The organism is Streptomyces sp. NPDC107546 (assembly GCF_055639175.1).
In genome coordinates, this window is record NZ_JBVKBA010000019.1 from 1 (window position 1) to 110,807 (window position 110,807).

Annotated in this window: 107 protein-coding genes, 1 tRNA gene and 1 pseudogene (1 of these 109 running past the window's edge); 38 read left to right on the top strand and 71 right to left on the bottom strand. The window is 69.8% G+C overall.

From position 1 onward, the window contains the following. Nucleotides 1–905, top strand: a 905-nt coding sequence (locus ACZ7L1_RS25475) for an alpha amylase C-terminal domain-containing protein (protein ID WP_471440328.1), incomplete at its 5' end; no start/stop codon positions are given. A gap of 183 nt (nt 906–1,088) precedes the next feature. Here the strand turns inward: ACZ7L1_RS25475 and ACZ7L1_RS25480 are convergent. The 4 genes from ACZ7L1_RS25480 to ACZ7L1_RS25495 form a co-directional block, all read right to left on the bottom strand. After that, the gene (locus tag ACZ7L1_RS25480; protein WP_471440329.1) at nt 1,089–2,498 is read right to left on the bottom strand and encodes a cytochrome P450 family protein; all 1,410 of its coding nucleotides are present in this window, start codon (nt 2,496–2,498) and stop codon (nt 1,089–1,091) included. Between the two features lie 54 nt (nt 2,499–2,552). Further along, on the bottom strand, nt 2,553–4,868 hold the full coding sequence (locus tag ACZ7L1_RS25485; RefSeq protein WP_471440330.1) for a HelD family protein: 2,316 nt from the start codon (nt 4,866–4,868) through the stop codon (nt 2,553–2,555). A gap of 141 nt (nt 4,869–5,009) precedes the next feature. Continuing rightward, nucleotides 5,010–5,342: a thioredoxin family protein gene (locus ACZ7L1_RS25490; protein ID WP_366023459.1), complete on the bottom strand. Its 333-nt coding sequence runs from the start codon at nt 5,340–5,342 to the stop codon at nt 5,010–5,012. Then, nucleotides 5,339–5,767, bottom strand: coding sequence for a MerR family transcriptional regulator (locus tag ACZ7L1_RS25495; protein ID WP_471440331.1), 429 nt, complete (start codon nt 5,765–5,767; stop codon nt 5,339–5,341). Before ACZ7L1_RS25495 ends, ACZ7L1_RS25490 begins: the two co-directional genes overlap by 4 nt. 179 nt (nt 5,768–5,946) lie before the next feature. Between ACZ7L1_RS25495 and ACZ7L1_RS25500 the strand changes: the two genes are divergently transcribed. Further along, nucleotides 5,947–7,098, top strand: a complete 1,152-nt coding sequence (locus ACZ7L1_RS25500; RefSeq protein WP_471440332.1) for a serine hydrolase domain-containing protein — start codon at nt 5,947–5,949, stop codon at nt 7,096–7,098. On the opposite strand, the gene ACZ7L1_RS25505 is transcribed toward ACZ7L1_RS25500, so the two are convergent. Then, entirely contained in the window at nt 7,019–8,422 is a 1,404-nt protein-coding gene (locus ACZ7L1_RS25505; protein ID WP_471440333.1) for an MFS transporter, read from the bottom strand. The two genes, ACZ7L1_RS25500 and ACZ7L1_RS25505, sit on opposite strands and share 80 nt — an antisense overlap. 81 nt (nt 8,423–8,503) lie before the next feature. Between ACZ7L1_RS25505 and ACZ7L1_RS25510 the strand changes: the two genes are divergently transcribed. Continuing rightward, nucleotides 8,504–9,493, top strand: a complete 990-nt coding sequence (locus ACZ7L1_RS25510; protein WP_471440334.1) for an Lrp/AsnC family transcriptional regulator — start codon at nt 8,504–8,506, stop codon at nt 9,491–9,493. Here ACZ7L1_RS25510 and ACZ7L1_RS25515 read toward each other — a convergent pair. After that, nucleotides 9,483–10,253: a DUF2127 domain-containing protein gene (locus ACZ7L1_RS25515; protein ID WP_471440335.1), complete on the bottom strand. Its 771-nt coding sequence runs from the start codon at nt 10,251–10,253 to the stop codon at nt 9,483–9,485. The genes ACZ7L1_RS25510 and ACZ7L1_RS25515 overlap by 11 nt on opposite strands. A gap of 105 nt (nt 10,254–10,358) precedes the next feature. Next, nucleotides 10,359–12,038, bottom strand: a complete 1,680-nt coding sequence (locus ACZ7L1_RS25520) for an MFS transporter (RefSeq protein WP_471440336.1) — start codon at nt 12,036–12,038, stop codon at nt 10,359–10,361. Between the two features lie 166 nt (nt 12,039–12,204). On the opposite strand from ACZ7L1_RS25520, the gene ACZ7L1_RS25525 reads away from it, so the two are divergent. After that, the gene (locus ACZ7L1_RS25525; protein WP_471440337.1) at nt 12,205–12,822 is read left to right on the top strand and encodes a TetR/AcrR family transcriptional regulator; all 618 of its coding nucleotides are present in this window, start codon (nt 12,205–12,207) and stop codon (nt 12,820–12,822) included. A 155-nt stretch (nt 12,823–12,977) separates the two neighbouring features. On the opposite strand, the gene ACZ7L1_RS25530 is transcribed toward ACZ7L1_RS25525, so the two are convergent. Further along, on the bottom strand, nt 12,978–14,369 hold the full coding sequence (locus ACZ7L1_RS25530; RefSeq protein WP_471440338.1) for a cation:dicarboxylate symporter family transporter: 1,392 nt from the start codon (nt 14,367–14,369) through the stop codon (nt 12,978–12,980). Nucleotides 14,370–14,645: 276 nt separating this feature from the next. Between ACZ7L1_RS25530 and ACZ7L1_RS25535 the strand changes: the two genes are divergently transcribed. From ACZ7L1_RS25535 to ACZ7L1_RS25545, 3 genes are read left to right on the top strand one after another with little or no spacing between them, the layout of a single operon-like run. After that, complete coding sequence (locus ACZ7L1_RS25535; RefSeq protein ID WP_471440339.1) at nt 14,646–16,313, top strand: ATP-binding protein; 1,668 nt, start codon at nt 14,646–14,648, stop codon at nt 16,311–16,313. Between the two features lie 37 nt (nt 16,314–16,350). Next, complete coding sequence (locus ACZ7L1_RS25540; protein WP_471440340.1) at nt 16,351–17,043, top strand: response regulator; 693 nt, start codon at nt 16,351–16,353, stop codon at nt 17,041–17,043. Between the two features lie 50 nt (nt 17,044–17,093). After that, nucleotides 17,094–17,858 (top strand): helix-turn-helix domain-containing protein, encoded by a 765-nt coding sequence (locus ACZ7L1_RS25545; protein WP_471440341.1) that lies wholly within the window; start codon nt 17,094–17,096, stop codon nt 17,856–17,858. Nucleotides 17,859–17,885: 27 nt separating this feature from the next. Here ACZ7L1_RS25545 and ACZ7L1_RS25550 read toward each other — a convergent pair whose 3' ends face one another. Beyond that, a complete protein-coding gene (locus ACZ7L1_RS25550) occupies nt 17,886–18,911 on the bottom strand; it encodes an ATP-dependent 6-phosphofructokinase (RefSeq protein WP_471440342.1) in 1,026 nt (341 codons plus the stop codon). Between the two features lie 252 nt (nt 18,912–19,163). Between ACZ7L1_RS25550 and pta the strand changes: the two genes are divergently transcribed. The 3 genes from pta (at nt 19,164) to pyk (ending at nt 23,999) form a co-directional block, all read left to right on the top strand. Continuing rightward, nucleotides 19,164–21,254 carry a phosphate acetyltransferase gene (gene pta, locus ACZ7L1_RS25555; protein WP_471440343.1) on the top strand — a complete coding sequence of 697 codons (2,091 nt, stop codon included), beginning with the start codon at nt 19,164–19,166 and terminating at the stop codon, nt 21,252–21,254. Continuing rightward, nucleotides 21,251–22,471 carry an acetate kinase gene (locus ACZ7L1_RS25560; RefSeq protein ID WP_471440344.1) on the top strand — a complete coding sequence of 407 codons (1,221 nt, stop codon included), beginning with the start codon at nt 21,251–21,253 and terminating at the stop codon, nt 22,469–22,471. Before pta ends, ACZ7L1_RS25560 begins: the two co-directional genes overlap by 4 nt. 97 nt (nt 22,472–22,568) lie before the next feature. Then, nucleotides 22,569–23,999 (top strand): pyruvate kinase, encoded by a 1,431-nt coding sequence (gene pyk, locus ACZ7L1_RS25565; RefSeq protein ID WP_471440345.1) that lies wholly within the window; start codon nt 22,569–22,571, stop codon nt 23,997–23,999. A 78-nt stretch (nt 24,000–24,077) separates the two neighbouring features. On the opposite strand, the gene ACZ7L1_RS25570 is transcribed toward pyk, so the two are convergent. From ACZ7L1_RS25570 to ACZ7L1_RS25585, 4 genes are all read right to left on the bottom strand, one after another. Further along, on the bottom strand, nt 24,078–25,412 hold the full coding sequence (locus tag ACZ7L1_RS25570) for a hypothetical protein (protein ID WP_471440346.1): 1,335 nt from the start codon (nt 25,410–25,412) through the stop codon (nt 24,078–24,080). Next, nucleotides 25,402–25,938, bottom strand: coding sequence for a DUF6114 domain-containing protein (locus ACZ7L1_RS25575; RefSeq protein WP_471440347.1), 537 nt, complete (start codon nt 25,936–25,938; stop codon nt 25,402–25,404). The genes ACZ7L1_RS25570 and ACZ7L1_RS25575 overlap by 11 nt, the downstream gene beginning before the upstream one ends. A gap of 129 nt (nt 25,939–26,067) precedes the next feature. Then, entirely contained in the window at nt 26,068–26,724 is a 657-nt protein-coding gene (locus ACZ7L1_RS25580) for a DUF6230 family protein (RefSeq protein WP_471440348.1), read from the bottom strand. A gap of 620 nt (nt 26,725–27,344) precedes the next feature. Beyond that, nucleotides 27,345–28,319, bottom strand: a complete 975-nt coding sequence (locus tag ACZ7L1_RS25585; protein ID WP_471440349.1) for a tetratricopeptide repeat protein — start codon at nt 28,317–28,319, stop codon at nt 27,345–27,347. A 279-nt stretch (nt 28,320–28,598) separates the two neighbouring features. Here ACZ7L1_RS25585 and ACZ7L1_RS25590 point away from each other — a divergent pair, with 279 nt between their 5' ends. Beyond that, on the top strand, nt 28,599–29,321 hold the full coding sequence (locus ACZ7L1_RS25590; RefSeq protein ID WP_471440350.1) for a TetR/AcrR family transcriptional regulator: 723 nt from the start codon (nt 28,599–28,601) through the stop codon (nt 29,319–29,321). A gap of 48 nt (nt 29,322–29,369) precedes the next feature. Here ACZ7L1_RS25590 and ACZ7L1_RS25595 read toward each other — a convergent pair whose 3' ends face one another. From ACZ7L1_RS25595 to ACZ7L1_RS25605, 3 genes are all read right to left on the bottom strand, one after another. Further along, nucleotides 29,370–31,070 carry an acyl-CoA mutase large subunit family protein gene (locus ACZ7L1_RS25595; protein WP_471440351.1) on the bottom strand — a complete coding sequence of 567 codons (1,701 nt, stop codon included), beginning with the start codon at nt 31,068–31,070 and terminating at the stop codon, nt 29,370–29,372. A gap of 74 nt (nt 31,071–31,144) precedes the next feature. After that, complete coding sequence (locus ACZ7L1_RS25600; protein WP_471440352.1) at nt 31,145–31,483, bottom strand: DUF3817 domain-containing protein; 339 nt, start codon at nt 31,481–31,483, stop codon at nt 31,145–31,147. 65 nt (nt 31,484–31,548) lie between these two features. Next, nucleotides 31,549–32,058 (bottom strand): MarR family winged helix-turn-helix transcriptional regulator, encoded by a 510-nt coding sequence (locus ACZ7L1_RS25605; protein ID WP_471440353.1) that lies wholly within the window; start codon nt 32,056–32,058, stop codon nt 31,549–31,551. Nucleotides 32,059–32,186: 128 nt separating this feature from the next. Between ACZ7L1_RS25605 and ACZ7L1_RS25610 the strand changes: the two genes are divergently transcribed. Continuing rightward, nucleotides 32,187–32,618, top strand: coding sequence for an SRPBCC family protein (locus tag ACZ7L1_RS25610; RefSeq protein WP_471440354.1), 432 nt, complete (start codon nt 32,187–32,189; stop codon nt 32,616–32,618). 95 nt (nt 32,619–32,713) lie between these two features. Here the strand turns inward: ACZ7L1_RS25610 and ACZ7L1_RS25615 are convergent, their stop codons facing one another. Further along, entirely contained in the window at nt 32,714–33,010 is a 297-nt protein-coding gene (locus tag ACZ7L1_RS25615; protein ID WP_471440355.1) for an MTH1187 family thiamine-binding protein, read from the bottom strand. Further along, nucleotides 33,007–33,351: a DUF3817 domain-containing protein gene (locus ACZ7L1_RS25620; protein WP_471440356.1), complete on the bottom strand. Its 345-nt coding sequence runs from the start codon at nt 33,349–33,351 to the stop codon at nt 33,007–33,009. Before ACZ7L1_RS25620 ends, ACZ7L1_RS25615 begins: the two co-directional genes overlap by 4 nt. Nucleotides 33,352–33,599: 248 nt before the next feature. Between ACZ7L1_RS25620 and ACZ7L1_RS25625 the strand changes: the two genes are divergently transcribed. From ACZ7L1_RS25625 to ACZ7L1_RS25640, 4 genes are all read left to right on the top strand, one after another. Continuing rightward, on the top strand, nt 33,600–34,232 hold the full coding sequence (locus ACZ7L1_RS25625; protein WP_471440443.1) for an AIM24 family protein: 633 nt from the start codon (nt 33,600–33,602) through the stop codon (nt 34,230–34,232). Nucleotide 34,233: 1 nt separating this feature from the next. Next, on the top strand, nt 34,234–34,884 hold the full coding sequence (locus ACZ7L1_RS25630; protein ID WP_471440357.1) for an AIM24 family protein: 651 nt from the start codon (nt 34,234–34,236) through the stop codon (nt 34,882–34,884). After that, nucleotides 34,881–35,675: an AIM24 family protein gene (locus tag ACZ7L1_RS25635; RefSeq protein ID WP_471440358.1), complete on the top strand. Its 795-nt coding sequence runs from the start codon at nt 34,881–34,883 to the stop codon at nt 35,673–35,675. Before ACZ7L1_RS25630 ends, ACZ7L1_RS25635 begins: the two co-directional genes overlap by 4 nt. A gap of 93 nt (nt 35,676–35,768) precedes the next feature. Continuing rightward, nucleotides 35,769–36,245, top strand: a complete 477-nt coding sequence (locus ACZ7L1_RS25640; protein WP_471440359.1) for a MarR family winged helix-turn-helix transcriptional regulator — start codon at nt 35,769–35,771, stop codon at nt 36,243–36,245. Between the two features lie 337 nt (nt 36,246–36,582). Here the strand turns inward: ACZ7L1_RS25640 and meaB are convergent, their stop codons facing one another. Next, the gene (gene meaB, locus ACZ7L1_RS25645; RefSeq protein WP_471440444.1) at nt 36,583–37,539 is read right to left on the bottom strand and encodes a methylmalonyl Co-A mutase-associated GTPase MeaB; all 957 of its coding nucleotides are present in this window, start codon (nt 37,537–37,539) and stop codon (nt 36,583–36,585) included. Between the two features lie 47 nt (nt 37,540–37,586). Then, nucleotides 37,587–38,789 carry an acetyl-CoA C-acetyltransferase gene (locus ACZ7L1_RS25650; RefSeq protein WP_471440360.1) on the bottom strand — a complete coding sequence of 401 codons (1,203 nt, stop codon included), beginning with the start codon at nt 38,787–38,789 and terminating at the stop codon, nt 37,587–37,589. Nucleotides 38,790–38,937: 148 nt separating this feature from the next. Between ACZ7L1_RS25650 and mce the strand changes: the two genes are divergently transcribed. From mce to ACZ7L1_RS25685, 7 genes are all read left to right on the top strand, one after another. After that, the gene (gene mce, locus ACZ7L1_RS25655; RefSeq protein WP_471440361.1) at nt 38,938–39,378 is read left to right on the top strand and encodes a methylmalonyl-CoA epimerase; all 441 of its coding nucleotides are present in this window, start codon (nt 38,938–38,940) and stop codon (nt 39,376–39,378) included. Between the two features lie 233 nt (nt 39,379–39,611). Further along, complete coding sequence (scy, locus tag ACZ7L1_RS25660; RefSeq protein ID WP_471440362.1) at nt 39,612–43,460, top strand: polarized growth protein Scy; 3,849 nt, start codon at nt 39,612–39,614, stop codon at nt 43,458–43,460. A 181-nt stretch (nt 43,461–43,641) separates the two neighbouring features. Continuing rightward, nucleotides 43,642–44,577, top strand: a complete 936-nt coding sequence (locus tag ACZ7L1_RS25665) for a cellulose-binding protein (protein WP_471440363.1) — start codon at nt 43,642–43,644, stop codon at nt 44,575–44,577. Between the two features lie 86 nt (nt 44,578–44,663). Continuing rightward, the gene (locus ACZ7L1_RS25670) at nt 44,664–45,614 is read left to right on the top strand and encodes an ABC transporter ATP-binding protein (RefSeq protein WP_471440364.1); all 951 of its coding nucleotides are present in this window, start codon (nt 44,664–44,666) and stop codon (nt 45,612–45,614) included. A 2-nt stretch (nt 45,615–45,616) separates the two neighbouring features. Beyond that, nucleotides 45,617–46,405, top strand: a complete 789-nt coding sequence (locus ACZ7L1_RS25675) for an ABC transporter permease (protein WP_471440365.1) — start codon at nt 45,617–45,619, stop codon at nt 46,403–46,405. 112 nt (nt 46,406–46,517) lie between these two features. Continuing rightward, on the top strand, nt 46,518–47,756 hold the full coding sequence (locus ACZ7L1_RS25680; protein WP_471440366.1) for an ABC transporter ATP-binding protein: 1,239 nt from the start codon (nt 46,518–46,520) through the stop codon (nt 47,754–47,756). Beyond that, a complete protein-coding gene (locus tag ACZ7L1_RS25685) occupies nt 47,753–48,622 on the top strand; it encodes an ABC transporter permease (protein WP_471440367.1) in 870 nt (289 codons plus the stop codon). Before ACZ7L1_RS25680 ends, ACZ7L1_RS25685 begins: the two co-directional genes overlap by 4 nt. Nucleotides 48,623–48,627: 5 nt before the next feature. Here the strand turns inward: ACZ7L1_RS25685 and ACZ7L1_RS25690 are convergent, their stop codons facing one another. After that, a complete protein-coding gene (locus tag ACZ7L1_RS25690; RefSeq protein WP_471440368.1) occupies nt 48,628–48,957 on the bottom strand; it encodes an ATP/GTP-binding protein in 330 nt (109 codons plus the stop codon). Nucleotides 48,958–49,176: 219 nt separating this feature from the next. Here ACZ7L1_RS25690 and ACZ7L1_RS25695 point away from each other — a divergent pair, with 219 nt between their 5' ends. After that, on the top strand, nt 49,177–50,205 hold the full coding sequence (locus ACZ7L1_RS25695) for an LLM class flavin-dependent oxidoreductase (RefSeq protein WP_471440369.1): 1,029 nt from the start codon (nt 49,177–49,179) through the stop codon (nt 50,203–50,205). Between the two features lie 122 nt (nt 50,206–50,327). Here the strand turns inward: ACZ7L1_RS25695 and ACZ7L1_RS25700 are convergent, their stop codons facing one another. Then, nucleotides 50,328–50,720 carry an SCO5389 family protein gene (locus ACZ7L1_RS25700; protein WP_263232122.1) on the bottom strand — a complete coding sequence of 131 codons (393 nt, stop codon included), beginning with the start codon at nt 50,718–50,720 and terminating at the stop codon, nt 50,328–50,330. Nucleotides 50,721–51,001: 281 nt separating this feature from the next. Here ACZ7L1_RS25700 and nucS point away from each other — a divergent pair, with 281 nt between their 5' ends. Next, nucleotides 51,002–51,673, top strand: coding sequence for an endonuclease NucS (gene nucS / locus ACZ7L1_RS25705; protein ID WP_103838620.1), 672 nt, complete (start codon nt 51,002–51,004; stop codon nt 51,671–51,673). A gap of 75 nt (nt 51,674–51,748) precedes the next feature. On the opposite strand, the gene ACZ7L1_RS25710 is transcribed toward nucS, so the two are convergent. The 4 genes from ACZ7L1_RS25710 to ACZ7L1_RS25725 form a co-directional block, all read right to left on the bottom strand. Then, entirely contained in the window at nt 51,749–54,217 is a 2,469-nt protein-coding gene (locus ACZ7L1_RS25710; RefSeq protein ID WP_471440370.1) for an ATP-binding protein, read from the bottom strand. Between the two features lie 290 nt (nt 54,218–54,507). Continuing rightward, nucleotides 54,508–54,831, bottom strand: coding sequence for an STAS domain-containing protein (locus ACZ7L1_RS25715; protein WP_103838618.1), 324 nt, complete (start codon nt 54,829–54,831; stop codon nt 54,508–54,510). 145 nt (nt 54,832–54,976) lie between these two features. After that, entirely contained in the window at nt 54,977–55,825 is an 849-nt protein-coding gene (locus ACZ7L1_RS25720) for a 3-hydroxyacyl-CoA dehydrogenase family protein (RefSeq protein WP_471440371.1), read from the bottom strand. 121 nt (nt 55,826–55,946) lie between these two features. Further along, nucleotides 55,947–56,588, bottom strand: coding sequence for a TetR/AcrR family transcriptional regulator (locus tag ACZ7L1_RS25725; RefSeq protein ID WP_471440372.1), 642 nt, complete (start codon nt 56,586–56,588; stop codon nt 55,947–55,949). 79 nt (nt 56,589–56,667) lie between these two features. On the opposite strand from ACZ7L1_RS25725, the gene ACZ7L1_RS25730 reads away from it, so the two are divergent. The 3 genes from ACZ7L1_RS25730 to ACZ7L1_RS25740 are packed head-to-tail and all read left to right on the top strand — an operon-like array spanning nt 56,668 to nt 58,797. Beyond that, nucleotides 56,668–57,450 carry an ABC transporter ATP-binding protein gene (locus tag ACZ7L1_RS25730; RefSeq protein ID WP_471440373.1) on the top strand — a complete coding sequence of 261 codons (783 nt, stop codon included), beginning with the start codon at nt 56,668–56,670 and terminating at the stop codon, nt 57,448–57,450. Nucleotides 57,451–57,461: 11 nt separating this feature from the next. Next, complete coding sequence (locus ACZ7L1_RS25735; RefSeq protein WP_471440374.1) at nt 57,462–58,211, top strand: ABC transporter permease; 750 nt, start codon at nt 57,462–57,464, stop codon at nt 58,209–58,211. Nucleotides 58,212–58,224: 13 nt separating this feature from the next. Next, a complete protein-coding gene (locus tag ACZ7L1_RS25740; RefSeq protein WP_471440375.1) occupies nt 58,225–58,797 on the top strand; it encodes a cob(I)yrinic acid a,c-diamide adenosyltransferase in 573 nt (190 codons plus the stop codon). A 57-nt stretch (nt 58,798–58,854) separates the two neighbouring features. Here ACZ7L1_RS25740 and ACZ7L1_RS25745 read toward each other — a convergent pair whose 3' ends face one another. The 5 genes from ACZ7L1_RS25745 to ACZ7L1_RS25765 all read right to left on the bottom strand — a co-directional run bounded on the left by ACZ7L1_RS25745 (nt 58,855) and on the right by ACZ7L1_RS25765 (nt 62,036). Next, on the bottom strand, nt 58,855–59,100 hold the full coding sequence (locus ACZ7L1_RS25745; protein ID WP_471440376.1) for a hypothetical protein: 246 nt from the start codon (nt 59,098–59,100) through the stop codon (nt 58,855–58,857). Beyond that, a complete protein-coding gene (locus tag ACZ7L1_RS25750; protein WP_471440377.1) occupies nt 59,100–59,525 on the bottom strand; it encodes a hypothetical protein in 426 nt (141 codons plus the stop codon). Before ACZ7L1_RS25750 ends, ACZ7L1_RS25745 begins: the two co-directional genes overlap by 1 nt. Before the next feature lie 49 nt (nt 59,526–59,574). Further along, complete coding sequence (locus tag ACZ7L1_RS25755; RefSeq protein ID WP_471440378.1) at nt 59,575–61,038, bottom strand: sensor histidine kinase; 1,464 nt, start codon at nt 61,036–61,038, stop codon at nt 59,575–59,577. Next, nucleotides 61,035–61,724, bottom strand: a complete 690-nt coding sequence (locus ACZ7L1_RS25760; protein WP_471440379.1) for a response regulator transcription factor — start codon at nt 61,722–61,724, stop codon at nt 61,035–61,037. Before ACZ7L1_RS25760 ends, ACZ7L1_RS25755 begins: the two co-directional genes overlap by 4 nt. An 84-nt stretch (nt 61,725–61,808) precedes the next feature. After that, nucleotides 61,809–62,036, bottom strand: a complete 228-nt coding sequence (locus ACZ7L1_RS25765) for a type II toxin-antitoxin system RelE family toxin (protein ID WP_471440445.1) — start codon at nt 62,034–62,036, stop codon at nt 61,809–61,811. A gap of 69 nt (nt 62,037–62,105) precedes the next feature. Between ACZ7L1_RS25765 and ACZ7L1_RS25770 the strand changes: the two genes are divergently transcribed. From ACZ7L1_RS25770 to ACZ7L1_RS25780, 3 genes are all read left to right on the top strand, one after another. Then, a complete protein-coding gene (locus tag ACZ7L1_RS25770; protein ID WP_471440380.1) occupies nt 62,106–63,278 on the top strand; it encodes a sensor histidine kinase in 1,173 nt (390 codons plus the stop codon). Beyond that, the gene (locus ACZ7L1_RS25775) at nt 63,275–63,916 is read left to right on the top strand and encodes a response regulator (RefSeq protein WP_471440381.1); all 642 of its coding nucleotides are present in this window, start codon (nt 63,275–63,277) and stop codon (nt 63,914–63,916) included. The genes ACZ7L1_RS25770 and ACZ7L1_RS25775 overlap by 4 nt, the downstream gene beginning before the upstream one ends. A gap of 128 nt (nt 63,917–64,044) precedes the next feature. Then, nucleotides 64,045–65,874, top strand: coding sequence for a glycosyl hydrolase family 18 protein (locus ACZ7L1_RS25780; protein WP_471440382.1), 1,830 nt, complete (start codon nt 64,045–64,047; stop codon nt 65,872–65,874). A gap of 65 nt (nt 65,875–65,939) precedes the next feature. On the opposite strand, the gene ACZ7L1_RS25785 is transcribed toward ACZ7L1_RS25780, so the two are convergent. The 25 genes and pseudogenes from ACZ7L1_RS25785 to ACZ7L1_RS25905 form a co-directional block, all read right to left on the bottom strand. After that, nucleotides 65,940–66,386 carry a DUF2550 domain-containing protein gene (locus ACZ7L1_RS25785; protein ID WP_471440383.1) on the bottom strand — a complete coding sequence of 149 codons (447 nt, stop codon included), beginning with the start codon at nt 66,384–66,386 and terminating at the stop codon, nt 65,940–65,942. A gap of 158 nt (nt 66,387–66,544) precedes the next feature. Continuing rightward, entirely contained in the window at nt 66,545–66,922 is a 378-nt protein-coding gene (locus tag ACZ7L1_RS25790; protein WP_388990714.1) for a F0F1 ATP synthase subunit epsilon, read from the bottom strand. 175 nt (nt 66,923–67,097) lie between these two features. After that, complete coding sequence (gene atpD, locus ACZ7L1_RS25795) at nt 67,098–68,534, bottom strand: F0F1 ATP synthase subunit beta (protein WP_471440384.1); 1,437 nt, start codon at nt 68,532–68,534, stop codon at nt 67,098–67,100. Next, nucleotides 68,534–69,454 carry a F0F1 ATP synthase subunit gamma gene (locus tag ACZ7L1_RS25800; protein WP_471440385.1) on the bottom strand — a complete coding sequence of 307 codons (921 nt, stop codon included), beginning with the start codon at nt 69,452–69,454 and terminating at the stop codon, nt 68,534–68,536. The genes atpD and ACZ7L1_RS25800 overlap by 1 nt, the downstream gene beginning before the upstream one ends. A gap of 21 nt (nt 69,455–69,475) precedes the next feature. Continuing rightward, a complete protein-coding gene (gene atpA / locus ACZ7L1_RS25805; protein ID WP_471440386.1) occupies nt 69,476–71,068 on the bottom strand; it encodes a F0F1 ATP synthase subunit alpha in 1,593 nt (530 codons plus the stop codon). A 123-nt stretch (nt 71,069–71,191) separates the two neighbouring features. After that, entirely contained in the window at nt 71,192–72,007 is an 816-nt protein-coding gene (locus ACZ7L1_RS25810; RefSeq protein WP_471440387.1) for a F0F1 ATP synthase subunit delta, read from the bottom strand. Continuing rightward, the gene (locus ACZ7L1_RS25815; protein ID WP_471440388.1) at nt 72,004–72,552 is read right to left on the bottom strand and encodes a F0F1 ATP synthase subunit B; all 549 of its coding nucleotides are present in this window, start codon (nt 72,550–72,552) and stop codon (nt 72,004–72,006) included. Before ACZ7L1_RS25815 ends, ACZ7L1_RS25810 begins: the two co-directional genes overlap by 4 nt. Nucleotides 72,553–72,591: 39 nt before the next feature. Next, nucleotides 72,592–72,837, bottom strand: a complete 246-nt coding sequence (gene atpE, locus ACZ7L1_RS25820) for an ATP synthase F0 subunit C (protein WP_471440389.1) — start codon at nt 72,835–72,837, stop codon at nt 72,592–72,594. A gap of 79 nt (nt 72,838–72,916) precedes the next feature. Next, the gene (gene atpB / locus ACZ7L1_RS25825; protein ID WP_471440446.1) at nt 72,917–73,687 is read right to left on the bottom strand and encodes a F0F1 ATP synthase subunit A; all 771 of its coding nucleotides are present in this window, start codon (nt 73,685–73,687) and stop codon (nt 72,917–72,919) included. A gap of 273 nt (nt 73,688–73,960) precedes the next feature. Continuing rightward, a complete protein-coding gene (locus ACZ7L1_RS25830) occupies nt 73,961–74,398 on the bottom strand; it encodes a hypothetical protein (protein WP_471440390.1) in 438 nt (145 codons plus the stop codon). 298 nt (nt 74,399–74,696) lie between these two features. Continuing rightward, nucleotides 74,697–76,046 (bottom strand): MraY family glycosyltransferase, encoded by a 1,350-nt coding sequence (locus tag ACZ7L1_RS25835; protein ID WP_471440391.1) that lies wholly within the window; start codon nt 76,044–76,046, stop codon nt 74,697–74,699. Between the two features lie 126 nt (nt 76,047–76,172). Further along, the gene (locus ACZ7L1_RS25840) at nt 76,173–77,414 is read right to left on the bottom strand and encodes a serine hydroxymethyltransferase (protein ID WP_471440392.1); all 1,242 of its coding nucleotides are present in this window, start codon (nt 77,412–77,414) and stop codon (nt 76,173–76,175) included. 219 nt (nt 77,415–77,633) lie between these two features. Beyond that, nucleotides 77,634–78,311, bottom strand: coding sequence for an arsenate reductase/protein-tyrosine-phosphatase family protein (locus ACZ7L1_RS25845; RefSeq protein WP_471440393.1), 678 nt, complete (start codon nt 78,309–78,311; stop codon nt 77,634–77,636). Then, nucleotides 78,308–78,955 carry an L-threonylcarbamoyladenylate synthase gene (locus ACZ7L1_RS25850; RefSeq protein WP_471440394.1) on the bottom strand — a complete coding sequence of 216 codons (648 nt, stop codon included), beginning with the start codon at nt 78,953–78,955 and terminating at the stop codon, nt 78,308–78,310. Before ACZ7L1_RS25850 ends, ACZ7L1_RS25845 begins: the two co-directional genes overlap by 4 nt. Before the next feature lie 55 nt (nt 78,956–79,010). Continuing rightward, nucleotides 79,011–79,856: a peptide chain release factor N(5)-glutamine methyltransferase gene (prmC, locus tag ACZ7L1_RS25855; RefSeq protein WP_471440395.1), complete on the bottom strand. Its 846-nt coding sequence runs from the start codon at nt 79,854–79,856 to the stop codon at nt 79,011–79,013. A 49-nt stretch (nt 79,857–79,905) separates the two neighbouring features. After that, complete coding sequence (gene prfA / locus ACZ7L1_RS25860; RefSeq protein ID WP_388990734.1) at nt 79,906–80,976, bottom strand: peptide chain release factor 1; 1,071 nt, start codon at nt 80,974–80,976, stop codon at nt 79,906–79,908. A gap of 134 nt (nt 80,977–81,110) precedes the next feature. Further along, nucleotides 81,111–81,332 carry a 50S ribosomal protein L31 gene (gene rpmE, locus ACZ7L1_RS25865; protein ID WP_103838593.1) on the bottom strand — a complete coding sequence of 74 codons (222 nt, stop codon included), beginning with the start codon at nt 81,330–81,332 and terminating at the stop codon, nt 81,111–81,113. Nucleotides 81,333–81,504: 172 nt separating this feature from the next. Continuing rightward, nucleotides 81,505–82,644 (bottom strand): LCP family protein, encoded by a 1,140-nt coding sequence (locus ACZ7L1_RS25870; RefSeq protein ID WP_471440396.1) that lies wholly within the window; start codon nt 82,642–82,644, stop codon nt 81,505–81,507. A 284-nt stretch (nt 82,645–82,928) separates the two neighbouring features. Beyond that, nucleotides 82,929–84,932, bottom strand: a complete 2,004-nt coding sequence (rho, locus tag ACZ7L1_RS25875; protein ID WP_471440397.1) for a transcription termination factor Rho — start codon at nt 84,930–84,932, stop codon at nt 82,929–82,931. Nucleotides 84,933–85,340: 408 nt separating this feature from the next. After that, nucleotides 85,341–86,258, bottom strand: coding sequence for a homoserine kinase (thrB, locus tag ACZ7L1_RS25880; RefSeq protein WP_471440398.1), 918 nt, complete (start codon nt 86,256–86,258; stop codon nt 85,341–85,343). Nucleotides 86,259–86,515: 257 nt separating this feature from the next. After that, a complete protein-coding gene (gene thrC, locus ACZ7L1_RS25885; RefSeq protein WP_471440399.1) occupies nt 86,516–87,574 on the bottom strand; it encodes a threonine synthase in 1,059 nt (352 codons plus the stop codon). Between the two features lie 6 nt (nt 87,575–87,580). Next, complete coding sequence (locus ACZ7L1_RS25890; RefSeq protein WP_388991439.1) at nt 87,581–88,870, bottom strand: homoserine dehydrogenase; 1,290 nt, start codon at nt 88,868–88,870, stop codon at nt 87,581–87,583. A gap of 150 nt (nt 88,871–89,020) precedes the next feature. After that, nucleotides 89,021–90,412 carry a diaminopimelate decarboxylase gene (gene lysA / locus ACZ7L1_RS25895; RefSeq protein ID WP_471440400.1) on the bottom strand — a complete coding sequence of 464 codons (1,392 nt, stop codon included), beginning with the start codon at nt 90,410–90,412 and terminating at the stop codon, nt 89,021–89,023. A 16-nt stretch (nt 90,413–90,428) separates the two neighbouring features. Beyond that, nucleotides 90,429–91,427 carry an ArgS-related anticodon-binding protein NrtL gene (nrtL, locus tag ACZ7L1_RS25900; RefSeq protein WP_471440401.1) on the bottom strand — a complete coding sequence of 333 codons (999 nt, stop codon included), beginning with the start codon at nt 91,425–91,427 and terminating at the stop codon, nt 90,429–90,431. Between the two features lie 566 nt (nt 91,428–91,993). Then, a pseudogene (locus tag ACZ7L1_RS25905) lies at nt 91,994–92,431 on the bottom strand (response regulator); the annotation flags it as partial. A 109-nt stretch (nt 92,432–92,540) separates the two neighbouring features. On the opposite strand from ACZ7L1_RS25905, the gene ACZ7L1_RS25910 reads away from it, so the two are divergent. Then, nucleotides 92,541–92,612, top strand: a tRNA-Arg gene (locus ACZ7L1_RS25910). 285 nt (nt 92,613–92,897) lie between these two features. Here ACZ7L1_RS25910 and ACZ7L1_RS25915 read toward each other — a convergent pair. From ACZ7L1_RS25915 to ACZ7L1_RS25980, 14 genes are all read right to left on the bottom strand, one after another. Then, nucleotides 92,898–94,937 carry a TerD family protein gene (locus ACZ7L1_RS25915; protein ID WP_471440402.1) on the bottom strand — a complete coding sequence of 680 codons (2,040 nt, stop codon included), beginning with the start codon at nt 94,935–94,937 and terminating at the stop codon, nt 92,898–92,900. A gap of 225 nt (nt 94,938–95,162) precedes the next feature. Next, nucleotides 95,163–96,536, bottom strand: coding sequence for a tyrosine-type recombinase/integrase (locus tag ACZ7L1_RS25920; protein WP_471440403.1), 1,374 nt, complete (start codon nt 96,534–96,536; stop codon nt 95,163–95,165). Continuing rightward, on the bottom strand, nt 96,533–96,706 hold the full coding sequence (locus ACZ7L1_RS25925; protein ID WP_471440447.1) for a helix-turn-helix transcriptional regulator: 174 nt from the start codon (nt 96,704–96,706) through the stop codon (nt 96,533–96,535). The genes ACZ7L1_RS25920 and ACZ7L1_RS25925 overlap by 4 nt, the downstream gene beginning before the upstream one ends. 11 nt (nt 96,707–96,717) lie before the next feature. Next, on the bottom strand, nt 96,718–98,109 hold the full coding sequence (repSA, locus tag ACZ7L1_RS25930; RefSeq protein ID WP_471440404.1) for a replication initiator protein RepSA: 1,392 nt from the start codon (nt 98,107–98,109) through the stop codon (nt 96,718–96,720). After that, nucleotides 98,106–98,747, bottom strand: coding sequence for a DNA methylase (locus ACZ7L1_RS25935; RefSeq protein WP_471440448.1), 642 nt, complete (start codon nt 98,745–98,747; stop codon nt 98,106–98,108). Before ACZ7L1_RS25935 ends, repSA begins: the two co-directional genes overlap by 4 nt. A gap of 54 nt (nt 98,748–98,801) precedes the next feature. Beyond that, nucleotides 98,802–98,984 (bottom strand): hypothetical protein, encoded by a 183-nt coding sequence (locus tag ACZ7L1_RS25940; protein WP_471440405.1) that lies wholly within the window; start codon nt 98,982–98,984, stop codon nt 98,802–98,804. A 94-nt stretch (nt 98,985–99,078) separates the two neighbouring features. Further along, nucleotides 99,079–99,405 (bottom strand): SpdD-like protein, encoded by a 327-nt coding sequence (locus ACZ7L1_RS25945; RefSeq protein ID WP_471440406.1) that lies wholly within the window; start codon nt 99,403–99,405, stop codon nt 99,079–99,081. A gap of 14 nt (nt 99,406–99,419) precedes the next feature. Continuing rightward, complete coding sequence (locus ACZ7L1_RS25950) at nt 99,420–99,575, bottom strand: hypothetical protein (protein ID WP_471440407.1); 156 nt, start codon at nt 99,573–99,575, stop codon at nt 99,420–99,422. Between the two features lie 13 nt (nt 99,576–99,588). Beyond that, entirely contained in the window at nt 99,589–99,780 is a 192-nt protein-coding gene (locus tag ACZ7L1_RS25955) for a mobile element transfer protein (protein WP_471440408.1), read from the bottom strand. 20 nt (nt 99,781–99,800) lie between these two features. Next, complete coding sequence (locus tag ACZ7L1_RS25960; RefSeq protein ID WP_471440409.1) at nt 99,801–100,475, bottom strand: DUF2637 domain-containing protein; 675 nt, start codon at nt 100,473–100,475, stop codon at nt 99,801–99,803. A 76-nt stretch (nt 100,476–100,551) separates the two neighbouring features. Continuing rightward, nucleotides 100,552–100,737: a hypothetical protein gene (locus ACZ7L1_RS25965; protein WP_471440410.1), complete on the bottom strand. Its 186-nt coding sequence runs from the start codon at nt 100,735–100,737 to the stop codon at nt 100,552–100,554. A 2-nt stretch (nt 100,738–100,739) separates the two neighbouring features. Beyond that, nucleotides 100,740–100,946, bottom strand: coding sequence for a hypothetical protein (locus tag ACZ7L1_RS25970; protein ID WP_471440411.1), 207 nt, complete (start codon nt 100,944–100,946; stop codon nt 100,740–100,742). A gap of 82 nt (nt 100,947–101,028) precedes the next feature. Next, on the bottom strand, nt 101,029–102,366 hold the full coding sequence (locus ACZ7L1_RS25975) for an FtsK/SpoIIIE domain-containing protein (protein WP_471440412.1): 1,338 nt from the start codon (nt 102,364–102,366) through the stop codon (nt 101,029–101,031). A gap of 3 nt (nt 102,367–102,369) precedes the next feature. Continuing rightward, nucleotides 102,370–102,726 carry an SCO3933 family regulatory protein gene (locus ACZ7L1_RS25980; RefSeq protein ID WP_471440413.1) on the bottom strand — a complete coding sequence of 119 codons (357 nt, stop codon included), beginning with the start codon at nt 102,724–102,726 and terminating at the stop codon, nt 102,370–102,372. A gap of 158 nt (nt 102,727–102,884) precedes the next feature. Here ACZ7L1_RS25980 and ACZ7L1_RS25985 point away from each other — a divergent pair, with 158 nt between their 5' ends. Beyond that, on the top strand, nt 102,885–103,616 hold the full coding sequence (locus ACZ7L1_RS25985) for an XRE family transcriptional regulator (protein ID WP_471440414.1): 732 nt from the start codon (nt 102,885–102,887) through the stop codon (nt 103,614–103,616). Nucleotides 103,617–103,654: 38 nt separating this feature from the next. After that, the gene (locus ACZ7L1_RS25990) at nt 103,655–104,125 is read left to right on the top strand and encodes an NUDIX hydrolase (protein WP_471440415.1); all 471 of its coding nucleotides are present in this window, start codon (nt 103,655–103,657) and stop codon (nt 104,123–104,125) included. Here the strand turns inward: ACZ7L1_RS25990 and ACZ7L1_RS25995 are convergent. Next, the gene (locus ACZ7L1_RS25995) at nt 104,113–104,673 is read right to left on the bottom strand and encodes an HD domain-containing protein (RefSeq protein ID WP_471440416.1); all 561 of its coding nucleotides are present in this window, start codon (nt 104,671–104,673) and stop codon (nt 104,113–104,115) included. The two genes, ACZ7L1_RS25990 and ACZ7L1_RS25995, sit on opposite strands and share 13 nt — an antisense overlap. Nucleotides 104,674–105,541: 868 nt before the next feature. Here ACZ7L1_RS25995 and ACZ7L1_RS26000 point away from each other — a divergent pair. The 4 genes from ACZ7L1_RS26000 to ACZ7L1_RS26015 form a co-directional block, all read left to right on the top strand. Further along, nucleotides 105,542–106,225, top strand: a complete 684-nt coding sequence (locus tag ACZ7L1_RS26000; RefSeq protein WP_471440417.1) for a hypothetical protein — start codon at nt 105,542–105,544, stop codon at nt 106,223–106,225. A 523-nt stretch (nt 106,226–106,748) separates the two neighbouring features. Continuing rightward, nucleotides 106,749–108,470, top strand: a complete 1,722-nt coding sequence (locus ACZ7L1_RS26005) for an McrB family protein (protein WP_471440418.1) — start codon at nt 106,749–106,751, stop codon at nt 108,468–108,470. Next, complete coding sequence (locus ACZ7L1_RS26010) at nt 108,467–109,660, top strand: 5-methylcytosine restriction system specificity protein McrC (RefSeq protein WP_471440419.1); 1,194 nt, start codon at nt 108,467–108,469, stop codon at nt 109,658–109,660. The genes ACZ7L1_RS26005 and ACZ7L1_RS26010 overlap by 4 nt, the downstream gene beginning before the upstream one ends. Before the next feature lie 153 nt (nt 109,661–109,813). Continuing rightward, nucleotides 109,814–110,807 carry the 5' portion of a DNA cytosine methyltransferase gene (locus ACZ7L1_RS26015; protein ID WP_471440420.1) on the top strand. It continues 173 nt past the right edge of the window, so 994 of the gene's 1,167 nt are visible here — the first part of the coding sequence; its start codon is at nt 109,814–109,816; its stop codon lies beyond the right edge, outside the window.

A 110,807-nucleotide genomic window follows, 5' to 3' on the forward strand; every position in this document is an offset into this window, starting at 1 on the left:
TGGCGTTCCTGCAGGAGATGAACGCGACCGTCTACCGCCGTAACCCCGGCGTGGTGACGATCGCGGAGGAGTCCACCGCCTGGGACGGCGTGACCCGGGCGACGCACCACCGGGGGCCGAGCGGCTTCGGGGGCCTCGGCTTCGGACTGAAGTGGAACATGGGCTGGATGCACGACTCGCTGGAGTACATGGCCCACGACCCGATCCACCGCACGTACCACCACAACGAGATGACGTTCTCGATGGTGTACGCCTACAGCGAGAACTACGTCCTGCCGATCTCCCACGACGAGGTGGTGCACGGGAAGCGGTCGCTGGTGTCGAAGATGCCGGGCGACTGGTGGCAGCAGCGGGCGAACCTCCGTGCGTACCTGGGCTTCATGTGGGCCCACCCGGGCAAGCAACTCCTCTTCATGGGACAGGAGTTCGCGCAGGGTGCGGAGTGGTCGGAGGCGCACGGACCGGACTGGTGGCTGCTCGACCCGGAGTACGGGGCGGAGGCGGACCACCGGGGTGTGCGGGACCTGGTCCGTGACCTCAACACCGTGTACCGCGGCACGCCGGCGCTGTGGGAGCGGGACACCGAACCGTCCGGCTTCAGCTGGGTCGTGGGCGATGCGGCGGACGACAACGTGGTGGCCTTCCTGCGCCACGACGCGGAGGGGAGCCCGCTGCTGGCGGTTTCCAACTTCTCCCCTGTCGTCCGCCACGAATACCGCCTGGGCGTGCCCGACGACGTTCCCGCCTGGCACGAGGTGCTGAACACGGACGCGGCGGCGTACGGGGGCAGCGACGTCCGCAACCCGGGCCCCGTGAAACCGGAACCCACGCCGTGGCACGGTCGTGCGGCCAGCCTGCGCCTGACGCTGCCGCCGTTGGCAACGCTCTGGCTCCGCCCGGCCTAGGTTTCCCGCCCCCCGCCGCCCCCACCCGTCCCACCTGAAGGGGCTCCGCCCCTTCAACCCCGCCGGGGCTCCGCCCCCGGACCCCCACCAGGGCGCCGCCCCAGACAGCGGGGGTCTGGGGGCGCAGCCCCCAGGTACGGGAAGGGGAGGGGCGGCGGGTGCGAGACACCCACGGCTGTCGGCTCAGCGACCGCCGAACATCAGCCTTCGCAGCCCGGCCAGCAGCCCCCTCGCCTCCCGCTCCACAACGCGCGGCTTCTCCGGGGGTTCCGGGGCGCCCCTGGAGGAGCCACGCGAACCCGGCAGCGGCACGTCCCCGTGCAACTCGAAGCGGATCGGCAGCAGTCGCAGCCCCCGCACCACCGGCCCCGACCGCCACGGCAACTGATCGGGCGGCAACGTCAGTTCCGCCTGGGCGAAGTGCTCGAACACCCGCCCCACCGCCGTCGTCACGATCATCCCGCCCAGCTCGCGCGCCGCACTCGGGCACTGGTGCTGCCCCGCTCCCCATCCCAGATGCGCCCGCGTACTGATCGTCGAGTCCACCGCCGAGGCCGGGTCGAGCGCCAGCAGGTCCCGGTGCGCGGCCGCCGCCGACGGCGACACCGCGTCGCCCGCGCGGATCCAGAAGTTGCCCAGCCGCACGTCCCGCGCCGCGAAGCGGAAGCACATGTTGGCCACCGGCCCATTGACCAGCGCCGCCCGGTTCACGGTCTCCCCCAGCTGCCCGGCCGACAGACCACGCCGCACCGTGGCGTTGCCCCTGAGCACCTCCAGGAGCGTGTTCAGCACCATGTTCCCGGTGACGTCGTTGAGGTAGACCGCGTTCATGAACAGCTCCCGGCCCAGCTGTTCGTCCGACAGGTCGGGATCGGCCAGCAGCATGTACGAGGTCAGGTCGTCGCCGGGCCGCCCCCGACGGTGCGCCGCCAGTCGGGTCATGGCCGCGAGCGCCCTGCCCGTCGCCGCCCCCGCGTCCGACCCGCCGTCCAGCATCCGCCACAGGTCCATGACCAGTTCGTCGCCCAGCTCCACCGGGCAGCCGAACAGCCGCGTCGTCACCATCAGCAGCAACGGCCGTGTGTACTGCGCCCCGAGGTCCGCGAACCCCGTCGGCCCCGACTCGGCGGCCAGCAGGCCGATCAGTTCGTCCGTGTAGCGGGCGACGGCGGCCCGCAGCTCCCAGCCCTGCGGCGTGTGCCCGTCCTGGAAGGGGCGCAGCGCCGAGTGGTGGGTGCGGCGGGCCGCCCGGTGTTCGTCGTCGTCCATGAACATCGTCTGCCGCACCTCGTAGCCCGCGAGCAGCGGCCAGTCCGCCGGGAGCCATCCCTGCGCCCGGGCCCGCCAGTACCGTACGTCCCGCCGCCACACGCTCTCGTCCCGCAGCACCTGAAGGACCTCGCGGTAGCCGAGCACCAGCCACACGGGCACCCCCATCAGCCCGACCGGCGCGACCGGGCCGTAGGTGCGCCGCAGCCGCTCGTACACGCCCCCGGGGTCGGCGTCGAACTCCGAGGTGAGCAGCGGCGGTACCGGCAGCGAGGCGAGCGACGGGCTGTCGGCAGGCGCGGTCGCGTACGGTTGGGCGTCCATACCGACACGCTTACCGCACCGGACGTGCACAGCCGGTGATCACAGCGTGAACTGTTATGCCCCGGTGATCTCCGTTTCCGCTCCGTTCGGTCGCGCGTCGTCCGAGTCCGGCAGTGCCGCCGTCAGTGGCTTCGGCAGTTCCCCGCTGTGCACCACGCCCAGCCGCTGCGTCGCCCTCGTCAGCGCCACATAGAGGTCGCTCGTGCCGTAACGCCCCGGCTCGACCACCAGGACGGAGTCGAACTCCAGGCCCTTGGCCTGGCGCGGGTCGAGCAGGACCACGGTCCGGGTCAGGTCCGGTTCGCCCCCCGCGGTCACCCCGTCGAGCCGCGCGGCCAGCGCCCGGTGCAGCTCCCGCGGGGCGATCACCGCCAGCCGGCCCTCGGCGGGGGTGAGTTCGGCGACCGCCTTCGCCACCGTGCCGGGCAGGTCGTCCTCCGCGCGGCGCGCCCACGGCCGTACGCCCGTGGAACGGACCGAGCTCGGCGGTTCGAAGCCGGGGTGCTCCGCCCGGACCACGGCCGCCGCGACTTCCATGATCTCGGCGGGCGTACGGTAGTTGACGCCGAGCCGGGTGTGCTCCCAGCGGTCCTCGACGTAGGGCGCCAGGATCTTCGACCAGGAGCCGACCCCGCCGGCCTCGGACGTCTGCGCCGGGTCCCCGACCAGGGTCATCGAGCGGGTCGGGCAGCGCCGCATCAGCAGCCGCCAGGCCATCGGCGACAGTTCCTGCGCCTCGTCGACGATGATGTGCCCGAACGCCCAGGTCCGGTCCGCCGCGGCGCGCTCGGCGGCGCTGCGGTGGTCGGCCTCCTCCTGCCGCTCGGCGAACCGTTCGGCGTCGATGATGTCGTGCGCGGACAGGACTTCCGACGCTTCCGGGTCACTGTCCTCCTTGTCCTCGAACTCGTACGTCCGGGAGGCGTACGACACGTCCAGCACGCCCTGCGCGTACGACACCTGCGCCTCGCGCTCGCGTTCGGCGCGGGCGCGGGCCGACCGGTCGTCCTCGCCGAGGAGTTCGGCCGCCTCGTCGAGCAGCGGGATGTCGGCCGTCGTCCAGGCGCGGGTGACCGGGCGGCGGATGGCGGCCGCGTCCTCGTCGGACACATGGCCCTCCGGGTCGGCGAGGAAGTCGGCGACCAGCCGCTGCGGGGTCAGGCGCGGCCACAACTGGTCGATCGCGGACCAGACTTCCGGGTTCGCGGCCAGTTCGTCGCGGATCTGGGTGATGTCGCTCGCGTCGAGGAGGTTGGAGCCGTCGTACGGGTCGGTGCCGATCCGTTCGGCGACCATGTCCGTCAGCGTGTTGAGGATGTGGCCCTCGAAGTGTTCGCGCGCCACGTTGTGCGGCAGCTTCGCGGCGCGGGTGCGTTCGCGGGCCACGTTCACGAGCCCGTCGTCGAGCAGCAGGACGTCCCGGTCGTGCTCGATGGCGATGACCGGGTCGGGCAGCGCCTGCCGGTCCGCGACGACCCGTGCGAGCACGTCGGCCATCTCGGCGCGGCCCTTCACGGCGGCGGCCTGAGGTGTGTCGGCGGCGGTGGCCTTCACGCCGGGGAACAGCTCGCCGACCGTGGCGAGCAGCACGCCGGTCTCGCCGAGGGAGGGCAGCACCTCGCCGATGTAGCCGAGGAACGCCGGGTTCGGGCCGACGATGAGGACGGCGCGGCGGGCGAGCAGCTCCCGGTGCTCGTAGAGGAGGTAGGCCGCGCGGTGCAGCGCGACGGCCGTCTTGCCGGTGCCCGGGCCGCCCTCCACCACCAGCACGCCCCGGTGGGGTGCGCGGATGATGCGGTCCTGGTCGGCCTGGATGGTCCGGACGATGTCGCTCATCCGGCCGGTGCGGGCCGCGTTGAGCGCGGCGAGCAGCACGTCGTCCCCGGCGGGGTCCTCGTGGCCGGTGCGCTCGCGGTCCGCGACGTCGAGGTGCTCGTCGTGCAGGGCCGTGACCCGGCGGCCCTCGGTGGAGATGTGCCGGCGGCGGCGCAGGCCCATCGGGGTGTGCCCGGTGGCCAGGTAGAAGGGGCGGGCGACCTCGGCCCGCCAGTCGATCAGGATCGGCGTGCGCTCGGCGTCGTCGGCGCGCAGCCCGATACGGCCGATGTGGTGGCTCGTCCCGGAGGTGAGGTCGATACGGCCGAAGCACAGCGAGCCGTCCACGGCGTTCAGTGCGGCCAGCAGGCCCGAACGTTCGGCGACGAGGATGTCCCGCTCCAGGCGGGCCTGCATGGGCTTGTCGCCCTGGGCGAGGGCGTCCCCGACGGAGACCTCGGTGTCGCCGCGCAGCGCGTCCACGCGCGCGTACAACCCGTCGATGAATTCCTGCTCGTGCCGCAATTCATCGTCCGGAAATTCGGTGTTTGACAATTCAGCTCCCGCCCGGATATACTGTGCTCACTGAACTTTCCCGCGACTCGGCCCATCCCCAAGTCGCGAACCATTGAATATACGCAAAGAAATCCCCCGAGCGCAATTACTCGGGGGATTTCTGCTGTAGCGGGCGGGGCATCACAGCACGTCGGACAGCTCCTCCAGCAGCCGCCGCTTGGGCCGCGCCCCCACCATCGCCTTCACGGGCTCACCGTTGCGGAAGACCATGAAGGTCGGCATCGACAGCACCTTGTAGGCGTTCGTCGTCTCCGGATTGGTGTCCACATCCAGTTGGACCACCTTGAGCCGGTCACCCTCCTCGAAAGCCAGGGAGCTGAGCACCGGCCCCATCTGCCGGCACGGCGGACACCAGTCGGCGGTGAACTCCACCAGCACCGGCAGATCCGATGCGAGCACCTCCGCCCCGAAGTCCGCGTCCGTCACCTCGGCCACACCATTCGCCTTGATCACCGCTCCTGCCCTCCCAGCTCGCACAGCGGTTCCGGACCTCCCGGAACCAGCGCCTCGGCGGCCAGTCCGTCGCGGGCCTGTTCGGCGCGCGCCAGCTGTCCGGCGACCTTCTCCCGCACCGACCGCAACTCCCCGATCAGCGCGTCCAGTTCGTCCAGCTTGCGCCGGTAGACCGCGAGCGACGCCGGGCACGAGTCGCCCTCCGGGTGCCCGGCCCGCAGACACTCCACGAAGGGCCGTGTCTCCTCCAGGTCGAACCCGAAGTCCTGCAGGGTGCGGATCTGCTGGAGCAGTCGCAGATCGCGCTCGTCGTAGGTGCGGTATCCGTTGCCGTTGCGCCGCGCGGGCAGCAGCCCCCGCGACTCGTAGTACCGCAGGGTCCGCGTGGTGGTCCCGGCCCGCGCCGCCAGCTCGCCGATTCGCATGTCCGCGACGGTAATCCTTGACGCCGACGTCAGGGCAAGGCCGCAGGCAGGGCAACGCCGCCGGCCGTCACGCGGCCCCGGGAAAAATCCCGCCACTCCCGCGGCGCACACCGATGAGTCCGGCCCGGCCCGGCAGTCTCATCTGTGACAGAACCCGGCGACGGCGGACGGACGGACCCATGACCACCCTGCACCACCTCCTGAAGACGTACATCGACAAGGGCTGGGCGCCGGGCGCCGTGGCCCTGGTGGAGCGGCACGGCCGTACGGAGACCGCGGCGGTCGGCTCCCTCGACGCCACCGGCGCGCAGCCGATGCCGCCCGACGCGATCTTCCGCCTCGCCTCGATCACCAAGCCCCTCGTGGCCGCCGCCGTGATGACCCTCGTGGAGGACGGCACCCTCGCCCTCGATGCCCCGGTCGCCGTATGGATCCCGGAGCTGGCCCACCCCACCGTGGTGCGCACGCCCGCCGGTCCGCTCGACGACGTGGTGCCCGCCTCCCGGCAGATCACCGTCCAGGACCTGTTGACCTTCCGCGCGGGGTACGGCTTCCCGTCGGACTTCTCCCTGCCCCAGGTCAAGGCCCTGTTCGAGGTGCAGCAGCCCGGTGTGGATCCGCGCGCCCTCCCCGACCCGGACACCTGGGTCGCCGAACTGGCCCGCCTCCCGCTGCTGTACCAGCCGGGCGAGGCCTGGCTCTATCACACCTGCTCCGACCTCCAGGGCGTGCTGATCGCCCGGGCGACCGGCCGTCCACTGCCCGAGGTGCTGTCCGAGCGCATCCTCGAGCCGCTGGGCATGACCGACACCGCCTTCGAGGTGCCGGCCGCCAAGCGCCACCGCCTCACCACCGCCTACGGCCCCGACGGCACGGGCGGCCTGAAGGTCATCGACACGCCGGACGGCGCCTGGAGCGGCCTGCCCGCGTTCCCGTCCGGCGGGGGCGGCCTTGTCGGTACGGCCGCCGACTGGCTGGCCTTCGCCCGCATGCTGCTGGCCGGCGGGACCGCGCCCGACGGCCGCCGCGTCCTCGCCACGGAGTCGGTGCGCCGGATGACCACCGACCATCTCACCCCGGCCCAGCGCGCGAGGGCCGCCCTGTTCCTCGAGGGACAGGGTTGGGGCTACGGCGGCTCGGTGGACATCGCGGCCTGCGATCCATGGACCGTCCCCGGCCGCTACGGCTGGGTCGGCGGCACCGGCACCAGCGCCCACGTCGTCCCGGCCACCGGGACGGTCGCGATCCTGCTCACCCAGCGCGCGATGGAGAGCCCGACCCCGCCCGCCCTGATGCGCGACTTCTGGCGGTACGCGGCCGGGGTGTCATGAGGACCCCGGCCACCCCGGCGACCAGCAGCAGCCCGGCCGCCGTGCCGAACGCGGCCCCGGCGCCCCGGGCGAAGAACACGCTGCCGAGCAGGGCGACCCCGAGCGTGGAGCCGAGCTGCTGCACGGCGTTGAGGAGCCCGGCCGCCGAGCCGGTCTCGTGCGGGCGCACCCGGTGCAGCGCCGTGGTGAAGAACGGCACCGCGAACAACCCCTGCCCGAGGCCGCACACGGCGAGCGCGGGCAGCAGGGGCCACGGGTAACGACCGGCCGGGACGGTGACGTAGAGGGTGACGGCCCCGAGGACCCCGGCCATCAGCACGCCGAGACCCGCGTGCAGGACGCGCACCCCGTACTTCGGTACGAGCCGTGCGCCCGCCGTCCAGGACGACACGGCCATCGCGGCCGACCAGGGCAGCAGGGTCAGCCCGGCCGCGAGCGTGCCGATGCGCGGGCCCAGTTGGAGCTGGACGACGACGACCAGCGTGAGACCGGTCACCACCGCGAAGAACAGCACGGAGGTCAGCAGTGCGGCCGGGAAGCCGCGGTCGGCGAACAGGCCCGGTTCGACGAGGGGGCTGCGGCCGAGGCGCTCACGGCGCCGCTGGTGCAGGGCGAAGAGGGTGGCGAGGGCGAGGCCGGCTGTCCAGGTCAGGGCATACCGCGGCAGGTCGCCGCCCTGGATGAGAGGGTAGGTGACCAGGCCCACGGCGGCCGTCACCAGGGCCGTGCCGAGCAGGTCCAGGCGGGGGCGGCGCTGCGAGCGGTCCTCCTTCAGCAGCCCGGCGGTGAGCAGCACCGCGGCCCCGAGGGGGACGTTGACGAGGAACGCGGCCCGCCAGGACGCGGCGTGGGTGAGCACTCCGCCGAGGACGGGCCCGCACACCGACGCGAGGCCCATCACGGGACCGATCCAGCCCAGGGCTCGGGCGAGTTCGTCCCCGTCGAACATGGCCCGGATCAGTCCGACGGTCTGCGGGACGACCAGCGCGGCGGCGGCCCCCTGCACGGTCCGCGCGGCGAGCAGCGTCGGCGGCGCGGGTGCGCAGGCGCACGCGAGGGAGGCGAGCACGAAGGCGGCGGTTCCGATCCGGAAGACCCGGCGGCGGCCGACGATGTCCCCGAGCCGGCCGCCGGTGACGAGCAGGACGGCGAACGGCAGCGTGTAGGCGGCGCCGTACCACTGGATGTCGGAGACCGAGCCGCCCAGGCCGGCGTGTATGGCGGGTGCGGCCACGGTCATGATCGTGGCATCGAGGAGGTTCATCGCCTCGGCGACGAGCAGCACGGCGAGCGCCGGCCAACGGAAGCGGTGGGTGTTCTGCATGGCGACGAGCGTGCGCGCGGACTCCTGGGCCCTCCACACAGAGCGCCTAGACTGCCGACTTCTTCCATGGGAGGCCGTCAGATGAGGAATCCCTCCATGTTCGACGCGATCGACCGTGGGCTGGTGCACGCCCTGCACATCGACGGGCGCGCGCCGTTCAGCCGGATCGGGGCCGTGCTCGGGGTGTCGGCGCAGACGGTGGCGCGCCGCTACCGGCGGCTGGCCGACGAAGTGTCGCTGCGAGTGGTGGGGCTGGCCGAGCCGGGGCACGCCGGGCTGGTCCAGTGGCTTCTGCGACTGAGCGCGGGCCCGCACACCGCGCAGGACCTGGCGCGCGCCCTGGCCCGGCGGGCGGACACCTCGTGGGTGCGACTGGCGTCGGGCGGCACGGAGATCCTGGCGGTGGTGCGCACACCGGCCGACGCCTCCGACGGGCACGCGCTGCTGCTGCACGACATTCCGCGCACCGCCGGGATCACCGCGGTCGCGGCGCACTGTCTGCTGCACCTGTACCGGGGCGGTCCGTCGGCCTGGCGAGGCCGGACGGCCGTCCTGTCCACCGACCAGGTAAGGGAGCTGTGCCCGCCCGAGAGCGGGGCGGCACCCTCGCGCCCGCTCTGCGACGCCGACCGCCCCCTGCTGGTGGCGCTCGGGCGGGACGGTCGGGCGAGCCACGCCGAACTGGCCGCGGCGACGGGCTGGTCCCCCGCCACGGTCGCCCGGCGGGTCGCCGAGCTCCAGGCGGCGGGCGCGCTCTACTTCGACGTGGACCTGAACGACACGCGGCTGGGCACCACCGCGCAGGCCATGCTGTGGATGTCGGTCGCCCCCGCACACCTGGACGAGGTGGCGCGCACGCTCGCCGGCCATGACGAGCTGGCGTTCGTCGCGGCGACGACCGGCCCGGCGAACCTGGTGGCCCAGGCCCTGTGCCCGGACCCGCCCGCGCTGCACGCCTACCTGACCGGCCGCCTCGGTGCCCTGGAGGCGATCCGCACGCTGGAGTCGGCCCCGGTGCTGCGCACGGTCAAGGCAGCGGGGCCAATGCGACCAGGGCCGTTCAGGGCGTGAGCAGGACCCCCGCCGACTCCTCCACCTCCAGCAGGGAGGCGCTCCGCCGCTCCTCCTCGAACGCCTTGCGGCCGCCGCGCAGCCCGAACAGGCGCTTGGCGAACGCGATGTAGAGGACCGCGAGGACGTTGAGGATCAGGGTGGCGATCTTCAGGCCGCTGATGTGCTCGGTGAGTTCGTACACCTCCAGCGGCAGGAAGGCGGCGGTGGCGACGACCGTCAGGTACTCCGCCCAGCGCTTGGCGTACCAGAGGCCGACCGCCTCGATCAGTTCGATCAGCGCGTATGCCAGCAGGAGCCCGGCCACCAGGAGGAGCGTGGAGTGCTTGTAGCCGAAGGTCTTCTGGATGGTGCCCACGATCGGCGAGTGGTCGAGGTCGTAGTGGAAGTGCCGGAAGACGGGCCGGAAGACCTCCAGGTACTCGTTGAACAGCCGCCGCACCGCGTCCTGGCTGTTGCTGAACCTCCACACCGCCACCGCGACCAGCACGATGAACACCCCGCGAACGGCCCGCTCGATCGCCAGGAAGCGCAGGATGAACAGGTCGCGCAGCACCTTGCCGCGCGGCACGAGCGGGGCGTCGCCGGCCGGCCCCGAGCCGTGCGGCTCGCCGAGCACGAAGTCGCCGCAGCGCAGGCAGCGCCACACGTCCCCGAGCGCGGTCTGGGCGTGCAGCCGGATCCGCAGCCGGGGGTCGTCCGGCGCGTAGGTCACATGCCCGCGGCGCGCGCAGGTGCGCCGGTCCCAGTCGATCTTCATGCCCCCGTGCCTCCCACATGACGGTGCCGTGCCGGTTGTTCCGGCACGGCACGGTAGTGCATGTCCTACGAGACGTAGGGGCAGGGCGCGGGGTTCCCGTCGAGGTCAGTGGTGTTCGGCGGTGACGAGTTCCCGCTCCTCGGCCTGCTCCTCGGCGGGCTGCGCGGGGCCGCCCTTGCGCGGCAGCAGCGCGGCGACCAGGACGGTGCCGGCCCCGAGGACCACCGCGCCGACCAGGCTGGTGTGGGCGACCGCGTCCGCGAAGGACGAGCCGACCGCGTCGGCCATCTGCCGGGCGCCGTCCGCGAGCTGGCCGGCCTGCGCCTTGAGCTGTGCGGCCTGCTGGGCGCTGCCCGCGTGTGCGGCCTGCTCGGCGAGCTGCCGGGCCTTGTCACCGATGCCCTGCGCGACCGCGTATCCGGCGCCGACGGAGTCCTGCGCGGTGTCCAGCGTGTTCGCCGGGAGCCGGCTGCCCGCGGTGGCGTCGGCCAGGTGCGAGGAGTACGAGTTGGCGAGCACCGAACCGAGGAGGGCGATGCCGATCGAGCCGCCGAGTTCGAGGGAGGTGTCGTTGACTGCGCCGCCGACGCCCAGCTCGGACTCCGGGAACGCCCCCATGATCGCGTCGGTGCAGGGCGAGAGTGCGAGGCCGATCGCGAGGCCCAGGATCACCAGGGGCAGCACGAGGTCGCCGTAGGTGGATCCGGCGTCGACACGGGTGAGCAGCGCGAGCGCCGCCGTGCCGCCGACCATGCCCGCGGTGACGGTGATCCTCATGCCGACGCGCGGGGTGAGGAACCCGGTCAGCGCCGAGCCCACGAACACGGCTCCGGCGAGCGGCAGCATGCGCACACCTGTCTGCAGGGCGTCGTAGCCGAGGACGAACTGCAGGTGCTGGGTGAGGTAGTAGAAGGCGCCGAAGACCGCCAGGAAGAACAGCGCGACGGCGAGGTTGGAACCGGCGAAGCGGCGGTGGGCGAAGCGGCGGACGTCCAGGACCGGGCGCGGGTGGCGCAGCTCCCAGGCGACGAACAGCACGAGTCCGACGCCCGCGACCACGGCGGCCGTGACGGCCTTGGTGCCCCAGCCGAAGTGCGGTCCCTCGATAATCATGTAGACGAGCGAGCCGATCCAGACCACCGACAGCAGTCCGCCGACGACGTCGATCCGGTCGTGGTGGGCGGCCTTGGACGGCGGGACCAGGACGAAGGCGGCGACCAGGGCGACGGCGGCGATCGGCACGTTGATCAGGAAGGTCGAGGACCAGCCGTGGTCCTTGAGCAGCGCTCCGGCGACGACCGGTCCGGCCGCGATGGCGAGCCCGGCGGTGGCGGTCCACAGGGTGATCGCCTTGGCGCGTTCGGCGCGCGGGAAGGTCGCGGCGAGCAGGGAGAGCGTGGCGGGCATGATCAGCGCGGCGCCGACGCCCATCACGGCGCGCGCCGCGATCACGGTGGCGGCGCTGTCGGCGAGGTAGCCGAAGACGGCGCCGCCGCCGAAGACCACGAGCCCGAGGGCCAGCGCCCCGCGTCGGCTGTACTTGTCGCCGATCGCGCCGAGCAGCAGCATCAGCGCCGCGTACGGGACGGTGTAGCCGTCGATGACCCACTGCAGGTCGGCGCTGGAGAGGCCGAGGTCGCGGGTCATGTCGGGGGCGGCGACGGTGAGGGCGGTGTTCGCCATCACGATGATCAGCAGGCTCAGGCAGAGCACGAGCAGCGCCCACCAGCGCCGGGGGTAGGGCCGGTCCGTCCTCTCGACCGGTTCGTTCATGACGAGACGCATGAGTGCGGGCCTTCCTCTCCTCCATCGCCCATGACGTGCACAGCGACTTGCACATCGCCGTGCAACTGCACAACACTGTGCAAGGTACGGCATTGCACAACAGTGTGCAAATAAGGGAGGTGGAGGCCCTGTGGAGGCGGACGGTCGCCCCGCGGGGCCGTGCACAATGGCAGCCATGACCACGGGTAACGCCAGCCGGGCCGATGTAAACCGCCGCCGCATCCTGGATGTCGCGCTGGCTGAGCTGCTGCGCGACCCGGATGCGTCCATGGACCAGATCGCCCGGGCCGCGGGCGTCGTACGGCGCACGGTGTACGGGCACTTCCCGAGCCGTGAGGCGCTGATCAGCACCCTCGTCGACGGCGCGGTGGAGGCGGTGGCGGCGGCGCACGCGGCGGGCCGCGAGGGCGTCGCGGACCCGGCCGAGGCCCTGGCCCGCTCGGCGCTCGCGGTGTGGGAGGTCGCCGACCGCTACCGGATCCTGGTGGCGCTGGCCCAGCGCAGCGTCACCGTGCAGGGCATCCGCGACCGGCTGGCACCGGTCCGCAAGGCGTGTGCGGAGATCCTGGCGCGCGGACTCGAGCAGGGCGTTTTCGCATCGCCGCTGCCGCCCAAGGCGCTGGCGTATGTGCACGAGCAGATGCTGTTCGCACTGATGGAGGCGGTGAACGACGGCCTGCTGGCAGCGCGGGAGGCGGGCGGCTCGGCCGCGGTCACGCTGCTGAGCGCGGCAGGGGTGCCCGCCGGGCGGGCCGGCGAGTTGGTGGCGAAGTTGAGCGGCTGAAGACCGCCCCGGAAACGGAAAAGGGCCGAGCGGCCGAGCCCACGGGGGGAGGCTCGACCGCTCGGGGTGAGTGGCGCCCCGTAAGGGGCGCGGGAACTGCGCGAGCAGCCACGGACGGCCCGCAGGTGCTGGGCCGCCCCCGACCAGCGGAGCGCTTACGCCTTGGCCAGCTCCTTGTCGCCGCCCTGACCAGCCACCTCGGCGTCGTCGGCCGGGACCGCCGAGCGGCCCTCGTCCAGCAGCGTGGTCTCGTCGAAGGGCAGCTGCCCGGCGAGCACCTGCCGGACCCGCTCCTTGTCGATCTCCTTCGTCCAGGTGCCGATCAGGACGGTGGCCACGGCGTTGCCCGCGAAGTTCGTCAGGGCGCGGGCCTCGCTCATGAAGCGGTCGATGCCGACGATCAGGCCGACGCCGTCGACCAGCGCGGGCTTGTGCGACTGCAGACCGCCGGCCAGCGTGGCGAGGCCGGCGCCGCTGACACCCGCCGCGCCCTTGGAGGCGACGAGCAGGAACAGCAGCAGCGGGATCTGCTCGCCGACGGACATCGGCGTGCCCAGCGCGTCCGCGATGTAGAGCGACGCCATGGTCATGTAGATCATGGTGCCGTCGAGGTTGAAGGAGTAGCCGGTCGGGACGGTGATGCCGACCACCGGCTTGCTGACGCCGAGGTGCTCCATCTTCGCGATGAGCCGCGGAAGGGCGGACTCGGAGGAGGACGTGGACAGGATCAGCAGGAACTCACGGCCCAGGTACTTCAGCAGCGAGAAGATGTTCAGGCCCGCCACGACCCGCAGCACCGCCCCGAGCACGACGAAGACGAACAGGACGCAGGTCACGTAGAAGCCGAGCATCAGCACGGCGAGGCTCTTGAGCGCGTCCAGGCCGGCGGAGCCGACGACGGCGGCGATCGCGCCGAAGGCACCGATCGGCGCGGCCCACATCACCATGGCGAGGATGCGGAAGACGAGCCGCTGGACGTGCTCGACGCCGCGCAGCACCGGCGCGCCGACCGGGCCCATCGCCTGCAGCGCGAACCCGGCGAGGAGCGCGACCAGCAGGGTCTGCAGGACCTGGCCCTCGGTGAAGGCGGAGACGAACGTCGTCGGGATGATCGAGAGCGCGAAGTCGACCGGCGGCAGCGCGTCGGACGACACCTGCGCGTGGCCCGCCTGCTTGATCGCGTTCGTCAGGTGCAGACCCTCGCCCGGGTGCAGGACGTTCCCCACCACCAGGCCGATGGTGAGCGCCACCAGTGACATCACCAGGAAGTAGCCGAGGGCTATGCCGCCCACGGCCCCGACCTTGGCGGCCTTCCGTACCGAACCGATGCCCAGCACGATCGTGCAGAAGATGATCGGCGAGATCATCATCTTGATGAGGTTCACGAAGCCCGTGCCGAGGGGCTTGAGCTGGACCGCGGCATCGGGGGCGGCCAGGCCCACGGCGATGCCGAGCGCCACCGCGACGATCACGGCGATGTACAGATAGTGGGTGCGGTCCCGCTTGGCTGCGGGCGCGGCAGGTGCCGTTCGGGCTGTGCTGGCCACGGCTGCCCTCCTCGACGACGTCGTCGGTTGATCCGGCGTGCGGCTCACGTCCGGGGGATGGCGGGAGGCGTACTCCCGGGGTCCGGGAGGCGTGCTCCCGGGATTCCGGGAGGCGTACTCCCGGGGCCCGGGAGGTGCACTCCCGGGATTCCGGGAGGCGGCGCGCGTTCCCGGGGGATGCGGTGACTATCTCCCGCCCGTGTGAGGGCGGTCACCCTTCCGTTCATTTAGTTCACGCTTATACGGCGAGCGGGAACGGCGAGGCAGACTGAACCCATGCGCGTGCCCCCGATACCGAGACCCCGCAGCCTCGCAGGTCAGCTCTTCGCCATGCAGGCCGTGCTGATCGCGGTACTCGTCGCCGGGTACGCGCTCTTCACCTACGTCAGCGACCACAGCCAGGCCCGCCAGGCGGCCGACCGGCAGGCGACAGCGGTGGCGCGCTCGGTCGCGGACTCCCCCTCGGTCCGGGCGGCGATCCGCACCGCCGACCCGACGAAGTCGCTCCAGCCCTACGCGCTCCAGGTGCAGCGGCACACCGGCGTGGACTTCGTCACGATCATGAACCCGCAGGGCATCCGCTGGACCCACCCCAATCCCCAGCGCATCGGTGAGCACTTCCGCGGCCATATCGAGCGCGCGCTGAACGGCGAGACGTTCACCGAGAGGTACACCGGCACGCTCGGCCCGTCCGAGCGCGCGGTCACCCCCATCTCGGACGGCGGCCGCATCGTCGGCCTGGTGAGCGCGGGGATCACGATCGAGACGGTCACGGCCCGGGTCCAGGACCAGGTGACCGCCATGGCCGGCGTCGCGGTCGGCGCACTGGTGCTGGGCGGCATCGGCACCTACGTGATCAACGCCCGGCTGCGCCGCTCCACCCACGGCATGAACGCCACCGAGCTGAGCCGTATGCACGACTACCACCAGGCCGCCCTGCACGCCGTGCGCGAGGGCCTGCTCATGCTGGACGGCCGGTTCCGGGTGGCGCTGATCAACGACGGCGGCCGGGAACTGCTCGGGGTGAGCGGCGAGGTGGTGGGCCGCTCGGTGGCGGACCTCGGACTGCCGGCGCCGCTGACGGGTGTGCTGCTGTCCTCCGAGCCCCGGGTCGACGAGGTGCACCTGACCGCGGCCCGGGTCCTGGTGGTGAACACCTCCCCGGTCTCCGGCGGCGAACGCCGGGGCACCGTCGTCACCCTGCGCGACGTGACCGAGCTGCAGGCGCTGACGGGCGAGCTGAACTCGGAGCGCGGCTTCACTCAGGCGCTGCGCTCGCAGGCGCACGAGGCGGCGAACCGGCTGCACACGGTGGTCTCGCTGATTGAGCTGGGCCGCGCGGAGGAGGCGGCCGACTTCGCCACGGCCGAACTGGAACTGGCGCAGGCCCTCACGGACCAGGTGGTCGCCGCGGTCAACGAGCCGGTGCTGGCGGCACTGCTCCTCGGCAAGGCGGCACAGGCGAACGAGCGGGGCGTGGAGCTGGTGGTGTCCGACGACAGCAGCATCGACGACGGTCTGCTGCCGCCCTCCCTCCCCTCCCGGGACCTGGTGACGATCCTCGGCAACCTGATCGACAACGCGGTGGACGCGGTCCAGGGCTCGGTGGGCGCCCGGGTGACGGTGACCGCCTACACGGACGGCCCGCACCTGGTCCTGAGGGTGTCGGACACCGGGGACGGGGTGGATCCCGCGCACGCGGAAGCGGTGTTCGAACGCGGTTGGTCGACGAAGCCCGCCACCGCCCCCGGCGGACGCGGCCTGGGCCTGGCCCTGGTTCGCCAGACGGTACGCCGTCACGACGGCACCCTCACGGTGTCGGAGGCGCCCGGAGGCGGGGCGGAGTTCGAGGCCCGGGTGCCGTTGCCTACCGTGGGGGCCGCCATTGCGGCTCCGCGGACGTCATCGGGCGCCGAGGCCGCCCTGCCCGGAGGTGACGCATGAGACGCACCCGCACCGCGCCCGCGTCCGGAGGTGACGCATGACCGAGCCCATCCGCGTCCTGGTCGTGGAGGACGACCCGGTCGCCGCCGACGCGCACGTGCTGTACGTGGGCCGGGTGCCGGGCTTCACGGCGGTCGGCAAGGCGGCCACGGGCGCGGAGGCGCGCCGTGCCCTGGAGCGCACGCAGGTGGACCTCCTGCTGCTGGACCTGCACCTGCCCGACGTGCACGGCCTGCAACTGGCGCGCTCCCTGAGGGCGGCCGGGTACCACGCGGACGTCATCGCGGTGACCTCGGCGCGGGACCTGGCGGTGGTGCGGGAGGGCGTCTCCCTGGGGGTCGTGCAGTACGTACTGAAGCCGTTCACGTTCGCGACACTGCGGGACCGGCTGGTGCGGTACGCGGAGTTCCGGGAGGCGGTGGGCGAGGCGAGCGGCCAGGACGAGGTGGACCGCGCCCTGGCCACCCTGCGGGCGCCGGGCCCGGCGGCGCTGCCCAAGGGGCTCAGCGCGCCGACACTGGAGCGCGTGACGGGGGTGCTGCGGGACGCTCAGGAGGGGCTCACGGCGGCGGGGGTCGCCGAAGCCGTCGGGATCTCGCGGATCACGGCCCGGCGGTATCTGGAGCACCTGGTGGACGCGGGGCGGGCGGGGCGGAGTCCGTTGTACGGACAGGTGGGGCGGCCCGAGTTGGTGTACCGGTGGGTGACGGCGGCGGAGCAGGGCCGGTAGCTCCTCCGGCCGGGCAGGGGGCGGACCGCGCGTTGCTACGATGCGTAAGTATGGCTGAACAGTCCGTAGTCACACGGGCCCCGGCACCCTACCTTGTGCCCGTGCACCCACCGCAGGCCCAGCAACCGCCCCCGCCCACCCCGCCCTTCGACGCCGCCGCCGCCCGCCGCCTCCGGGCGGCCCTCGGCATGGAACCCGAGCACGTCGCCCACACCCTGCGTTCCTCGTACGGGCTCCCCCACGTCACGCCCGACCTCGTGATCGCCTGGGAGGTCGGGGCCGCCACTCCGAGGCCGCACGAACTGACCGCGCTCGCGGGCGTGCTGTGGTGTGCTCCCGGCGAACTCGTCGGCGCGCCCCGCACCCTGCGCGAGCACCGTCTCGCACGCGGGCTCGCGCAGGAGGACGTGGCGCACGCCGTGGGCCTCGAGCTCCTCGCCTACGTGCGGATGGAGGAGGCGGACGCCTGGCGCGGCAACGACCGGCAGTCCGCCACCCTCGCCGAGGTGCTGCAGCTGTCCCTGCCCGACTTCGTCATCGTGACCGGGCGCGAGGGCCGGCTCGCCCAGCTGCTCCGCGGCGCGGTCACCACCCGCTGGCAGGCGTACGTCCGCCAGGTCGGCAAACTGCTGCCCCTGCAGCGGCCGCTCCTCGAGGACGTCCTCGAGGAGATGCACGCCGACTACCAGGGGCGGACGACCGCCCCACTGAACGGGGGCGCGGGGTCCGCCGCGGCCGACACAAGGGAGGGCGGCCGCGACTACCTGGACCGCGTCGTGGAGATCTTCTGGTCGACGGTCGAGAGGAACGCCTGACGGAAGGGCGCGGCCCAACCCGGTGTTCTAGAACACCGACTCCGCCTCGTCCATCCGGTCCTTCGGCACCGTCTTCAACTCGGTCACCGCCTCCGCCAGCGGCACCATCACCACGTCGGTGCCGCGCAGCGCCGTCATCCTGCCGAACTCGCCGCGGTGCGCCGCCTCGACCGCGTGCCAGCCGAAGCGGGTGGCGAGCACCCGGTCGTAGGCGGTCGGTACGCCGCCGCGCTGGACGTGGCCGAGGATGACCGGCTTGGCCTCCTTGCCGAGCCGCCGCTCCAGCTCGTACGCGAGGGCCGTGCCGATGCCCTGGAAACGTTCGTGGCCGTACTGGTCGATCTCGCCCTTGCCGTAGTCCATGGTGCCCTCGGCGGGGTGTGCGCCCTCGGCGACGCAGATCACCGCGAACTTCTTGCCGCGGGCGAAGCGCTCCTCGACCATCTTGACCAGGTCGGCCGGATCGAAGGGGCGCTCCGGCAGGCAGATGCCGTGCGCGCCGGCCGCCATGCCCGACTCCAGGGCGATCCAGCCGGCGTGGCGGCCCATGACCTCCACGACCATCACCCGCTGGTGGGACTCGGCCGTCGTCTTCAGTCGGTCCATGGCCTCGCTGGCCACGGTGACCGCGGTGTCGAAGCCGAAGGTGCGGTCCGTGGAGGAGATGTCGTTGTCGATCGTCTTGGGCACGCCGACGACCGGGAGGCCCGCGTCCGAGAGCATGCGCGCCGCGGTCAGGGTGCCCTCGCCGCCGATCGGGATCAGGGCGTCGATGCCGAAGTCGCGGATCATGTCCGAGGCGTTGTCGCAGGCTTCGCGCAGCCGGTCGCGCTCCAGCCGGGAGGAGCCGAGAATGGTGCCGCCACGGGCGAGGATGCCGCTCACGGCGTCGAGGTCGAGTGCGCGGTAGTGACTGTCCAGGAGGCCGCGGTAGCCGTCCTCGAAGCCGATGACCTCGTCGCCGTACTGCGCTACCGCTCGGTGCACGACCGACCGGATCACTGCGTTCAGGCCCGGGCAGTCGCCGCCTGCGGTGAGTACTCCGATGCGCATCGTGCTGTGTCTCCTGCTCGCTGTCGATACCGGTGAGCCAGTCCGATTGTTTCACGGCTCACAGGCCGGTGCCGATCGCGCATGTCCGCCCTCGATCCCTGGTACCTGATGGGCTCCCTATCCGCGCCGAGGGGTATTGTCAAGAGGATTCTGCTCACCCGCGTGGAGGATTTTCAGCCTCCGCAGAACTCCACAAAAGCATGCGGAATCGGTCAAGACCACCCCCCTCGAGAGACGAAACGGAGAGCACGCGTGACGCCCTGCGTGTACGTGACCGGGATCGACCGCGGCGACGGCCGCCAGGTCGTCGAGCTGGGAGTCATGGAGCTCCTGACCCGGCAGGTCGACCGGGTCGGCGTCTTCCGTCCGCTCGTCCACGACGGCCCCGACCGCCTCTTCGAGCTGCTGCGCGCCCGGTACCGGCTGTCCCAGGACCCGGCGAGCGTGTACGGCATGGGCTACCAGGAGGCGTCCGCGCTCCAGGCCGAGCGCGGCACGGACGAGCTGGTGTCCACGCTGGTCGACCGGTTCCATGCGGTGGCCCGCGAGTACGAGGTCGTCCTCGTCCTCGGCACCGACTTCGCCGACACGCAGTTCCCGGACGAGCTGTCCCTGAACGCCCGGCTCGCCAACGAGTTCGGGGCGTCGGTGGTCCCGGTCGTGGGCGGGCGCCGGCAGACCGCGGAGTCGGTGCGCGCCGAGACGGCGAACGCCTACCGCGCCTACGAGGGGCTGGGCTGCGACGTTCTCGCCATGGTCGTCAACCGGGTCGCCCGCGAGGACCGCGACGAGATCGCCGAGGGGCTCGACTCCCGGCTCCCGGTGCCCTGTTACGTACTTCCCGACGATTCCATCCTCTCGGCACCGCCCGTGGCCCAGATCGCCCACGCCCTCGGCGCCAAGGTGCTGCTCGGCGACGACTCGGGACTCGCACGTGACGCCCTCGACTTCGTCTTCGGGGGCGCCATGCTGCCGAACTTCCTCGCCGCCCTGACCCCGGGCTGCCTGGTGGTCACCCCGGGCGACCGCGCCGACCTCGTCGTGGGGTCGCTGGCCGCGCACAGCGCCGGGACCCCGCCGATCGCGGGTGTGCTGCTGACACTGAACGAGGTGCCCCGCGACGAGATCCTCGCCCTCGCCGGGCGCCTCGCCCCGGGCACTCCTGTGCTGTCGGTGTCCGGCACCAGCTTCCCCACCGCGGAGCAGCTCTTCTCCATGGAGGGGAAGCTGAACGCGGCCACCCCGCGCAAGGCGGAGCGGGCGCTCGGGCTCTTCGAGCGGTACGTCGACACCGTGGATCTGAACAAGCGGGTGTCCGCGCCGAGCAGCGACCGGCTCACGCCGATGATGTTCGAGCACAAGCTGCTGGAGCAGGCCCGCGCCGACAAGCGCCGGGTGGTGCTCCCGGAGGGCACCGAGGAGCGGGTGCTGCACGCCGCCGAGGTGCTGCTGCGCCGCGGGGTGTGCGACCTCACGCTGCTCGGGCCCGTCGACCAGATCCGCAAGAAGGCCGCCGACCTCGGCATCGACCTCGGCGACTCCCAGCTGATCGACCCGGCCACCTCGCAGCTGCGCGACGTCTTCGCCGAGAAGTACGCGGCGCTGCGCGCCCACAAGGGGGTCACGGTCGAGCTGGCGTACGACGTCGTCTCCGACGTGAACTACTTCGGCACCCTGATGGTCCAGGAGGGGCTCGCCGACGGCATGGTGTCCGGGTCCGTGCACTCCACGGCCGCCACCATCCGGCCCGCCTTCGAGATCATCAAGACCAAGCCGGACGCGAAGATCGTCAGCTCGGTCTTCTTCATGTGCCTCGCCGACAAGGTCCTCGTCTACGGCGACTGCGCCGTGAACCCGGACCCGAACGCCGAGCAGCTCGCCGACATCGCCATCCAGTCGGCCGCCACCGCCGAGCAGTTCGGGGTGGAGCCGCGGATCGCGATGCTGTCGTACTCCACGGGCAGCTCCGGCTTCGGCGCCGACGTCGACAAGGTGCGCGAGGCCACCGAGCTGGTGCGGCAGCGCCGCGGCGATCTGAAGATCGAGGGTCCGATCCAGTACGACGCCGCCGTCGAGCCCAGCGTCGCGGCCACCAAGCTGCCGGGCTCGGAGGTCGCCGGGCAGGCGTCGGTGCTGATCTTCCCGGACCTGAACACCGGCAACAACACCTACAAGGCCGTGCAGCGCTCGGCCGGCGCGATCGCCGTCGGCCCGGTCCTGCAGGGCCTGCGCAAGCCCGTCAACGACCTGTCCCGGGGCGCCCTCGTCTCCGACATCGTCAACACCGTCGCCATCACGGCGATCCAGGCCCAGACCCCCGAGCAGAAGGCAACCGCCCAGTGAGCCCCACCCGTGTCCTCGTCCTCAACTCCGGCTCGTCCTCGGTGAAGTACCAGCTGCTGGACATGCGCGACGGCAGCAGGCTGGCCGTGGGCCTCGTCGAGCGCATCGGCGAGCAGACCTCGCGGATCAAGCACACGGCGCTCACCACGGGCGACACCCGGGAGCAGAACGGGCCGATCGCCGACCACGAAGCAGCCCTGAAGGCGGTCGCCGAGGAGCTGGGCAGGGACGGGCTCGGCGTCGACTCGCCCGAACTGGCCGCCATCGGCCACCGGGTGGTGCACGGCGGCATGTTCTTCACCGAGCCGACCGTCATCGACGACGCCGTGCTCGCCGAGATCGAGCGGCTGATCCCGGTCGCGCCGCTGCACAACCCGGCCAACCTCACCGGGATCCGCACGGCCATGGCACTGCGCCCCGACCTGCCCCAGGTCGCCGTCTTCGACACGGCGTTCCACACGACGATGCCGGAGTCCGCGGCGCGCTACGCGATCGATCCCAAGATCGCGGACCGGTACCGGATCCGGCGGTACGGGTTCCACGGGACCTCGCACGCGTATGTGTCCCGGGCGACCGCGAAGCTGCTGGGCAAGGCACCCGAGGACGTCAACGTCATCGTGCTGCACCTGGGCAACGGGGCGTCCGCCTCGGCGGTCCGGGGCGGCAGGTGCGTGGACACCTCCATGGGACTCACCCCGCTCGAGGGTCTGGTGATGGGGACGCGCTCCGGTGACCTGGACCCGGCCGTCATCTTCCATTTGCAGCGCGTTGGCGGAATGTCCATGGACGAGATCGACACTCTTCTCAACAAGAGGAGCGGTCTGTTCGGTCTGTGCGGCGACAACGACATGCGGGAGATCGGCCGGCGGATCGACGAGGGCGACGAAGGGGCGCGGCTCGCCTTCGACATCTACATCCATCGACTGAGGAAGTACATCGGCGCCTATTACGCGGTACTCGGCCGGGTGGACGCGATCGCCTTCACGGCGGGTGTGGGCGAGAACGCCGCCGCGGTGCGCGAGGCCGCCGTCGTGGGCCTGGAGGGACTGGGCCTGGCGGTGGACGGCGACCTGAACGCCGTGCGCGGCGACCGGCCGCGGCTGATCTCGCCCGCGTCCGCGCGGGTGGCGGTCGCGGTGGTGCCGACCGACGAGGAACTGGAGATCGCCACGCAGACCTACGCACTGGTCGGCAAGGGCACCGGAAAGGGCAACTGAAGAAATTCGACGGCTCTCGCCTGAGCGCGAACCCGCCCATTTGTATTTTCCGCCAGATGGAATATTCCGTAGCGAAACAAACCGATAGGATCGCCCCATGCGCCGTTCGAAAATCGTCTGTACTCTCGGCCCCGCGGTCGACTCCCACGAGATGCTCGTCTCGCTGATCGAAGCCGGCATGAATGTGGCCCGCTTCAACTTCAGCCACGGCACGCACGAGGAGCACGAGGGCCGTTACGTCCGGGTCCGTGCCGCGTCCGCCGAGACCGGCAAGGCCATCGGTGTCCTCGCCGACCTGCAGGGCCCGAAGATCCGCCTGGAGACCTTCGCCGAGGGTCCCGTCGAGCTGGTGCGCGGTGACGAGTTCACCATCACCACCGAGGACGTGCCGGGCGACAAGTCGATCTGCGGCACGACGTACAAGGGCCTGCCGGGGGACGTCTCCAAGGGCGACCAGATCCTGATCAACGACGGCAACGTCGAGCTGAAGGTCCTGGACGTCGAGGGTCCGCGGGTGAGGACGATCGTCATCGAGGGCGGCGTCATCTCCGACCACAAGGGCATCAACCTGCCCGGCGCCGCGGTGAACGTGCCGGCGCTGTCCGAGAAGGACGTCGAGGACCTGCGGTTCGCGCTGCGCATGGGCTGCGACATGGTCGCGCTGTCCTTCGTGCGGGACGCCAACGACGTCAAGGACGTCCACCGCGTCATGGACGAGGTGGGCCGCCGTGTCCCGGTCATCGCCAAGGTGGAGAAGCCGCAGGCGGTGGCGAACATGGAGGACGTCGTGATGGCGTTCGACGGCGTGATGGTCGCCCGCGGCGACCTGGCCGTCGAGTACCCGCTCGAGAAGGTCCCGATGGTGCAGAAGCGGCTCATCGAGCTGTGCCGCCGCAATGCCAAGCCGGTGATCGTGGCGACCCAGATGATGGAGTCGATGATCACCAACTCCCGCCCGACCCGCGCCGAGGCCTCCGACGTCGCCAACGCCATCCTGGACGGCGCCGACGCGGTCATGCTCTCCGCCGAGTCCAGCGTGGGGGCGTACCCGATCGAGACGGTCAAGACGATGTCGAAGATCGTCCAGGCCGCCGAGGAGGAGCTGCTCTCCAAGGGCCTTCAGCCGCTCGTCCCGGGCAAGAAGCCGCGCACGCAGGGCGGTTCGATGGCGCGCGCCGCGGCCGAGATCGCGGACTTCCTCGGGGGCAAGGGCCTGGTGGCCTTCACCCAGTCCGGTGACACCGCCCGCCGGCTGTCCCGCTACCGCGCGGCCCAGCCGATCCTGGCGTTCACCACGGACGAGTCCACCCGCAACCAGCTGTCGCTCAGCTGGGGCGTGGAGTCGCACGTCGTGCCGTTCGTGAACAGCACCGACGCGATGGTGGAGCTGGTCGACCAGGAGATGGTCAAGCTCAACCGGTTCAACGAGGGCGACATCGTGGTGATCACCGCCGGCTCGCCGCCCGGCGTCCCCGGCACCACGAACATGGTCCGCGTCCACCACCTGGGCGAGGGCGGACGCAACTGACACACGCCGAGGGCGCCCCCTGCCGTACGGCGGGGGGCGCCCTCTGTGTGCGGCTCCCGAACTGGTCTTGAGGCGCGCTCAGTTCGCGCCGGTGACGTACTGACGCATACCCGGTACGGTCAGCGTTCCACCGAACTGTCCGGCCTGGGTCACCTTCACGTTGGTGAAGTAGATCAGCGGGATGTTCAGCGGCGGCGGGTTGTCCGGGCTGAACGTGACCGGGATCAGGCCGAGCAGGTTCCCGGAGATGCTCTCCGTGTACATCACCGTCTTGCCGTTGCGGATGGTCGACGTCGAGCCCTTGGCGGCCTGGACGTGGTACGTCACGCCGTTGGGCCCGTCGACGAGCTGGTGCAGGTCGCCGATGTCGGTGCCGTCGGAGATGACGTACTTCAGGACCCTCTTGACGGTGCCGCCGGCGGTCCGCACCTTGACGACGCCCTGATAGTCGGCGCCCTTGAGCAGCAGCGAGCTGGCCTGCAGGTGCCACGGCTTGTCGGGCAGGGACAGGATCCTCTCGACGCCGCCCTCGTCGTCGGTCGCCGCCGGGCAGTCCCCGGCGGACGTGCTGGAGCTCGGGGACGGGCTCGCGGCCGCGGACTCGGCCGCCTTGACGGCGTCGCCCGCCGTCTTGGTCGCCTCGGAGGCCGCCTTCGACGCCGTGTCCGTCGCGCCCTTCACGGTGTCCTTGACCGTGCCGGTGACCTTCCCGGTCGTGTCCTTGACGGTGCCGGACAGGTCCTTCGGCGCGTCGGTGCCCTTCGGGGCGGACGCCGAGGCCGAGGGGGACGGCGTGGCGGACGGGCTCGCGGACGTGCCCGAACCGGATCCGGAGCCGCCGGTGAGGACGCCCGTGACGGCGTCGCCGATCGTCTCGAGCAGGTTCCCGCCGCTCGCGGAGGCCGACGGGCTCGGCGTGGACGTACCGCTGCCCGAGGAGGCACCCGACGTGCTCTTCGACGGCGTGGGCTCGGCCTTGTCGTCGGAACCTGAATCCGACGAAGAGGTCTTGCCCGACGTGGTGCCCGACGCCTTCCCCGAACTCCCCTCCGGGGACGCCGAGGACGTCGGCTCCGGCGTGTCGGCGGAGTTCGAGGGGCTCGCCGAAGCGGATGACGACGGCGACGGCGAGGACGAGGCGTCCTTGGAGTCGTCCAGGGCCTCCACGCACTTCTGGTACTCGTCGACCGTCAGGCTCTTGGACGACGGCGTGTGGTCGGCGGCACGGGCGAGCGTCGGTGTGAGCCCCATCCCCATGAGGACCGCCGTCGGCATCGCCGCCAGGGCTATCGCCTTTCCGGCCGGCATGTGGAACCTGGTGAACAGCGGCTTCCTGGGGGCCGCATGACGCGGCCCGGTTCTCACACGGGACGCGTCCGCGTCAGCCCCGTGAGTCACCTCGTCAGCCGGCACTGTGCCTCCCGTTCGCCCCGTTGGCCGGGCTCGTTCCTGACAGATCGTTCGGCAGACCCAGCCCGTCCACAGCTCCGGGGGCGCCCCCCTTACCCATGCCGGTCTCCTGCGCCGCCTGCGGCTCGGGCGGCGCGCCCGGCGCCCACGCCACGGCCATCGCGCCGCCGATGAGGGCGAACAGGAAGCCGACGACGAAGCCGCCGAAGTTGGACACCGGGATGGACACCAGCGCCAGCAGGATCGCCGCGACACCCGCGAAGACCCGTACGTGCTGCTGGAACCACAGGGTCAGGCCCAGGACGACGAGGAGTACGCCGATGATCAGGGACCCGGCTCCCGCGGTGGTCGCCATCGCCACCGTGAGCGCACCGATCTTTATGTGCGCATACGGGAAGTACATGATCGGGAAGCCGCCGAACAGGACGAAGAGTCCGGCCCAGAACGGACGGGCGCCCCGCCAGTCGCGGAAGCGCTGCCGGAAGACGCGGAGATGGTGCTCGTTCTGCGCGGGCGACTCGGCGTTCATCGAAAAGCTCCCTGGAGCGGTGTTGCTGTGGTGAGGGGAGGTCCTGCGGTGGGGGTGGGTCCGGGGGGGACGAGAGCAGGGAGGCGACGGGCGGGGAGACCGGTGACTCCCTCGCCCGTCACCGAGTGCCTAGTAGCACTCGATTCCCTCGCCGCTGCCCCACTGCAGTCCCATGTGCAGGTTGGCCAGCTTGAACGTGCCGGCGGTGGTCGCCCACGCCGTCTGGTGCACGTCGGTCAGCACGGCCTTGTCGGCCTGCTGGGCGAACCCGTAGGGGTTCGTCTTCTGCTGCTGGACTTCGTCGGCCTTGGGCTTCGGGCCCTTGGTGACGCTTCCGGCCGCGACGCCGATGTCGATGTTGCTGAACTCGGCCTGCGTCGAGTCGAGGTCGGCGACGTCGATGTAGAGCTGCTCGGCCTCGACGTCCTTGCCCTTGTCACCTGCGGTCAGCTTCAGGGTGACCGACTTGTTCAGGAGCGGGATCGGGGTGACCACGGACTGGCACATCTTGGTGATGGTGGCGTGGTTGAACGCCGAGATCGCCACCGGGTGTGCCTGGTCCTTGCCGTCCAGGCCCTTGCCCGTGTCGAGAGCGCCGTACTGGGTGAAGCCGGTGCCGACCAGCTGGCCCGCGCTCACCTTGAAATCCTGCCCCGACACGCTGAACGACGCGGCGAGAGCGCCCTGCGCGAGGGCGACACCTATTGCTGCTGTCGCGGCCACGCTGGGCACCATGACCACAGCGAACCGCTTCCATCTGGTCCCGCCACGCACCTGGGACTCCATATTTCCTCCTTCTCGGACGTACATCTCCTGATCCCGGCTCGCTGCCGGTCGGCGGCTTGGCCGGGCAGGGATGGGAGAAGTGCTACGTCCTCGGGAAGGAGAGCGCCCGCGCTCGGAGGCGCGATATGCGCCCCAATCACCGGCGATCACCCCCGAGCGACAACCACTGGTCGCGCCTGACACGCATCACGCACAACCTCCGGACAGGCTCCGCCGCAGCGGAGACCCCCCTGTCCAGGAGCCGACGCCACTGCCGCCGGCTCCTGCTCGGTGGGGACCCACGAAAATCCGTTGCCCCGGCTGGGTGTCGGGTACGGCGATGGACCGAGCGTGGCCGATCGTGGTGCATTCTCGCCGCCCCCGCAAGGGGGTTCGTTACTCACTAGTAACGGCCGGATAACCGCCCGACGACTGCCCGGCATCGCCCGGCAACTCTTCGTGGTGCAAAGGGAGATGGCGAAACGGTTGAAGAGCGGACAGAACCCGACAGAACAAGGGGCCTGCCTTACTCGCAGTAACAGCGGCCGCGATTACCAAGATTTGGTAAAGCGCGACCGCCGTCAACCTCTGCGGGCAAATCCTTCACCCGGGCAACACAACCCCGGGCGTTTAGCGACTGGTCAGAACAAGGCCCTCGCGAGCGCCCTCCGCGCCGCCGCCACCCGGGGGTCGTCGGCGCCGACCACCTCGAAGAGCTCCAGCAGCCGCAGCCGTGCGGCGTCCCGGTCGTCACCCGCCGTGCGCCGCACCGTCTCGATGAGCCGGCCGAACGCGTCCTCCACGTGTCCGCCCACCAGATCCAGGTCGGCCGCGGCGATCTGCGCCGCCACGTCACCGGGCTTCTGCGCGGCCTCCTTGCGCACCTGCTGCGGGTCGGACCCCTGCACACGCTGCAGCAACTCGGCCTGGGCGAGGCCCAGTCTGGCCTCCGTGTTGCCCGGGTCGTCGCTCAGCACGTTCTTGTACGCCTGGATCGCGCCGCCCAAGTCGCCCGCGTCCAGCGCCTCCACGGCCGCTTCGAGCGCGGCGTCGTAAGGGCCCATCGGGACCTGAGGGGCCTGCTGGGCGCCGCCCGGATCGGCGTCGGGGTCGACGGTCAGACCGGTCAGGCCGAAGCGCTGCTCGGCGACCTGGACGAGCTGGTCGAGGGTCTCGCGGATCTGCTGTTCTGGGGCGGCGCCCTGGAAGAGGGGCAGCGCCTGCCCGGCGACGACGGCGAAGACGGCCGGGATCCCCTGGATGCCGAACTGCTGCATCAGCATCTGGTTGGCGTCGACGTCGATCTTGGCGAGCACGAACCGGCCGTTGTACTCGACGGCCAGCCGCTCCAGGACCGGGCTCAGCTGCTTGCAGGGCTGGCACCACTCGGCCCAGAAGTCGATGACGACGGGCACCTCGGTGGACCGCTGCAGGACGTCGCGCTCGAACCCCGCCTCGTCGACGTCGATGACGAGGTCGGCCGGGGAGACCGCCCCTCCTCCGCCCTGCCGGGCCGCTTCGGCGCGCGCCTGCTCCGCCTTCGCCTTCGCCTCCTGGGCTGCCTTCACCGCGGCGAGGTCGACGACTCCGCTCATGGACATGTTCCGTGGCTGCATGAGTACATCCTCCCCCTTCCCCGCGCCGCTGTGAAAAGCGTGATCAAAGCCGTGCCCGGTACCGTGCCCGGCGGGTCGTGCTCCGTGGCCGGGTCCCCACCCGGCGCCAGTGGTCGTCGCTCGCGAACACGGCACGCGCGGGGCGCGCGCACGCTTTCGCTACGAGTCGTAGCGTAACTGTCTCCGGGGGTGGCTGTGACCAGTCCGCCAGTGATCTCCCTCACCACTTCACACGACGCTCGGATATCGCCGTCGACGGGGCCGGATATGGTCACTGACATGCAGAGCAGCCAGTCCGCCGCCCGTCCGGGGCGCCCGCGCAGCGCCGCCGCGGACGCCGCGATCCTGGAGGCGACGCGCGAGGCGCTGGTCGAACTCGGCTGGTCGAAGCTCACGCTGGGGGACGTGGCGACACGGGCGGGGGTCGCGAAGACGACCCTCTACCGCCGCTGGGCGGGCAAGAACGAACTCGTGGTCGACGCGGTGGCCGAACTCTTCGACGAGCTCGAGCTGCCGGACCGGGGCAGTCTTGCCGCGGACATCGAGGGCGTGGTGCTGCAGTTCGCGGCGATCCTGGACCGCCCGGAGGCCAAGAGCGGCCTGATGGCGGTGGTGGCGGAGTCCACCCGGGACGACGCCCTGCGCGAACGCATCCGCTCCTCCATCGTCGACCGCCAAAAACGCCTGGTCCTGGCGGGCCGCGCCCGCGCGAGGGCCCGCGGCGAGCTGCCGCCCGAGGCCGACCCGGAGGAGGCGGCCCGCACGGCCGACCTGATCTTCGACATGGTGGCGGGCGCGGTGGTCCACCGCACCCTGGTGAGCGCCCGCCCGGCGGACGAGGAGTGGGTGCGCAGCTTTACCCGAGTCCTGTTGCTGGGGCTGACCGCAAACAGCCCGTCCGGGAGTCCCCCCTCCTCGGAGAGCTCGGGGGCGTTCGAGGACGAGGCCGTTCAGGCCGATACGGGACTCTGGGGGCGGAGCCCCCAGGAACGCGAAGGGTAGGGGCGGTGGGGGCGCACCAACCGGGCGCCCACCCCCACCCAGCCGCGCCTAGAACCCGGCCGGCTCCGTGTACACCCCCCACTCGTCCCGCAACGCGTCGCAGATCTCGCCCAGCGTCGCCTCGGCCCGCACGGCCTCCAGCATCGGCTCGATCATGTTGGAACCGTCACGTGCAGCCGCCAGCATCCCGTCGAGCGCGGCCCGCACGGCCGCCTCCTCCCGCGCCGCCCGCCGGGCGCCCAGCACCCGCACCTGCTCCCGCTCCACCTCATGGCTGACCCGCAGGATCTCCAGGTCGCCGGTGACCGACCCGGTGTGGACGTTAACGCCCACCACCTTCTTGTCGCCCTTCTCCAGCGCCTGCTGGTACCGGAACGCGGACTCCGCGATCTCCCCGGTGAACCACCCGTCCTCGATGCCCCGCAGGATCCCGGACGTCATCGGCCCGATCGGGTGCTGCCCGTCGGGGTGCGCCCGCAGCCCCCGCTCCTTGATCTGCTCGAAGATCTTCTCCGCGTCCGCCTCGATCCGGTCCGTCAGCTGCTCCACGTACCACGAACCGCCCAGCGGATCGGCCACGTTGGCGACCCCGGTCTCCTCCATCAGCACCTGCTGGGTCCGCAGCGCGATCTCCGCCGCCTGCTCGGACGGCAGCGCGAGCGTCTCGTCCAGCGCGTTGGTGTGCAGCGAGTTGGTGCCGCCGAGCACCGCCGCCAGCGCCTCCACCGCCGTACGCACCACGTTGTTGTACGGCTGCTGCGCGGTCAGCGAGACCCCGGCCGTCTGCGTGTGGAAGCGCAGCCACTGCGCCTTCTCGCTCGTCGCCCCGTACACGTCCCGCATCCAGCGCGCCCAGATGCGCCGCGCCGCGCGGAACTTGGCGATCTCCTCGAAGAAATCGACGTGCGCGTCGAAGAAGAAGGACAGGCCCGGCGCGAACACGTTCACGTCGAGCCCGCGGCTGAGCCCCAGCTCCACGTACCCGAACCCGTCGGCGAGCGTGTACGCCAGCTCCTGCGCTGCCGTCGCGCCCGCCTCCCGGATGTGGTAGCCGGAGACGGACAGCGGCTTGTAGGCGGGGATGCGGGACGCGCAGTACTCCATCAGGTCGCCGATGAGGCGCAGATGCGGCTCGGGCTGGAAGAGCCACTCCTTCTGGGCGATGTACTCCTTGAAGATGTCGGTCTGGAGGGTGCCGTTGAGCACGGAGGAGTCCACGCCCTGTCGCTCGGCGGCGACCAGGTACATGCAGAAGACGGGGACCGCCGGCCCGCTGATCGTCATCGAGGTGGTGACGTCACCGAGGGGGATGTCCTTGAACAGGACCTCCATGTCCGCGGCCGAGTCGATCGCGACGCCGCAGTGCCCGACCTCGCCGAGCGAACGCGGGTCGTCGGAGTCGCGTCCCATGAGGGTCGGCATGTCGAAGGCGACGCTCAGGCCGCCGCCGCCGGCGTCCAGGATCATCTTGTAGCGCTCGTTCGTCTGTTCGGCGTTGCCGAACCCGGCGAACTGGCGGATGGTCCACGTCCGCCCCCGGTAGCCGGTCGGGTACAGGCCGCGGGTGAAGGGGTACTCACCGGGCCAGCCGATCCGCTCGAAGCCCTCGTACCTGTCCCCGGGGCGGGGTCCGTACACCGGCTCCACGGGATCGCCGGAGAGCGTGGTGAAATCTGCCTCGCGCTTGCGGGAGGCGTCGTAGCGGGCCTGCCAGCGTCGGCGGCCCTCCTCGATGGCGTCAGCGTCCATACCCCCGAATTTACTAGGACGTCCAAGTAAATGTCGACGGCAGACCGCCGTACGGCTTCGTACGGCGGGGTCCGCTACGCCTTCGCGACCGCGGGAGCTTCCTCCGCGATCTTCGACTCGAGCTCGTGGGTGACCTTGCGCTCCACGAAGAAGGCGGCCGTCGGGATCGTCCCCGCGAGCAGGACCCACAGCTGCTTGCCGACCGGCCACTTGGCCTTCGAGCCCAGGTCGAAGGCGAAGACCAGGTAGATGACGTACAGCCAGCCGTGGGCGATGCCGATGACACGGGTGAAGTCGGCGGCGCCGTTCACGTCGAGGATGTACTTGGCGATGACACCGAGGGTCAGCAGGACCAGCAGCACACCGGTGACGTAGGCCATCACGCGGTAGCGGGTCAGCACGCTCTTTTTCATGGCTACGAGCGTAACGGCCGGTTTGCGTCGATCTTCCGGCACCCCCGGCGCCGCGCGACCACCGGTCAGCCCTCCTTGAAGTCCCCCGTGGAGATGCGCAGCGGACGCAGCATCGCGAAGATCTCGGCGCACTCCTCCGCGTCGTAGCAGCCGAGCCCGAAGTCCATCGCCATCAGGTCCCGGGTGGCCGCGTCGCAGACCTCGCGGCCCTTGTCGGTGATGGAGGCGAGGGTGCCGCGGCCGTCGTTGGGGTTGGGCCGCTTGGCGACCAGGCCGGACCTGACCAGGCGGTCCACAGTGTTGGTGACCGACGTCGGGTGCACCATGAGCCGCTCGCCGATCTTGGACATGGGCAGCTCGCCCGCCTTGGAGAAGGTGAGCAGTACCAGCGCCTCGTACCGCGCGAAGGTCAGTCCGTACGGTTTCACCACCGCGTCGACCTCCGCGAGCAGGATCTGCTGCGCCCGCATGATCGAGGTGATCGCGGCCATGGACGGCACGTTTCCCCACCGCTGCTTCCAGTGCTCGTCGGCGCGGGCGATGGGATCGAAGGACAGACTGAGGGGCTTCGGCACGCCATCGACCTTACCGGCCGGTCACATGCTGGTCAGCCCCGTCTCGCTTTTCGGTCCTCGGGCTGTCGCCGGGCGCACACTGGAAGCAGAAGGCAGAAGGGGGGACGAACTAAAAGCGGAGGTCAGCCATGAGCACCCTCGAGGAACACGTGGATGTGGGAGTCCCGATCGACATGGCCTGGGAGAGCCTGCACCGGGTGGAGAACTATCCGCGGTTCGTGGACGGACTGCGGGGCGCCCGCACGGAGGCGGGCGGCCGGGCGCATCTGGACGTCGAGGCGGGCGGCCGGGCCCGGGAGATCGAGGCGGAGGTCTCCGACCGCGGCGGGGAACGCGTGATGGAGTGGCGCACCACGGGCGAGCCCGAGCTGAAGGGCTCCTTCTCACTGCAGTCGATCGACACGGATCACACCCGGGTGCAGGCCCGGCTCGCATACGACCCGGGTGCGGTCAGGGAGACGTTCGGCGGCCCCAGGGGCTTCGCCCAGGCGAGCGCCATCGAAAGGCTGGTGCGCAGCGATCTGGAGCACTTCAAGGAGTACGTGGAGCAACGGGGCTGAGCGAGGGTCCCTCGGCACGGTCCCGCTGGGCGGGCTGCGGAAACACCCCGGCCCTGGGGCCGGGGTGGTGCTTTCCGTGGTCGGGCGGCAGCGCCTCACCCGCCGGCCAGATGCCGCTCCACCGTCTCCACCTTGGAGGTGAGGCCGTCCTTCACGCCCGGACGGATGTCCGCCTTGAGGACCACGGAGACGCGCGGCGCCCGCTCCTCGACCACCGCGACGGCACGCTTCACCACGTCCATCACCTCGTCCCACTCCCCCTCGATCGAGGTGAACATGGCGTCGGTGCGGTTCGGCAGACCGGATTCCCGTACGACCCGGACGGCGTCGGCGACGTACTCCCCCACGTCCTCGCCGACGCCCAGCGGCGTCACGGAGAAGGCGACGATCACGCGTTCACGATCCCTTCCTTGCGGGCGCGGGCCGCGATGACGGCGTCCTCGGCCTCGCGGCGCAGCTTGCGCTCGGCGAAGAAGCCGCCGGTCGGCAGCACCGAGAGGACGAAGTAGACGGCGGCGGTCCTCAGCGGCCACTTGGTGCGGTTCCAGGCGTCCGCCCAGAAGATCACGTACAGGATGAACAGGACACCGTGGATCGAGCCCATCACGGGCACGGCGTTGAAGTCGGTGGTGCGCTTCAGTACCGAGCAGATGAGCAGCAGCAGGAAGGAGACGGCCTCGGGGGCCGAGACCAGGCGGAGCCGGCGGAGGGCGGTGGCGGTCTTTATGTCCACGGGTCACCTTCGGTGGGGAGGTTCGTCCGGAAGGGGCGGGCGCTTTGTGAACGCACGCACAAGCGCCCGTCCATTGTGACATCCGGGACGCGGCGGGCCGGGCACGGGGTACGGGGTGTCGGCGACACACCGACTCATCCCCTACCCGACCGCTGGAGGCCGGGCCCCTGGGGGTGGGCTCAGGGTACGGATCCACCTTCGGGCTCTGTCCGCTCCACCCACCGGGCCGTTACCGTCGCTCCGTGGCGATGTTCCGACTCCAAGGCAGCAAGGTGCTGGCCGTCGACATGACCGGGGACGGCGTGAAGGCGAAGAACGGCTCCATGGTCGCGTACGACGGCCAGATGACCTTCAAGAAGCTCACCGGCGGCGGTGAGGGGATCCGGGGAATGGTGACCCGGCGGCTCACCGGCGAGCAGATGACCGTGATGGAGGTGAAGGGGCACGGGACGTGCTGGTTCGCGGACCGGGCCTCCGAGATCAACCTCGTCGGCCTCCAGGGGGACAAGCTGTTCGTCGAGTCGAGCAACCTCCTCGCGACGGACGCCGGCCTGCGCACGGGCACGACCTTCACCGGGCTGCGCGGCGCCTCGCAGGGCAACGGCCTGTTCACGACGACGGTCGAGGGCCACGGCCAGGCGGCGATCACGTCGGACGGCCCGGCAGTGGTGCTTCGGGTCAGCGCGCAGTACCCGCTGACCGTCGACCCGGGCGCGTACGTGGCGCACCAGGGGAACCTGCGGCAGTCGTTCCAGTCGGGCGTGACGTTCCGCACATTCCTCGGCGAGGGCGGCGGCGAGGCCTTCCAGATCCGCTTCGAGGGGGACGGACTGGTGTACGTGCAGCCCAGCGAGCGCAACACGATCGCGGGGGACCTCTGACATGGCCTTCCGTGAAGTGAACTCCAAGATGATCGAGGCGACGGTGATCCCCGGGCAGCGGCTGTTCAGCCAGCGGGGCGCGATGCTCGCCTACAAGGGCGACGTCTCCTTCACCCCCAACATCCAGGGCGGCCAGGGCGGGGTCATGTCGATGATCGGCCGCCGCATCGCGGGCGAGGCGACGCCGCTGATGACCGTCGAGGGCAGCGGCACGGTGCTGTTCGGGCACGGCGGCCACCACATCCAGGTGATCGACCTGACCGGCGACACGCTGTACGTCGAGGCGGACCGGCTGCTCGCCTTCGAGGGCACCCTCCAGCAGGGCACGATGTTCATGGGCTCCCAGGGCGGCGTCATGGGACTGGTGCGGGGCCAGGTCACCGGCCAGGGCCTGTTCACGACGACCCTGACGGGGCACGGCGCGGTCGCCGTCATGGCGCACGGCGGCGTCTTCGAGGTGCCGATCACCCCGCAGCGCCCGGTCCACGTCGACCCCCAGGCGTATGTCGCCCACCACGGCGACGTGCGCAACAAGCTGTCCACGGCGCTCGGCTGGCGCGACATGGTGGGCCGCGGCTCCGGCGAGGCGTTCCAGCTGGAGCTGAGCGGCAGTGGTGTGGTGTACGTGCAGGCCTCGGAGGAGAAGCTGTGACCACCTACCCGGGCGCGGGGTCCGTCGTGTACGACCCGATGACGCTGCCGGCCGACGACAACGTCAACAAGTACACCTTCTGCGTGGAGCTCAAGGGGAGCCAGTGGTTCCTGCAGAAGGGCAAGATGATCGCCTACTACGGCTCGATGGAGTTCAACGGCATCGGGCACGGGCGTCTGGACCGTCTCGTCCGTACGTCGTTCCATTCGCCACTGCACGCGAGCGACTGGGTGGTGGCGGAGGGCTCGGGCAAGATGCTGCTCGCCGACCGGGCCTTCGACGTGAACTCGTACGACCTCGAGGACGGCAATCTGACCATTCGCTCGGGCAACCTGCTCGCTTTTCAGCCAAGTCTGTCGCTGAAGCAGTCGATCATTCCCGGCTTCCTCACGCTCATCGGAACCGGGAAGTTCGTGGCCGCGTCCAACGGTCCGGTGGTGTTCATGGAACCCCCGATCCGGGTGGACCCGCAGGCGCTGGTCGGCTGGGCCGACTGCCCGTCGCCGTGCCACCACTACGACCATGGGTATCTGAGGGGCCTGTGGGGCGGTCTACGTGCGATGACGGGGCTCGGCGGGGCCTCCGGGGAGGAGCACCAGTTCGAGTTCGTCGGGGCGGGCACGGTGCTGCTGCAGTCCTCGGAGACGCTCATGGCCGAGCAGGACACGGGGGTGGTCCCGCAGGAGCCCGGCGTACCGGGCGGCGGCGGTCTTCCCGGCCACCAGGGGCAGCCGGGAACACCGCGTCTTCCCGGACAGCTGGGGGACCTCCAGCGTCGCTTCGGGCTGTGAGCGGTAGTCTGCGGAGTGTGACGTCGAACGCGTGCGCACAGTCACACCACCCCTCACTAGTTCGCCTTTCAACCTTTTAGGTAGACTTCATTCATGGAGATCGAGACGGCCACGCGCTGGCTGACGGACGCGGAACAGTGCGCCTGGCGCACCCACCTGGAGGTCAACAAGCTGCTGACCTACCAGTTGGAAAGGGATCTGCAGCCGTTCGGCCTGACGATGAACGACTACGAGATCCTGGTGAACCTCTCGGAGTCGGAGGGCATGCGAATGCGGATGAGCGACCTCGCGGCCGCCACCCTCCAGTCCAAGAGCCGCCTCTCGCACCAGATCACCCGTATGGAGAACGCGGACCTGGTCCGCCGGGAGAACTGCGAGTCCGACCGCCGGGGTCTGTACGCGGTCCTGACGGACCGCGGCATGGAGACGATGAAGAAGGTCGCGCCACACCACGTGGCGTCCGTGCGGCGGCACTTCATCGACCTGCTGCCCCCGGACGACCTGGAACACCTCCACAAGTCCCTGCGACCCATCGCGGAACATCTGCGGGGACAGCGGGGCAAGCCGTAGCGCTCCGCCGGGGGCCGTAGGGGGCGCGCGTCAGTGCTCGCCTGCGGGCCCGTCGTGGCTGGTCGCGCAGTTCCCCGCGCCCCTTCGGGCGCGGGGACTGCCGGCCAAGCCCGCAACAGCCACTGTGACCGCCCCCGGCACCGCGAAGCACCACTCCAGCGGCAGGTGCCCCGACAGGGCCCCTACCGCTGCCGAGCCGATCGAGATGCCGCCGTTGACGGCCATGTTCACCCTGGCACCCGCCTGGGTGCGGAATCCCGGAGGGGACGGCATCAACCCACCGGCGCGCCGCCCACACACTTTCGCGTCAGGCCTGCGTCAGACCGGCCGCTCTTCGTCAGCCCTGCGTCAGACCGGCCACCAGTTCGTCCGCCGCCCGGTAGGGGTCCAGCTCCCCCGCCACGATCCGTTCCGCCAGGGCGCTCAGACGGCGGTCGCCGTGGAGGTCGCCGATGCGTTCCCTCAGGGCCGTCACGGCGATCGTCTCGACCTCGTGGGCCGCGCGGGACAGCCGGCGCTCCGCCAGGACGCCCCGCTCCTCCATCCACGCCCGGTGCTTCTCCAGCGCCTCCACGACCTCGTCGACGCCCTCGGCGCGGGCCGCGACCGTCTTCACGATCGGCGGGCGCCAGTCGCCGGGAGCCCGCGACTCGCCCAGCCCCAGCATGTGGTTCAGCTCGCGCGCGGTGGCGTCCGCGCCGTCCCGGTCGGCCTTGTTGACGACGTACACGTCACCGATCTCGAGGATGCCCGCCTTCGCGGCCTGGATGCCGTCGCCCATACCGGGGGCCAGCAGGACGACCGAGGTGTCCGCCTGGGAGGCGATCTCGACCTCCGACTGGCCGACGCCGACCGTCTCCACCAGGATCACGTCGCAGCCCGCCGCGTCCAGGACCCGGATCGCCTGCGGAGCCGCCCACGCCAGGCCGCCCAGGTGGCCGCGCGTGGCCATCGAGCGGATGTAGACGCCGGGATCCGACGCGTGCTCCGACATCCGCACCCGGTCGCCGAGCAGCGCGCCGCCGGAGAAGGGCGAGGACGGGTCGACGGCGAGCACGCCGACCCGCTTGCCCTGCTTGCGGTACGCGGACACGAGCGCCGACGTGGACGTGGACTTGCCGACGCCCGGCGACCCCGTGAGGCCCACCACGTATGCGTTGCCCGTCAGCGGGGCCAACGCCGCCATGACGTCCCTGAGCTGCGGGGACGCCCCCTCCACCAGGGAGATCAGCCGGGCCACGGCCCGCGGCCGGCCTTCCCTGGCCTGGGCCACCAGCGAGGAGACGTCCTGCATCACAGCTCCGTTCACGTGTTCACGCAAAGAGGTCGGTTCGAGGGTGCTCAGGCCTTGGATACCCGCACGATCAGCGCGTCACCCTGGCCGCCGCCCCCGCACAGCGCCGCCGCGCCCACGCCGCCGCCGCGCCGCTTCAGCTCCAGGGCGAGGTGCAGGACGAGCCGGGCGCCGGACATCCCGATCGGATGACCCAGGGCAATGGCACCGCCATTGACATTCACCTTTTCGATGGAAACGCCAAGGTCCTTCATTGACTGCACGGCGACCGCCGCGAAGGCCTCGTTGATCTCGATCAGGTCGAGGTCGGCGACCTCCAGGCCCTCCTTCTTCAGGGCGTGCAGGATCGCGTTCGACGGCTGGGACTGCAAGGAGTTGTCCGGCCCCGCCACGTTGCCGTGGGCGCCGATCTCCGCGATCCAGTCCAGGCCCAGCTCCTGCGCCTTGGCCTTGCTCATCACGACCACGGCCGCCGCACCGTCCGAGATCTGCGAGGAGGAACCGGCCGTGATCGTGCCGTCCTTGCTGAACGCCGGCCGCAGCTTGCCCAGCGACTCCACCGTCGTGTCGCCGCGGATGCCCTCGTCCTTGGCGAAGACGACCGGCTCGCCCTTGCGCTGCGGGATCTCCACCGGAGTGATCTCCGCCTCGAAGACGCCGTTCTTCTGGGCGGCGGCGGCCCGCTGGTGGGAGAGGGCGGCGATCTCGTCCTGCTCCTGGCGGCCGATGCCGAGGCGGGTGTTGTGCTTCTCGGTGGACTCGCCCATGGCGATGCCCTCGAAGGAGTCGGTCAGCCCGTCGTACGCCATCGCGTCCAGCATCTGGACCGCGCCGTACTTGAAGCCCTCCCGGGACTTCGGCAGCAGGTGGGGAGCGTTGGTCATGGACTCCTGGCCGCCCGCGACGATCACGTCGAACTCACCCGCACGGATCAACTGGTCCGCGAGTGCGATCGCGTCGAGGCCCGACAGACACACCTTGTTGATCGTCAGGGCCGGGACGCTCATCGGGATGCCGGCCTTGACCGCGGCCTGACGGGCCGGGATCTGCCCGGCCCCGGCCTGCAGCACCTGGCCCATGATGACGTACTGCACCTGGTCGCCACCGATCCCCGCACGGTCGAGGGCGGCCTTGATCGCGAAGCCGCCGAGGTCGGCTCCGGAGAAGGACTTCAGCGAGCCGAGCAGCCGCCCCATCGGGGTGCGCGCCCCCGCGACGATGACGCTGGTCGTGCTGTTCGTTCCAGACATGAGCTGCGATCCCCTTCCGGCCTGCACAGCCGAGGAGTGAACGAGGGTTTACTTCGAATGTACTGAGCGGTAGGCCAAACCGTCACCGGGCTGTCAGTGTGATCGCGCGCACGTTGCGTAACCACCGCGGGAGCGCTGCACTGAATCCATGCTGACGCGTATCGACCACATCGGAATCGCCTGTTTCGACCTCGAGAAGACCGTCGAGTTCTACACCTCGACGTACGGCTTCTCCGTGTTCCACACCGAGGTCAACGAGGAGCAGGGTGTCCGCGAAGCCATGTTGAAGATCAACAACACGGACGACGGCGGCGCCTCCTACCTGCAACTGCTGGAACCCATCCGCGAGGACTCCACCGTCGCCAAGTGGCTCGCGAAGAACGGCGAGGGCGTGCACCACATCGCCTTCGGCACGGCGGACGTGGACCGTGACTCCACCGAGATCAGGGACAAGGGCGTGCGGGTGCTCTACGACGAGCCGCGGCGCGGCTCCATGGGCTCGCGGATCACCTTCCTGCACCCCAAGGACTGCCACGGCGTTCTCACAGAACTGGTCACATCGGCGGCCGTTGAGACACCTGAGCACTGACTCCCGTACATAGGGGCCGGTAGGGTTGGGGACGGTCGCCGCTCCACCAGGGCGACCGGGTCCCGCCGTGACACCGGCGGGACGTGCCGGGGTCCGGGTTTCGGGGGACGAGCGCCGGGGCAGCAGCCCATGCTCCGTCGTTGATCTGACACCATTCCCCGGGGGCCCCGTCCGGCGGATGGACGGAGCTCGTTTGGAGAGACTTGCGACCAGGGGACGGATGGGACCGCGCAGTGCGGGGCTACGAACGCCAGGAGCGAGAGCCGGCGGCTGACGTCGACCACCTCTCTCGGTTCGAGGCCGAGATGGAGCGGCTGAAGACCGAGCGGGAAAAGGCGATCCAGCACGCCGAGGACCTCGGCTACCAGGTCGAGGTGCTGCGCGCCAAGCTGCACGAGGCGCGCCGCACCCTCATGTCCCGTCCCGCGTACGACGGGGCCGACATCGGCTACCAGGCCGAGCAGATGCTGCGCACCGCCCAGATGCAGGCGGACCAGCTGCGGGCTGAGGCCGAGCGCGAGCTCAGCCAGGCCCGCGCGCAGACCCAGCGCATCCTCCAGGAGCACGCCGAGCAGGCCGCCCGCCTGCAGGCGGAGCTGCACGCGGAGGCGGTCGCCCGCCGCCAGCAGCTCGACCAGGAGCTGGCCGAGCGCCGGGCGACCGTCGAGTCGCACGTCAACGAGAACGTGGCCTGGGCGGAGCAGCTGCGCGCCCGCTCCGAGGCCCAGGCCCGCCGCCTGGTCGAGGAGTCCCGCGCCGAGGCCGAGCAGGCCCTGGCCGCCGCCCGCGCCGAGGCCGAGCGGCTGGTCACCGAGGCCCGGCAGCGGCTGCAGAACGACGCCGAGTCCGCCCGTGCGGAGGCCGACCAGATCCTGCGCCGCGCCCGCGCGGACGCCGAGCGGCTGCTGAACGCCGCCTCCACCCAGGCCCAGGAGGCCACCGACCACGCCGAGCAGCTGCGCTCCAGCTCCGCCAGCGAGTCCGAGGCCGCCCGCCGGCAGGCCTCCGAGCTGAGCCGGGCCGCCGAGCAGCGGATGGCCGAGGCGGAGGCCGCGCTGCGCGAGGCCCGCGCCCAGGCCGACAAGGTCGTCGCGGAGGCCAAGGAGGCCGCCGCCAAGGCCCTCTCTAGCGCCGAGACGCAGGGCGAGCAGCGCACCCGTACCGCCAAGGAGCAGGTCGCCCGGCTGGTCAGCGAGGCCACCAAGGAGGCCGAGGCCACCAGGGCCGAGGCCGAGCAGGTCGTCGCGGACGCGCGCGCCGAGGCCGAGAAGATCGTCGCGGAGGCCGCAGAGAAGGCCCGCACGATCACGGCCGAGGAGACCGCCTCCCAGCTCGGCAAGGCGGCCCGTACGGCCGAGGAGGTCCTCAACAAGGCGTCTCAGGACGCCGCGGCGACCACCAAGGCCGCCGCCGAGGAGGCCGACCGGATCCGCAAGGAGGCCGAGGCCGAGGCGGACCGGCTGCGCGCCGAGGCGCACGACATCGCCGAGCAGCTCAAGGGCGCCGCCAAGGACGACACCAAGGAGTACCGCGCCAAGACGGTCGAGCTGCAGGAGGAGGCCCGCAGGCTGCGCGGCGAGGCCGAGCAGCTGCGCGCCGAGGCGGTCGCCGAGGGCGAGAAGATCCGCGCCGAGGCGCGCCGCGAGGCCGTCCAGCAGATCGAGGAGGCGGCCAAGACCGCCGAGGAGTTGCTCGCCAAGGCGAAGGCCGACGCGGACGAGCTGCGCACCACCGCCACCGCCGACAGCGAGAAGGTCCGCACCGAGGCCATCGAACGCGCCTCGATGCTGCGCCGCCAGGCCGAGGAGGCCCTGGAGCGCACCCGCAAGGAGGCCGAGACCCAGCGCGCCGAGGCCGTCGAGCTGGCGGACGCGATCAAGGAGGAGGCCGAGAAGGTCGCGCGCGCCCTGCGCGAGGAGAGCGAGCGGGCCGTGGAGGCCCGCCGCGCGGAGGCCGCCGAGGAACTGGCCCGCCTGCAGTCGGAGGCCGAGCAGCGGCTCGCATCGGCCGAGCAGGCCCTCTCCGACGCCCGCGCCGAGGCGGAGCGGATCCGCCGGGAGGCCGCGGAGGAGACGGACCGGCTGCGCACGGAGTCCTCCGAGCGCATTCGTACGCTGCAGGCGCAGGCCGAGGCCGAGGCCGAGCGGCTGCGCACGGAGGCCGCCTCGGACGCGTCGGCCTCGCGCGCGGAGGGCGAGGCCATCGCCGTCCGCCTGCGCTCGGAGGCGGCGGCCGAGGCCGAGCGGCTGAAGGCGGAGGCGCAGGACACCGCCGACCGGGTCCGCGCGGAGGCGCAGGCCGCGGCCGAGCGGCTGAGCACGGAGGCCTCCGAGACGCTGGCCGCCGCCCAGGAGGAGGCCGCCCGGCGCCGCCGGGAGGCCGAGGAACTCCTCGGCTCCGCCCGCCAGGAGGCCGACCAGGAGCGCGAGCGCGCCCGGCAGCAGAGCGAGGAGCTGCTGGCAGTCGCGCGCGCCCGGGTCGAGGAGGCCCAGGCCGAGGCCGTACGGCTGGTGGAAGAGGCCGACCGGCGCGCCACCGAGATGGTGTCGGCGGCCGAACAGCACGCCCAGCAGGTGCGGGACTCCGTGGCCGGGCTGCATGAGCAGGCGCAGGAGGAGATCACCGGCCTGCGCTCGGCCGCCGAGCACGCGGCGGAGCGTACGCGCACCGAGGCGCAGGAGGAGGCCGACCGGGTCCGCTCCGACGCCTACGCGGAGCGCGAGCGGGCCACCGAGGACGCGAACCGCGTCCGGCGGCAGGCCGCCGAGGAGTCGGAGGCGGCGAAGTCGCTCGCGGAGCGGACGGTCACGGACGCGATCGCCGAGGCGGAGCAGCTCCGTTCGGACGCCGCCGAGTACGCACAGCGGGTGCGGACCGAGGCCTCGGACACCCTCGCCGAGGCCGACCAGGCGGCGGCGCGCACCCGTGCCGAGGCGCGCGAGGACGCCAACCGGATCCGGTCGGACGCGGCCACGCAGGCGGACACCCTCATCACCGAGGCGAGCGCGGAGGCCGAGCGGCTCACCACGGAGACCGCCGCCGAGGCCGAGCGGGTGCGCGCGGAGTCCGTGGCCAAGGCGGACAAACTGCTCGCGGACGCCACCGACGAGGCGGAGCGGCTGCGCGCCGAGGCCGCCGAGACGGTCGGCTCCGCGCAGGCGCACGCCGAGCGGATCCGCACCGAGTCGCAGCGGGTCAAGGCCGACGCGGAGGCGGAGGCCGAGCGGATCACGACGGCGGCGCGCGAGGAGGCCGAGCGCACCCTGGACGAGGCCCGCAAGGACGCCAACAAGCGGCGTTCCGAGGCGGCCGAGCAGGTGGACAAGCTCATCACGGAAACCGCCGCCGAGGCCGACAAGCTCCTCACGGAGGCCCAGCAGACGGCCCACAAGACGACTGCGGACGCCGAGGCGCAGGCCGACACGATGGTGGGTGCCGCCCGCGCGGAGGCCGACCGTCTGGTCGCCGAGGCGACGGTCGAGGGCAACACGCTGGTGGAGCGGGCCCGGGCGGACGCGGACGAACTCCTCGTCGGCGCACGCCGGGACGCCACCCATATCCGGGAGCGCGCTCAGGAGCTGCGCGAGCGCATCACCGCCGAGATCGAGGAGCTGCACGAGCGGGCGCGGCGCGAGTCGGCCGAGGCGATGAAGTCGGCGGGCGAGCGGTGCGACGCACTTGTCAAGGCCGCCGAGGAGCAGCTGGAGAAGGCCAAGGCGCAGGCGAAGGAGCTGCTGTCGGAGGCCAACTCGGAGGCGGGCAAGGTCCGTATCGCCGCCGTCAAGAAGGCCGAGGGGCTGCTGAAGGAGGCCGAGCAGAAGAAGGCCACGCTGGTCGCCGAGGCCGAGCAGATCAAGGCCGAGGCGATCCGCGAGGCCCGCAAGGCCGTCGAGGAGGGCAAGCGGGAGCTGGAGATCCTGGTGCGCCGGCGGGAGGACATCAACGCGGAGATCTCCCGTGTCCAGGACGTCCTGGAGGCGCTCGAGTCCTTCGAGGCGCCGTCCGCCGGCAAGGACTCGGGTGTCAAGGCGGGTGCCACCGTGGGCGCACCTCGTTCGGGTGGCAAGGCGTCAGAAGGCTAGCCACACGCGCCGTTCTATGCTTGCCGGGGCGCTTCGTACAGCTCCTGGCAAGCCCCCCGGCAGCTCAGCCACCCAAAAGGAGTGTCATTCTCCAGATCAAACACGCATCCGCTCGATGACACGCCGCTTTGCGCCCTAGGATTCCCCTATCACCTCACCGGTCTCATTCGACAGGAACCCCATGAGCGACACTTCCCCCTACGGCTTCGAGCTTGTGCGGCGTGGGTACGACCGCGCTCAGGTGGACGAACGAATCTCCAAGCTCGTCTCCGACCGTGACAGTGCTCTCGCCCGCATCACCGCCCTGGAGAAGCGCATCGAGGAGCTCCACCTCGAGACGCAGAACGCCCAGGCCGCCGTCAGCGACGCGGAGCCGTCCTACGCGGGTCTCGGCGCGCGCGTCGAGAAGATCCTCCGCCTCGCCGAGGAAGAGGCCAAGGACCTGCGCGAGGAGGCCCGTCGCGCCGCCGAGCAGCACCGCGAACTCGCGGAGTCGGCCGCCCAGCAGGTGCGCAACGACGCGGAGTCGTTCGCCTCGGACCGCAAGGCGAAGGCGGAGGACGAGGGCCTCCGGATCGTCGAGAAGGCCAAGAGCGACGCGGCCCAGCTGCGCGCCGAGGCGCAGAAGGACGCCCAGTCCAAGCGTGAGGAGGCGGACGCCCTCTTCGAGGAGACCCGCGCCAAGGCCGCGCAGGCCGCCGCCGACTTCGAGACGAACCTCGCCAAGCGGCGTGAGCAGTCCGAGCGCGACCTGGCCTCCCGTCAGGCCAAGGCGGAGAAGCGCCTCGCGGAGATCGAGCACCGGGCCGAGCAGCTGCGCCTGGAGGCGGAGAAGCTGCGCACGGACGCCGACCGCCGCGCCCGCCAGACGGTGGAGACGGCGCAGCGCCAGGCCGAGGACATCGTCGCGGACGCGAACGCCAAGGCCGACCGCATCCGCTCCGAATCCGAGCGCGAGCTCGCGGCGCTGACGAACCGTCGCGACTCCATCAACGCCCAGCTCACCAACGTCCGCGAGATGCTGGCGACGCTCACGGGCGCCGCGGTCGCCGCGACCGGCACGCCGGCCGAGGACGAGCCGATCTCGCGCGGGGTCCCGGCGCAGCAGTCCCGGTAACACCGGGACGTACGGCGTCTGAACATCCGAGAAGCCCTCCGCCACTCAAGTGGCGGGGGGCTTTGCGCCGTTTTAGCGTGGGCCGCATGATCGAGCTCGAGGGGCTGACGAAGCGGTACGGCGACAAAGTGGCGGTCGACGGCCTCACGTTCACCGTCAGACCGGGCGTCGTCACCGGCTTCCTCGGCCCGAACGGCGCCGGGAAGTCCACCACCATGCGGATGGTGCTCGGGCTCGACCACCCCACCGCGGGTGACGTCCGTATCGACGGCAGGCACTACGAGCAGCTCAAGAACCCCCTGCGGTCCATCGGCGCCCTGCTCGACGCGAAGGCCGTGCACGGCGGGCGCAGCGCCTGGAACCATCTGCTGTGCCTGGCGCAGAGCAACGGCATCCCCACCGCCCGGGTGCACGAGGTCCTGGACACGGTGGGCCTGACGTCCGTGGCCCGCAAGAAGGCCAAGGGCTTCTCGCTCGGCATGGCCCAGCGGCTCGGCATCGCGGCGGCCCTGCTCGGCGATCCGCAGATCCTGATGTTCGACGAGCCGGTCAACGGTCTCGACCCCGAGGGCATCCACTGGATCCGGACCCTGATGAAATCGCTGGCGGCGCAGGGACGGACGGTGTTCGTCTCCAGCCACCTGATGAGCGAGATGGCGCTGACCGCCGACCATCTGGTGGTCATCGGCCAGGGCCGGCTGCTCGCCGACACCTCCATGGCCGACTTCATCCGGCGCAACTCGCGTGCCTATGTGCGCATTCGTTCCCCGCAGCGCGAGCGGCTGCTCGACATCCTGCACGAGGCGGGCATCACGGTCGTCGAGACGGGCAGCGGCGCGCTGGAGGTGGACGGCGGCAAGGCCGAGCTGATCGGCGAACTGGCGGCCCGGCACCACATCGTGCTGCACGAGCTGAGCACCCGGCAGGCGTCGCTGGAGGAGGCGTTCATGCAACTGACGGCCGCGTCGGTGGAGTACCACGCCCGCGCGGACGCGCCCGCCGGGCAGTGGGGCACCGGCTGGAAGAAGGGAGCCTGACCATGGCGGCCACCGAGGTCCAGGTCCGGGTACAGGTCCTCCGGTCCGAGTGGACCAAGATCCGGTCGGTGGCGTCCACCGTGTGGACGCTGTCCGTCGCGCTGGTCGTCACCGTCGCCCTCGGGATGCTGATCTCGGCGCTGACGCGCAACGAGTTCGACGGCATGAGCCCGCGGGAGCGGCTCACCTTCGACCCGACGTTCATCAGCTTCGCCGGGATGAGCCTCGGTCAGCTCGCGGTGATCGCGTTCGGGGTGCTGGTCGTGTCGAACGAGTACAGCACCGGCATGATCCGCACCTCGCTCGCGGCGGTCCCCCAGCGCGGCACCTTCCTGTCCGTCAAGATCGCGGTGGCGACCGCGCTCGCCCTCGCCGTCGGCCTGGTCACCGCTTTCGCCGCCTTCTTCCTCGGCCAGGCGATGCTCGGCCCGCACCGGGCGTCGATCGGCGACCCCGGGGTGCTGCGCGCGGTCATCGGTGCGGGGCTGTACATGACGCTCATCGCGGTGTTCTCGATGGGGGTCGCCACGATGCTGCGCTCGCCGATGCTGTCGCTCGGGATCCTGATGCCGTTCTTCTTCCTGATCTCGAACATCCTGGGCCATGTCTCCGCGACGAAGAAGATCGGCCGCTTCCTGCCGGACCAGGCCGGCAGCAGAATCATGCAGGTCGTCCCCACGGCCGGCGACGACACCCCGTACGGGCCCTGGGGCGGCCTCGGGATCATGGCACTGTGGGTGATCGCGGCGCTCGCCGGCGGCCATGTCCTGCTCAAACGGCGCGACGCCTGACCGCGGGTGGTTTTACCTGCCCTTGGGCGGAACCGTCAGCGCCCCGATATCCTCCTAACCCTTACGGGGGGCGTGCGCCCCGCTGTCCTGAACCTTGCGATGGGTGCGGAGCATGATCGAGGCAGTCGGCCTGACCAAGCGCTACGGCGACAAGACCGCTGTGTACAACCTCTCCTTCCAGGTGCGTCCGGGAGCCGTCACCGGCTTCCTCGGGCCGAACGGCTCGGGCAAGTCGACGACCATGCGGATGATCCTCGGCCTGGACAACCCGACCTCGGGGACGGTGACGATCGGCGGCTACCCGTACCGCAAGCTGCCCAACGCGCCCCGCCAGGTCGGCGCCCTGCTCGACGCCAAGGCCGTGCACGGCGGCCGGGCCGCCCGCAACCACCTGCTGTCCCTCGCCCAGCTCTCCGGCATCCCGGCCCGCCGCGTGGACGAGGTACTGGCCGTCGTGGGCCTGCAGGAGGTGGCCGGGAAACGGTCCAAGGGCTTCTCGCTGGGCATGGGCCAGCGGCTCGGCATCGCCGCCGCGCTCCTCGGTGACCCTCAGGTGCTGCTGTTCGACGAACCGGTCAACGGCCTCGACCCCGAGGGCATCCTGTGGGTCCGCAACCTGATGAAGTCCCTCGCGGCCGAGGGCCGTACGGTCTTCGTCTCCTCGCACCTGATGAGCGAGATGGCGCTCACCGCCGACCACCTGATCGTGATCGGGCGCGGGCAGCTGCTCGCCGACATGAGCGTCAAGGACTTCATCTCCGCCAACTCCGCCGACTTCGCCCGCGTCCGTACCCCCGACCCCGAGCCGCAGCAGCGGGAGAAGCTGACGGCCGCGCTCACCGAGGCGGGCGGGCACGTGCTGCCCGAACAGGACGGCGCCCTGCGGGTCACCGGGCTGCCGCTGCCCCGCATCAGCGACATCGCGCACGACACCGACGTACGCCTGTGGGAACTGTCGCCGCACCAGGCCTCGCTCGAGGAGGCGTACATGCGGATGACGCAGGGAGCCGTCGACTACCGCTCGAGCATCGACCAGAAGGCGGGCCTGATGCAGCCGCTGCCGCCCGGCGTCCAGCCGCCGGTCCCGGTGCCGGGCCAGGGCCAGCCGGGCTGGTACGCCCCACCGCCGCCGCAGCAGGGCGGACAGCCGTTCTCCCTGCCGGGGCAGCCCGGGCAGCCGCCCACGGGGCCGTACACCGCCCCGGCCGCACCGCCCGCCGGGCAGCAGGCGAACCCCTATGCGCAGCCGGCGCCCCAGAACCAGGCACCGGCCCCCGCCGCGCAGGCACCCGCCGCCGACGCCCCCGCCACCGCCGCTGCCGACCCGACCAAGTCCGAGGACGCCCGATGAGCACGCCCCAGCCCTCCATGCCGCAGGCCGCGCCCACCTGGCAGGCGGCGCCCGGTTCCGCGTACCCCTCCTACACCTCGCCGATCCCGGTCGTGCGCACCCACCTCGGACACGCCATCGCCTCGGAGTGGACGAAGATCAGGTCGGTGCGCTCCACGATGTGGACGCTGGGTGTCTTCCTGGTCCTCATGATCGGCATCGGGACGCTGTTCGCCGCCATCGCCGCCGCGTCCGACGCCCGCCTCGAGGGCAACTCACCGCTGGGCCTCGGGATCGGCGGAATCCTGACCGGCAGCATCTGCATCATCACGCTCGGCGTGCTGACCACCGCCTCCGAGTACGGCACCGGGATGATCCGGACGACCATGACCGCGTGCCCGAGCCGGACCAGGGTGCTGCTGGCGAAGGCGATCGTCTTCTTCGCCGTGGCGTTCGTGATCACGACGGTGTCCGCGCTGCTCGTCGGCATCATCCAGACCGCCATGCTGAAGAGCTACGGCCTGGCCCAGCCCACCGGCACGGAATGGCTGAAGGGAACGGTCGGCATCGGCCTGTACGTGGCGCTGCTCGGCCTGCTCTCCCTGTTCGTGGGCTCCGTCATCCGGCACTCGGCGGGTGCCATCACCATCATGATCGGCCTGGTGCTCGCCCCGCTGGTCATCGCGATGTTCCTGTTCTCGGAGTCGATGCGGGGCCTGCAGAGGTTCCTGCTGGAGTACTCGATCCCGAGCCAGCTCAGCGCCCTGTACGGGGAATCCCTGGGCGGCTCGGGCCCCACGGGCTGGGAGCCGGTGTGGATCGTCCTCGGACTCGCGGCGGTCGCCTTCGCCGGCGCCTGGCTGCTGCTGGAGCGGCGGGACGTGTAGACCCCTCAGTACTTCGGCGCGTTACGGGACCGCTGCACCCGCGTGGTGCGGCGGTCCTTCGCGTTCCAGCAGGACTTGTGCCAGTGCCGGCGTTCGCCCACCCCCGCGAACTCGGGCCAGGCCACCACGTGCGGGACGCCGGAGGAGATCACCTGGTCGCATCCGGGGCACCGGTAGGTCTTGCCCTCGGCGCTCGCGCCCGCCACATGGCGCACGCTCCACCCCTCGCCCTGCCAGCTCTCGGTGGACTGCCAGCCGCCGTACCGCTCCCTGTCGTCGTCCGCGCTCCGGCCGGACGAGCCTGGGCCCTTGGGTCGGTTGCGACGCGGGGACACGGGACACCTCACAGGGCTATACAGGGAGCACGGGCCGTATCCAGCCTACGCGGCGCCGACTGGGGTACGCGTCCCTCATCGGCTCCGCGGACCCCCTCCCATCGGCCTATTCGGCAGACAATCCGCAAATCTCTCCGCCGACCCGTGACTTGGGCACATGTCAGGCAGTTATGCCCCGTGGGGGAGCTCCGCGTCGGAGCCAGGAAAGCAGGAAGTGCGATGCGCGTTGGAAGTTTTGTACTGGCGGCCCAGTTTCCGGGACAGGGCCAGGGGGAGGCGCTGCACCGCGCGGTGCGGTCGGCCGAGGCCGCCGAGGAGGCGGGCCTGGACACGGTGTGGCTGGCCGAGCACCACTTCGTGCCGTACGGGACCTGCCCGTCGGCGATCACGCTGGCTGCCCTCCTGCTGGGCCGCACCCGCCGGATCCGGGTCGGCACGGCGGTGAGCGTCCTGCCCACCGCGCACCCGGTCGCACTCGGCGAGCAGGCCGCGCTGCTGCACATCACCTCCGGCGGGCGGTTCTCGCTCGGCGTGGGGCGCGGCGGACCGTGGGTGGACCTGGAGGTGTTCGGAGCGGGGCTGAAGGCGTACGAGACGGGCTTCCCGGAATCACTCGATCTGCTGGTGCGCTGGCTGCGCGAACCGTCCGTCGCCGCCGCGGGGGAACGATTCACCTTCCGTGAAGTCCCGGTCGTCCCGCGTCCCTCGGAGTCGCTCACGGACGCAGAGGGCCCGGAGGTCGTCGTCGCGTGCACCTCTCCGGCGAGCGTGCGGCTGGCGGCCGAGCGGGGGCTGCCGATGCTGCTCGGCATGCATGTGGGGGACGAGGAGAAGGCGGACATGGTCGCCCTGTGGCGAAGTCACGCGCAGGCGGCCGGAGTCGACGGGGACGCGATCGCCGGCGCCGGTCATGTCTCGGCCGGTGTCTGCCAGATCGCCGACCGGCGCACCGACGCCGTCGAGGCGCTGACGAAGGCGATGCCAGGCTGGCTGAAACAGGGGCTCGACGCGCATATGACGGTGGACGGGCGGGCCCGCTCGATGCGGGACCCGCTCGCGTACACCGAACTGCTCTGCGGGCTGCACCCGGTGGGCACCCCGCGGCTGTGCGCCGACCGGCTCGCGGCGACCTCCGAGCGGACCGGCATCACACGCTTCGCGCTGCTCGTCGAGGGCTCCGGCGACCTTGCGGCGACGGTGGAGAACGTCCGCAGGCTGGGCGCCGAGGTACTCCCCCACCTCCGCTGAACCCACCGGGCGGGTCATGGGATGCGGGAGCTTACCGCTTTCGTACACACGCGGGAGCTTGCCGCTCCGCACCCGATGCCCTTCCTGCGTACGGAGCGGCAAGCCGTACGACTCTGCGGGTCTCAGCAGTCGCGCAGCTCCGGTGACTGGTTGAGGAGCTGACTGCGGACCGAGGTGAAGCGGGCCAGCGTGTCGTCCACCGAGGAGTCCAGCGGGAACACCGCCACTCGGTGGCAGTTCTGGAACGCCAGGCGCACTCCGAAGTGCCGCTGCAGCGCGCCGCGTATCGCGTCACTCGCGAGCGCGCGCAGCAGCTGTCCACGTGCCTGCTCGTCCGGCGGGGGCGTCTGGTTGTCGGCGAAGTCACCGCCGTCCACCTTCAGCTGGGCCACCAGGGAGCTGATCATCTCCCACGCGTAGGGCAGGGAGGTCCGGACGCAGTCGACGAAGTCCGCTTCGTCGACCTCGCCTCGCTCGGCCTGTTCGAGTAGGGCCGGTGAGACGTCGAGCGACATGGGTTCTCCTCTCGCACCCCGAGACAACAGGGGTTGATGGACAGGTAAGGGAGTTCGCGATATCGAACACGCTGAGTACACAACCCGCGACCTCCCGTTTACTACGGTAGGCAACCGCCGATGGCGGCACCAGGAAAATGCGAACACAGCGAAATCCCACTGGGCACACAACCAGCCATTGCCGAACGGGGGCATCTCGGGAAAAACGGAGGAGCCCCGGGGGCAGGCCGACTCAAGGTCGAATCGCGTGCGGACGGGCGCGTCGAGTAGCGTTGCCGACCATGCGTCTCGTCATTGCCCGGTGCTCAGTCGACTACGCGGGCCGTCTCACCGCCCACCTCCCCTCCGCTCCTCGCCTGATCCTGGTGAAGGCGGACGGAAGCGTCTCGATCCACGCGGACGACCGTGCCTACAAGCCCCTCAACTGGATGTCGCCGCCCTGCACGCTGAAGGAGGGTTCGGGCGACGAGGAGGGCGTGTGGACCGTGATCAACAAGACGGGCGAGAAACTGATCATCACGATGGAGGAGATCCTCCACGACTCCTCGCACGAACTCGGCGTCGACCCGGGGCTGATCAAGGACGGCGTGGAAGCGCACCTTCAGGAACTGCTCGCCGACCGGATCGAGACCCTCGGTGAGGGCTACACGCTGATCCGCCGGGAGTACATGACGGCGATCGGGCCGGTGGACATCCTGTGCCGGGACGCCGAGGGGCAGACCGTGGCGGTGGAGATCAAACGGCGCGGCGAGATCGACGGCGTGGAACAGCTCACGCGCTACCTGGAGCTCCTGAACCGCGACCCGCACCTCGCGCCGGTGCGCGGCATCTTCGCGGCCCAGGAGATCAAGCCGCAGGCCCGCGTGCTGGCCACCGACCGCGGGATCAGTTGTGCGGTGCTGGACTACGACGCCCTGAGGGGCATCGAGGACGACAAGCTCCGCTTGTTCTGACGGGCGGTTCGTGCGGAAGGTACGACAGAGGGCCGGGTCCGGAGACGGACGCGGCCCTCTTGCGTCGGCAGGGTGCTACATCACCGGGCCCGTGCTGCTCGGGGTGCCGGAGCCGGTGGTGGCGGGGGCGCTTGCCGAACTGCTTGTTGTGGTGGGGGCGCTGGACGAAGGGCCGCTCGCCGAGTTGGAGGTGCTCGGCGTGCTCGCGGTAGGCGTCGGGGACGTGGTCGGCCCGGTGTCCGTGGGCGCCGGAGAGGTCGGGGTGGGGCTCGACGGCTTCGTGGGCGGCGTCCACGGCTTCGTAGACGACGTGGAAGGTGGCTTCGACGGCGACTTCGAAGGAGTCGACCCGTGCGTACCCGTGGGATTGCCCGACGGCACGTCACCGGTGCTGCCCGGCGTCGGGGTGCCCGTGGTACCGGGCGTACCGGTCCCGGCGGGGGCCTTTACCGTCGCCGCGCCCACCGAGCCCGAACCGCCCGTGCCGCCCGAGCCGCTGTCCCCCGCCTTGTTCGCGCCCAAGCCTCCGCCGTCCGTGCCCTGGCTTGCCGAAGGGCCCACGCGGACCTGGTCCGCCGGGGCCTTGCCGTCGTTGTTCGACGTCATGCCGAGCGTCACGACCGTGCCGAGCACCGCGACCAGCGCCGCGCCCGCGCCCGCTGCCACCAGGTTGCGCCGGGTGCCCTTGGTCACGCCTCGCAGACCGCCGGACGGGCGGGCCGGCGCCTGCTGGGTGAGCAGCGTCCCCATGTCGTCGGAGGGCGTGGGCACCAGGAAGCCGGTCGGCGGCGTCGGTTCCGCGGGCGGCTCCACACCGGGCGGCGTCTCACCGGACCGGTCGGCGACCAGGGCAAGGGCGCGCCGCCCCGCGACCGTGCCGCGCTTGTCGGCGAGGGCACCGCGCAGCCCGATGGACGCCTCCAACTCGGCCCGGGCCCGATCGAGCTGTCCGCCGCAGAGCGCGAGGATGCCCAGCTCGTGGTGGAAGTAGGCCTGCTCCCCGACCTCACCTGCCAGCCGGGACGCCTCCGCGCCGGAGCGCAGTGCCCGCTCCCAGGCGCCCCAGTGCAGCCCCGCGGCCAGGGCGGGCGCCGCCTGCCGGGCCAGTAGCACCGCCGCGCTGTGCTCGCCCTCGGCGGGCGGGGTGGTGATGGGTACGAGGGCGCTCAGCGCGGCCAGGATGGCGTCGGCCTCCGCGGACACCCTCTCGGGTGTGACCGAGGGGTGCCCGGCCCACCAGGAGTAGTGCTGGGCGGCCTTGAGCGCGTAATCCTCGGCGCCGGTCGCGTATCCTGCGGCCTCCATCTGGGTCAGCACTCCGGCCGCGAGCCGGTAGCGGGAGCCGACCGGGGAGACCAGGGCGCAGCCGACGAGTTCGGCGAGCGCCGCGTCCGCGTGGGTGTCGTCGACGAGGGCCGGCAGATGCGTCTGGTGCGGCACCTCCCCGCCGAGCGCGACCGCGAACTTGAGCGTCTCGCGCGCCGAGGCGCTGAGCCGGGAGGCGAGCAGCGGGGCGGGCGCGGCGGCCTCGGCGAGCGACGGCAGCGGCACGTCACGGCCGTCCTCGGCGTCGAAGGGCGCGTCGACGGGGACGTCGACGTCCTGGAAGACGCCGAACTCGTCGACGGCTTCCTCGTCGGCCCGCTGCCGGTCGCGCTGCCTGAGCAGCGCCCCGGCCTGCACGAAGCGCAGCGGCAGTCCCTCGGACTCGAACCACAGGTCGCCCGCCCAGTTCACCTCTTCCTCGGTGAGGTCGCGGCCGACGGCGTGTTCGAGGAGTTCCAGGCCCCCGGCGCGGGCGAGTCCGCCGAGGAAGACCTCTTCCACGTGCGAGGCGGCGGAGGGCGCGGGCACGTCGGGCGTGGCGGAGAGCAGGAACGCGCACTCGGGTGTGGCGTCCAGCAGCTCGTCGAGCGCGCTGCCGCCGAACTCCAGGTCGTCCAGGACGACGACGGCGCCGATCTCGCGGACGTACTCGAGCAGCTCTTCCCGGTCGGGCCGGTGCCGAGGCGCCTTGTGGACGGCGGCGAAGAGGTCGTACAGCAGGTCCCCGGTGGTGCGCCGGTAGCCGGTCAGGCGTACGACGCCGTCGGGCGCGAGATCCGCGCAGTCCTCGGCGACCACGTCGAGGAGCGTGGTGCGGCCGGAGCCGGAGGGTCCGGTGAGCCGGACCGAGCGGCCGCGGGCGAGCAGCCGCACCAGCCGCTCGCGCTCCTCCTGGCGCTCGAGCAGCGGCAGCCGCGCCTGCGAGGGCCCGGCCGGTACGGGCGGCCTGGAGGCGCGCTCGCGGCCGCCGCGCTCGTCGGCGGTGTACTTGGCCGGGCGCGCGGGGCGCTCCCCGGGCGGGCAGACCTCGATCTCGCTGCCGTCGACGGGGTTGACGGTGAGCAGGAAGTCGCCCGTCACGAGCTGGACGGTACGGGCGAGTGCCGGTGCCGGCTGCCCGAAGTCGGGTGTGATGGGGTCCCGCGGCGGTCGTCGGCCCGGCGCCTCGGCGGCGCCGTCCCGGCCGTACTGCTCGGGTCCCGGGTTGTTCGGGTCCATAGCTCCAAGCCCCCCAAAAGCGTCGTGTGCCTGAGCCCCTCCCGGCCTTGCCGCACACTGCGCTGTCGCTTCTGGTCCGGTGCCCGCTCGAGGGCCTGAGGGCGGCGGGCAGCCGAACCCTAAACCTTCGGTCAGTATCTCCGACAGGGCGGGGTACCGCGCCGTCCGAGACGTCACAGTCTCGTGAGGATTGCGCACGACGCACGTTTCGTCGGCGTTCACCCCTGGGGGCCGATCTCCGGGTCACCCGCGTCGCGCCGGCGAAACCCGTGCCGTCGGGTCACCGCCGGTCAGACCCGGGGCAGTGACTCCACCCCGATGCCGCCCTCGATGGCCAGGATCCGGTGCAGCCGGGTGGCCACCAGCAGGCGCTGCATCTGCGGCGGTACACCGCGCAGCACCAGCCGCCGGCCGCACCGCCCGGCCCGCCGATGGGCTCCCATGATCACCCCGAGCCCGGTGGCGTCCCAGGAGTCCAGTTCGGACAGGTCGAGCACCAGGTCGCCGACGCCGTCGTCGACGGCCGAGTGCAGGACCGTACGGGCGTCCGCCGCGCTGTGGACGTCGAGGCGGCCCCCGACGACCAGCTCGGCGTGGTCGCCCCTGATGTGCATATGCGCTCCCCGAGAGTGCGTCGCTGTGTACTCCGCGTTGTGGTTGTGCAACGTCTGACTGCCTGGAGAGCGGCCAGGTTGCCGATCGTTGGCGAACCGATACCGAATTCACCCGGGAGGGTGAGCTCCGAGGGGGCCCGCGGTGTCAGTACGTGTAGAAGCCCTGCCCGCTCTTGCGGCCGATGTCACCCGCGTCAACCATCCGGCGCATCAGCTCGGGCGGAGCGAACTTCTCGTCCTGGGTCTCGGTGTAGATGTTGCTGGTGGCGTGCAGCAGGATGTCGACGCCGGTGAGGTCGGCGGTGGCCAGGGGTCCCATGGCGTGGCCGAAGCCCAGCTTGCAGGCGAGGTCGATGTCCTCGGCGGTGGCCACGCCCGATTCGTACAGCTTGGTGGCCTCGACGACGAGTGCCGAGATGAGACGGGTCGTCACGAAACCGGCGACGTCGCGGTTGACGACGATACAGGTCTTGCCGACGGACTCCGCGAACTGGCGGGCGGTGGCCAGGGTTTGGTCGCTCGTCTTGTAGCCGCGGACGAGTTCGACGAGCTGCATCATCGGAACAGGCGAGAAGAAGTGCACGCCGACGACGCGCTCCGGGTGCTCGGTGGCCGCCGCGATCTTGGTGATCGGGATGGCGGAGGTGTTGGACGCGAGCACGGTGTCCTCGCGTACGAGCTTGTCGAGCGTCCGGAAGATCTCGTGCTTGACCTCGAGCTTCTCGAAGACGGCCTCGATGACGACGTCCGCGTCGGCGGCGGCGTCGAGGTCGGTGGTCGCCGTGATGCGGGCGAGCGCCGCGTCGGCGTCGTGCGCCTCCAGCCTGCCCTTGCTCACGAACTTGTCGTACGACGCCTTGATGGCGTCCGTGCCACGGTTCAGCGCCTCGTCCGTGACGTCCCTGAGGACGACGTCCCAGCCTGCCTGGGCCGATACCTGGGCAATACCGGAACCCATGAGACCGGCCCCGATGACGGCAAGCTTCCGTGCCACTGTGCGACTCCCCTGACGCGCCTTTATGCCTCTCGGGCGGACACTAGCGCCCGTGAGGGCCGGTGTGACCGGTTAGTAACGCGCGTCACGTCTCAAATGACGGACGTCACATCGGCACGGGTCATTCCGGGGCACGGACGGCGTACTTGAGCACCTTCTCGCTCAACAGCTCCTCCATCTCGTCGAGAAGCACGAGCACCTCGCGTGACACTTCGTCCGGGTTGCGCCCGGCCATCATCTCCCGGCCGATGACGGCCATGACCGTCTGGTGGACCCAGTTGATCTGACCGGCGATCAGGGTGGGCAGCGGGTCGCCGGGGTCGGCGCCGGTCTCCTCGCGCAGGGTGGCTTCGAGGTTGTCGAGGACCTCCTGACCGATGGCCCACAGGCGGGACCGGAGAGCCGGGGCGTCGTGAATGACCCTCATGAAGCGGTCATATCCCTCCATCAGCCCCAATCGCGGCGACACCGCCGTGAGCTCGTCACGCAGTTCGCGCAGGACGGCAGCGGCGGCCGACTCCCCCTTCTCACGCCCGCGCACCCAGCCGGCCAGGCGGTCCACCACCCCCTTGGAGCGGTCGAGGAAGAGGTCCTCCTTCGCGGGGAAGTAGTTGTAGACGGTGTTGACGGAGACGTCCGCCGCTTCCGCGACCTCCGCGACCGTCACCGCGTCGAAGCCGCGCTCCAGGAACAGGCCCGTGGCGACATCGGAGATGTACTGCCGGGTCTGCCGCTTCTTCCGCTCCCTGAGCCCCTCTGCCATGCCTCGATCCTAACTTCGCTGGGGCATCTTGAATCTTGGGGTCATTGCAAACTTTCAGAGATTCTGTTTTTCTGGATCCATGACCATCATCAGTACGGCCGGTCTGGCCCGTACCTTCCAGTCCAAACGCGGCCCGGTGGAGGCGGTGCGGGGAATCGACCTCACCGTGCGGGAGGGCGAGATCCTCGGCTTTCTCGGCCCGAACGGCGCGGGGAAGACCACGACGCTGCGGATGCTGACGACTCTTCTGAAGCCCACCGGCGGTGCAGCGACCGTCGCCGGCTGCGACCTGGCCACGGACCCCGTCGGAGTGCGCGGGGCCTGTGGCTATGTGGCGCAGTCCGGCGGCGTGGATCCGCAGATCACCGCGCGGGAGGAGCTGGTCACCCAGGGCCGCTTCTATCGCCTGACGAGACATGAGGCTCTGCAGCGGGCCGAGGAGTTGGCCCATGACCTGGACCTCACAGAACTGCTCGACCGCAGGACGGGCGCGCTCTCGGGCGGCCAGCGACGCCGCCTCGACATAGCGATGGCGCTCGCCCACCGCCCGAAGGTGCTCTTCCTCGACGAGCCGACCACGGGCCTGGACCCCGGAAGCCGTGCCGACTTGTGGGACCTGATCCGCCGGCTGCGCGACGAGCACGGCACCACCGTCTTCCTGACCACCCACTACCTGGACGAGGCCGACGCGCTCTCCGACCGGCTCGTGATCGTCGACAGGGGCGTCGTCGTGGCGGAGGGCACACCGGGCGCGCTCAAGCTCCGGTACGCGGGCTCGATCGACGCCTCCCTCCAGGACGCCTTCCTCGCCATCACCGGCCGCGGCCCCGCACCGGCCGACGCCGCCCCCGTAGCCGTATAGGACATACACCGATGCTCCTCCACGACACCGCGCTGATCTACGGCCGCTATCTGCGCCAGTCCCTGCGCTCCCGCTTCGCGCTGCTGTTCGGCGTGCTGATGCCGCTGCTGTACCTGCTCTTCTTCGGCCCGCTCCTGACGGACCTGCCGCTCGGCTCGCGCGGCAGCTCCTGGCAGGTCCTCGTGCCCGGGCTGCTGCTCCAACTGGGCCTGTACGGAGCAGCGTTCGCGGGCTTCACGATCATCATCGAGAAGAACCAGGGGGTGGTCGAGCGCATGCGGGTCACCCCCACGAGCCGACTCGCCCTGCTGCTCGGCCGGGTGCTGCGGGACGCGACGGTCTTCGTGTCCCAGGCCGTCCTGCTGGTCCTCGCGGCGGTGGCGATGGGCCTCAGGGCCCCGCTGCCCGGCGTCCTGATCGGCTTCGCGTTCGTCGCGCTGCTCACGGTCGCGCTCGCCTCGCTGTCGTACGCGCTGGCGATGAACGTCCGCTCACCGCAGGAGTTCGGGCCCCTCATCAACGCGACGACCATGCCGTCCATGCTCCTTTCGGGTCTGATGCTGCCGATGTCCCTGGCCCCCGGCTGGCTGGACGTGCTCTCCCACTTCATGCCGCTGCGTTATCTGGTGGACGCGGTGCGGGACGCGTACGTCGGCTCCTACGCGACGGCGCACATGCTCTACGGCGCCCTGGTGGCCGTCGGCCTCACGGTGGTCGCCGTGACGGTGGGCACACGGGTGTTCCGGACGGCCGGGGCGTAACTACGCTGGTCGCATGGTCAATCTCACGCGCATCTACACGCGGACCGGCGACAAGGGCACCACGCACCTCGGGGACATGAGCCGGGTGCCGAAGACCGACCTGCGGATCGCCGCGTACGCGGACGCCAACGAGGCGAACGCGGTGATCGGCACCGCGATCGCGCTGGGCGACCTCGACGAGGAGGTCGTGAAGGTCCTCACCCGCGTGCAGAACGACCTGTTCGACGTGGGCGCGGACCTGTCGACGCCGGTGGTCGAGAACCCGGAGTTCGCGCCGCTGAGGGTGGAGCAGTTCTACATCGACCGGCTGGAGGAGGACTGCGACCGCTTCCTGGCCGACCTGGAGAAGCTGCGCTCGTTCATCCTGCCCGGCGGCACCCCCGGCGCGGCCCTGCTGCACCATGCGTGCACGGTCGTACGGCGCGCCGAGCGCTCCACCTGGGCGGCGCTGGAGGTCCACGGCGAGGTGATGAACCCCCTGACGGCCACGTATCTCAACCGGCTCTCGGACCTGCTGTTCATTCTCGCCCGGTACGCGAACAAGGAGACCGGGGACGTGCTGTGGGTGCCGGGCGGCGAACGCTGATCCCGACGCCCCTTCGGCCGTGCCGGGTGGGAGCGCTGGGCCTGCGCCCCCACCCGCTCAGCGGCCGGTGCCGTCCTGGACCGCGTCCCGGTCCGCCTGCGCGAGCGCGGACTCCGCGGCGGCCACCTTCTTCTGCATGTCCGCGAACCCGGACGGGGCTGCGGACAGGGCAGCGGACGGCGTCGCCGACGGGCCACCGGCCGACGCCGGCGTGGCCGCCGTGCCGTGGTCCCGCGCGCAGCCCGCGGTGAGGCCCACGAGCAGGACCACCACGGGGACGGCCGCCCGCAGCGCGCGACGCATCAGCTCGCCGCCTTGCCGTTGCCGTGGTCCGCGCACCACGTCCTCACCCCGGCCAGGTCCTTCTGCCGCTGCTGCAGCGTGGTCACCAGCGACTTGCGGAAGGTGAGCCGGTCCTGGAGATAGGTCGCGATCTCCTCGTGCCCCGCCTTCTTCGCGTCGTCCACGCGCTGCTGCAGCCGGGCGACGGAACCGCGCACGTCGGCGCCGTCCTCCAGCCGCTTCAACGCGCGGTCGATGCGCCGGTTGATCTTCGGCAGCCGCTTGCACAGCGCCTTCGCCCCATCGCCCTTGGGCGCCGCCTTGCCCGTGTGCGGGGACGCGGGCGTGGGTGACGTCTCCGCCACGGCAGCCCCGGTCCCGCTCAACACCAGCACGGCCGTGGCCAGACCCGCGAGCAGGGTGCGCCGTCGTCGTCGTGCGTCCATGTCCTCCTCCGTTCCCGGACGGCCCGTCGTCCGTCCGACGCCGCGGAGGCTAGGAGCCGTCTTTGTGGGAACTCTGTGACCGGTTTGCCCCTGCTGTACCGATCAGCCAGTCCCGCCGATCGGGCAGCGCCCCGCCCGCCCTGGGCAGCCGTACCTCGAAGCGCGCCCCCGCCCCGTCCGGGCCGTCCGTCACCGTGACGCTCCCCCGGTGCAGCGCCGCCTGCTGCGCGACCAGGGTGAGGCCGAGCCCGGAGCCGGTACTGTCCGGCCCCCGCTCGAACCGTTCGAAGATCCGGGCGCGGGACTCGGGTGGGACCCCGGGCCCCTGGTCGTCCACCGTGATCATCACCTGCTGCCCGTCTTCCCGTGCACCGACCGTCACGGCCGCCCTGCCCTGCCCGTCCCGTCCGTGGGCCAGCGCGTTGGCGAGCAGGTTGTCGAGCAGCAGCCGCAGTCCGGGCTCCCAGCCCTGCACGGTGAGCCCCGGCTGCGTGCTCGACGTGATGCGGGCGTCCGGGGCGCGGCGGCGCGCCTCGGCGACCGCCGCGTCCACGGCCTCCGTCACGTCGACCGTGCGGAACGCCTCCGCCTCCACCAGGTCCCCGCGCCCCAGCTCGCGCAGCATCACCAGCAGTCCGAGCAGCCTGGCGTGCTCACGGCGCAGGTCGGTGAGGACCTCGGTGCGGTCCGGCTCGGGCAGGTCGGGGTGGTCGGCGAGGATGTCGAGGTTGGTGCCCATGCTCATCAGCGGGGTGCGCAGTTCGTGCGAGGCGGCGGCGGAGAAGGAGCGGGCGGTGTCCAGCGCCTCGGCCGTGCGGGCGGCCTGTTCGTCGTAGCGGGCGAGGACCGTGCGCAGGGTGGCCGCGAGTTCGTCGACCTCCTTCACGCCGGTCGGCTCATGGCGCAGCCGGGTGGTGCTGGTGCGCGGGTCGAGGCCCGCGGTGCGGCGGCCGAGGCGGCGCAGCGGCCCGGTGGCGCCGGTGGCGAGGCCCCAGGCGAGCAGGCCGGACAGGGGCGCGGCGAGCAGGGCGGTCATGACGACGCGGTGCCGGACGAGGCGGAGTTGGGTGCGGTCGGCGGTGTCGGGCTGGAAGACCCACAGGGTGCCGGAGACCTGGGGGCCCTCGATCGGTTCGGACAGGGCCCGCCAGCTGCGCCCGGCGTCCCTGACGGTGACCGGCGCGGTGGCCTCGGCCGGCAGGGCGACCGAGGTGTCGGGCTGGGGCCCGCCGCTGAAGGTGGCGTCCGGTCCGACGACGCGTACGCCGACGTCGAGGGCGGCGGTGTAGAGCCGGCGTTCCCGGGTGTCGGCGGCCTTGGGCCGGCCGGCGGCGGTCGCGCGCAGCAGGGAGCGCGCGTCCGGGGCGACGGCGGCGGCCCTGGCGCGCAGATGCCGGTCCTCCTCCTGGTGCAGGTCGCGTGCGACCAGGCGCAGCAGCAGCCAGCCGGAGGCCAGCACGAGGAGCGGGACGGTGAGTCCCACGGCGAGTCCGATGCGGGTGGAGAGTCTCACGGCTGTTCCCTCAGCACGAAGCCCACCCCGCGTACGGTGTGGACGAGCCGCGGCCGCCCCTCCGCCTCCAGCTTGCGCCGCAGATAGCTGACGAAGGTGTCGACGGCGTCGGTGCGGACGTCGAAGTCGTAACCCCATACGCGTTCCAGGAGCTGGTCGCGGGTGAGGACGAGGCCGGTGTTGCGGGCGAGCACCTCGAGGAGTTCGAACTCGCGCCGGGTCAGCTCCAGGGGGCGGCCGTCGCGGTGGGCGGTGCGGGCCGCCGGGTCGATCACCAGGCCGGCCACGCGCAGCACGTCCCGGTCGGCGGGCGGGCGGCGGCGCAGCAGGGCGCGCAGCCTGAGGACGAGCTCCTGCAGGGCGAAGGGTTTGACGAGGTAGTCGTCGCCGCCCGCCTGCAGACCGGCTATGCGGTCGGCGGTCTCGTCGAGTGCGGAGAGCATGAGGACGGGCAGGTCCTGGCCGTCGTCGCGGAGCCGGGTGCACACCTCGATGCCGCTCATACCGGGCATCGACACATCGAGGACCAGAACGTCGGGGGGCGCGTCCCGGACGACGGCGAGCGCCTCCGCCCCGCCCTCGGCGGTCCGCACCCGGAAACCGCTGAGCCTGAGGCCGCGCTCCAGCGAACGGCGGATGGCCGCGTCGTCGTCCACGACCAGCACCGCCCCGACCGCGTCACTCATACGCCCTCCCTGGACCGCCTGTCGCGGGGTCAGCGTACGGCGCGGCGTCGGACGGGTGGCAGTGGTGTCCGGGGCCTGCCGGCTTCAGAGCCGGCGGTAGATCTCCCGACGATGTCCCACTTCGACGACGAGGATGACGAGGATGACGAGCCTGCCGTCATCGATCATGTAGGCGATCCGGTACGCACCCACCCGGAGCCGGTACAGGTCGTCGTGCCCGGACGACTTCTTCACGTCCGCGTCCTCGCGGTAGGGGTCGTCGCCGAGGGCCCATTCTTGTGTACACGGGACGATGACGAGGTCGCCGTACATCGAAAGATGCAGTGCGGGACCCTTCCCGAGACGCACGCAGCCGCCCCGCGTGCCGTGTTGGATGGAGCCATGCCCGTACAACTCCGCCGCCCACACCATGACGACGTGCGGATCGCGGTCGGCGGGTTGCTCGGTGGGCTGCTGCTGTGGGGCATCGGGCTCAGCCCCCGGGGACCGCACGAAGCGCTCGTGCTCTGGCCGGCGCGCTGGGCGCTGCTCGTGCCGCTCGTCGTCACCGCCGGCTGCGAGCTGCTGCGCCGTACCCGGCCCAAGGCGGCCCTGCTGATCGGCACCGCCGCCCTGGTCGCCGACACGGTGACCCGGGGCAGCGTGGCCACCGTCGTGATGTTCACGGACCTGATGTACGCGGCCGTCCTCTACGGCACCCCCGCATCCGCCCGCCGCCTGCCGTGGGTCACGGGGCTCCTCACCGTCGCCGGCGCTCTCGTCCCCCTCGCCGTCTGGCGCGTCCCCCAGGCCCTGCTGATCGGCGTCGGTGTCGGGGTGGTCGCCCTCGCGCCCGCCGCCACCGGCTGGGTCGTCCGCAACCACCGCGACGCCGCCGAGGCGGCCCGGCTGCGCGCCGAACAGACGGCCCTGCTCGCCGAGATGGACCGAGCACAGGCCGTCACCACCGAACGCGCCCGGGTAGCGCGGGAGTTGCACGACATGGTCGCCAACCACCTGTCCGCGATCGCCATCCACTCCACCGCCGCCCTCTCCCTCGACGACCCGACGACCTCCCGCGAGGCCCTCGCCGTCATCCGTGAGAACAGCGTGGCCGGGCTGGAGGAGATGCGTCGGCTGATCGGCATCCTGCGCGACGGCGGCGCCGAAAGCCCACCCGCCGCCACCCCCACCCTCGACGGGCTCGCCGCCCTGGTGGGCACCGCCCGGGCGAACGGGCTGGACGTCACGCTCGACGCGAGCCACGAGAAGGTGCCCGCACCGGTGGAACTGGCCGCGTACCGGATCGTCCAGGAGTCGCTGACCAACGCCCTCAAGCATGCCCGTCCGGGCCGGGTCACCGTGGGTCTCGTCCAGCGCGACGGCGTGCTCGACATACGCGTGACCAGCCCTTACGGCCATCGGGACGGTCCGCGCGCCCCCGGCTCCGGTGCCGGGCTCACCGGGATGCGGGAGCGCGTCGCGCTGCTGGGCGGCACGTTCGCGGCCGGTTCCGACGGTACGCGGTGGACCGTACGCGCCATACTCCCCATGACCGAAGGAGATCCCGCATGATCCGCGTCCTGGTCGCCGAGGACCAGTCGGCCGTCCGCGCCGGGCTGGTGCTCATCCTGCGCAGCGCCTCCGGCATCGAGGTGGCCGGGGAGGCCGCGGACGGCGAGCAGGCGGTGGCGCTCGCCCGGGAGCTACGGCCGGATGTGGTCCTGATGGACGTCCAGATGCCCAAGCTCGACGGGGTGTCGGCGACCCGGCAGGTCGTCCGGGAGCAACTCGCCGACGTTCTCGTCCTGACCACCTTCGACCTGGACGAGTACGTCTTCGGCGCCCTGCGGGCGGGCGCGGCCGGGTTCCTGCTGAAGAACACGGAGGCGAGGGACCTCATCGACGCCGTGCGGACGGTGGCGCGCGGCGAGGGGCTGATCGCTCCGGCGGTGACACGGCGGCTGATCGCGGAGTTCGCCGCCGGGTCGGCACGGGAGCCCAAGGCGGATCCGGCCGTCCTGGACGCCCTCACCCGGCGCGAGCGCGACGTGCTGTCGTGCCTCGGTGAGGGGCTGTCCAACGCCGAGATCGCGGGGCGTCTGAACATGGCCGAGGCCACCGTGAAGACCCACGTCAGTCGCCTCCTCGGCAAGCTGGAGCTGCGCAGCCGGGTCCAAGCGGCCGTCCTGGCCCAGGAATTGGGGATCTAGCACACCAATCGGTGCAGTGGTCCAGACCTATTGACCTCTGGTCCAGACCTTTCTATTCTCGCGGCACCGTGGGCGTGAAGGCTCAGTCATGCCCACCACTCCCCATCCCCAAGACAGGGAGGCGCAGCATGCGCTTCAGACACAGAGCCGCGGCAGGGTTCGCGACCCTGTTGCTCCCGCTGGCCGGGCTCGTCGGACTCGCCGCAGGTCCCGCCCAGGCCGCCTCGACCGCCACCGCCACCTACGCCAAGACGCAGGACTGGGGCACCGGCTTCGAAGGCAAGTGGACGGTGCAGAACACCGGCTCCACGACCATCAACTCCTGGACCGTCGAGTGGGACTTCCCCTCCGGCACGTCCGTCACCTCGGCGTGGGACGCGGACGTCACCAACTCAGGCACCCACTGGACGGCCAGGAACAAGTCGTACAACGGCACCCTGGCCCCCGGCGCCTCCGTCTCCTTCGGCTTCAACGGCAGTGGCTCCGGCTCACCGTCCAACTGCAAGCTCAACGGCGGCAGCTGTGACGGCGGCACGACCGTCCCCGGCGACAACCCGCCCTCCGCGCCCGGCACCCCCACCGCCTCGAGCATCACCGACACCTCGGTGAAGCTCAGCTGGAGCGCGGCCACCGACGACAAGGGCGTCAAGAACTACGACGTCGTGCGCGACGGCAGGACCGTCGCCACCGTGACGGCCACCTCGTACACGGACACCGGCCTGACCGCCGGCACCGACTACTCCTACACCGTCCAGGCCCGTGACACCGCAGACCAGACCGGTCCGGTCAGCGGCGCGGTCGCCGTGCACACCACCGGGGGCACCACCACTCCCCCGACCACCGGCGACAAGGTCAAGCTCGGCTACTTCACCGAGTGGGGCATCTACGGCCGGGGCTACAACGTCAAGAACCTGGTGACGTCCGGGTCAGCGTCCAGGATCACGCACATCAACTACGCCTTCGGCAACGTCACCGGCGGCAAGTGCGCGATCGGCGACTCCTACGCCGACTACGACAAGGCGTTCACCGCCGACCAGTCCGTCAGCGGCATCGCCGACACCTGGGACCAGCCACTGCGCGGCAACTTCAACCAGCTGCGGGAACTGAAGGCCAAGTACCCCAACCTCAAGGTGCTGTGGTCCTTCGGCGGCTGGACCTGGTCCGGCGGCTTCGCGGACGCGGCCAAGGACCCGGCGGGCTTCGCCCAGTCCTGCTACGACCTGGTGCACGACCCGCGTTGGGCCGACGTCTTCGACGGCATCGACATCGACTGGGAGTACCCGAACGCCTGCGGCCTGTCCTGCGACACCAGCGGCGCTGCGGCCTTCAAGAACGTGATGGCCGCGCTGCGCGCCAAGTTCGGCTCCTCCGCCCTGGTCACCGCCGCCGTCACCGCCGACGGCTCCGCCGGCGGCAAGATCGAGGCCGCCGACTACGCGGGCGCCGCGAGTCACGTGAACTGGTACAACGTGATGACGTACGACTTCTTCGGCGCCTGGGACGCACAGGGCCCCACGGCCCCGCACTCCCCGCTCACCTCGTACAGCGGCATCCCGAAGGCCGGTTTCACCACGGCCGACGCGATCGCCAAGTACAAGGCGATCGGTGTGCCCGCCAAGAAGCTCCTCGTCGGCATCGGCTTCTACGGCCGCGGCTGGACCGGCGTCACCCAGGACGCACCGGGCGGCACGGCCACGGGCCCGGCGTCCGGCACGTACGAGCAGGGCATCGAGGACTACAAGGTGCTCAAGACGTCCTGCCCGGCCACCGGCACCGTCGCGGGGACGGCATACGCGCACTGCGGCAGCAACTGGTGGTCGTACGACACCCCGGCCACCATCGGGACGAAGATGGCATGGGCCAAGAACCAGGGTCTCGGCGGCGCCTTCTTCTGGGAGTTCAGCGGCGACACCAGCAACGGTGAGCTGGTGAGCGCCCTCAGCAACGGGCTGTCGTAAACCTGACCGAAGGGTTGGACCGCATTCGCCCTCCCCCGGACTTCGTTCGGGGGAGGGCGAGTGGGCTACGCCACATTCACTCGTTGTCCGGGAGGTGCGGCTTCCAGCCACGCCAGGAAACCGGTCAGCGCGTCCTCGCTCATCGCGAGTTCCAGGCGGGTGCCCCGGTGGCGACAGGCGAGGACCACCGCGTCGGAGAGCAGCGCCAGCTCCTCCTCGCCCTCGGGATCCCGCCGGCCGGCCACCTCGATCGCCGAACGCTCCAGGACACGGCGCGGGCGCGGGGCGTAGGAGAAGACGCGGAACCATTCGATGCGGTCGCCGTTGTAGCGGGCGACGCCGTATCCCCAGCCCTTGCCGCTGGTGTCGGGCTCCTCCGGGACGTTCCACCTCAGGCTGCAGTCGAAGGTGCCGCCGGAGCGCTGGATGAGGCGGCGCCTGAGGCCGAAGACGAACAGCCCCACCAGTACGAGTGCCACGACCACTCCGCACACGCTCAGAGCGAGGACCATCGACACCGACCTCCTCGTCTCCTAGGTAACGGAACGGAAAAAACACCCGGATTGGCCTCAGCCGCGGCCGGCACCGGATCACTCCGGGCCGACCGCGGCTGAGTCACGTCATGGCAAGCGCTCCCCCAGAGCCTAGACGGCCTGGGAGGTACCCCCGGTCAGCGCGCCGCCTGTGCCGCCCGCAGGCGGACATCCGCGCGCCGCTCGGCGACGGCGTCGTCCTCCGCCTTCGCGCGCTCGAGCTCCCGCTCGACACGCTGGACGTCGATCTCGTCCGACAGCTCGGCGACCTCGGCCAGCAGGGACAGCTTGTTGTCCGCGAACGAGATGAAACCGCCGTGCACCGCGGCGACGACCGTTCCACCTTCACTCGTACGGATGGTCACCGGGCCCGACTCCAGCACACCGAGCAGCGGCTGGTGACCGGGCATGACGCCGATGTCGCCGGACGTGGTGCGCGCGACGACCAGGGTGGCCTCGCCGGACCAGACCTGGCGGTCGGCGGCGACCAGCTCGACATGCAGCTCAGCAGCCAAGGGTGGCTCCTCGGGTCACCACCCGGCGGTCGCCGGGTGTTGGTCTGAATTCTAGTAGGCGTACGGAGAGGGGCGGACCACACCCCGCGGTGCAAGCCGCGAGATGCTTCTCCACCCCTCTCACCAAGAGGCGGTACCCGCGGCGGGCCCGGTTCGAGCCCGCCACGCGCGACCGTCAGGAGACGCCCAGCTCCTTGGCGTTCTTCTTCAGGTCCTCGATACCACCGCACATGAAGAACGCCTGCTCCGGGAAGTGGTCGTACTCACCGTCGATGATCGCGTTGAACGCGGCGATCGACTCGTCCAGCGGCACGTCCGACCCGTCGACGCCGGTGAACTGCTTGGCGACGTGGGTGTTCTGGGACAGGAAGCGCTCCACACGGCGGGCCCGGTGGACGACGAGCTTGTCCTCCTCGCCGAGCTCGTCGATACCGAGGATCGCGATGATGTCCTGGAGGTCCTTGTACTTCTGCAGGACCGTCTTGACGCGCATGGCCGCGTTGTAGTGGTCCTGGGAGATGTAGCGCGGGTCCAGGATCCGGGACGTGGAGTCCAGCGGGTCCACGGCCGGGTAGATGCCCTTCTCGGAGATCGGACGGGACAGAACCGTCGTCGCGTCGAGGTGGGCGAACGTGGTGGCCGGGGCCGGGTCGGTCAGGTCGTCGGCGGGGACGTAGATCGCCTGCATCGAGGTGATCGAGTGACCGCGGGTCGAGGTGATGCGCTCCTGCAGGAGGCCCATCTCGTCGGCCAGGTTCGGCTGGTAACCCACCGCGGACGGCATACGGCCGAGCAGCGTGGAGACCTCGGAACCGGCCTGGGTGAAGCGGAAGATGTTGTCGATGAAGAACAGCACGTCCTGCTTCTGGACGTCGCGGAAGTACTCCGCCATCGTCAGGCCCGCGAGGGCCACCCGCAGACGGGTGCCCGGCGGCTCGTCCATCTGACCGAAGACCAGCGCGGTCTTGTCGATGACGCCGGACTCGGACATCTCCTGGATGAGGTCGTTGCCCTCACGGGTGCGCTCACCGACGCCGGCGAACACGGAGACACCGTCGTGGTTGTTGGCGACGCGGTAGATCATCTCCTGGATGAGCACCGTCTTGCCGACGCCGGCGCCGCCGAACAGACCGATCTTGCCGCCCTTGACGTACGGGGTCAGCAGGTCGATGACCTTGATGCCGGTCTCGAACATCTCGGTCTTGGACTCGAGCTGGTCGAAGTTCGGCGCCTTGCGGTGGATCGGCCAGCGCTCGCCGTCGTACTTCTCGTCCACGTTCAGGACGTCACCGATGGTGTTGAACACCTTGCCCTTGGTGAAGTCGCCGACCGGGACGGAGATGGAGGCGCCGGTGTCGGTCACCGTGGCCTGGCGGACCAGGCCGTCGGTGGGCTGCATCGAGATCGTGCGGACCAGGCCGTCACCCAGGTGCTGGGCGACCTCCAGGGTCAGCGTCTTCTTCTCGCCCGCGTTCGCCGGGTCGGACACCTCGACGTGGAGGGCGTTGTACATGTCCGGGATCGCGTCGACGGGGAACTCCACGTCGACGACCGGGCCGATGACCCGCGCGACGCGGCCCGTCGCCGTGGCCGTCTCAACAGTGGTGGTCATTAGTAGTCACTCCCCGCGGTCGCGTCGGCCAGGGCGCTCGCGCCACCGACGATCTCGCTGATTTCCTGGGTGATGTCGGCCTGGCGGGCCGCGTTGGCAAGCCGGGTGAGGCTCTCGATGAGGTCTCCGGCGTTGTCGGTTGCCGACTTCATCGCGCGCCGCGTGGCGGCGTGCTTGGAGGCGGCCGACTGGAGCAGCGCGTTGTAGATACGGCTCTCCACGTAGCGCGGCAGCAGGGCGTCGAGGACGTCCTCCGCCGACGGCTCGAAGTCGTACAGCGGCAGGATCTCGTCGCCCTTCGGCGCCGCCTCCTTGGCCACGTCGTCGAGGCTCAGCGGCAGCAGACGGGCACCGAGGGCCGTCTGCGTCATCATCGACACGAACTCCGTGTAGACGATGTGCAGCTCGTCCACGCCGCCGTCCGCCGTGTCCTTCTCGATGGCCTCGATCAGGGGGGCCGCGACCTTCTTGGCGTCCGCGTACGAGGGGTCGTCGGTGAAGCCCGTGAACGACTCCGCGATCTTGCGCTCACGGAAGTTGTAGTGGGCCACACCGCGCCGGCCGACGATGTACGTGTCGACCTGCTTGCCCTCGCGCTCGAGCCGAGCGGTCAGCTGCTCCGCCGTCTTGATGGCGTTGGAGTTGAAGGCGCCGGCCAGGCCGCGGTCGCTCGTGAGGAGCAGGACCGCGGCACGGGTCGGGTTCTCCGACTCCGTCGTCAGCGGGTGCTTGGTGTTCGACCCCGTGGCGACCGCCGATACCGCGCGCGTCAGCTCGGTCGCGTACGGCGTGGAGGCCGCCACCTTGCGCTGCGCCTTGACGACGCGCGAGGCGGCGATCATCTCCATCGCCTTCGTGATCTTCTTGGTCGCGCTGACGGATCGGATGCGACGCTTGTAGACCCGGAGCTGGGCTCCCATGAGTCAGGTCCCTTCCTTACGTCACTTGGCGGCTGCGGCCGGGGTGTCCTCGCCGAGTAGCTTGCCGTCCGAGGTCTCGAACTGCTTCTTGAACTCCGCGACGGCGTCGTCGATCGCCTGGATGGTGTCGTCCGACATCTTGGCGCCCTCCTTGATGGAGGTCATCAGACCCTGCTCCTTGCGGTGCAGGTAGTCGAGGAGCTCCTTCTCGAAGCGGCGGATGTCGGCGACCGGAACGTCGTCCATACGGCCGTTGGTGCCGGCCCAGATGGAGACGACCTGGTCCTCGGTGGCCATCGGCTCGTACTGGTTCTGCTTCAGCAGCTCGACCATGCGCGAACCGCGCTCCAGCTGCGCCTTCGACGCGGCGTCCAGGTCGGAACCGAAGGCGGCGAACGCCTCCAGCTCACGGAACTGGGCGAGGTCGACACGCAGACGGCCGGAGACCTGGCGCATCGCCTTGTGCTGGGCGGAGCCACCGACGCGGGAGACCGAGATACCGACGTTCAGGGCCGGACGCTGGCCGGCGTTGAACAGGTCGGACTCCAGGAAGCACTGGCCGTCGGTGATGGAGATGACGTTGGTCGGGATGAACGCCGAGACGTCGTTGGCCTTGGTCTCGACGATCGGCAGGCCGGTCATCGAACCGGCGCCCATGTCGTCGGAGAGCTTGGCGCAGCGCTCCAGCAGGCGGGAGTGCAGGTAGAAGACGTCGCCCGGGTAGGCCTCGCGGCCCGGCGGACGGCGCAGCAGCAGGGACACGGCACGGTAGGCGTCGGCCTGCTTCGACAGGTCGTCGAAGATGATCAGGACGTGCTTGCCCTGGTACATCCAGTGCTGGCCGATGGCGGAACCGGTGTAGGGCGCCAGGTACTTGAAGCCGGCCGGGTCGGACGCCGGGGCGGCGACGATCGTGGTGTACTCCAGCGCGCCGTTCTCCTCCAGCGCGCGGCGGACGCCGGCGATGGTGGAGCCCTTCTGGCCGATGGCGACGTAGATGCAGCGGACCTGCTTCTTCGGGTCGCCGGTGCGCCAGTTGTCGCGCTGGTTGATGATCGTGTCGATCGCCAGCGCGGTCTTGCCGGTCTGGCGGTCACCGATGATCAGCTGACGCTGGCCACGGCCGATCGGGGTCATAGCGTCGACGGCCTTGTAGCCGGTCTCCATCGGCTCGTGCACCGACTTACGCACCATGACGCCCGGAGCCTGCAGCTCGAGGGCGCGGCGGCCGTCGGTCTCGATCTCGCCGAGGCCGTCGATCGGGTTGCCGAGCGGGTCGACGACGCGGCCGAGGTAGCCCTCGCCGACGGCCACGGAGAGCACCTCACCGGTGCGCTGCACCGGCTGTCCCTCCTCGACCCCGCTGAACTCGCCGAGGACGATGGCACCGATCTCCCGCTCCTCGAGGTTGAGGGCGAGGCCGAGGGTGCCGTCCTCGAACTTCAGCAGCTCGTTGGCCATGGCCGAGGGCAGACCCTCGACCTTCGCAATGCCGTCACCGGCGAACGTGACAGTGCCGACCTCCTCGCGCGAGGCCGCGTCCGGCTTGTACGACTGGACAAAGTTCTCCAGCGCGTCCCGGATCTCCTCCGGCCGGATCGTGAGCTCCGCCATCTGGGTTCCCTGCTCTCCTTGTTGGGCCCGAAGTTTCTGTGGGGGTTCTGGGGGCGCCCCCCAGAAACTCTGCATCCTCTGCACGGCCCAACCCGGGCCGTAGTACTGCGTATGGAGTTGGTGCTAGCTCGCCATGCGGCGGCCGGCGTCCTCGAGTCGGTCCGCGAGCGAACCGTTGATGACCTCGTCACCGACCTGCACCCGGATCCCTCCGACGACCTCCGGGTCGACGTCCAGGTTGAGGTGCATCTGGCGGCCGTAGAGCTTGGCCAGTGCGGCACCGAGGCGCCGCTTCTGGGCGTCGCTCAACGGGACCGCCGAGGTCACGACGGCGACCAGGCGGTCACGACGGGCGGCGGCCAGCTTGGACAGGGACTCGATTCCCGATTCCAGGCTACGTCCCCGCGGCGCGGTCACAAGACGCGTGACCAGACGCTCGGTCGTGGCGTCGGCGCGACCGCCGAGCAGCCGGTGCAGCAGCTCGATCTTGGCCGGGGTGCCGGCGGCACGGTCCGTGAGTGCGGCGCGCAGCTCGGTGTTCGAGGAGACGATCCGGGCGAACCGGAACAGCTCGTCCTCGACGTCGTCCAGCGCGCCCGCCTTCTCGGCGGCGGTGAGGTCGGCGAGGCTCGCCAGCTCCTCCAGCGCGTCGACCAGGTCGCGCGACTGCGACCAGCGCGAGCGCACCATGCCGGACAGCAGGTCCACGACCGGCCCGCCGACCTGGCCGCCGAGCAGGCTCTGGGCCAGCCCGGCCTTCGCCTCGCCGGCCCGCGCCGGGTCGGTGAGGACCCGGCGCAGCGACGCCTCGCGGTCGAGCAGCGCGGTGACGGCGGCCAGCTCGTCGGCGAGCTGCGCAGCGTCCACGGACGTGGAGTCCGTGAGCGCGTCGAGACGCTCGCGTGCGGCTGCCAGGGCCTCGCGGCTCGCTCCGTTCATCGCGCGGCCTCGGCCTTCTCCTCGAGCTCGTCGAGGAAGCGGTCGATCACGCGGCTCTGCCGGGCGTGGTCCTCGAGGGACTCGCCGACGAGCTTGCCGGCCAGCTCGGTGGCGAGCCTGCCGACGTCCTGCCGCAGGGTCTGCGAGGCGGCCTTGCGATCGGCCTCGATCTGCGCGTGACCGGCGGCGATGATCTCCTCACGCTGCCGCTGGCCTTCCGCGCGCATCTCGGCGATGAGGGCGGCACCCTGCTCCTGCGCCTCCTGGCGCAGCCGCGCGGCTTCGTGCCGGGCTTCGGCGAGCTGAGCCTTGTACTGCTCGAGCACGCTCTGGGCCTCGACCTTCATGGCGTCGGCCTCTTCGATGCCGCCTTCGATCGCCGCTCGACGCTCCTCCAGAACCTTGTTGATGTTCGGAAGCAGCTTCTTCCAGAAGAAGAAGAACACGATGGCGAAGGCGATGGTGCCGACGAGCAGCTCCGGGCCTGCCGGGACGAGCGGGTTCTGCTCCTCCTCGGCCGCCAGCTGTACCAGGTTGGCGATCACATCAGTGCCTTTCGTCGATTCGTGTCAGTAAGAAGGTGATTACTTACCGAACACGAACGGCATAACGATGCCGATGAGGGCGAGCGCCTCACAGAAGGCGAAGCCCAGGATCTGGTTGGCACGGATCAGACCGGCCGCCTCGGGCTGGCGGGCCAGGGCCTGGGTGCCGTTGCCGAAGATGATGCCGACGCCGATGCCGGGGCCGATGGCCGCGAGGCCGTAACCGATGGAGCCGGTGGAGCCGTGAACACCGGTGGCGGCGGCGAGGGTCTCAAGAGCGGACATGCCGGTTCTTCCTTCTCTTTCATGGACCGGTGGGGGTTGGCCACCGGACGTCTGGGGGTGTGCGGGCGGGTGGTTCGACTCAGTGGTGCTCGGCGAGAGCGCCCTGAATGTAGGAGCAGGCCAGGAGGACGAAGACGTACGCCTGGACGGCCTGCACGAAGAGCTCGAAGAGGATCATGGCGATGGTCATCACGAACGAGACGCCGGCGGCCGGGATCATGTAGCTGTTCAGCAGGTACCAGGAGGCGACGGTGAACATCACCAGCATCAGGTGACCGGCGAACATGTTGGCGAAGAGTCGCACCGCGTGCGTGAAGGGCCGCACGAAGAGGTTCGAGAAGAACTCGATGACCATGACGAGCGGCAGCACCGCGCCGAGCGACTTGTCGTAGCCCGTGACGTTCTTGAAGAAGCCGACGAAGCCGTGCTTCTTGAAGGTCAGCGAGACCCAGGTGATGTAGACGATCGCTGCCAGAACCGCCGGGAAGGCGATCACGGAGGAGACCGGGAACTGGGCCAGCGGGATCACGGACCAGACGTTCATCAGCCAGATGAAGAAGAACAGCGAGACCATGAGCGGGACGTACTTCTCGCCCTCGCGCTTGCCCAGCGTCTCGTAGACGATGCCGCGGCGCACGAAGTCGTAGCCGGCCTCGGCGATCATCTGGAGCTTGCCCGGGACCACCTTGGCGTTGCCGAAGGCCGCCCAGAAGAAGCTGATGACGAGGGCCGTGGTGATGAGCGCGAGCAGCATCACCTTGTTGAACTCGAAGCCGCCCGCGGTGAACAGAGGCTTGAAGAGGAAGGAGTTCAGGCCCGGAGCCGGGAAGCCGCAGCCGTTGTCGGACAGGATGCGGCAGCTCCAGTCAAAGGCGAGCTGGGTCTGGTCAGCACTCACCGCGGGCTCCTTCGGCGTGACGCATGGGTACGGCAACCTCGTTGTGTCGGCGCGGCGCGCAGCCGCGGGTCGGCACTGGACTGGTGTTACGGATGTGGGGGCGGCTGGGGGGCATCGAGCCTCGCGTGTGAGCAGGCGTCAGCTCAGATGCCCGCGCCCGCGATGCCGCAGTTGGCACCGGACGATAGCAGGAGATCTCACAAGTCTTTATCCCGGCCCTACCCCTCACGGCTTGGGCCCTGTCTTCTCGGGCTTCTCGCTCTTCTGGGAGTCCGGGTCGACGTAGAAGATCTTGGCCTTCATGTGCGCACGCGCCTGCGCGGCCATCCACACGACCGTGGTGACGACGAGCGTGAGTGCGAACGTCTTGGGGTTGAAGAGAGAAGTGCCCTTGAAGAGGCCCACGAAGATCAGGAGCAGCAGGAGCTGGGCCATGTAGAGCATCAGCCCCATGGCCTGGAACAGGTGCGGGAGGGACTTCGCCGTCCACTGCAGGACGTAGAGCCCGATGCCCATGAAGAGGACGGCGAGCGCCGTGCCGACGGCCGCCCCGATCGCGCCCGTGCCGCCCGCGACAACACCGCTGACGACGACGGCGACCGCGCCGGCAGACGCTGCGGGCACAGCGATCCGCAGAAGGTTCCGGGCGTCATTGGACGGCATGGCGGCAACTCCGCTTTCACAGGGGGCAGGGTGTCGTCATGGACGAGCGTAGTCCCGGGCCGAGCGAAGTCCGCCCGCCGAGGGGTCGTCGCATCCGGACCCTCCGGCTCTATCCCGGGGTTCTCGTGAACCGTATCACAAACTATTTGATGCGGTCTTTACCTAGGCGGTGTGCCAGCTGTCACACATGAGAGGGAATCTGCCCGTCTGCGCGGACGCGCGGGTGTCTTGTCTGGTATTGAGACGCTTTGCACCGCCACGAAATGGCAACGCGCTCGTCAGATTCTTACCTTGCGCGTCAGCGTGACGACTCCGCCCGGCTGCGGTCCATCCGCGCACGGGTGCCGATGGCAGTGGCTCCGTTGACGCCCGAGACGCCTGCGACGACAGGAGTGCGGCGCCCCTCTTCCTGCCGTGCCTGCCCGCTCTCGGCGTACTCGGCGTACGCGGCGGTCGGCAGCGGCTTCGCGCCGGTACCGCGCCGGCGGCGGTAGCGCGGAGGCACGAAGGACTCGGCCCACTGCGGGGTGCGCGGCGTGAACCGCGGCAGCAGGAGCAGCACCAGACCGACCGTGCTGAGCACCACGATGCCGAGCACGATCCACATGGACGCGGAGTTCACGGAGTAGCCGAGGGCGCCGAAGGCGATGAGCGCCGACCAGAAGTACATGATCAGCACGGCGCGGCTGTGCGAGTGCCCGATCTCCAGCAGCCGGTGGTGCAGATGACCGCGGTCGGCGGCGAACGGGGACTGGCCGCGCCAGGTACGGCGCACGATCGCGAGGATCAGGTCCGCGGCCGGGACGGCGATGATCGTCAGCGGGAGCAGCAGCGGGATGTAGACGGGGACGGTCTGGTGGACCGTCGCGCGCTCCGAACCGGAGAAGAGGTTCATCGCGTCCGGGTCGACCTGTCCGGTGATCGAGATGGCGCCGGCGGCGAGCACGAGCCCGATCAGCATCGATCCCGAGTCACCCATGAAGATCCGCGCCGGGTGCATGTTGTGCGGCAGGAAGCCCAGGCACATGCCCATCAGGACGGCCGCGAAGAGGGTGGCGGGGGCGGCGGCCTCGAGCCCGTAGCCGTACCAGATCCGGTACGCGTACATGAAGAACGCCGCCGACGCGATGCACACCATGCCGGCGGCCAGACCGTCGAGACCGTCGACGAAGTTGACCGCGTTGATCGTGATGACGACCAGCGCCACGGTCAGCAGGGTGCCCTGCCAGGGGGTCAGCGAGACCGTGCCGACGCCCGGGACCGGCAGCCACAGGATGGTCAGACCCTGCATGACCATCACACCCGCGGCGATCATCTGGCCGCCCAGCTTGATCAGGGCGTCGATCTCGAACTTGTCGTCCAGCACTCCGATCAGCCAGATGAGGGCCGCTCCGGAGAGCAGCGCCCGGGGCTCGTTGGACTTGGCGAAGACCTCGTTGAGGTTCTTGAGGTGGTCGGCGACCAGCAGGCCCGCGCACAGACCGAAGAACATGGCGATACCGCCGAGCCGGGGCGTCGGTTCCCGGTGCACGTCCCGGGCCCGGATCTCCGGCATCGCTCCTGCCACGATCGCGAATTTGCGTACCGGCCCTGTCAGCAGATACGTCACCGCGGCCGTGATGCAGAGCGTCAGCAGGTATTCACGCACGGGCTTCCCCACAGGTCTCGCTGGGCGTCCTCAGCCCCACACCCTAACTTCGCGTGCATATGGTTGAGGACTCACGGGTAGCGAAAATGGTTGCACGTGTGGCTGTGTATAACGCGCGCCTACCCCTCATCGCCCGGGATACGGCGGAAATCCCTCGGTGAGATCCCGCACTTTCTCGCGTGCCGTCCTGGCCTCCGTCTCCTGGCGCAGCACCGACGCGAACAGGGCCGCCACATACGCCATTTCGCTCTCGCCCATGCCCTGTGTCGTCAGCGCCGCGGTGCCCAGGCGCAGGCCACGGGCGTGGCCGTGCGGCAACGCGCAGCAGTCCAGGACCATCCCGGCGGCGGCGAGCAGCCCGCGCGCGCTACGGCCGTCGATGCCCAGCGGCGCCGGATCGGCGATGATCAGGTGCGTGTCGGTGCCGTCGGTGGTGATGTGCAGCCCCTCGGCGGCCAGTCCCGCCGCGAGCGCCCGGGCATTGGCGACCACCCGGTGGGCGTACGCGGCGAAGGCGTCCGTCGCCGCCTCCCCGAACGCGACGGCCTTGGCCGCGATGGTGTGCATCTGCGCGCCGCCCTGGGTGAACGGGAAGACGGCCCGGTCCACGCGCTCGGCGAGTTCGCTTCCGCACAGGATCATGCCGCCGCGCGGGCCGCGCAGCACCTTGTGGGTGGTGGCGCAGACGATGTCGGCGTACGGCACCGGACTGGGCGCCGCTCCCCCGGCGACGAGCCCGATCGGGTGCGCGGCGTCGGCGATGAGATACGCCCCCACCTCGTCGGCGACCTCCCGGAAGAAGGCGTGGTCGATGTGGCGCGGATAGGCGATCGACCCGCACACGATGGCCTTCGGGCGGTGCGCACGAGCCAGGGCGCGCACCTGCACATGGTCCATGAGCCCGGACTCCGCCTCGACGCCGTAGCCGACGAAGTCGAACCAGCGGCCGGAGAAGTTGGCGGGCGAGCCATGCGTGAGATGGCCGCCGTGCGGCAGCCCGAGGGCGAGCACGGTGTCGCCGGGGCGGAGCAGGGCGGCGTACGCGGCGAGCATCGCCGACGATCCCGAGTGGCACTGCACATTCGCGTGCTCGGCACCGAAGAGTGCCTTGGCCCGCTCCACGGCGAGGCGCTCGGCGACGTCCACGATCTCGCACCCGCCGTGGTGCCGGGCGCCGGGGTATCCCTCGGCGTACTTGTTGGCGAGCGGGGACCCGAGGGCGGCGAGCACCGCCGGCGAGCTGAAGTTCTCGGCGGCGATCAGCTGCAGGGTCGTCGACTGCCGTGCCAGCTCCCCGAGCAGCAGCTCAGCCATCTCGGGGTCCTGCCGCCGCAGGACGTCGGCCTCGAGGGTGGGGATGACCGCCATGGTGAGCTCCCGGCGACGACGGGGATGTAGCACCAATGTAGGCCCGGGGAACCGGCCCCGCCCGGCGTCACGCGTCCGAGAACAGTCGTGCCGCCACAGCCGTAGCCGCGGGCAGTCGTGCCGCCGCAGCTGCCGTAGCCGCCGCGGGCAGTCGTGCCTCCCCCGGGCAACCACACCCCGGGCACCGCACACCTCCGGGCGCCCAAGAGCCACGGCACCCTACGTCCGCGCAGGCACCCCCGTGAGCGCCGTCACCACCGGCTCCAGCGCCTGATGGATCTCGTCCCCGATCGACCGGAAGAACGGCAGGGGCGCCCCGTACGGGTCGTACACCTCGTCCGCCTCCGCCGTGGGCGCCAGCAGCCACCCGCGTAGAGCCGCCGCAGCCCGCACCAGCGCACGCGCACGCGCGACCACACCGTCCTCCAGGGGCGGCAGGGTGGCCGGGTCTATCGCGCGCACCAGCCGTGTGAACTCCTTGAGGGTGAACGTGCGCAGCCCCGCCGAGTGCCCCATAGAGATCACCTGCGCCCGGTGGTCCCGCGTGGCGGTCAGCACCAGGTCGGCCCTGATCACATGCTCGTCCAGCAGTTCCCGCCCCACGAACCCGGAGGCATCCGCTCCGAAGTCCGCGAGGACCGCCTCCGCGTTCGCCTCCATGGGCGCGCCCTCATGGCCCCAGGTTCCCGCGCTCTCGACGATGACCCCGCCCCACAGCGGGTCGCCGAGCCGGTCCGCCAGGGCGTGCCGGGTCAGCCGCTCGGTGATCGGCGAGCGGCACACGTTGCCGGTGCTGACGTGGAGGATGCGGAAGGTGTCGCGGGGCGGACCCGGCTGGGCCAGGTCCCCCCTCTCGTCCCCGTTGCCTATGCCACGCCCCGCGTCAGGGGCCGTCAATTCGCCACCTCGAGGTCGGGTACGACCTTGCGCAGCTCCTCCGGGGACAGGGCGCCCTCGCGCAGCAGCACGGGCACCTTGCCGGTGACGTCGACGATCGACGACGGCACGTTGCCGGGGGTGGGGCCGCCGTCCAGGTAGACGGAGACGGAGTCGCCGAGCATCCCCTGCGCGGCGTCGCACGTCTCCGGCGCCGGGTGGCCGGTGAGGTTCGCGGAGGAGACCGCCATCGGCCCGACCTCCGTCAGCAGCTCGATCGCGACCGGGTGCAGCGGCATCCGCACGGCGACGGTGCCCCGGGTGTCCCCCAGGTCCCACTGCAGCGACGGCTGGTGCTTGGTGACCAGCGTGAGGGCCCCCGGCCAGAACGCGTCCACCAGCTCCCACGCCATCTCGGAGAAGTCCGTGACGAGGCCGTGCAGCGTGTTCGGGGAGCCGATGAGGACGGGTGTGGGCATGTTGCGGCCCCGGCCCTTGGCCTGGAGCAGGTCGGCCACGGCCTCCGAGGAGAACGCGTCGGCGCCGATGCCGTACACCGTGTCGGTCGGCAGCACCACGAGTTCGCCACGGCGGACGGCTGACGCGGCCTCGCGCAGACCCGTCGCGCGGTCGGTCGCGTCGTTGGTGTCGTATCGCCGTGCCATTGTCAGCTGGCCTCCTCGTACACGTACTGCTGCGGGAAAACAGTGTCAGGGATGCTCACGGCAGCGCCTTGCGGGCGGTCGCGAAGCGCGGGCGGTTGTTCAGGTCGGGGTGGTCCGCCGCGTCGGCCCAGCCCCGCTCCTCGGTGAAGATCCACGGCACCTGGCCGCCCTGGGTGTCGGCGTGCTCGATGACGACGACACCGCCGGGGCGCAGCAGCCGGTGCGCGGTGCGCTCGATGCCCCGGATGAGGTCCAGGCCGTCCTCACCGGAGAACAGGGCCAGTTCCGGGTCGTAGTCCCGGGCCTCCGGGGCCACGTACTCCCACTCGGTCAGCGGGATGTACGGCGGGTTGGAGATCACCAGGTCGACCTGTCCGTTGAGGTCCAAGAACGCCTCCCGCGCGTCTCCCTGACGCAGGTCGACCCTGGAGCCCGCCATGTTCTTGCGGGTCCACTGCAGGGCGTCCTCGGACAGCTCCACGGCGTGCACGCGCGAGCGCGGCACCTCCTGAGCGAGGGCGAGCGCGATGGCGCCGGAGCCGGTGCACAGGTCCACGATGCACGGCTCGACGACGTCCATGGCCCGTACGGCGTCTATGGCCCAGCCGACGACCGACTCGGTCTCCGGGCGCGGCACGAACACCCCGGGTCCGACCTGCAGTTCCAGGTACCGGAAGTAGGCGCGCCCGGTGATGTGCTGGAGCGGCTCGCGCTGCTCCCGGCGCGCGATGACCTCCCAGTAGCGGGCGTCGAAGTCCGAGTCCTTCACGGAGTGCAGCTCGCCCCGCTTGACGCCGTGCACGAACGCGGCGAGCTCCTCCGCGTCGTTGCGCGGCGAGGGCACGCCGGCGTCGGCCAGCCGCTGGGTGGCCTGGGCCACCTCCGCGAGCAGCAGGTTCACGCTGGTCCTCCGGTGCTGTGTACGGGCCTGGTGCGGCTGGTACGGAGCCTTACGCGGCGGCGGCGAGCTTGGCGGCCGAGTCCGCGTCGACGCAGGCCTGGATGACCGCGTCGAGGTCGCCGTCCAGGACCTGGTCCAGGTTGTACGCCTTGAAGCCGACGCGGTGGTCCGAGATGCGGTTCTCCGGGAAGTTGTAGGTGCGGATCTTCTCGGAGCGGTCGACGGTGCGGACCTGGCTGCGGCGGGCGTCGGCGGCTTCCTTCTCCGCCTCCTCCTGCGCCATGGCGAGCAGCCTGGAGCGCAGGATACGCATGGCCTGCTGCTTGTTCTGCAGCTGGCTCTTCTCGTTCTGACAGGAGGCGACGACGCCGGTCGGGATGTGCGTGATGCGCACCGCGGAGTCGGTGGTGTTGACGGACTGGCCGCCGGGGCCGGAGGAACGGTAGACGTCGATCCGGAGGTCGTTGGGGTTGATCTCCACGTCGACCTCCTCGGCCTCGGGGGTGACGAGGACACCGGCGGCTGAGGTGTGGATACGGCCCTGGGACTCGGTCGCGGGCACGCGCTGCACGCGGTGCACCCCGCCCTCGTACTTCAGCCGGGCCCACACGCCCTGGCCGGGCTCGATCTGACCGCGGGCCTTCACCGCGACCTGGACGTCCTTGTAGCCGCCGAGCTCGGACTCGGTGGAGTCGATGATCTCGGTCTTCCAGCCGACGCGCTCGGCGTAGCGCAGGTACATGCGCAGGAGGTCGCCGGCGAACAGGGCGGACTCGTCGCCGCCCGCGCCCGCCTTGATCTCGAGGATGACGTCCTTGTCGTCGCTGGGGTCGCGCGGGACGAGCAGCAGGCGCAGCTTCTCGGTCAGCTCCTCGCGCTGCTTCTCCAGCTCCTTGACCTCGGCGGCGAAGTCCGGGTCGTCGGCGGCGAGTTCCCGTGCGGTCTCGATGTCGTCGCCGGTCTGCTTCCAGGAACGGTACGTGGCGACGATCGGGCCCAGCTCGGCGTAGCGCTTGTTCAACCTGCGCGCGCCCGCCTGGTCGGCGTGGATCGACGGATCCGCGAGCTTCTTCTCCAGGTCGGCGTGCTCTCCGACCAGTTCCTCGACCGCCTCGAACATCTCCGGCTCCCTGAAATGCCCCCTGCCCGGCCGGGGCATGGGGACGTGTGTACGACGAACAATGGCTGCACCGCAAAGCGCCGGCCCCGGTGCCCCCGGCGAAGGGGGGACCGGAGACCGGCGCTGTGGGCTCGCTACTTCTTGGCAGCGGCAGCCTTGCCGAAGCGGGCCTCGAAGCGGGCCACACGGCCACCGGTGTCGAGGATCTTCTGCTTGCCCGTGTAGAACGGGTGGCACTCGGAGCAGACCTCGGCCCGGATGGTGCCGGACTCGATGGTGCTACGGGTGGTGAACGACGCGCCGCAGGTGCAGCTGACCTGCGTCTCGACGTACGCGGGGTGGATGTCGCGCTTCAAGGTGTCTCCTAGGTTTCGGGAGGGCGCCGGGTCGCAACCGCGGGATGCGGGTGCGTGAACCGGAGCCGACGTACCAGTCTGCCAGGACTGGCGCCATCCCCCAAAACCGGGGGCCGGGCTCGTGTATTCCCTGCGGGTGGAGAGGTGGGTCGCCTCTACGGCGCCGCGCCCCTTACGGGGCGCTGACCACACCCTTGGCTTCGCCCGTGGCCGTACCCTTCGTCGCCGCCGCCGGGATCGGCTGGTCGTTCTTCAGCGCGGTCCACATCAGCCGGGCCTTTGCCTCGTCCAGCAGGACCCGGTTCGGGTTCGCCGGGTCGTACTGGACCGGCATCGTCACCATGTTCATGTGGGAGGAGCTGATGCCCTTCAGCCCTTCGGCGAACGACGCCAGGTCCTTGACGGAGGCCAGGTCGGAGTCGGTGGTGACGGACTTCGTCGCGGTGTCGGCGAGGTCGTACAGCTTCTGCGGGCTGGTCAGCACGCCGATGTGCTCCACCTGGCTCACCAGGGCCTTGATGAACGCCTGCTGGAGCTGGATGCGCCCGAGGTCGGAGCCGTCGCCCACGCCGTGCCGGGTGCGGACCAGGCCGAGCGCCTGCTGCCCGCTCAGGGTGTGCGTGCCGGCCTTCAGGTCGAGGTGGCTGCCGGCGTCGTGGATGTTCTTGGTGGTGGTCACCTGGACGCCGCCGAGAGTGTCGATCAGTTTCTCGAAGCCGGCGAAGTCGACCTCGATGTAGTGGTCCATACGGATGCCGGTGATCGACTCGACGGTCTTCACCGCGCAGGTGGCGCCGCCGACGGAGTAGGCCTCGTTGAACATGGAGCCGCGGGCCGCGGCGTGCGCGACGCCCTTGGGGTCGGTGCACGCGGGGCGGTCGACGAGGGTGTCGCGAGGGATGGAGACGACGCTGGCCTGTTTGTGGCCCTTGTACAGGTGCACGATCATCGCCGTGTCCGAGCGCCCGGTGCCGTCGTCGGTGCCGCCGCCCAGCTTCTTGTTGGCGCCTGAACGGGTGTCCGAGCCGAGGACCAGGATGTTCTCGGAGCCGTTGTCGACCTTCTGGGGCCGGTCGCCGCCGAGCTCCTGGTTGATGTCGACGCTTCTGATGTTGCCGTTGAGCTTGAAGTACAGGTAGCCGGCGCCGGTGCCGCCGAGCAGCAGGATGCCCGCCGCACTCCATGCGGTGGCCAGGAGCGCCTTGCGTCCGGCGCTGCGGGGCTTGCGGCGGCGGCCCTTGCCGCCGCGGCGCGGTCCCGGCGTCGTGGCCTCGCCGGCTATGCCGGCGTCCGGCGTGCTGTCGGAAGGCATGTGCTCCTCAGTCCTGGCGGCCTCTCATTGCTCCATGGTCGCTCCGTTCGGTCAGACGGAGAAACCGGAGAAAGAGTTGCACAACGCTGAGTGTCCAGGACGTGGCCCGGCAAACACGCACGGTCACCACGGAGTCGGCAGCACCGCGCTCACCTGCGGCTTCGCCCGTACAGGGGCGTAGTGGCCGTACAGGCCGCAACCAGTTCCTTGTGGCATAAATCTCGCCAACGCACAGGGCCGCCCCGTCGGGTACGACGGGACGGCCCTGTGGTGTGACGATCCGATCAGTCCCCGTTGCCGGGCGTCGGGGTCGTCTTCTGGATCTGCATCAGGAACTCGATGTTCGACTTGGTCTGCTTCATCTTGTCGAGCAGCAACTCGATCGCCTGCTGCTGGTCGAGCGCGTGCAGCACCCGGCGCAGCTTCCAGACGATGCCGAGCTCCTCGGCACCGAGCAGGATCTCCTCCTTGCGGGTGCCGGACGCGTCGACGTCCACCGCCGGGAAGATGCGCTTGTCGGCGAGCTTCCGGTCGAGCTTGAGCTCCATGTTGCCGGTGCCCTTGAACTCCTCGAAGATCACCTCGTCCATGCGGGACCCGGTGTCCACCAGGGCGGTGGCGAGGATGGTCAGCGAGCCGCCGTCCTCGATGTTGCGGGCCGCACCGAAGAAGCGCTTCGGCGGGTACAGGGCGGTCGAGTCGACACCACCGGACAGGATGCGGCCGGAGGCCGGGGCGGCGAGGTTGTACGCACGGCCCAGACGCGTGATCGAGTCGAGCAGCACGACGACGTCGTGGCCCAGCTCCACCAGGCGCTTGGCGCGCTCGATGGCCAGCTCCGCGACCGTGGTGTGGTCCTCGGCCGGGCGGTCGAAGGTCGAGGAGATGACCTCGCCCTTGACCGACCGCTGCATGTCGGTGACCTCTTCCGGACGCTCGTCGACGAGGACGACCATCAGGTGGCACTCGGGGTTGTTGTGGGTGATCGCGTTGGCGATCGCCTGCATGATCATGGTCTTGCCGGTCTTCGGCGGGGCCACGATCAGACCGCGCTGGCCCTTACCGATCGGCGAGACCAGGTCGATGATGCGGGTGGTGAGGACACCGGGGTCCGTCTCCAGGCGGAGGCGGTCCTGCGGGTAGAGCGGGGTCAGCTTGTTGAACTCCGGGCGGCCGCGGCCGTGTTCGGGCGCCATGCCGTTGACGGAGTCGAGGCGGACCAGCGCGTTGAACTTCTCGCGGCGCTCGCCCTCCTTGGGCTGACGGACCGCACCCGTGAGGTGGTCACCCTTGCGCAGGCCGTTCTTGCGGACCTGGGCGAGGGAGACGTACACGTCGTTCGGACCGGGCAGGTAGCCGGAGGTCCGGATGAAGGCGTAGTTGTCGAGGATGTCCAGAATGCCCGCGACGGGGATCAGGACGTCGTCCTCGGCGAGCTGCGGCTCGGCGGCGATGTCGTCACGGCCACGGCGGCCACGGCGGTCGCGGTAGCGGCCGCGACGGCCCCTGCGGCCGCCGTCGAAGTCGTCGTCGTCCTGCTGACGGTCCTGACGGTCCTGACGGTCCTGACGACCGCCGCCCTGCTGCTGACCCTGCTGCTGACGGTCCTGACGGCCGCCGCCCTGGCCCTGCTGCTGGTCGTCGCCCTTGCCACCACGGCGGTCACGGTCACGGCCGCGCTCGCGGCGGTCGCGGCGGCGGCCCTCGCCGTCGCCGGCGTCGGCCTTGGCGCCGTCGCCCTGCGGCTGGGTCTGCTGGGGCTGGGCCGGGGTCTCGGCCTTCGGCTCGCTCTGCGCCTCGGCGGCGACCGTCTCGGGGCTGCCGGCCTCGGCGGTGGCGCGGCGCCGGCGGCGCTCGGCCGGGGCGTCGTCACCGGCTCCCTGGCCGGGGATCTCGATCTGCTGCGGGGCCACGGCCTGCTCGGCAGCCTTGTCGGCCTTGGCGGCCTTGGGCTCGGCCGCGGCGGCCTCGTCGCCGGTGCGGGTCCTGGAGGTGGCCCGGCGCTTGGGCTTGGTCTCGGTGGCTGTGTCGGCCTTGGCGGCCGGGGCACCGCCCCCCGCCTGCGCCTCCTTGATGACCTCGATCAGCTGGCTCTTGCGCATGCGCGCCGTGCCCCTGATGCCGAGGCCGGATGCGACCTGCTGCAGCTCGGCCAGCACCATGCCCTCAAGGCCGGTACCGCGGCGCCGCCGGGACCCGGCACCGGTGGCAGGCGCGGAGGCGTCCGTGGCGGGCGCGGCAGCGGTGTCCTCGACACGTGCGCCCATCAGATCGGTGGTGTCGCTCACGAAGGGTCCTTCCCTGGAGCGGACGTCGGCCTGTCTGGCTCGGCGACCGGTTGTGCTGTCCGGCTTCGGTCCGGTTTGTGTGGACCGTGCCGGTGCGGTGGTCCGCCAAAGCGGCGGAAGAAATTTCTGGTGATTGGCGCTTCCCGAAGCCGTGACACCCGGTTTTGTGCCTGGCGGCTCGGTCACGCCGATTCCGGAGCGTGCTCTGCAATCCGCTCAGTGTCCGCGTACGACGTATGGCTCAGGTACGTGATACGGAACACAGGGCGGCTTGGGAAGCTCCCGGAAGAATGTTGGTCCCGGACGGGGACACGAAGCACCTCGCCATGGCGGGGTCGGGTGCAGACTTGAGGTTAACACTACCGGATCCAACAAACATTCCCCCTCTCGAAATCCGGCAACCGTGTGTCAGGGCGCAAGCGGCAGCACGCTCGCTCCCTGGCTGTCCAGCTCCAGCCGGTTGGCGGCCCAGCCCTCGCCCGCCAGGTCGGCCACCTTGTCGGCGCTCGCGCCGTCGGCGAGCGCCAGGACCGTGGGGCCGGCGCCGGAGATCACCGCGGGGATGCCGTCCCCCCGCAGCCGCTCCACCAGCGCGGCGCTCTCCGGCATGGCCGGGGCGCGGTACTCCTGGTGGAGGCGGTCCTCGGTCGCGGGCAGCAGCAGCTCGGGGCGCCTGGTCAGGGCCTGGACGAGCAGGGCGGCCCGGCCCGCGTTGGCGGCGGCGTCGACGTGCGGCACGGTGCGCGGGAGCAGTCCGCGCGCGGTCGCGGTCAGGACCGGCTTCCCGGGGACGAAAACCACCGGAACGATGGAATCGGCGGGGTCCATGCGGATCGCACGGGCGGCGCCGCGCTCCATCCAGGAGAGGGTGAAGCCGCCGAGGAGGCAGGCGGCGACGTTGTCGGGGTGCCCCTCGATCTCGGTGGCGAGCTCCAGCAGCGCGGTGTCGTCGAGCCGGGTGTCGCCGCCTATGGTCACGGCGCGGGCGGCGACGATGCCGGCGCAGATCGCGGCGGAGGAGGAGCCGAGGCCGCGACCGTGCGGGATGCGGTTGGCGCAGACGATCTCCAGGCCGCGCGGCTGCCCGCCGAGGGCGTCGAAGGCGGCGCGCAGGGACCGCACCAGGAGATGGTTCTCGTCCCGGGGGAGGGTCTCGCTGCCCTCGCCCGCGATGTCGATGTGCAGCCCGGAGTCGGCCACCCGGACGACCACGTCGTCGTAGAGCCCCAGCGCGAGCCCGAGGGCGTCGAAGCCCGGACCGAGGTTGGCGCTGGTGGCGGGGACGCGCACCCGGACGGCGGCGGCGCGGAACGCTGGACCGGCCATCGCTCGTTGACTCTCCTTGAGCTGCGTGATCGTCGAATGACATTCGATGACGTACCAAGGACCCGAAGGCCGCGAAGGCGGCGCGGCACCACGGCACATGCGGCTGCGGCATATGCGGCGGGCGGGTTCAGTACAGCCTATCGAAGGAAGGTTCTGTGGCGACATAGGGCGCACAGGAGGCGCACGGTGCGTGTCGTGCGGCCCCCGTGCCCCCTCTGTCGGGTGCCCGTAGGGGTTATCCCCCGCGAAGGGCCTGGTTACGCGAGGCCGAGGCGCTCGGCAGCGGTCGCCGCGTCGACCGGGACGGTCACCGGCTGCGGGGCGCCCGCGACGGCCCAGTCGGGGTCCTTGAGGCCGTTGCCGGTGACGGTGCACACGATCCGCTGCCCGGGGTCGACCTTGCCCTGCTCGGCGGCCTTCAGCAGCCCGGCGACGGACGCGGCGGACGCGGGCTCCACGAAGACACCCTCCTGCGCGGCCAACAGCCGGTAGGCACGCAGGATTTCACGGTCCGTCACCTCGTCGATGAACCCGCCCGATTCGTCCCGGGCCGCCAGGGCGTACTTCCAGGACGCCGGGTTGCCGATGCGGATGGCGGTGGCGATGGTCGAGGGGTCCTTGACGACCTCGCCGCGCACGATCGGGGCGGACCCGGACGCCTGGAAGCCCCACATGCGCGGGGTGCGCTCGGCGACGCCGTCGGCGGCGTACTCCTTGTAGCCCTTCCAGTAGGCCGTGATGTTGCCGGCGTTGCCGACCGGCAGGACGTGGATGTCCGGGGCGTCGCCGAGCATGTCCACGATCTCGAAGGACGCCGTCTTCTGACCCTCGATACGTACCGGGTTGACCGAATTGACCAGCGCCACGGGGTAGTTGTCGCTGAGCGCCCGGGCAAGGGTGAGGCAGTCGTCGAAGTTGCCGTCGACCTGGAGGATCTTCGCCCCGTGCACCAGGGCCTGACCCATCTTGCCGAGCGCGATCTTGCCCTGCGGCACGAGCACGGCGGAGACCATCCCGGCCCGTACGGCGTAGGCGGCGGCAGAGGCGGAGGTGTTGCCCGTGGAGGCGCAGATGACCGCCTTGGCCCCCTCCTCCTTGGCCTTGGAGATGGCCATGGTCATACCGCGGTCCTTGAAGGACCCGGTGGGGTTGGCGCCCTCCACCTTGAGATGGACGTCACACCCGGTGCGCTCGGAGAGCACCTGCGCGGGCACGAGCGGCGTACCGCCCTCGCGGAGCGTGACGACCGGCGTGCTGTGGGACACCGGCAGCCGGTCCCGGTACTCCTCGATGATTCCGCGCCACTGGTGGGTCATTGCTGGTTACTCTCCTTCAACCCGCATGATGCTGGCGACACCCCGCACGGTGTCGAGCTTGCGCAGCGCCTCGACGGTCCCGCTGAGCGAGGCGTCGGACGCTCGGTGGGTGACGACGACGAGGGACGCCTCGCCGTCCTTCCCCTGCTGACGAACCGTATCGATCGAGACGTCGTGCTCGGCGAAGACGGTGGCGACCTGGGCGAGAACACCCGGTTTGTCGGCGACGTCGAGGCTGATGTGGTAGCGCGTGACGACATCGCCCATGGGCGACACGGGCAGGGCGGCGTACGCGGACTCCCCGGGGCCGGTGGCCCCGCTGAGCCGGTTGCGGCAGACGGCGACGAGATCACCGAGCACGGCGGAGGCGGTCGGCGCACCACCGGCACCGGGCCCGTAGAACATCAGCTGGCCGGCCGCGTCGGACTCCACGAACACGGCGTTGTACGCGCCGCGCACGGAGGCGAGTGGGTGGGTCAGCGGAATCATGGCGGGGTGCACGCGCGCGGTGACCGAGCCCCCGTCGGCGGCCCGCTCACAGATGGCGAGCAGCTTGATCGTGCAGCCCATCTCCTTCGCCGAGCGGAAGTCGGCGGCGGTGACCTCGGTCATGCCCTCGCGGTAGACGTCGTCGAGACGCACGCGCGTGTGGAAGGCGATCCCGGCGAGGATGGCGGCCTTGGCGGCCGCGTCGAACCCCTCGACGTCGGCGGTGGGGTCGGCCTCCGCGTACCCCAGGGCGGTGGCCTCGTCGAGGGCTTCCTGATATCCGGCGCCGGTCGAGTCCATCTTGTCGAGGATGAAGTTGGTCGTCCCGTTGACGATGCCGAGCACCCGGTTGACCTTGTCGCCGGCCAAGGACTCGCGCAGCGGCCGGATCAGCGGGATCGCACCGGCGACGGCGGCCTCGTAGTAGAGGTCCTTGCCGTGCTCCTCGGCAGCCGCGTGGAGGGCGGCCCCGTCCTGGGCGAGGAGGGCCTTGTTGGCGGACACGACGGACGCCCCGTGCTCGAAGGCGGTGGTGATGAGGCTCCGGGCGGGCTCGATCCCGCCGATGACCTCCACCACCACGTCGATGTCCCCGCGTTTGACGAGGGCGGTGGCGTCGGTCGTGACGAGGGCGGGGTCGATGCCCTCCCGGACCTTGGAGGGGCGCCGCACGGCCACGCCCGCGAGCTCCACGGGCGCGCCGATCCGGGCGGCGAGGTCGTCGGCGTGCGTCGTCATGATGCGCGCCACCTCTGAGCCGACAACCCCACAGCCCAGCAGCGCCACCTTCAGCGGACGCGTACGCATCATCCGACCTCGTTTCCTCATGCGGTCTACGGTTGGACCAGTCTCACTCACCGGACGGGCGTTTCTGCCCTTGGTCCGGATCGTGAGACGTTTATTTCATTTTGTCAGCGGCGGAAGACCGGAAGATCTTCCGCGCTGCCTGTCGGAGGCTCACCCGACGTCGAGACGCAGCAGGTCGTCCTCGGTCTCACGGCGGACGATGACCCGGGCGTCTCCGTCGCCCACGGCCACGACGGGCGGGCGCAGCGCGTGGTTGTAGTTGCTGGCCATGGAGCGGCAGTAGGCGCCGGTGGCAGGTACGGCGATGAGGTCACCGGGCGCGAGGTCGGCGGGCAGGAAGGCGTCCCGCACCACGATGTCCCCGCTCTCGCAGTGCTTGCCGACGATGCGGACCAGCATCGGCTCCGCGTCCGAGGTGCGCGAGGCGAGACAGACGCTGTACTCGGCGTCGTAGAGCGCGGTGCGGATGTTGTCGGACATGCCGCCGTCGACGGAGACGTACGTACGCAGCCCCTGGAGCGGCTTGATGGTGCCGACCTCGTAGAGGGTGAAGGCGGTCGGCCCGACGATGGCACGGCCCGGCTCGACGGAGATACGGGGCGTGCGGAGGCGGGCGCCCTCACACTCGCGCGAAACGATCTCGGTCAGGGCCTTGGCGATCTCGTGGGGCTCACGGGGGTCGTCGTCGCTGGTGTAGGCGATGCCGAGACCACCGCCGAGGTCGATCTCGGGCAGCTCGACACCGTGCTCGTCCCGGATGTCCTTGAGTAGCCCCACAACCCGGTGGGCGGCGACCTCGAACCCGGACATGTCGAAGATCTGCGACCCGATGTGGGAGTGAATCCCGATGAGTTCGAGCCCGTCGAGCTGAAGGGCACGGCGCACGGCCTCGGCGGCCTGCCCGTCGGCGAGCGGGATGCCGAACTTCTGGTCCTCGTGGGCGGTGGCGATGAACTCGTGGGTGTGCGCCTCCACACCGACGGTCACGCGGATCTGGACGCGCTGCCGCTTGCCCATGGACGAGGCGATGTGCGCGACCCGCACGATCTCCTGGAAGGAATCGAGGACGATCCGCCCGACACCGGCTTCGACGGCCTTGGTGATCTCCTCGACGGACTTGTTGTTGCCGTGGAAGGCGATGCGGTCGGCGGGCATACCGCCGGCGAGAGCGGTGGCGAGCTCACCACCGGAACAGACGTCGAGGTTGAGCCCTTCTTCGTGCAGCCAACGCACGACGGCCCGGGACAGGAACGCCTTCCCGGCGTAGAACACGTCGGCGTCCGGCCCGAAGGCGGTGCGCCACGCGCGGGCGCGGGCCCGGAAGTCGGCCTCGTCGATGAAGTAGGCCGGGGTGCCGAACCGCTCGGCGAGCGTCTTGACGCCGATACCGCCGACGGTGACGACACCATGCGCGTCACGGGTGACGGTCTGCGCCCACACCTTGGGGTCGAGGGCGTTCAGGTCGGCGGGCGGGGCCGAGTAGTGCCCCTCGGGCAGGACGTCGGCGTGGCGGGGCCCGGCGGGGTGCGCGGAACGGCTCATGACTGGTCTGGCTCTCTCACAGGTAATCGGGTGCACTGATACCGAGCAGGGACAGGCCGCCGGCCAGCACCGTCCCGGCGGCTTCGGCGAGAGCGAGCCGGGCGCGGTGGGCGGCCGAGGGTTTCTCCTCGCCGAGCGGAAGAACGGTGTGCTGAAAGGCGAGCAGTCCGTCGGCGACGGCGACGAGGTGCCGGGCGAGCCGATCGGGCGCACGGTGGGCGGCCGCCTGGGCGAGCGCGGTGGGGTACTCGGCGAGGGCGCGGGTGAGGGGGGCGGCGGTCGCGTCGGGTACGTCGCCGGGGGCGGCCTCGAATCCGAGTCTCGCGGCGTTGCGGGCCAGGGCTCGGGCGCGGGAGTGGGCGTAGCGAACGCGGAAGAGCGGGTTGCTCTCGCGCTGGAGGAGATGGTCGGCCGTGATCCGGGGCCGGTCGTGGGCGGCGGGGTGGAGAAGGGCCCAGCGGGCGGCGTCGGGGCCGAGAGGGGTGGGGTCCTCGGGCGCGGGGACGGGCCGGAGATCGACGGGTTCACCGGGACGCACATGATCGATCTCGGCGCGTCCGCCCTGGGTGGCGATGATCCGCACGAGGGTGTCGGCTACGACTTCGGCGCGGATGTCGTAGGGGATGCGCAGGGGGACGAGGTGGCCGTCGAGGGCCTGGCCGTGCCCGTAGTCGTTCTCGAGATGGTCACCGTGGTCGAGGATCTCGCGGACGAGTGCGGCGGTGGCGGTGCCGTGATCGAGGTGGATGTTGAGGAACCCGGGCCCGGTGATCTCGACCTCCGCGACGCCGACGGTGTCACGGAGGTGGGGCCGGAGAATCTCGGCGACCTGCAGGGCCGGACGCCCGGCGGGACGGGCCAACTGCAGGGCGATGTTGGTGGCGTAGTCACCACGACCGCCGGGCCCGGGCGGAGTGACCACCGCACGTGCGGGCAGCGGCACACTGAGTTCCCCCACGTCAATGGCACGACGCACCGCGTGCAGCACGGTGCGGGACAGCTCGACGGGGGTCACGGGGACAAGGGTAGGGGAGGAGGGGGGTGGGTAGGCGAGTTGGTTTCCGTGGGGTCCGGGATGTGGACGGGGGTGGTGGGGCGGGGGTGGTGGAGCGGGGGTGCACTTGGGCTGCGGTTGCGGGGCGGGGCGTGATTGGTGGCTTCGGGTGCCCGGCGTAGCGTGCGGGACGGCTTGCGGGTGGCCGGCGGAGCGTGCGGGGCGGCTTGCGGGTGGCCGGCGGAGCGTGCGGGGCGGCTTGCGGGTGGCCGGCGGAGCGTGCGGGGCGGCGGCTTGCGGGTGCCCGGCGGAGCGTGCGGGGCAGCGTGGGCGGAGGGGGGGTGGCCTTAACCGCCCGGCTGCCCGGCGTGGGGTGCGTGGCCGGCGGGCTCGACGCGATCGGCGGCCCCGACGCGATCGGCGGCGCCGGCGACACCCGAGTCGGGCGTGCTGTCGAGTTCCCCATCGCCTTCGACGTACGCACCGGCCTGCTGAACTCCGCCGATCTCCTGAATCCCAGCGATCTGCTGCTGTCGACCGATCTGGTGCTCGTGGTGCCGTTGGTGCTGCTGGTACTCCTGGTTCTGCCGGCCGGCCTGAGGACGGCGCTCGATCAAGTCCTTCACGAGCTGGACGAGTTCGGACGGCTCGAAGGGCTTGGAGAGAAAGGCGTCGACGCCGACATCGAGGCCGCTCTCGACCTCCGACTGCGAACAGGCGCTGATGATGGCGAGGGGCAGCTTCCGGGTCCGGGGATCGGCACGAAGCCGCGCCGCCGTCCGCAACCCGTCGAGCCGGGGCATGACGACGTCCAGGGTGACGACATCGGGCCGCACCTGATGCACGACGTCCAGACACTCGGCACCGTCGGCGGCGGTCACGACCTCAAGACCCTCCAGCTCGAGGTTGACCCTGATCAGCTGCCGGATGACCTTGTTGTCGTCCACAACAAGCACCCGGCCGGACGCGCCTGGCACAACTCGAGAGTAGGTCGCCCCAGGGGGCCACGTCCGGGTTTTCCCCACTTCCACCCCGTCCGGGCTAGCCGCGGCGGCGGAGCCCCCGGGAAACCGTTCATGACCACCGCGAAGGAGCTGGTAGGGTTCTACCCGTCAGCGCAACAGCGCGGGACACGCCCCCGTAGCTCAGGGGATAGAGCAACGGCCTCCGGAGCCGTGTGCGCAGGTTCGAATCCTGCCGGGGGCACCCTGTATGAGGTGCCCAGAGACCCCGTCACCAGCGGAAACGCTGAGGCCGGGGTCTTCGTGTATGTGCAGGCGTATGCGACCCGGAGCGGCCGTATGCCGGGGTCTGTGGACTATTCGTGGACAGGATCTTGGGGCATCTTGCCTGGTCAGCCCCAGCAAATGGGAAGGCCCCCGGACGAGTCCAGGGGCCCGCTCCTCCATGACCGTAGCCCTTCGCCGACAGGTGCCTATGGCTGCCAGCTGCCGCCGCGCAGAGCTTGTCGGCCAACGTGACTGCTACGGCTCAGCCCGTCGTCGCCTCTCCCTTGGAGGATGCTCGGCGAGGTGTCGCACGGTCCAAATGGACCACCACGGTGGAGTAAAAGCGCTGCACCGCCTCGTCGACGCTACGGATAAAACCCGACTCGGCGTTGCCGCGGCCGCTTCCCATGCTCTTGATCAAAGACAGCCGGAAGCCGGTGATGCTGGTGCCGCTGTCCTTCGGGAGCATGTCCGCCGGCTCGGGGCGGAGCCGTTCCAGGGTGCCCCTCGGGCCACCTTGCTCCCCATCGACAAGGGTTTCAATGTGAAGAGTCGCCGGTGCGTCGGCCAAGCTCCGGATGAGCCGTTTCGCCCAGGACAGGGGGTAGCCCTGCTCTGGTGCAGGGATCTCGATGGAGGTGCGCAGTTTGCCCGTGCGGAGGTCCGCACTGATCGCAAGGATGCCCGGCGTTCCCTCGATGCGCAGTTCCGCCTGCAGTCTTCCATCGAGGCAAAGCTGATCGGCGGAGCGGCTCCGGCGTGCCCCTGGATCCGATCCTCGCCTGGTGGGTTGCACAGGCAGTACTTTCTGCCCCAGTTCGCCGCCGAGTCCGAGACATACCTGCCGGATGAGCCTCTCCCAGCTCTCGACGACCTCCAGCGCGCGCGAGTCTCCCTGGCACAGGGTTTCGTCGTCGATTCCGTTGCGTACGGGGACCCAGGCCGGGCCCATGTTCTGGAAGCCGTGGCAGCCGGAGTTGTCGTGCTGTAGGTAGTACAGCAGCTCCTGCAGCAGCCAGGCGTGCGCCGCGTTGCCGACGCCCTCGTGGCGGATCAGCATCTGTGCCTGGTGCGCGACTTCCGCCCAGGAAAGGTGCCATAGGGCGACCTTGTGCTTGCGCCGTCCATCGATCTTGACGTCAACGAGCGGACTGCCCTCCAGCGCTACGTCGTTCGACAGCGTGATCACAGCCTCGTAACCGCGACGCGCGGCGATGTCCATGTACGCCTGCACCTGATCGGCCTTGAGGGAGTTGCCGTTGGTCTTTGTCTCGACCAGGGCCGTCCACAGCTTGCCGGCCCGCTCGACGCGGATCACCCCGTCGGGGCGCCGCGGTGTGTCGCCGTGCGGCAGGGTGACCTCGGCGAAGGTCTCCATGCGGCCTGCTGGCGCTCCGAAGGCTGCGGTCAGTCTCCTGCCGAACTCCGGCACCTGCGCCATCACCGACAGCAGCACCGAGGTGGCCCGCATTTCACGGTCCCGGTCGCTTTTCAGCGCCGACACCGGAAAGAGCCGGGCCTCCCTCCAGGACTCGTTCTCCGCCAAGCTCTTCTTGGCCACCTTGGGCAGGGTAATCTTCTTCTTCGCGGTACGAGGTCGAGCAGTCCGCTTCCGCAACTCGCCACCGTCTTCGGGCTGACGAGGAGACGGAATAGCCTCTGGCGTTCGTTGGGAACTCGGCTCGTCGCCCGAGGCCAGGGCCGAGGCCGTCGCGTCTTCCTGATCGTCGATCGCAGCGTTGTCCTGCGCTTCTACTGCTTCCTCGTCGTCCTCGATGTCGACGCCGAAGTCCTTGGCCAGGCCGCCTAGACCGGTGTCGTAGCCCTGACCGACAGCGCGGAACTTCCACTCTTCTGCGCGCCGATACAGCTCACCGAAGATAATCGCGCTCATCGAGTCGACATCGTCGATGACAAAGCGAAGAAGGTCCTCACCGGCTCCGTCGGCCAGTGACAGCCGCACGTCCTCAAGTTCACCGAAGCGAGCTCCGTTGTACCGGCTGGCAGCCACGACGATGCGGTCGACGTGGGCCGGGACTGCAGTCAGGTCGAAGCTGATCCGGTCCTCGTTTCCGTCCGCCGTTGGCGCTTTGCCCAGGAGCTGCACGCTCCCGTCGGCCGCAACCGGGTTGTTGTAGAAGTAGAAGTCGGTGTCGCTACGAACCTTGCCGTTCAGATCCAGCAGCAGAACCGAGACGTCTGCATCGCCTTCGCCGGTCGGGCTCCCCCAGCCCAAACTGACGATCACCGAACCGACGTTCTCGCTCAGGGCTGACAGAGCCACATTCGAGCCCTTGATCATTTCGTGCACAATACCCCCCAACGGACGCAAGCCGGGCGCGCGAGCGTTCGCGTCCCAGCCGTCTGACAAGCGACGCAATGTGACACGCCGCACACAAGTAACTGTAGTGCCCACGGAGTCGAGCACGGGGGTCAAACGGGATCTTCGGATACGCCCCTGCTCAGATGCAGTAATGGCTCAGGCCCCCAGACAAAGCCGGGGACCTGGGCCTAACGCCGCACATGATCACTCATACTCGCGCAACAATTCTTCGATCTTGCGGTTGGCGATCTCCTGCCGCCCATCGATGCACTTGGCATAGCGGCTCAGCAGGACCTCAACGCTGTTGCCCGCACGCTCGGCGACCTCCGTCGGGTCCACCCCGGAGTTGAGCCAGGTCGACAGCGCCGAGTGCCGGAGGTCATACGGGCGAGCCGCGAGCGGGGAGGCGACCGCAGCCGGCGGAAGCGCCAGCGCGCGGGCCTCCTGCCAGACGCGGTAGTACGTCGAGGAGCCGACCACTCCCCCGCGTTCGTTGGTGAACAGCCGCCCGTCCTCCGCAGTACCGAACGTGTCGAGGTGCTCCCGAAGGATGGCGACGAGCTGGGGCGGGATCGGTACGGGCCGGACCTCTTCCGCCGGCCTGTTCTTGAGGCCTCGGTGGTCGTGGGTCTCGCCGGAGTCGGTCCACTGCTTACCGACACTGGGACGTGTCCGGTTCAGCAGTGCCGTCCCCCAGCCGTTCTCTGGCAACTTCAGATCTACCGCGGTGAGGCCGACGGCCTCGGCGGGGCGAAGGGCTCCGTAATACATGCAGGCGAACAGCCCTACGAGTCGACGACCACGCGCTCGGCGATACCCACCGACGTACGAGACAGCCGTGAGGAGCGAACGTGCCTGCACCGGATTGGCTACCACTCGCGGATCAACCTCACCGGCCACCTTCGGCTTCTTCCAGCGGATAGCCGTAATCGGGTTCTCTTTGAACTCCCCGAGGTCCACGGCGTAATGCAGCGCGTTGACCAGTGTCCGCCGCTTGCGCCTTACGGTTTCCGCAGCCGCCGCTGTCCCGTCCAGCTTCAGTTTGAGCGAGTCCAGAACTGCCCTCCCTATCGCAGCGTCGCCAAGGTCCGAAAGAGGACGTGAAGCCTTGGCCACCCAGTGCAGCGTGTTCGCGATCTCGGTCGGCAATTCGCGATCACCGGGGCCAGGCAGGACGAAGGCCCAGTTGCGCAGTGCCTTCCTGAGCAGATCGTCGGACGGCCGCCCCTGACGATCGTCGAGGAGAGCCATCGTCACGGCAGTCAGCGACTCGTTGATCCCGTTGCGCGTGTTCGGTGCAGCGTGCGGCCATTTCATGGCGAGATACTTCAGAGCGAAGGCGTACCAGGTTGTCGAAGGCGCCTTCTCGACCATCGAGTCAGGCAGTCCCGTGACCGTGTCGAACTCTTCGCCGTCACGGGTGGCGCGGAGGAGCTTGGCCCGGTAGTGGTCCGCAAGCCCCTTGGTGCGGAACTGTTCGGAGAACACGTTGCCGGCAACAGTCCACCTGACGTCATAGGACGACTTCTTGGTGTTCCTCTTCCGGACCCCCCAGACCTTGACGTCGAGAGACTTCATGCCGTGGCCCGCTCTCGGGCGTTCAGCCATGCGTTGAAGTCACTGCGCCACACACGCAATTCTCCGTTCGGCAACTTGAAGGCCTGGGGCGCCTCCCCCAACTCGCGCCAGCGGTAGAAGGTCCGACGTGAGATGCCCTTGAGTTCGGCACAGACCTCCCGAACGGTCATCAGCTCGTCTTTCACGTCGACGCTCCTTCCTGGCTGAACTGGTCACATAGGGCTTCGCGGGCGGTTTCGCGGTTGAGCTGGAGGTCTCGGGCGATGGTGGCGGCGAGGACGGATTCGCCGGGGGTGTGGCCGTGGCCGGCGTACTGCCAGTCGGCGAGGACGAGGACTGTGTCCGGCTCGCAGTCGTCCAGACCGAGGGCTTCACGTTCCTGAGCGGCGCGGAAGTCGGTGCGCGCCTGTCGTAAGGCGCCGAGAGTGGTGGAGTAGCGGCGGGACTTGGAGCTGAAGTGGCCGCGGAAGCCGAGCATGTGAGCCCAGGCCCACAGGCGGCGGTCGGGGTACAGCTCATCGAGGTCGCGACATGCTGTAATCAGGCGGCGGGCGTGGTCGGGGACGCCGTGGCGGTCGAGCTCAGCGAGTTCGCCGATGCGGCGGTCCAGGGTGCCGGTGTTCTCGGCCGCTTTGGTGGCGTACTTGGCTACGTAGGAAGCCACGGCCTGTTCGGTGATGTCGGAACCGTCGCCGAATGCCTTCACGGGGCGTATGTCGAGCTGTCGGCCCCAGCGGAACGTGCGGGCCGGTTGGTCCCCGGCAGCGGGCACGCTCACGCTGCTGTAGGGGTGAGCCGTAGCCGCGCGGATGGCGTCCGTGAGCAGGTCGGTGCTGGCCCACGACGGCGGCGGGGAATGGGGGCCGTCGGGTCCGTCGAGGCGGATCACGGCATGGAAGTGGATGGCACCGCGCTTCTGGAACTCGGCGACCTTGCCGTAGGAGACTCGGCAGACCTCTTTCAGTTCCCGTTGGGTGAGGCCGGCGCGGGCGGCGATCTCACGGCGGAGCCGGTTGACGAACCTCATCCACAGTTCGCCAGCGTGGTTGTTGAACAGCACCGCGCTGGCATAGTCGTAGCTCGTAGGGTCCAGGGCCGTGCCGAGGTCTGGGTCACCCTGGGCGTGTTGGGCGCCACACCGGCAGACGCCACGGTCGGGCCGGTTGTGGACAGGACCGAACGAGGGGGCAGTGAAGGTGGCGAAGACTCGGGGGTGATCGCGGACGGTGGCCGGGATGTCGCGGCGGTCGTCGCCGGCGAGACCGGCGCGGATCAGGTGGTACGTGTCGCCAGCGTAGGTCCAGGCGCAGGCGGGGCATCGGGAGGCCCGGCGGTTGCCGCAGGCGACGCGAAGGCGTCCGCCCGGCTCGTTCTCGGTGTTGTAGTGGTGCAGGGTCTCGCCGGTGACCTTGTCCTTGTGGAGGACCCAGCCGCGCAGGTGAATAGGGTCGGCGCATCCTCCCGTGCGCTTGATCTGGTCTTGCCAGCGGCTGAAGCCGGGTTCCCCGGCCACCCTCAGCACGTCGCCGAGGGTGATCGGGTCCAGGTCCGCCAGAATGGTTGCGTCGGTCACGCGAATACCTCCTGGCGTGCAGTCAGGAATGCGTGGCCGATCCATCGCGTGTAGGCGGGCGGGATGGCTTCGGTCAGCTCCTCGTGGACATCGGTCCAAGTGATCTTCATGGCGTGCTGCATCTCGGCGACCGAGGCCTTGCCGCCACCGTCGCCGTAGGCGGCCACATACGGGCCGTCGCGGTAAACGCCGTGGCGCCAACCGCGCACGTACCCCCGATGCTTGGGATGGGCCGGCTGTGCGGTGGCCCAGCGGCCGAGTTCGAAGTTGCGGTGGCGCAGTACGCCGAGGCCGAACATCTCGCCGCACAGCGTGAGGTCTTTACGGATCTCCGCACGGCCGTTGGGCTGCTCTATGACGTACGGAAGCCCGGAGGCGTCGAGGAGTTCCCGGGTCGGTGCGACCAGGTCCTCGTGGACGCCTCCCCAGCCCTGGGACTGGTTGGTGCCCACGGTCAGGCCACACTTGTTCTGGCACGGCGGGGAGGCGTGCGCGAGGGTGTACCGCTCAATGTCGCCGGTCGTGATCAGTCGGCCGAGGTATTCCAGCGCGTCACCGCGGTGGTAGGCGAAGGGGTAACGGGGGCGGTCGGCGATGTCGCAGCCGTCGACCGCGAACCCGGCCCGGTGGTATCCCATACCGGCGCCACCGGAGCAGGAGAACAGATCGAGTACGCGAAGGAGCGTCACTGCTCACCTCCCGGCATGGGCCAGGTTGGCGGCGGGGGCGGTGTGGCCGGTGCCCTTGCAGGTCGGGCAGTCGACGCGGACCGTGGCGCGGGTGCCGTCGGCGTTGCGGGTGCCGGCGTCGATGGCGACCGAGGCGAAGCCGTCGCAGTCGCGGCAGATGGGAACATTCGGGGCGTGCTGAGGCATGATGAAGTTGACCTTTCGGGTCCGTTGGATCTGGAAGGTGGGAAGGCGCCCGGAGCGGACGAAACTTGGCGGTAGAGGCCGCTCCGGGGGCCGTTCAGCGGCGCTTCGTCTCCGAGGCGAGCAGCGAACGCAGGACGACAGCGCACACGGCGACCGAGACCGCAGTGATGGCGACCGCCAGCAGCATCGAGACCAGGACAGCGCCGACGACGAGGACTACGGCGGTACCGCCGCCGACGAGGACGACCAGCGCACCGGGGGTGAGCTGGACCGTGGGCCGGGACGACGCGGGAGCCGCCGGGAACATCGGGACGTGCTGCGTCGCCGGGGGGCTGGGGATGATGACGGTCGGCTCGACGACGGCCGGCGGGGTGACGTGGCCGGTCGGGGTCGGCATGGTGGGGATCTTCGGACGGAGCATGGGATGTTCTCCTTTCACTTCGTGGCGGTGTCGATGGCGGGGGCAAGGAAGCTGTCGGCGAGGAGGTAGCCGCCGATCAGCAGCACGACGACGAGCCACCAGGGCGGGCGGACGAGCTTGATGCCGACCAGGCCGAGGCAGGCGATGAAGAACCACAGCGGCACGGTCATGAGCCGGTCTCCCTCAGCGGACGGGGCAGCGGTGGCCCTGGGCGGCGATCATGGCGGGGCTCACGTCGTCGTACTCGGCGGACCATCCGCAGTCGGGGATGGTGCACGCGGCGACGTACTTGATCTGTCCCCGCCGTCCGTGCGCAGTGCCGACCTGAGTGGTCCCGATACGGTGCAGCGTGCGCCAGATCTGATACAGACCCATGAGGTGAACTCCTTCGTTTATTAGGCGAGTTGGGCAGCGATCGCGTCGGCCATCGAAGCGGGGACGCCGAGGCGGGCGCGCAGGGTGTTGGTGTCGATCGGGGAGCCGGTCCGGGACTGGTGGTCGGCGGCGACCTTGCGTGCGTGAGCCACCAGCGCCGCGGGGACCGCCACGGCCGAAGCCGAGGGCGGAGCGGGCGTCGGGTCGGCGACAGGCAGGGCCGGGGTGTCGTCGACAGCGGCAGCCGGGGCAGGCTCCGGGGCGGGCGCGGGCGCCGGTTCGCGCTCGACCTCCAGCACGGGGGCGGTGGCCGGGGGCGCGGCAGGTGTCGGCTCGCCGGCGGAGTGGGCGAGGAGGGTGCCGCCGAGGAACGCCAGGGCGGGCCATCCGGCGATACCGAAGCGCAGCCAGGCCGGGGGGTGGGCCAGGTCGAGGAAGCCGGCCGTGGCGACGTTGGCGCCGAGCGAGGCGACCAGGGCGATCAGGAACCAACACCAGGCCAGCCGGGACGGGCCGGCCGAGCGCAGGCGGCGCCAGGCGGCGACCAAGAGCAGGTCGACGGAGACCGGGTAGGCCCAGGCCTTCCAGCCAGACTGTCCGGCCGCGGACGCCAGATCGTGAAGGTGGGCGAAGGACAGCGCACCGGCGATCACGGCCTGTACGAGGACGGCGTCCGGGCGAACGATGGGGCGCATCGCGGTTCCTCCTTCCTAGGAGTCGAGCTGGGGCGGGGCGGGGATCGAAGTCCGGCCGCCCCACCCGGGCGGGGCTTCAGTCGGTGGGGGCTTCGCCACTGCCCCAGCAGGTGAGGCACAGGACGGCTTGCCGGTCGTCGGTGAGACGGCCTTTGCGGGCGCCGACGCGGACGGCTTCGGTGATCTCGCCCTTGCCGTCGCAGTCGGGGCACTTCGGCGGCTTGGGAGCTGGGCGGCGGGTGCGCTTGCCGGTGGTGGCCACGGTCACCACCCCTCGCCGGGGTACTCGGGGCCAGCGTTGGGGTCGTAGCCGGGCGGGAAGATGCCGGGCGGCGGTTCGGGGAGCGAGACTGCCAAGGAGGCACTGACGGACTCCACGAAGTCGAGGTCAGCGCCGGTGGTGTCGGCGTACAGGGCGAGCTGTCCGAGCATCACCACCGTGCGGGCGAAGTCCTCGCAGTTGGGGCACATGGCGGGTGATCTCCTTCATCGGGCATGGCTCGGGTAGGGACCTGGCGTGAGACGGTCACGCCGACCGGTGAAGCGGGGAGGATCAGGCGGCTTCGGCCACCGCGGGCGACTCGATGGGGACCAGGTCGACCAGCGGGCGGAAGCGGGCCAGTTCCGGGATATCCGGGGTCAGGTCGGCGTACCGGTTGCAGGCCGCTACCGCTTGCCGCATCGAGGTGTGCGGGGTGCGGATGCGGACCCATTCGCCTGTGGAGTAGCCGACCACGGCCATGCCGCGCCGGTTGTTGGGGATCTGCGTAGCGACGAACACGGCGTGCGGGGAGATGTCTCCGAAAGCCATCTTGGCGGTGGCCTCGTCGTTGACGCGGTGGACCACCCGGCCGGTGAGCTGGGCACGCAGCATGGTGATGCCGTCGCCGAGTTCGGAGCCGAAGCGCTGGCCATAGATGTCGAGGAAGATGCCGGCCGCGCGCCCGAGTTGGGCCAGCCGGACCAGCGCGGTGACGATCCGGTCCCGGCGGGGATCTTGCCGTTTGGTGGTCAGCGCGAGTTCGGCGATCTCGTCGATGGTGACCACGATCGGCACCGGACGCAGTTCCTCGGGCAGGTCCCAGATGTTCGCGGCGATCGCACCGTCAGGGGTGTCCGCGCCGATCCGCTGCTCACGCCGGATCACGTCGTAGATGCCTTCCATCCTGCTCACGAGTGCTTCGAGGAGATCGGCGGCATCGTCGGGGTTGTCGGCGAGAGCAGAGAGGCGGCGGGCGAACGGACCAAGCTCGATCTTTTTGCAGTCGATCCCGACCAGCGCCACCGGCTGCGAGGCGAGTTCCTTGATCACGGTGCGTTGGGTGACGGACTTCCCGGACTGCGTGGCGCCGACCGTGATCGAGTGCGGTACCTCGCGGTAGTCGCGGTAGTGCACCGAGCCGTCTTCAACCAGCGCAATCGGGATCTTCAACAGGCCCCGGTCCGTCCGAGCCGGCATCTGCACCCGCTTGAGCACGTCGTAGCCGGTCAGGGCGATCTCGACAACGCCCGGCTTGACCTCACGGGAGGTGACCTGATGGACGCCGAAGGAGTGGCGCAGCCGATCGGCGGCGGCGGAAAACTCGAAGGCGTCCTGACCGGGCCGCATCTTGATCCGCAACCGCAGGCCGGTCCGGGTCGGCCGCACCCACATCAGGCGGGGCACCCGCTGTTGCGGTACCGGCTTGTTGAACCAGCGCGCCAGCGCCAGGCGCAGGCGAGAGGCCGGCACCGTGAGGTGGCAGGCGTCCATCACGGCCGCATAGCGCCAGCGGACCCGCACCGTGGCGAGCAGCACGCCAAAGGTCAGCCAGTACCAGACGGGGCGGCGCCACTTCAGCAGCAGCGCCAGCCCGACCAGGACCGCGAGCGCGATCACTAACCGCGTCATGGCTTAAGCCGCCTTCGGCTTCGCGGCAGCGTCCACCAGCGAGGTCACCGCGATCGCCCGGAAGCTGATCCCGTGCCGCTTCTGGCCGTTGAACTCGTTCTCCCACGGCCGGGCAACCAGGCCCGTGAGGGCGACCGGCGTACCCATGGCGAGTTCACCCGACAGGCCCGGTTCCGGCACGGCCACTGTGACAACCTCTGCGTTGCCGTTCATTACGAACAACACATCCACGGTCCACAGGGTCTCGCCGCTGTCCCGATCCACGGCCACCTGGCCGGTCTCACGGTTGGCGACCTTCTTCTGCGGAGGCTGCGCGACCATCACGGTCGCGCCGGAGGTCTCGACGGGGATCTGACGCATCTCTGTCTCCTGATTTTCGGGAGTCGGAACCGCCTTGTCCGACGGTGAGATCAGGAGATCGCGAAAGGTGGTGGACACATCACGGTCCGTATGGACGTTTAGGGACGTCTGAGCTATCGTCAAAAAGTCCCCGATACGTCCCCCCAGAAGGGCACGTCATGGCGAACGAGCGTCTGCGCGCGACGATTTCGGCAAAGGGCGAGACGATCCAGTCGGTTGCTCAGCACGTCGGCGTAGACCCGAAGAGCGTCGAGCGGTGGATCACCACCGGCCGCACACCACACCGAGGACACCGGTGGAAGGCCGCTAGCTTCCTGGGCGTTGACGAGGTGTACCTCTGGCCCTCGGTCGAGAAGCAGGCCGAGACAGCCAGCACTTCTGAGCTGATCACGTATTACCCGCACCGAGGCGCGGTTCCCGCGTCGTTGTGGTCATCGCTCATCGAGAAGGCGACAGACCAAGTCGGGATCCTCGTCTACGCAGGCTTGTTCCTCTTCGACAGCCACCCGGACCTGCCGGACCTATTGGCGGAGAAGGCGAAGGCTGGTGCCCAAGTGCGCATCCTCCTGGGCGACCCTGACTCAGAAGCAGTCCGACAGCGGGGCGAGGAGGAAGGCATCGGCGGCGATCTGGCGGCGCGCGCACGTATCACCCGTCGCTACCTCGAACCGGCGATGACCACGCCAGGTGTTGAGGTTCGACTCCACGACACCATCCTCTACAACTCGGTTTACCGGTTCGACGATGACGTGTTGGTGAACCCGCACGTCCTCGGTGCGCCGGCCGGACAGAACCCGGTCCTGCACTTCCGCTACCTCCCCGGCGCCCGCACATTCCGGCACTACATGCGGAGCTTCGACTACGCATGGGAGCGAGGACGGCCCACGTAGCCCATCGCTTCGGCACCGAGGCATGCGACGCTGGGTGCATGGCACGCGTCGACTACTTCAACGATCCGAACGCCCCGAAGGCGAACAGCATCGTTCCCTCGGTCACGGCGGTGGCCACGAACGATGCTGGGGAACTCCTCTTGATCCACAAGACGGACAACGATCTGTGGGCGCTCCCCGGAGGCGGGGTTGATGTTGGAGAATCCGCTCCCGACGCAGCCGTGCGCGAGACAAAGGAAGAAACTGGGATCGATGTGGAGGTGACCGGCCTAGTCGGCATCTACACGAATCCGGCGCACGTCATGGCGTACGACGACGGCGAGGTCCGGCAGCAGTTCTCCATCTGCTTCCGGGCGCGCATCACCGGCGGCGAGGTACGGACGAGCAGCGAGAGCAAGGAAGTCGCGTTCGTCGCTCCGAGCAAGCTGGACGAGCTGAACATCCACCCGTCCATGCGCATGCGGATCGATCACGGTTTGGCCAGCCGACCCGAGCCCTACATCGGCTGATCAGCGAGACGCGCACGCGTACGGTCAACAGCGGCGCCCAGGTACGGCCGAGCTTTGCTGATCGCGGTGTGCACCTCGCTGCCCGGCTCGTACCGAACCAAGATCTCATCAATCCGCCGGTCAAAGTCGAAGGACTGTCCCGCGGGGCCAGTGGTCATGTCGGCGTAAATCAACGCGTCCAGAACCGGCGAGTCCTCCCGCTCGTACACGGCCAGTTCAGCAGTCAGGCCGCGCTGCTCAGCCTCATACGCGGCGCCGGAGTGGTGGGCGACCAGCCGCACGAGACGTGAAGGCGCACCGAGCGTTTCCAGGTAGCGCGCACCGTCGAGCGGGTGGAAACCGGTGTCCCTCAGTCCCGGGGCGTAACCGATGTCGTGTAGCCATGCGGCAGCGATCAGGAGGTCACGGTCATCTTCGGCCACGGCCGGCGAAGCCTCGCGAGCACGTTGGGCGACAGCTTGGGTGTGCAACCAACGGTTTCCGAGCGGAGGCAACAGGGACTCAGCCAGTTCGGCCGCCCCCTGGGGCGTGTCCAAGGCAGATGACATGGAACGCACGGTAGCGGACCAGGCAGACAGACGGACAGCCCTGTTCAGACGCTCCGGATCTTGGCGCGGTGGAAGTTTCCCTACATCATCAAGGCTCGCTTCGCTCGCGGGTCCGGCGGTCAACAGCGCTCTTGGGACATCGCCAACCCGACCGCCGCACCCTCCGCCCAAGCGCATCAACGGCCGCTCCCGGCCCGCATGCCGCCGTCACCACGATCCGGCCTCAGGAAGGGAAAGACGCAACAGCAACTCGACCCCAACGCCCCGCTACCGGGGCCACCGCGTACCCCTTTCCACCCGGTTGCCTACTTCCGGTAGGTCGGATCAAGACCCGAGGGCCGCGCCAAGCGCGGCGGCGCCGGCCGGTCGCCGCCGCGCCGCCTCCATGTCTTCGCCACCGGCCGCACGTCGCCGCCCGTCCGTCGCCGCACGCAGCGGCCACATTCCAACACGGGCACGGGGACGAACGGTGATCCCTAACGGTGAAGGTCAGAGACGCTTTGTGTCACCGAAAGAGGCCGGATCGTGGTGACGGCGGCATGCGGGCCGACGCTGCCAGATGCGCTGGCGTTCGTACGGCCCGCTGCGCACCGAGCCACTGGCCGGACGGCGGGCGCGGCCATGAGAGGGACAACCCCTCTGCGGCTGGGGCGGTCGGCTCCGCGACTTTAGCCAGCCACTTTGGCGCGAGCCTCGAAGATCATGGCCCCAACGTCGTGCTTTAACGGGCAGGTCCACAGACTGCCCGACGCGCCGGAAGCTTACGGGGCCATGATCACTCGCGCCAAAGCAGCTCCCGGCCAAAGTCGCTCCACCGACCTCATTATTCGGCTGACTCCTGCGTGGGGCGAATGCCACACTACGTCTCATGGATGAACTCGATCTCTCGCTTTATAAGCAAGTTGGGAAACGGCTAGCGTGGGGAGTCGTAGATAGATTCATCAACAGCGGCGCAATCGATATAGAGGGCATGACCGACGAGGAAGTAGTAAGCGCTGCACTATTCGACATCCTCAATGAACCAGACTCTCGCGATTCAGCGAACGAGCGGGAAGATGAGTCGCCCGACGATGAATTTTATTGGGTGACCGATCACTCTACCGACCTATTCCGCAAGGCGACCGAGGCCCTGGATGCCGAGGAGTACTGGTTTTCAATCCTCTTCTACGCCACGTGGGTCGAGCATTGGATAAACAACATCCTGATCAGCCTGAGCCGCCGCTCTAACGTCCCCGAAGGAGTAGCGGTGGCCCTGGTCCGCAGTTGCAGCTTCCATCTGAAGGTGAAGGACGTGTGGACGTCATTGGGTGCGACACCGATCGAAAAAGACATCATACGCAACATGACCGACCTCATGGAACTAAGAAATGGGTTTGTGCACTATAAATGGCAGGCTCGAATGGCATCAAGCAAGGAGAGCGAGGATCAACGGTTGAAGCAAGTGGCATTCGAAGGGCAAAAGCTTATTGCAGTCCTGCAGGAAATCGAGGACCAAGTCCTATTCCATGGGCGCCGAAAATCACTTCGCGCTCAGATCGGACTCCACGACTGAGCCACCTGATTCCCCGGCGCCCGTACAAAGCGTCCCCTGTCTCGTCGGCGCTGCGACGGGAGACAGCGCGCAGACCAGCGCCTGATCGAACTCCTAAGGCGGCCGTCAGCGCGAGTGCTGTACAGCAGCTAAGTAAAGCAACCACCGCAGCCACTCCGGACCACTGGCGGCCACAGGCACCCGTTTGACGTGCCCAGGAGACCTCAGCGACCACTGTGCCCGTAGTTGGCATCGAGGGGCAGCGTCACGCAACGCCTGCACGGGGCGCCGTTCTCAACCGATGAGCGGCGCCCCACAGGCTTGACTCGGTCATTGGGACTCCACCGGCCGCGTGGTACCCGATCGACCCGATGATGAGGCCAGACTTAAAGCCTTGGCCTATACGGGCGCCGCCCACACCATCGGCCGGCGCTCGTCGCCCTGACTCAGACATGGAGACTCCGCCGGCCGCGCTGCCGAGCTACTGAACTCGACTTCGCGCCAACGGACCACACGAAGATCCTGAACGTGGCAACCTGCCTCCATGCAAGAACACTGGGACCTTTCAGGGCGCGACGTCGTACCAGACCTGCGTGCTATGGCACGACCCGGCGACGTGGGTGCAGCCATCCTCCACGCGATGCTCAGCTGCTCAGGAGCACAATGGGCCCCACCCTATGAAGAAGTGCGCAAAAAGATGCAAATCAGGAGCAAGCAGGTCGCCCCTGAACTTCAGAGGCAAGCAGATCAGCGCTTCCGGACGTACATGACGCTGTTTCGCGGAATCGGTCTGCTATACGAAGAGAATGGCACCCTGCATTCGACCGAACTGGGCGAAAGAATACTGCTCCTCCTGAACGACCAATATCAGCGAATTGATGATTTTGGCCAGCAAATTTTCCTCACCTATCGCACCCAACTCGCCCAAATGGTAGCTCCCGCTCTGGCCCGATATCAGCTTGCCAACCCTCTTACCCGAGACACTTACCCCCCGGGAACTGACATCAGGCCGCTCCTGGCCATCTGGCGCATCATGAGGAAACTAGACAACAAGCTCCACTGGGAGGAGCTGGGGCGATGCGTGACGACGTGCCTGCAGGAGTCTGATATTGAGCCAGCGATAGAAAAGATTTCTCAAGCACGCTTGCAGGCCGGGTACAACCCAAACGACCCAGGCCTGATGGAGCAGATTCTCGGCCCCCGGCGCCCTGACGATGGAGCAAATCAGTCCGACAGGCTAGACACCTGGTTCTCTCGCGCTGCCTTCAAGAACCTTTTCCTGGAAAACCGCGATCGGCCAGACGGGTATCGCTATCTCGAACAAGAATTCGTTCCACTCCTCGACGAAACCATTGAAGCCTCTCCCGCACCGGAGCACTTCACAGATCGTGGAGAGTATGTGCGTTGGCTTGGCGCGGCATCATATAAGCCGTCTCCCATCCAGGCCGACTCAGACATCAGACTCAAAAATCTGATCGTTGACAAATGCCGCCGCTACGGAGGACGCCAGATCGTAGCGCTCGTCGGCCCCGCGGGAACTGGGAAGACGAGAGTAGCCCAAAATGTCGCCATGACCCTCGCGGAAGGGGACAGCACACGGATTCTGACAGTTCAATTCCATGCAGCATTTACTTATGAGGAGTTCGTTGGAGGGCTTGCTCCTAGCAACGGAGGCTTCGCCCCTTCACCCGGAGCACTAGTGCAGATTAACGATGCAGCGCTGGCATCACCTGATAAGACGCACGTACTGATCGTCGACGAGCTAAGCAGAGCCGATGTCGCGAATGTACTCGGAGAACTACTCACTTACATCGAGTATAGGAATCGCCCGTTCCTCGTTCCAGGTCTAAACAAACCGGTTTCTATAGCACCGAACTTGGTCATAATCGCCACGATGAACCCTACTGACCGAAGTGTCGTTAACATGGACGACGCTTTGGTCAGAAGGTTGCGGCAGGTGGAAATTCCGCGCAGTCGTGACGCCCTCGACACAATCCTGCATGAGGCCGGCATGGCGAGCGACCTGAGGAGTCACGTACTGCAATGGTTCGATGGCCTCCCTGAAGACGCTCCCTTCGGACACGGTCTATTCGTTGGAATGCGTGATGAACATGATTTGCACGACCTGTGGCATGAATCACTGCGATACTTCTTGCGTCGAGGCGGTATTACTACGTACCCCAACCCTGAGAAGATCGAAAATGGATACGTCTGGAGGCACCCGAAGTACGGCTGGGCCGCTTCAGGCACCGAGGAAGAGGCGTGAGAACCACGACGTACGGTCGCCTTCAGCTCACCTATCAGGAAGTGGGTCACTCCCTGGAAGAGCTGAAGAATCTCTCTTGGGCCCAATCGAAGGTGGCCTCTATTCGACCAGGTCGATTCGGATTCGACATTGAAATCGGGCCATACGCTGGCACGATCGTCATCCATGAGGACCTTGTCATCACTGTCGAGGAAATGGTTCCGGGAACTGTCGACGCCTGCCTCAATCTTTCGTCTAGCGGGCGAAGGCAAGCCCCACAGACAGCTCAGTCCGGTTCAACCCTACCTCCGCTCGCGGCGATTGCACGAGAATTTTCCGCCATGGTCGAAAGGGAGTTGATGTCCGGAGTGCAAAAGGAATACATAGCAACTTCTGCACGTAGTAGTCGAGTCAGAGGAAAGATCCATGTCGGCGAAACAGTGCGCACATTGTGGAGCCGTGGCCGGCATGACCTCTTGGCAATCCGCTACCGTAACCTATCCGAAGACACCGAGGTAAATAGGTACCTCCTTGCCGCTTGCAATCGTGCCGAGCATCTACTTCGCGATCACGATGAGGCAAGAATAACGGTGCAGCGATGCATGCAAATGCTTTCGGGAGCCCAGATGCTCCCCGATCCAGCGTTCCCATCACTTTCTCCCAGAAACAGCGCAGATCTCCAAGCGACTCTCCGCATGGCGGAAGCCATAATACGCGGCGTCCCGTTCAATTTTCGAAAGGCAGGCACTTCTCCCTTCAGCGCCTGGGTCAACATTGATCGAATCTTCGAAGAGGCTGTGCGTACTCTCTGCCAAAGTACAGTCCCGCCTAATTTCACGGTGACAGACGGAAAGTCTCAGAAGATTCCTCTCTTTCATGCAATCGAAGGAGAGGGGGAGCCTATGCGTAAAAGAGCCGATCCAGATATCGTGATCAGGGGAAATGGCAAGACCGGTTTGCTTGACGCAAAATACAGGAAGTCAGGTGAAAAAGTCACCGAAGACGAGATATACCAGCTCATCGCTCATGCTGGCGCTTTCTCGGCCGATGCCGCTGCACTCGTGACACCAGCTCTGCACGACCGTCCAAGTATCCGACGATTGGGCCGTGTCAGCACGGGGTGCTCCGTAGACGTCATCACAGTCGACCCCACTCAAGCAGATGAGATGACCGACCTGATCGGACAGTGGACGACGAGGCTAGCGCAGTGATTTAGCTCACATGGGGATGATCGGTGAGGCATGCTGTGTTCACAACACACTGTCATGTCCCCATGGCTGTACGGGCGCACCGCCAGAGTCTGATCACCGTGGATGGGTGCGCTAGAGACCACGCTGTCAGTCCGAGCTTCTAGGATCTATCGCATGGACAAGGGTGAGCCCGGTTGGGCGTACGCTGACCTCTTCAGCGGTTGCGGCGGCATGTCGGCCGGCTTGGCAGCAACGGGCCAGTACGAGGCGATTTACGCTGCCGACAACGATGAGTGGGCGAACGCCACTTACGCTGCCAACCTCGGTCACACGCCCGAGCAGTTGGACCTGCTGACGCTGCAAGACGCAACCGCCCGGCGTGCATGGGCCGCCCAAATCCGTGACGCGGTCGGTGCCCGGCAGTTCCTGCTTGCAGGGGGACCGCCTTGCCAGGGCTTCTCTTCCCATGTCAAGACCCGTGGTGACCGCAAAGGCCGAAACCAACTCTTCAGCGTATTTGGTGATTTGGCCGTCACGCTCAAGCCGGATGTCGTCATGGTCGAGAACGTCGCTGACCTAGTGTCGGCCCGCTCGTGGGACTTGTTCGACGAGTTTCGCTCAAAGTTGCAGGACGCCGGCTACAACGTTCGAGCCCGAATCATGAACATGGCGCAGCTTGGTGTGCCGCAGGAGCGATTCCGCACTGTGGTTCTGGCGTCCTTGCATCAAATGCCCACGTTTCCTGCCGTACGCAACACGCCAGAGACTTTCGCTACTGTCAAAGAGTGGATTGGCCAGCTCCCACCTATTGCCAGCGGCGAATCTAACCCAGATGACCCGATGCACGTCACGTCGCGTCATCGACCGTCGACGATCGAAATCCTGAAGCAGGTCCCCCATGACGGCGGCTCACGTCCGGCGGGAGTCGGCCCGGAGTGCTTGGACCGCACACGCGGCTCCTACGGTGGCTACACAGATGTATATGGGCGTCTGCCCTGGTCCGGTCCCGCACCTACCATCACTGCTCGATGCCGGACTCCTAGCTGCGGACGCTTCGCTCACCCAGAACAAGACCGCGGTCTGACAGCGAGAGAAGCCGGGCTACTTCAGACGTTTCCCGCGACATGGCAGTTCAAGGGCCCTTTTGACGACCGTTACAAGCAGATCG

What these genes read in the sequence shown, in the direction of transcription:
- ACZ7L1_RS25550 (WP_471440342.1), bottom strand. Translation starts at nt 18,911, where the DNA reads ATGCGCATCGGAGTACTCACCGCAGGCGGCGACTGCCCGGGCCTGAAC.
- ACZ7L1_RS25975 (WP_471440412.1), bottom strand. Translation starts at nt 102,366, where the DNA reads ATGACGCGGTTAGTGATCGCGCTCGCGGTCCTGGTCGGGCTGGCGCTG.
- ACZ7L1_RS25760 (WP_471440379.1), bottom strand. Translation starts at nt 61,724, where the DNA reads ATGAGTGACGCGGTCGGGGCGGTGCTGGTCGTGGACGACGACGCGGCC.
- thrB (WP_471440398.1), bottom strand. Translation starts at nt 86,258, where the DNA reads ATGGCCGGTCCAGCGTTCCGCGCCGCCGCCGTCCGGGTGCGCGTCCCC.
- ACZ7L1_RS25770 (WP_471440380.1), top strand. Translation starts at nt 62,106, where the DNA reads ATGCCCGTACAACTCCGCCGCCCACACCATGACGACGTGCGGATCGCG.
- ACZ7L1_RS25595 (WP_471440351.1), bottom strand. Translation starts at nt 31,070, where the DNA reads ATGGACGCTGACGCCATCGAGGAGGGCCGCCGACGCTGGCAGGCCCGC.
- ACZ7L1_RS25610 (WP_471440354.1), top strand. Translation starts at nt 32,187, where the DNA reads ATGAGCACCCTCGAGGAACACGTGGATGTGGGAGTCCCGATCGACATG.
- ACZ7L1_RS25830 (WP_471440390.1), bottom strand. Translation starts at nt 74,398, where the DNA reads ATGCCGTCCAATGACGCCCGGAACCTTCTGCGGATCGCTGTGCCCGCA.
- ACZ7L1_RS25535 (WP_471440339.1), top strand. Translation starts at nt 14,646, where the DNA reads ATGCGCGTGCCCCCGATACCGAGACCCCGCAGCCTCGCAGGTCAGCTC.
- ACZ7L1_RS25700 (WP_263232122.1), bottom strand. Translation starts at nt 50,720, where the DNA reads ATGTCGCTCGACGTCTCACCGGCCCTACTCGAACAGGCCGAGCGAGGC.
- ACZ7L1_RS25650 (WP_471440360.1), bottom strand. Translation starts at nt 38,789, where the DNA reads ATGTCTGGAACGAACAGCACGACCAGCGTCATCGTCGCGGGGGCGCGC.
- ACZ7L1_RS25640 (WP_471440359.1), top strand. Translation starts at nt 35,769, where the DNA reads ATGGAGATCGAGACGGCCACGCGCTGGCTGACGGACGCGGAACAGTGC.
- ACZ7L1_RS25625 (WP_471440443.1), top strand. Translation starts at nt 33,600, where the DNA reads ATGTTCCGACTCCAAGGCAGCAAGGTGCTGGCCGTCGACATGACCGGG.
- ACZ7L1_RS25695 (WP_471440369.1), top strand. Translation starts at nt 49,177, where the DNA reads ATGCGCGTTGGAAGTTTTGTACTGGCGGCCCAGTTTCCGGGACAGGGC.
- ACZ7L1_RS25870 (WP_471440396.1), bottom strand. Translation starts at nt 82,644, where the DNA reads ATGCCTTCCGACAGCACGCCGGACGCCGGCATAGCCGGCGAGGCCACG.
- nucS (WP_103838620.1), top strand. Translation starts at nt 51,002, where the DNA reads ATGCGTCTCGTCATTGCCCGGTGCTCAGTCGACTACGCGGGCCGTCTC.
- ACZ7L1_RS25590 (WP_471440350.1), top strand. Translation starts at nt 28,599, where the DNA reads ATGCAGAGCAGCCAGTCCGCCGCCCGTCCGGGGCGCCCGCGCAGCGCC.
- thrC (WP_471440399.1), bottom strand. Translation starts at nt 87,574, where the DNA reads ATGACCCACCAGTGGCGCGGAATCATCGAGGAGTACCGGGACCGGCTG.
- ACZ7L1_RS25990 (WP_471440415.1), top strand. Translation starts at nt 103,655, where the DNA reads ATGGCACGCGTCGACTACTTCAACGATCCGAACGCCCCGAAGGCGAAC.
- ACZ7L1_RS25730 (WP_471440373.1), top strand. Translation starts at nt 56,668, where the DNA reads ATGACCATCATCAGTACGGCCGGTCTGGCCCGTACCTTCCAGTCCAAA.
- ACZ7L1_RS25545 (WP_471440341.1), top strand. Translation starts at nt 17,094, where the DNA reads ATGGCTGAACAGTCCGTAGTCACACGGGCCCCGGCACCCTACCTTGTG.
- ACZ7L1_RS25735 (WP_471440374.1), top strand. Translation starts at nt 57,462, where the DNA reads ATGCTCCTCCACGACACCGCGCTGATCTACGGCCGCTATCTGCGCCAG.
- ACZ7L1_RS25520 (WP_471440336.1), bottom strand. Translation starts at nt 12,038, where the DNA reads ATGCGTCTCGTCATGAACGAACCGGTCGAGAGGACGGACCGGCCCTAC.
- ACZ7L1_RS25980 (WP_471440413.1), bottom strand. Translation starts at nt 102,726, where the DNA reads ATGCGTCAGATCCCCGTCGAGACCTCCGGCGCGACCGTGATGGTCGCG.
- ACZ7L1_RS25780 (WP_471440382.1), top strand. Translation starts at nt 64,045, where the DNA reads ATGCGCTTCAGACACAGAGCCGCGGCAGGGTTCGCGACCCTGTTGCTC.
- ACZ7L1_RS25960 (WP_471440409.1), bottom strand. Translation starts at nt 100,475, where the DNA reads ATGCGCCCCATCGTTCGCCCGGACGCCGTCCTCGTACAGGCCGTGATC.
- atpD (WP_471440384.1), bottom strand. Translation starts at nt 68,534, where the DNA reads ATGACCACCACTGTTGAGACGGCCACGGCGACGGGCCGCGTCGCGCGG.
- ACZ7L1_RS25675 (WP_471440365.1), top strand. Translation starts at nt 45,617, where the DNA reads ATGGCGGCCACCGAGGTCCAGGTCCGGGTACAGGTCCTCCGGTCCGAG.
- ACZ7L1_RS25840 (WP_471440392.1), bottom strand. Translation starts at nt 77,414, where the DNA reads ATGGCGGTCATCCCCACCCTCGAGGCCGACGTCCTGCGGCGGCAGGAC.
- ACZ7L1_RS25500 (WP_471440332.1), top strand. Translation starts at nt 5,947, where the DNA reads ATGACCACCCTGCACCACCTCCTGAAGACGTACATCGACAAGGGCTGG.
- ACZ7L1_RS25630 (WP_471440357.1), top strand. Translation starts at nt 34,234, where the DNA reads ATGGCCTTCCGTGAAGTGAACTCCAAGATGATCGAGGCGACGGTGATC.
- ACZ7L1_RS25995 (WP_471440416.1), bottom strand. Translation starts at nt 104,673, where the DNA reads ATGTCATCTGCCTTGGACACGCCCCAGGGGGCGGCCGAACTGGCTGAG.
- ACZ7L1_RS25945 (WP_471440406.1), bottom strand. Translation starts at nt 99,405, where the DNA reads ATGCTCCGTCCGAAGATCCCCACCATGCCGACCCCGACCGGCCACGTC.
- ACZ7L1_RS25710 (WP_471440370.1), bottom strand. Translation starts at nt 54,217, where the DNA reads ATGGACCCGAACAACCCGGGACCCGAGCAGTACGGCCGGGACGGCGCC.
- ACZ7L1_RS25495 (WP_471440331.1), bottom strand. Translation starts at nt 5,767, where the DNA reads ATGCGAATCGGCGAGCTGGCGGCGCGGGCCGGGACCACCACGCGGACC.
- ACZ7L1_RS25575 (WP_471440347.1), bottom strand. Translation starts at nt 25,938, where the DNA reads ATGAACGCCGAGTCGCCCGCGCAGAACGAGCACCATCTCCGCGTCTTC.
- ACZ7L1_RS26000 (WP_471440417.1), top strand. Translation starts at nt 105,542, where the DNA reads ATGGATGAACTCGATCTCTCGCTTTATAAGCAAGTTGGGAAACGGCTA.
- ACZ7L1_RS25765 (WP_471440445.1), bottom strand. Translation starts at nt 62,036, where the DNA reads ATGTACGGCGACCTCGTCATCGTCCCGTGTACACAAGAATGGGCCCTC.
- ACZ7L1_RS25970 (WP_471440411.1), bottom strand. Translation starts at nt 100,946, where the DNA reads ATGTGCCCCAACTGCGAGGACTTCGCCCGCACGGTGGTGATGCTCGGA.
- ACZ7L1_RS25665 (WP_471440363.1), top strand. Translation starts at nt 43,642, where the DNA reads ATGAGCGACACTTCCCCCTACGGCTTCGAGCTTGTGCGGCGTGGGTAC.
- ACZ7L1_RS25725 (WP_471440372.1), bottom strand. Translation starts at nt 56,588, where the DNA reads ATGGCAGAGGGGCTCAGGGAGCGGAAGAAGCGGCAGACCCGGCAGTAC.
- ACZ7L1_RS25740 (WP_471440375.1), top strand. Translation starts at nt 58,225, where the DNA reads ATGGTCAATCTCACGCGCATCTACACGCGGACCGGCGACAAGGGCACC.
- ACZ7L1_RS25540 (WP_471440340.1), top strand. Translation starts at nt 16,351, where the DNA reads ATGACCGAGCCCATCCGCGTCCTGGTCGTGGAGGACGACCCGGTCGCC.
- lysA (WP_471440400.1), bottom strand. Translation starts at nt 90,412, where the DNA reads ATGAGCCGTTCCGCGCACCCCGCCGGGCCCCGCCACGCCGACGTCCTG.
- mce (WP_471440361.1), top strand. Translation starts at nt 38,938, where the DNA reads ATGCTGACGCGTATCGACCACATCGGAATCGCCTGTTTCGACCTCGAG.
- ACZ7L1_RS25955 (WP_471440408.1), bottom strand. Translation starts at nt 99,780, where the DNA reads ATGGGTCTGTATCAGATCTGGCGCACGCTGCACCGTATCGGGACCACT.
- atpE (WP_471440389.1), bottom strand. Translation starts at nt 72,837, where the DNA reads ATGTCCGCTCTTGAGACCCTCGCCGCCGCCACCGGTGTTCACGGCTCC.
- ACZ7L1_RS25480 (WP_471440329.1), bottom strand. Translation starts at nt 2,498, where the DNA reads ATGGACGCCCAACCGTACGCGACCGCGCCTGCCGACAGCCCGTCGCTC.
- prfA (WP_388990734.1), bottom strand. Translation starts at nt 80,976, where the DNA reads ATGTTCGAGGCGGTCGAGGAACTGGTCGGAGAGCACGCCGACCTGGAG.
- ACZ7L1_RS25750 (WP_471440377.1), bottom strand. Translation starts at nt 59,525, where the DNA reads ATGGACGCACGACGACGACGGCGCACCCTGCTCGCGGGTCTGGCCACG.
- ACZ7L1_RS25505 (WP_471440333.1), bottom strand. Translation starts at nt 8,422, where the DNA reads ATGCAGAACACCCACCGCTTCCGTTGGCCGGCGCTCGCCGTGCTGCTC.
- ACZ7L1_RS25920 (WP_471440403.1), bottom strand. Translation starts at nt 96,536, where the DNA reads ATGAAGTCTCTCGACGTCAAGGTCTGGGGGGTCCGGAAGAGGAACACC.
- ACZ7L1_RS25785 (WP_471440383.1), bottom strand. Translation starts at nt 66,386, where the DNA reads ATGGTCCTCGCTCTGAGCGTGTGCGGAGTGGTCGTGGCACTCGTACTG.
- ACZ7L1_RS25800 (WP_471440385.1), bottom strand. Translation starts at nt 69,454, where the DNA reads ATGGGAGCCCAGCTCCGGGTCTACAAGCGTCGCATCCGATCCGTCAGC.
- pyk (WP_471440345.1), top strand. Translation starts at nt 22,569, where the DNA reads ATGCGCCGTTCGAAAATCGTCTGTACTCTCGGCCCCGCGGTCGACTCC.
- ACZ7L1_RS25680 (WP_471440366.1), top strand. Translation starts at nt 46,518, where the DNA reads ATGATCGAGGCAGTCGGCCTGACCAAGCGCTACGGCGACAAGACCGCT.
- ACZ7L1_RS25685 (WP_471440367.1), top strand. Translation starts at nt 47,753, where the DNA reads ATGAGCACGCCCCAGCCCTCCATGCCGCAGGCCGCGCCCACCTGGCAG.
- ACZ7L1_RS25525 (WP_471440337.1), top strand. Translation starts at nt 12,205, where the DNA reads ATGGCAGCCATGACCACGGGTAACGCCAGCCGGGCCGATGTAAACCGC.
- ACZ7L1_RS25745 (WP_471440376.1), bottom strand. Translation starts at nt 59,100, where the DNA reads ATGCGTCGCGCGCTGCGGGCGGCCGTCCCCGTGGTGGTCCTGCTCGTG.
- ACZ7L1_RS25935 (WP_471440448.1), bottom strand. Translation starts at nt 98,747, where the DNA reads ATGGGATACCACCGGGCCGGGTTCGCGGTCGACGGCTGCGACATCGCC.
- ACZ7L1_RS25715 (WP_103838618.1), bottom strand. Translation starts at nt 54,831, where the DNA reads ATGCACATCAGGGGCGACCACGCCGAGCTGGTCGTCGGGGGCCGCCTC.
- ACZ7L1_RS25950 (WP_471440407.1), bottom strand. Translation starts at nt 99,575, where the DNA reads ATGACCGTGCCGCTGTGGTTCTTCATCGCCTGCCTCGGCCTGGTCGGC.
- ACZ7L1_RS25940 (WP_471440405.1), bottom strand. Translation starts at nt 98,984, where the DNA reads ATGCCTCAGCACGCCCCGAATGTTCCCATCTGCCGCGACTGCGACGGC.
- ACZ7L1_RS25775 (WP_471440381.1), top strand. Translation starts at nt 63,275, where the DNA reads ATGATCCGCGTCCTGGTCGCCGAGGACCAGTCGGCCGTCCGCGCCGGG.
- ACZ7L1_RS25585 (WP_471440349.1), bottom strand. Translation starts at nt 28,319, where the DNA reads ATGCAGCCACGGAACATGTCCATGAGCGGAGTCGTCGACCTCGCCGCG.
- ACZ7L1_RS25810 (WP_471440387.1), bottom strand. Translation starts at nt 72,007, where the DNA reads ATGAACGGAGCGAGCCGCGAGGCCCTGGCAGCCGCACGCGAGCGTCTC.
- ACZ7L1_RS25600 (WP_471440352.1), bottom strand. Translation starts at nt 31,483, where the DNA reads ATGAAAAAGAGCGTGCTGACCCGCTACCGCGTGATGGCCTACGTCACC.
- atpA (WP_471440386.1), bottom strand. Translation starts at nt 71,068, where the DNA reads ATGGCGGAGCTCACGATCCGGCCGGAGGAGATCCGGGACGCGCTGGAG.
- ACZ7L1_RS25580 (WP_471440348.1), bottom strand. Translation starts at nt 26,724, where the DNA reads ATGGAGTCCCAGGTGCGTGGCGGGACCAGATGGAAGCGGTTCGCTGTG.
- ACZ7L1_RS25985 (WP_471440414.1), top strand. Translation starts at nt 102,885, where the DNA reads ATGGCGAACGAGCGTCTGCGCGCGACGATTTCGGCAAAGGGCGAGACG.
- ACZ7L1_RS26005 (WP_471440418.1), top strand. Translation starts at nt 106,749, where the DNA reads ATGCAAGAACACTGGGACCTTTCAGGGCGCGACGTCGTACCAGACCTG.
- ACZ7L1_RS25925 (WP_471440447.1), bottom strand. Translation starts at nt 96,706, where the DNA reads ATGACCGTTCGGGAGGTCTGTGCCGAACTCAAGGGCATCTCACGTCGG.
- ACZ7L1_RS25515 (WP_471440335.1), bottom strand. Translation starts at nt 10,253, where the DNA reads ATGAAGATCGACTGGGACCGGCGCACCTGCGCGCGCCGCGGGCATGTG.
- ACZ7L1_RS25670 (WP_471440364.1), top strand. Translation starts at nt 44,664, where the DNA reads ATGATCGAGCTCGAGGGGCTGACGAAGCGGTACGGCGACAAAGTGGCG.
- meaB (WP_471440444.1), bottom strand. Translation starts at nt 37,539, where the DNA reads ATGCAGGACGTCTCCTCGCTGGTGGCCCAGGCCAGGGAAGGCCGGCCG.
- ACZ7L1_RS25890 (WP_388991439.1), bottom strand. Translation starts at nt 88,870, where the DNA reads ATGCGTACGCGTCCGCTGAAGGTGGCGCTGCTGGGCTGTGGGGTTGTC.
- ACZ7L1_RS25850 (WP_471440394.1), bottom strand. Translation starts at nt 78,955, where the DNA reads ATGGCACGGCGATACGACACCAACGACGCGACCGACCGCGCGACGGGT.
- ACZ7L1_RS25915 (WP_471440402.1), bottom strand. Translation starts at nt 94,937, where the DNA reads ATGATCAAGGGCTCGAATGTGGCTCTGTCAGCCCTGAGCGAGAACGTC.
- ACZ7L1_RS25510 (WP_471440334.1), top strand. Translation starts at nt 8,504, where the DNA reads ATGAGGAATCCCTCCATGTTCGACGCGATCGACCGTGGGCTGGTGCAC.